Origin of the sequence: Corynebacterium nasorum (assembly GCF_022347325.1) — a bacterium.
GTDB lineage: Bacteria > Actinomycetota > Actinomycetes > Mycobacteriales > Mycobacteriaceae > Corynebacterium > Corynebacterium kefirresidentii.
This window is the reverse complement of sequence record NZ_JAKRDU010000007.1, coordinates 1-98,306: the sequence shown is the minus strand read 5'-3', so window position 1 is coordinate 98,306 and position 98,306 is coordinate 1. Positions and strand designations below refer to the sequence as shown.

Here is a 98,306-nt window from a genome sequence, read left to right as displayed (position 1 = left end):
TCGGCAGCGTCGGCGTCGTCATGCGGCAAAATGCGGTCGCGGGAGGCAACCATGGTGACCTTAACGCCCAGCTCCGCAAAGGCGGAGACGAACTCGGCACCGGTGACGCCGGAACCGACGACGATGAGGTGCTCCGGCAGCTCGGTGAGGTTATAAACCTGCTGCCAGGTAAGGATGCGTTCGCCATCCGGCTGCGCACCAGGTAGCACGCGCGGGGTGGCGCCGGTAGCTACCAAGACGAGATCTGCGTTAATGGTTTCCTCGTGGCCATCCTCATTGAATACGGCAGTGACCTTATGGCCGCCGAAGGCATCGGCTTCCTGATCCTCTGGGAAATAGCCGCGGCCATCGATAACGCGTGCGCCCAGGGACTCCACAGTGGCGCGGATATCGGAGGACTGCTTGCTTGCCAGATCCTGCACGCGCTTATTCAGTGCGGTCAAGGAAAGATGGGCCTGACCAATGCCCTGGTTAAGTTCCATATCCTCGGCACGGCGCAGGTCGGTCTTGATATTGGCACCAGCGATGAAGGACTTGGAAGGAACACAGTCCAAAATAACGCTGTTGCCGCCCATGCCCTGGTCTTCAATAATGGTGATTTCTGCACCATATTTAGCACCTGCCAACGCGGCCTCATAGCCGGCTGGGCCGCCGCCGATGATGACGATTCGCTTGGTCTGGTTCAACACGCACTTGCTCCTTTATCGGCTCCACTTTAAAAGTCGCTTACGAGTCTAACGTGTGGGACCTTAAAGCGCGTTAGTCTGTCTCCGCATTCTCCCCTATGAACTGCTCAACCACGGCGCCGAAGAGTTTGATGCCCACGCCGATGGCTCGCTCGTCCACGATGAGATCGCCCATGTGCAGGTCATGCTGTTCGCCTTCGCCGGACCAGCAGCCCAGCCGCGCCATGGAACCGGGGACCTTTTCCAGATACCAGGAAAAGTCCTCGCCACCGGAGGATTGCGGGGCTTGGACCACGGCCTGCGGATCGATGGATTGGGCCGCGGAGGCAAGCAGGGCGGTTGCGACGTCGTCGTTAAGCACCGGTGGTACGCCGCGGTTATAGGTCAGCTCATGTTCTACGCCTACCGGCGCGAGGATTTGATCCACCAGTTCGGTAAAGAGGCTTTGCATATTGCGCCAGATGCCAATATCGGCCGTGCGCATGGTGCCAGTCAGGCTGCCGGTCTCTGGAATGGCATTGGGTGCATACCCCGAGTTGACCTGGCCAAAGACCAAAACGGTGCCGGTGCGCGGGTCAACGCGGCGCGAGAGCAGCGCGGGCAGTTCGGTGATGACCTTGCCCAGGGCATAGATGACGTCGGCGGACAGGTGCGGACGGGAGGTATGCCCACCTGGGCCCTTGATATTTAGCTCCACGACGTCGGTAGCAGAAGTGATAGCCCCGGCGCGGATACCGATGCGCCCCACGCGCAGCTTGGGCTCGGCGTGGATGGCAAAAATGGAATGCACGCCTTCCAACGCGCCCCATTCAATAACGTCGGTCGCACCGCCGACCCATACTTCTTCGGCGGGTTGGAAGATGACTCGAATACCCAGCGGCAGTTCGTGGACGCGCTGAAAATCCGCCAACGCGCAGGCCAAGCCGAGGGCCACGGTGGTGTGTACATCGTGGCCGCAAGCATGCATCTTGCCGGGCACCTCAGAGGTATATTCCAGGCCGGTGACCTCGGTAACTGGCAGGGCATCAATATCCGCACGGAAAGCTAATCGGCCTAATTCCGTATCGGGGCCAATGTCTACCATGAGGCCGGTCTGTGGGAAACGCTGGGGCACCAGACCGTAGTCCTGCAGGATTGAGGCGAGAAAGTTGGTGGTTTCTACCTCTTGGTTCGCGGTTTCCGGGTGGCGGTGGATATGGCGCCGCCACGCGATGACCTCCGCACGGTGGGCATTGAACCACTCGTTGATGAATTCCGAGATCATCCGCGTGCCTTCCCTGTTGTTGAAATACGTCTGGGTGCAAAGTCTACAACTAGACCATGCGGTTCAGTAACTCAGGTGGTGATACGGGGTGCGCTAGGTCAGGGCCCTCTTCCACGTAGCGGCAAACCGACGCTGATCCACATAGCCTTGTGGGAAGGGCGCGACATCCTCGGCGGCCGCCACCGCGGAATCAGCTAAGTGCCCTTCCACCACGTCCCCGCCGGCCGGCAGCAGCACCGCCGGCGGGATTTCTAGGGCCAAGGCCAGCTTATATACCGTAGACAGCTGCGGATCGGCCATGGCGTGCACGCCATTCTCGTTGCGCTCCAAATTGGAAATTTGGCTGCGGGAGACTCCAGAAATCTCCGCGAGCGCCTGTTGCGAAATCCCCCTACGTTTCCGCACGCGCCGCAATTGCTGTGAAAATCCGTGGCCATAACTCGACCACATTAAATGAATGAAACTCATATACTCCCCCTGGAAAGTGCGGTCGCCTTTCCAGGGAGAACACTACCTTAAAGGTCGATATTGCGCGGGCCGTAGAGGCGGTCGCCAGCATCGCCCAAGCCCGGCACGATATAAGCCTCTTCATTCAGGGAAGGATCGATGGCGGCGGTAACCAAACGTACCGGCAGGCCGGATTCGGCCAGCGCATCCACGCCCGGTTGTGCCGAGACCATGCAAATGGCGGTGATATCGGTGGCGCCGCGGTCAGCAAGTAGGCGCAATGCGTGCAGCAGAGAACCACCGGTAGCCAGCATCGGATCCACCACAAACACAGTGCGGCCGGTGAGATCTTCCGGCAGTGCTTCCAAGTACGGCACCGGTTCGTGTGTCTCTTCATTGCGGGCCATGCCGATAAAGCCGACCTGTGCATCCGGAATCATGGACAGGGCCGGATCCACCATGCCCAGCCCGGCGCGGATAATTGGCACGATAATGGGCGGGTCCTGCAGGCGGGTGCCTTGGGCGGTAGAAACCGGGGTGGCGCAGTCGAAGTTCTCCACGGCAAGGTCGCGGGATGCTTCGTACACGAGCATGGCGCCCAAGTCTTTTAAGGCGGCGCGGAAGGCGGAGTTATCGCTGCGCGCATCGCGCATGAGTGTCAGGCGGGCGGCGGCTAGCGGGTGGTCTACTACGTGGATGTCCATGACCACCACTTTAAACTTTTTGGGAACCAAATGGGCCATTGGGCAGTCCAATAGGGCATGAGACCTTTCACGATCGATACCGACTATGCCCGCCACCTTGCCCGCGACCTGCATGCCCAGTCCCAAGGGGAGAATCCGCCCCATCCCGTTTTGCCTGAAGATTCCGCTTTCACTGCTTTTAATGAGGCCGTGCATGCCGCGCTCGATAATGTGGGCGCGCGCATGAGCGTGCTACGCAACGATATGGGGCAGGTAGCCCACTCCGGTTTCCAGATGTCGCGCGAGGCAGAAGATACCGATGCCGCGCTAGGCCAGCATCTTGGGGCGGCGATGTAGATGCTCGATACCGCGCTCAAGCAGATCGCCACTATGCAACCGGCGCAGCTTCCGGAGGTAGAGCTTCCCCGCGTGCCGGACCTTTCCGCCGCCGCGCCTTTGGCAGCCATCGCCCACGGCAATCCCGCTCCTTTACTCGAGTCAGCCAAAAACATCGACCTCGATAAGGAAACCATCTCGGCTGCGCTCGGCCAGGCCCGCACCTTAGTGACAGGCACCATCCGGGATCTGGTGGGCATCGCGACACAATTGCTGCGCCAGGGACTTCCCACCGCGCTGGGTCTTCTTTCGCTGGATCCGTCCACGCGTGCCGCCGCCATGGCCAAGCTGCGCGCGCTTGTCTCCCAGCACCTGGGCATGGCTACTGCTCGCGTGCAACGCCTGATGGGTGATCTCAGTGCGGCCGCTCAATCCTTGCAGCCGGTAGCGCAGCGGCCGGTGCACTCCGCGCTTGCCGACGCCCCCGTAAGCCCCACCGGTGCCCAGCAAGCCACCGCTCTTCCTGCACAATCTGCGGCGGGCGAGGGGGCCGGCGCCGATGCTGCCGCACACGACGCGCCTTCTCCCCCGCCGGCACCAGAGCCCTCTGCCGAGGGTGGTTCGGCCGCCGGGCAGGCCGCGGTCGCCGCGGCGAAGAGCCAAGTGGGCCAGCCCTATGTATGGGGTGGCACCGGAAACGGTGGCTTCGATTGCTCGGGCCTTACCCAATGGGCCTACTCCCAGGCCGGGGTGGACTTGCCGCGCACTGCGGACCAGCAGGCGGTTGGTCAGCAGGTCAGTGCGGATCAGTTGCAGCCCGGTGACCTGGTGGTCTGGGATGGGCACGTAGCAATGTATTCCGGCAATGGCGAAATAGTAGAGGCTGGAGATCCGGTGCAAACCAACCCGCTGCGCACTACAAATATGGGCATGCAATTCAAAGGATTTTGGCGCCCCACGGCCTAAGGCCGATGCGCTCTCGCGCGGTACTTGAGGCGTTGGGTAGACTAAAACGCCATGAGCACCCGCGCAATTGTACCTGTAAAGCTCTCGCTAACCGAGGGCGATTTTTATACCCTCTGGGCACCCAAGTGGCGCCAAAGTGGCTCCGAGTGGCAGGCCTTTCTAGGCGATGATGAGGCTGTCTTAGCTTTTAACTCGCCGGCCGAGCTGCTGTGCTTCGTGGAGTCTGGCACCAAGCACGATTTGCTGGATCACCCGCAGTGGGACCAGTTTGCCGGCCGCGATGCCGACCGCGTTACCCCAGCCGGGCGCGATGAGTATGACCTCATCGGCATGCCGGAGGCACTGGCTGGTCGCCCGAGCCACCAGAACGTGTCCACCGTGGCCCGCAACCTGGAGATTGCCTCCGCGCTTGCTGACGTCGCCGGTGCAGAACACACCACCATCTTCTTCGCTTCCCACTCCATTCTGCGCAATGTCTCCCGCGGCGCCGACCACTACTCCGGCGAGCAGGGCATGAGCGAGTGGTCCGGCGTGGGCCACGTCATCGCCGGCAATTGGAAGGGAGTCATCGAGGATCTGGATCAGCACGTTCGCGTGATCTCCACCGATGACTTTGACGCGGCCAAGGTTTCCGATGCCAAGGAGCGCATCTCTTCTGCTGCCGCCGCCTCCGCCGCTGCGGCCAAGGAAGCCGAGGAAAAGCGCAAGGCCGCCGCCGAGGCAGCCGACCCGTACGATAATTCCCCGTGGGCCGCCGCCGGCATCGATCCCATCAAGATCACCGCACAATCCAAGTCCGTCTACACCTTGCGCACCTACCTGGACGGCAAGCCCATTTTCTTGGGCAAGTGGGGAGAGATCTTCACCTTCGATTCCCCGAAGACCTTGGTGCGCTGGATCATGGACAACGATGACCACGACCTAGCCCGCGTATCCACCTGGGAAGAGGTTGTCTCCGCTGCCAACGCCGGCGAATTGGAGGTACAGGTCCACCCGGATAACCAGTACTCTTTCAATGGCATTGTGCGCGATATCGAAAAGGGCCCAGAGGCCGTCGATTCTGATCAGATGGCGCGTTGCTACGAAGTATGCGCCGATGCCGCCGACTGGGCGGGCGACGATTCAATTAACTCCTATATGCTGGCCAACCCCCGCCTGCAGGACTACTTGGGCTACATGCTCGGCTCTACCGAACACGCCGGCTATGTCCCCTCCAAGCCTTATACCGAGCACGCCGAGTCGTGGAAGGGCTTGGAAGACATGCTCATCAAGCGCTTCTCCAAGTTTTAAACCAGCACGGTAAGTTCTAAACCAGCACGGTTCGCACGGCCTCGGCCGCGCGTGGCATCAGCCGCCTCGCCTTTCCTCCCCACTCCCAGCACGTGGGAGGAGAAGGGGGCGGCTTTGTGCGTCTAGTCGCCGCGTGCTTCTTGCTCTTGGAGTCGGCTCCGGTCGCGCATGTATTTATCGAAAATCAGCCATACGATAGACAAGCCGAGTGCGATAATGGACCGGGCTAGGGTCCCTAGTCCAAAGACCCCGCCCAGTATCAGGCCGAGCACAATAACGCTGACGAATGCTACGACCCACGACACGTGCGTGTTGTAGTTCATCGCTTGACCTCCTTGAGTGTGACTTTATAGGTGGCGGCGAAGGTGGTCAATGAGGGCGTCGATAAGCTCGCGCGATTGTGGCGCCTTGGGTTTAATCTGGTCAAACCCGTGATAGGCGCCGGCCCACACGTCGAGGGTGGTGTCCACGCCGGCCGCATCGAGGGCTTGGGCAAAGGCCACGGATTCATCGCAGAAAAGGTCGATGCCGCCTACCCCGATCCACGTTGGCGGCAGGCCGAAAAGATCACTGCGCGTAGCCGGCGAAGCATAGGGCGGCAGGTCAACATCCAGGTGGTCATCTCCCAGGTACATGGACCACGCGCCGCGGTTCGGGCCCGCCGTCCAGATGAATTGGCCCACCGCACCGGACTTATCCGTGGTGCGGTGATCCAGCATGGGATAGACCAAGCCGAGCGCGCGGACAGGATGGCCCTCATCAAAGGCCCGCTGCACCAAGCCCGCGGCAAGGCCGCCGCCGGCGCTATCGCCGGCGACCGCGATGCGCGAGGTATCCCCGCCCAGCTTATCGCCGTGTTCTTGCACCCAGCGCAGCGCCGCGTAGCACTCATCATGGTCCGCGGGGAACGGCTCCTGGGTGGATTTATGGTAGCGCGGAGCCACCACGATGGCGCCGAGCTCGGCCGCCATGCGAGCATTTTGCGGGTCATACATGGCCGGGCCACCGATAAGATGGCCGCCGCCGTGCGTCCACACCACCACGGGCCGCGGCCCAGCATCGGCTACGCCCTGGGCAGTACCGCGTGGGGTAAGCACGCGGGTGCTAAAAGCGTGGCCGGCAAAGGAAGCGGAAAACTCCGTCACGTCCACCGCGTGCCGCATCGGACGGGAAAAGTCGATGCTGGCAAAGAAGCGGCTGACGCGGGCAAAGGTGGCGTCGGCAAGCAGATGCATTGGCAGGTACAGGACCGGGCTGCGCAGGCCCGGTGCCACCTCGCGCAGGTACGGCCGGCGGCTTAGCCCATACGCCACCGCCCCCGCGGCCGCGGCAACCCCGGTTAGGGCTGCCCCGGCCTTGAGAACTCGCGGTATGTGCATTTAGAAGTCGCGCAGGATGCGCTGTGCCAACGGCTCGGAAGATGCCGGGTTCTGACCGGTATAGAGGTTGCGGTCCACAATCACGTTCGGGGACATGGGATCGGTTTCCTGGTAATCCGCGCCGAGCTCACGCAGGCGGGTCTCCAGCGCCCACTTAGCGGCGGCAACCATCTCCTCGCCTTCCTCTGCATTGCTAAAGGCGGTCATCTTGTAGCCCTTGAACGGCCAATTCTCGTTATCCACTGCCAAGAGCGCGGCCGGGGCATGGCAGACCAAGCCGAGGGCGCGGCCAGAATCCATGCGCGCCTGCAAGAGCTTAGCGGAATCCTGGTCATAGGCCAGATCCTCCATTGGTCCGTGGCCACCTGGGTAGAAGATAAGGTCATAATCTTCCTCCTTGACCTCAGCCAGGTTCATCGGGTTTTCCAGCGCTACACCCAGCTCTGCGAGGTAATTTTCCTGTGCTTCGCGCACATTATCTGGCAGAACCTCCAGGCTGTACTCGTCTACTACGGGAGCCTTTGCGCCCGGAGTAGCGAAGTGGATATCCCAGCCCGCGCCCTGGAAGACGCGGTGAGGGGCAATAAGCTCCTCGGCCCAGTAGCCGGTGGGGCGCTTAGTGCCATCAGCCAGCGTCCACTCTTCAGCGGCGGTAACAACAAAAAGTACAGAAGGCATCTAAATCTCCTCTAATCGTTTTTATTCTTCAGCGGCTTCTGCCGCATCAGCGAGGGACTCCTCCGTGTCCGGGCCGGCAAGCTCCGGATCAGATAATTCCTCGTATGCTGGCAGGATAACCGTTTCTAGCAGATGCTGCCGTAATTCCTGGTCAGCGAAGGAATTCTCTACCGCTTTGACGGTGAGATCGAAAAATTCCTCCAGCCCATACCCGAAGGCCTCGCTTAGCGCGAGGAACTGCTTGGTCAGCGTGGTCTCGCCCGAGGAAATGGTGCAGGTAAAGCCCAGTTGCTGCAGCAGTGGCAGCGGGTGGTCATTGAGGTCCTCGGTTTCCTCAAGGGGAGTAAAGACGAGCGGGATGTGACGGTCGCGGATGTATCCAGAGGCCTGGCCGGGCACAATGCCCTCAATATTCGCGCTGAAGTCATCGATCATATTGACCGGATGGATCAGGCGATTCACGCCTGCCTGGGCGGCACGTTCTACTTCTGCGAAGTCTTCTCCCACCTGGATCTGGGTGGGCAGGTAAGCCGCACGAAAATCTGCGGCCCCGCTCGCTTGGCCCTGCGGCAGGCTATAACCCACCACGGGGGCATCATCAGGCACTGCTTCCTCTGGGGCCGAGCCAGCGAGGACAAGGCGGGAGTCAAGACCAGCGATGCGGGCGGCTGCGGCGGCCTCCACCACAGCGGCAGCGTCGAGACCAAGCTCTGCGGGGTCTAGGTGCACCTCTGCGTAGACCACGCCGTCTGCGGCCAAGGCCTCGTAGCGCTCACGGATGGTCGCGGTAAGCTCCTCCGGCGTAGCGGCCGTGGAGGTAATGGTCTCAAAGAGGGAGACCTTAGGAAGCTTGGCCACCACGTCGGCGGCGGAGTCCTTATTTTCTGGGCTAATTAAAGGCGCGTCATGCATGCGTCCCATCGTAGGCACGGGCCTAAGATGTGTCATGTCATGAAAAGAATTCTCGCTAGTTCTCTCACCGCCGTCTTGCTGAGCGGCCCACCGCTCGCGCTGGCGGAAGCGCCGACTACTCCTACCACCACGCGAACCACTGCCCCGGATACCGATAGGTGCCCCCACGCCGAGCGGCCGGAAAAGGCCACTACCACCTCGGAGCGGCTCGCCCCCGGGCAAGCCTCTCCCACCCCGCTGCCGCCGGTGGATAGCGATGAGGCCTGTGGCACTACCCTGCCTGCGGGGTTCCATGTGGACAAGGATGTAGTGGCCGCAGCATGGATGGTCTCCGATATCGATACCGGCGAGATTATCGCGATGAAGGACCCTAACGGCCGCTACCGGCCGGCCTCTATCATTAAGGCGCTGCTGGCGCTCGTGGTCATCGACGAACTGGATCTGCACAAGAAAGTCGAGGTAGGCGAAGAATCTGCACAGATTGACGGCTCTGCGGTGGGCATCGGTCCCGGTGGCAAGTACACGGTGGAGCAGCTCCTTGAGGGCTTGCTCATGGCTTCCGGCAACGATGCCGCGCACGCGCTGGCACAGGAATTGGGCGGCGACGAGGTCACTTTGCGCAAGGTCAATGACAAGGCGGCCGAGATTGGCACGAATTCCACCTTTGCGGCCAGCTATTCCGGGCTCGACGCCCCGGGGATGTCTACCTCGGCCGAGGATATTTCCCGCATTTACCGCGCGGCCTTCCATAACCCGACCTTTGCGCGCATTGTCGATACGGAGTCCGTGGATTTTCCCGGCTGGGGCGACTTTGATGGCTACCAATTAGGCAACGATAACGGGCTTTTCCTCAACGATCCGGACGGCATTGGTGGCAAGACGGGTTTTACCGATGATGCGCACCATACCTTCGTCGGTGCGCTCGATCGCCATGGTCGGCGCTTGCAGGCGGTCCTGCTCGATACCACCGTGGAGCACGGCCCGCGTGCCTGGGAACAGGCCCAAAAGCTTTTGTACGAGGCCTATAAGGTTTCCCCTGGGGATGGCGTAGGCCAGCTGCTTGCCGACGCCGACTCTCCTGCCTCCCCCGCACCCACACCTGCGCCCGATACCCAGGCACAATCTGCAAACTCCTCTTTAGCTGGGGTGCAGGGGTGGCTTGGCTGGGTCATCGCTGGCGCTGTAGCTTTGCTGGCTATTTGCGTGGGTGCTTTTTCACTACTTCGGCGTTAGCCCACTCATCGTGGGAGCCGCGGCGGTTATTTTTCTCCGTAATGGTGAAGGTGTGCACGCCGGCACCCACCCAGCTGGCGAAGGTACCAGGTCCCGGCACAATATTGACTAGGCGCCACCACTGACGCTTTGCGGACTGGGTGAGGCTAAGCCGCTCTTTGGTATCGACATCGCGCACTGTGTAGCCCATCAGCAGCTTGGCCGGGCTGGCGCCGAGCCAACACTCAGTGCCCAAAACGTAGAGCAGCAAGATGATGGCACCACCGATAAACGTCGAGAGTTCATCCACACCACCAGAAAGCAGCGCGCCGCCGAAGCTACCGCTGATGAGTGAGAAAAAGAATAGGTCCAAAATGGCCATTCCGATGCGCGCATCTTGACCGGCGCGCTGACTGATTTCAGGCGCTGGGTGTTGTAGCAGCGGTGCGGGGACGGCCGCGTTCGCCGTTGCCGGCGGGAATGGATTGTGCTGCGGGGCAAAGGGGTTGCGTGAATACGGCGACCCGTAAGGGCTAGCAGTCTGCGCAAATCGTGGTTCTTGGTGCGCTTGGTACCCCGGTCCTGCCGCCTGACCAGACTGAAAAAACTGAGCCTGCTGCGACTGCTGCGGCTGCTGCTGTTGCTGCGGCCGCGGGCTCCACTGGCCTATCGCGCCCAGCTGTCCCAAGTCACCCCACGTGGGGCGCAGACCCGTCTCACACGCCTTATCGTATTCCGCGCGCTTCGCAGCAGACCCCAAGACGCTGGCGGCGATGCGGAGCTGCGCACGCCGCGGGTCCTCGATGTCTTGACCTTGCTGCTCTAGCGACAAATCCTTGGACTCCAGTAAAACTAAGAGTTCCCGCTCGCCATCGCGGCGGTCTAGTCCCCATTCTTCATAAAGATTCGGTGCGATGTCATTGGCGTTCATAATGTTCTATCTTAAAGCCGAATAGCAGCGGCGTCCTCACCCCTTAGGAGGAGATTTACTTGCGGCGCAGCAAGCTAAACGCACCCACGGCCGCAGCACCCAAAGCAGCACCAATGCCAAAGGTCGCGCCTGCCGGTGCGCCCTCCTTGACCTCATTGCGCACGCGAATAACGGCTGGCTCTGGGACGGGCGGGTGCGCAAACTTCAGGGACTCGGCGGTGGTGGCGGTCCACGCAGAGATATACAGCACCACGCGCCAAATCAGGTACATGACCACCATGAGCACGATGACCGGACCGAAGACCGCGCCGGCCGGGCTGCCGGTAGCAGAAGACATGATGACCGTAGACAGCTGCTTGAGCAGCTCGAAAGCCACCGCACCGATGACCGCACCGATGAGGCCAGATTTTTTCGGCACCTTGGTGCGCGGCAGGATCATAATCATCCACCACATGACGATGAAGTTAGCCAAGAGGCCCACTGCCAAGCCGACAAAGAAAATCACAAAATCCATGCCCGGGAAGGACTCGATGCCGACCTTCTCAAAAATCTTCTGGGTAAGACCAGAGGAACCGGCGGCAGTCACGCCAAAGGCGATGAGGAACGCCAGGATCAGGCCGATGAGGCCTACCAAGTCAGAAAGCTTCTTCTTCAGGAAGGAACCGCCTTCGTTGGCGTCGATGCCCCACATAGCCGAGATGCCAATGCGCAGGTTATTCATCCAGCCCAGTCCGGACCACAGGGTGGTCAAACCACCGATACCAAACATGGCCCCGCGCTGTTCAATGGCCGTATCGAGAATCTCATTGACCGTATCGCCCATATCGCCATCTAGCGAGCTGGTGATCTGGGACTGCAAATCATTGAGCAAGTCCTCGCGGTTAGCCAAGACGGCGGCGACGGTAGCCACGATCAGCATCGCGAGCGGGAAGATGGATAGCACCGAGTAATAGGTGATGCCGGCGGCAAATTGATTGCCGCCTTCTGCACCATAGCGCTCGTTCATGCGCATCAGGTGATCAACGAATCTGGACTTGGCGCGGATCTTATCTACCGCACCAGGTTCGTCGGCATTAGCGCGTTCGATGCCGTAGTGGTCCGTCTTCTTCGAGGAGGATTGCGTGGTGGTAGGCACGTGCTTCCCTTCTTGCTCGCACAGTTTTTATCCCACCTAGAGTAACTGGCAAATGCCCACTTGTCCCTTAGTGGGGTGGTGCATGGGGGAAGCAGCCGCCGACTACTTGCGCAGGCGAGGAAGGAAGCCGACCTTTTCATAGACGTCGTCGACAAGCGGCTGGGCAATCTCTTGCGCCGTCTCTGCGCCCTTGGCCAGAATGCGCTCGAGCTCGCCGCGATCCGCCATCAGCTCATCAAAGCGTGCCTTGAGCGGAGTGGTAAATTCCTGCAGCGCATCTGCGGTATCGACCTTGAGGTGGCCATAGCCCTGGTCGGCGTACTTCTCCACCAAGGAATCGATGGATTCACCGGTCAGCGCGGACTGGATGACCAATAGGTTAGACACACCCGGCTGATTTTCGCGGTCAAAGGCTACCGAACCCAAGTCATCCGTCACGGCGGACTTAATGCGCTTAGCCGAGGTCTTCGGCGCATCCAAGAGGTTGACCAAACCCTTGGGGTTGGCTCCGGACTTAGACATCTTGGAGGTCGGCTCCTGCAGGTCATAAATCTTGGCCGCGCCCTCTGGGATAAACGGCTCGGGCACCTTGAAGGTATCGCCGTACTTATTGTTGAAGCGCTCGGCCAGGTTGCGGGTCAACTCCAGGTGCTGGCGCTGGTCCTCGCCCACGGGCACATAATCCGGCGAGTACAGCAAAATATCTGCGGCCATGAGGATCGGGTAGGTAAATAGGCCCACCGAGGTGCGGTCCGATCCCTGCTTGGCGGACTTATCCTTGAACTGGGTCATACGGGAGGCCTCACCAAAACCGGTCAGGCACTGAAAGACCCAGGTCAACTCCGTGTGCGCAGGCACATGCGACTGGACGAAGAGCGTGGACTTGTCCGGGTCAATGCCTAGGGCAATAAGCTGGGCGGCACCCGCGATGGTGCGGTTGCGCAGCTCCTCGGGATTTTGCTCTACGGTTATCGCGTGCAGGTCAGGGATGAAGTAGAAGGCATCATAGCCGTCCTGCAGGTCAATCCACTGCTTGAGCGCTCCCAGGTAATTACCCAGGTGATAGGAATCAGCGGTGGGTTGGATTCCGGACAGGACGCGGGAAACGGTGGAATTGTCTGCAGTCATGGTGCTTTATCCTACCCCTAGCTCCGGCGCGCGGTCCACATCCTTCCCCAGCAGTGTCCCTCCCGGATCGAAAAATTCCCCCCCGCCCGGAGGGCAGAGGGAATGCGACGCAAAGATTTTAAATCTTGCGGGAGGTGGGGCTGACCACGTCCATCAGGATGGCCCAACCGGAAACCATCAGCGCACCGCCCACGCCCATGAGCACGATGGGGCCGAGGAAAGCGAAGGACGGACCAACAACGGTCCACCACCAGATGCTCAGGCCGAGGATTACAGCGCCGAGGACGAAAGAAATAATTGCGCGAGCCATGAACTTTCTCCGTTGCAGATTACTGAATTTTTTGACCTACCCATAGTAGCACTACTGCTTGTGTTTAGGCGCCTTGCGCTTGCCGACGTCCCCCTTATTAAAGCTCCACTGCTGCTCCACGTTTACTCCCCTCGCCCCTGGCGAGTGCCGGCCACTCGGCCGGGTAATCGATTGTTGCTTCGGGCGGCGCGCGATGCGGTTGCTGGAAATATCGTCGTAGTCCGCCCCCTCTGCCGCAGTAGAAAAAGCTCGTGTCTTGTTCTTAAACGGGCGGCTTAAAGGCCTAGTCAACGGACGCGTGATGGGGCTGGCGTATCGCGTGGCCGCGCCTGCCTTGCGCTTGGCCTTGCGGGCGCCATCGCGCACGATGCGCGCGGACAACCGCAAACGCGGGTCCATCTGCTGTTCGGCATCACGATATTCAAAGACGGGCAAGCCCTTCTTGAAGTAGATCGCGGCCAAGCGGGCAATAAAGCACACGGAGGCGGTGATGATCGCGGCCGGTTCTTCGGCCAAGCCGCCATGGTAGAGCGCCATAAAAAGCGCCGCGGCCAGCAGGGAAATGGCGGCATAATATTCGCCGGAAAAGACCAGCGGAATGCGATCTGAAAGCAGGTCACGCAGCACGCCACCAAAAACGCCGGAAATCACCGCAGACACCGAGGCAATAATGAACCCGTGGCCCAGGTGGACTGCGATTTGGGTGCCCAGCACCGAAAAGACCGCGAGCCCTAGGGCATCCAAGATGAGGAAGAGATGGCGGAAGTAGTGCATAAGGAAGGACATGCCCACCGTCACCACGGCCGCCACGATGACAATCACCAAATAAATGGGGTGCTCTACCCAGGTAAATGGAGGATCATCGAGGATCATATCGCGCACCGTGCCGCCGCCGAGCGCCGTCATGGAGGCGATCATGGTGACACCAAATAGGTCGAGTTTTTGGCGTCCAGCGGATAATGCGGCGGTCATAGACTCGGCGGTAATGCCGACTACGTAAAGGACGCTAAATAATGGCGTCATCAGCTGTACTCCACCACTAGTGGGGAATGGTCGGACCAGCGCTGCTCCACGGTGGGGGCCTTTTCCACCCAGGTGCGCTGCGCGCGCTCCAGCATCGGACGGGTAGCCGCCTGATAATCGATGCGCCACCCAGCGTTGTTATTAAAGGCCTGGCCGCGGTAGGTCCACCAGGTATAGGGGCCGTCTTCGTCCGGATGGAGGCGACGGGCTACGTCGAACCACTGTGGCTCTGTGGTTGGGGCCCACGGCTCGCCGCCGGCGTAGTCGACAACGCCCTGCCACTGCCCCAGGTTCTTCTTTTCCTGCGGCTCATCATCCGGGAACGCACCAAAGACGTGGTCCATGAAGGCGCGCTCTTCGGGCAGGTGGCCGGCCTTCTTTTCATTGGCCCTATTATTCTTCAGGTCCTGGGCGCGGTGGCAGATATTCCAATCGCCGCCTATCACCATCTCGGCCGGGCTGCCATCGGGGTTCGTGCGCGCTGAGTTATCCGCCAGAATGTCTTGGAACTCGTCCAAGAAGCGGTACTTTTCATCCAATTTCGGCGAACCCGTATCACCGGAAGGCAGGTACAGAGAAGCGACGCGAATATCGCGGGTGGTAGCGGCAATCCAGCGGCCGGCGTCGCTAAAGGAGCCGAAGCCCACTTCGACGTCGGCAAGCGGGGTGCGAGACAAGATGCCCACGCCGGCGCGGCCCTTTGCGGCGGCGTCGGCAAGAGCCAAATGCCAGCCCGCCTCCAGGGCCGGGGCCAAGGCTTTTTCGGCCTGCTGCGGGGTAGCGCGCACCTCTTGCATGAGCACGATATCGGCCGAAGTCGCCTCTAACCAGGCATTCATGCCGGGATTATTTTCATTGCGCTGCTTACACGCAGCGCGGATTCCGTTGACGTTAACGCTCGCGATGGTAAGGGTCATGCAACCAGCATATCGGTCCGTTTATGAATGGCGAGCAAGGCGCTTTTTATCCCACATCGTCGCAGCCCACACCAGGCAGCCCGCAGCCGCCAGGCTGGCACCCGCCAGCGCCGGAGCGGAGTAGCCCCAGCCGGCACCCACCACGGCGCCACCAATGGTCGCACCCGCTGCATTCGCAATGTTCAACGCGGACTGGTTGAGTGCGGCGGCCAAAGTCTGGGCGTCGCCAGCCACATGCACCAACCGCAGCTGCAGCGAAGGCACCAAGGTGGAGCCCATAAACGCTACGCAGCCAAAGCAAATCGTGGCCGGGATGGCGTGTCCGGAGAGGAAATAAAAGGCCGTCAAAATAACGATCAGGCAGGCCAAGGCAAAAATGATGCCAAACTCCAGGTTGCGGTCCGCCAGCCAGCCGCCGAAGGCATTGCCGATGGTCATGCCGATGCCATAGGCCATGAGCACGACCCAGATGAGGCTCTGATCCATGCCGGCAACCTCGGTCATGGTCCAAGAAATATAGGTATAGACGGAGAACATGCCGCCAAAGCCCACCACACCCATGATGACGGTGAACCACACCTGGCTATTTTTAAACGCCCCGAACTCCGTACGGATATCGGTCTGTTTCATCTCCGTCATGTGCGGCATCAGGAAGAACAGTGCAATGGCGGTGATAATGCCCAGCGCCACAACCACAAGGTAGGCCGCCTGCCAGCCCAGCGCCGAGCCAAGCGCCTGCGCAGCCGGCACACCAATCACCGTGGCGATGGCCAGACCCATGCCCACGTAGGCCATAGCCTTACCGCGGCCGCCGGGAGGGGCCATGGATGCGGCCGAAAGGTTCGCCACGGAGAAATAAGCACCGTGCGGCATACCCGCAATGAAGCGCGCCACCATGAGGATGGCGTAATTCGGTGCCACCACCGATAGCAGGTTTCCCACCACGAGGAATCCAATGAGCAGCAGGATCAAGCGACGGCGTGGGAGCTTGCCGGTAAAGGCCGCAATCAGCGGGGCACCGACCACCACGCCCATCGCGTAAATGGTGATGAGAGTCGAGGCGTTTTCTTCCGAAATGCCAAAATCATCCGCGATAAGCGGCAGCAGGCCCATCGACACGAACTCCGTAGTGCCAATGGCAAAGGCACCAAGCGCCATCGCCACCATGACAATAGCGCGGCGACCAGCGGTAATCTCCGTTTGTAAAGGCAACGGACGACGCCGAATGCGGGGTTCATGGGCGCTGCGCGGGCTTAGCTCGTCGATGATTTTCATGGAGAGTGAGGGTACACCCCGCGTTTATCTGCAGCATGCCCGCAGCGGGCGGCCGTGAATATCTCCACCCCGCCAGCCAGTGGGTGATGCTAGCCACGCAACCCTTTTCAAGGGGCGCAAATGGGGGATCACTATCAGCAAACTGGCCCACATGCCGCCCACAAAATCGGTACTCTGGGCACTTGAGCAATTTTCCAACGTTAATTAGGAGAATCATGGCAAAGATTACGTGGACCCGTACCGATGAGGCGCCGCTGCTGGCGACCTACTCCCTCAAGCCCATCGTGGAGGCCTTCGCTTCTACTGCGGGCATTGACGTAGAAACCCGAGATATTTCGCTGGCCGCCCGCATCGCCGCGCAGTTCCCAGAGCGCCTGACCGAAGAGCAGAAGGTCGAAGACGCCTTGGCAGAGCTGGGCAAGATGGCCAAGACTCCGGAAGCAAATATCATCAAGCTGCCGAATATTTCCGCTTCCCTGGTGCAGCTGAAGAAGGCCATCGCGGAGCTGCAGGCTGCCGGCTACGACCTGCCTGATTACCCGGATAACCCTTCCACCGAGGAAGAAAAGGACATCGCTACCCGCTACGATTCCGTCAAGGGCTCCGCTGTTAACCCGGTGCTGCGTGAGGGCAACTCCGACCGCCGCGCACCGGAGGCCGTGAAGAACTTCGTCAAGAAGCACCCGCACCGCATGGGTGAGTGGTCCGAGGACTCCAAGACCAACGTTGCCACCATGGCGGACAACGACTTCCGCCACAATGAAAAGTCCGTCATCCTGGAAAACGAGGACACCTTGTCCATCGTCCTTAAGACCGCCGACGGCGAGCAGACCCTGCTGCCGGAGTTGCCGGTTCTCAAGGGCGAGGTCATCGACGGCACCTTCATGTCCGCCAAGGCTCTGGATGAGTTCCTCATCGCACAGGTCAAGCGCGCCAAGGAAGAGGGCGTGCTCTTTTCCACCCATCTGAAGGCCACCATGATGAAGGTCTCTGACCCCATCCTCTTCGGCCACGTCGTCCGCGCTTTCTTTGCTGATGTATATGACAAGTATGGCGAGGAGCTGCTGGCTGCCGGCCTCAACGGCGAGAACGGCTTGGGCGCTTTCTACGAGGGCCTGAAGAACCTGGACAATGGCGAAGAAATCAAGGCCGCTTTCGATGCCGCGCTTTCCGACGGCCCCGACCTTGCCATGGTCAACTCCCACAAGGGCATCACCAACCTGCACGTGCCTTCCGACGTCATTATTGATGCCTCCATGCCCGCCATGATCCGTACCTCCGGCCACATGTGGAATAAGAACGACGAGGAGCAGGACACCCTCGCCGTCATTCCGGATTCCTCCTACGCTGGCGTGTACCAGGCTGTTATCGAGGACTGCAAGGAAAATGGTGCCTTCGACCCGACCACCATGGGTACCGTGCCGAACGTTGGCCTGATGGCGCAGAAGGCCGAGGAGTACGGCTCCCACAATAAGACCTTCAAGATCCCGGCCGCGGGCACTGTTGAGGTTCGCAACTCCCAGGGCGAGGTCCTCATCTCCCACGACGTGGAGGAAGGCGATATCTGGCGCGCCTGCCAGACCAAGGATGCCCCGATCCAGGACTGGGTCAAGCTCGCCGTCAACCGCGCTCGCCTGTCCGGCATGAAGACCATCTTCTGGCTCGACCCAGAGCGCGGCCACGACCGCAACATCAAGTCCCTAGTGGAGAAGTACCTTAAGGACCACGACACCGAGGGCCTAGACATCTCCATCGAGGACCCGGTAACCGCTACCAAGACCTCCATCGAGCGCATCCGCCGCGGCGAGGACACCATCTCCGTTACCGGCAACGTGCTGCGTGACTACAACACGGACCTCTTCCCCATCCTCGAGCTGGGCACCTCCGCCAAGATGCTATCTGTGGTTCCACTCATGGCAGGTGGCGGCCTCTTCGAGACCGGTGCCGGCGGCTCCGCCCCGAAGCACGTCCAGCAGGTAGAAGAAGAAAACCACCTGCGCTGGGATTCCCTCGGCGAGTTCCTGGCCCTGGCCGAGTCCTTCCGCCACGAAAAGCAGACCAACGGCAACGAGAAAGCCGGCGTCCTAGCCGCTACCTTGGACAAGGCCACCGAGCGCCTACTCAATGAGGGCAAGTCCCCGTCCCGCAAGGTAGGCGAAATCGACAACCGCGGTTCCCACTTCTTCCTGGCCACCTTCTGGGCCGAAGAGCTGGCTAACCAGACCGATGATGCCGATCTCGCCGCAGCCTTCAAGGACGTGGCTTCCCAGCTGTCCTCCCAGGCAGACGAGATCGCCCAGGCGCTTGTCGACGCCCAGGGCAACCCCGCCGACCTCGGCGGCTACTACTGGCCAAATGACGAGAAGACCTCTGCCGTCATGCGCCCAGTTGCTAGGTTCAACGAGATCATTGACGGCCTGAAGAAGTAATTCTTCCCAGGCAAAAGCCGCCCCGCAGCGTTAATCAATTCGCTGCGGGGCGGCTTTGGTATGCGCGCAGATTTAGAAGCTATCGAGCCAGGCGGCGTGCACGCGAGCGTCGCCATTTTCTTCTGGGTGAAAGCTCAGCGCCGTCACGCGGCCTTGGCGCACACCGACCACCGCGTCGCCGTCCTCGCCCGGCGCCGTCGCGATGACCTCGACGCCCTCGCCTACGCGGGTGACCAGCGGTGCGCGGATAAAGCTCGCCTCAATCGGCAGCGACTGGTCTTTAGCAACGACCACGTCCACTGTCCGCTCGGCGGAAAAACGCTGGTTGCCAAAGGCATTGCGCCGCACCGTCACATCCAGCAGGCCCAAGGTCTGCTGGCCCGGCGCGGGGTTATCGAGCTCGCGGGCACAGTAGATGAGCCCAGCGCAGGTCGCGAGCACGGGCAGGCCTGCAGCTGCGGCGTCGCGCAGCGGCTCGGCAAGATCGAAGCTGCGCGCCAGCTTGTCGATGACACTCGACTCGCCGCCCGGAATCACCAGCCCGTCGAGCCCGTCCAGGTCCCGCGGCACCCGCACCCGGCGAGTAGCAACACCGAGCTCATCAAGAATGCGCAGGTGCTCCTCGACGCCGCCCTGCAGCGCCAGCACCCCAACGGTGGCTACCATCCGCGCTCAGCCAGGCGGTGCGGCGCGGGCACGTCGTTGACATTGATGCCCACCATGGCCTCGCCCAGGCCGCGGGAAAGCTTGGCTAGTTCGGCCGGCTGGTCGTAGAGGGTCGCCGCCTTGACGATGGCCTCCGCACGCTTGGCGGGCTCGCCGGACTTGAAGATGCCGGAGCCGACGAAGACGCCTTCGGCGCCCATCTGGCGGACAAGGGCGGCGTCGGCAGGCGTGGCCACGCCACCGGCGACAAAAAGCACAACCGGGAGCTTGCCGGTCTCCGCAACCTCTGCGACCAGGTCGTACGGTGCCTGCAGCTCCTTGGCCGCGACGTAGAGCTCATCGCGATCCAGGTGGCGCAGGCGGGCAATCTCGGCCTTAATCGTGCGCAGGTGCTTCACGGCCTCCGAGACATCGCCCGTGCCGGCCTCGCCCTTGGAACGAATCATGGCCGCACCCTCGGTGATGCGGCGCAGCGCCTCACCCAGGTTGGTCGCGCCACACACGAATGGCACGTCGAAGTCCCACTTATTGATGTGGTTGACATAATCGGCCGGGCTGAGCACCTCGGACTCATCGATGAAGTCCACGCCCAGCTCGCCGAGGATCTGAGCCTCCACAAAGTGGCCAATGCGGGCCTTGGCCATGACCGGGATGTCCACCGCTTCGACGATGCCCTCAATTAGCTCTGGATCCGACATGCGGGCCACCCCGCCCTGCGCACGAATATCGGCCGGCACACGCTCCAACGCCATAACTGCCGACGCACCCGCGTCCTCCGCAATGCGCGCCTGCTCCGGCGTGACGACGTCCATAATGACGCCGCCTTTCAACATATCGGCTAGTCCTCGCTTCACGCGCGTAGTGGCGCGTCCTTGTTCATTTACCTGTTCAGTCATAGGTCACATAGTGGCCCACACAATTGGTACAAGACAAGAGCCATTTTCAGCGTGTTGGATTAGACCACTTATGATGAAGGAGTGCCTCTCCGCCTCGATCCCTCTGATACGCGGCCGCTGCCCGTGCAAATCGCCGCGGCCCTCCGCGCCCAGGTTGCCGCCGGCGTCCTCCTGCCCGGCGAGCGCGTTGCCTCCACCCGTACCTTAGCCACCCAGCTCGGCGTTTCCCGAGGCAGCGTAGTCACCGCCTACGAGCAACTCACGGCCGAGGGATACCTTACGGCCGAGGTTGGCTCCGGCACCGTCATCAACCCGCTGCTCCCCCACGCCCGGGCCCCGCGCCCGGAGCCGGCCCCCATACCGGCCGCCGAGCCCGAGCTGGTGTCACTGACGCCCGGACTGCCCGACACCGCGGGAATCCTCACCCCTGAATGGAGGGCCGCGTGGCGCGCTGCGGCTGTCGACCCCTCCGGCGACCTTCCCCGCGAGGTCGCCGCGCACCTGCGCCACATGCGCGGGCTTAACGTCGACCCAACCCGCATCCTCATCACGGCCGGTGCCCGCGATGGCCTTTCGGTACTCCTGCGCGCCCTCGGCCGCCCGCTGCGCGTGGGCGTGGAATCACCCGGCTACCCCAGCCTGCGCCGAGTCCCCCAGGCCCTCGGCCACACGCTGCTGGAACTCCCCACCGGCCGCGACGGCGTCACTGTTCCCACCGCCGACCTCGACGCCCTCATCGTCACCCCCAGCCATCAATATCCCTACGGCGGCTCCCTGCCTGCAGCCCGGCGCGCAGAGCTCGTCGAATGGGCCCGCGCACATGACGCCCTCCTCATCGAGGACGACTTCGACTCCGAGCTGCGCTACGTCGGCCAGCCACTTCCCGCCCTGGCCGCGCTCGCCCCAGAACACACCGTGCTACTCGGGACTTTTTCCTCCGTCATTTCCCCCTCGATTGCATGCGGTTACCTCGTCCTCCCGCCACGCTTACGCCCGGCCGTGGACCGTGTGCGCGATATCTTCGGCCAACCCGTCGGCTCCATCCCCCAGGCCGCGCTCGCCCACTACCTTGCCAGCGGCGCTTTACGACGCCACACCGGCCGCATGCGCCGCACCTATAAACGCCGCCGCAACCTAGTGGCCGAAGCGCTTGGCTCCATCGATGGCACCCAGCTCCTTCCCATCCACGGTGGACTCCACGCGGTCCTACTGTGCGACCCGGCCGTTGTCCCCCGCGCCGCCGCCCGCGGCATCAAACTCACCCCGCTGCGCGATTATTGGGGCGGGGCCGAAGCTGAAGACGGCGTCGTACTCGGCTTCGGCCACCTCAGCGATACCGAGCTACGCGAAAGCCTTTCTGCAGTCGCGGCGGCTTTACAGGGGTGATACCGTAAAGCCCACGTTTATAAACGAAAGGTAATAGATGTCTTTAGGTCCGATTGAGCTCCTTCTCATCCTCGTTTTCGTCCTTATCCTCGCTGGAATTATCGCCCTCGTGGTCAAGCTCGTGCGCAATAGCAATGACACCCGCGCGAATACTAGCCGCATTGCTAATCAGCTCGAGGAGCACGACCGCCGCCACTAAGAAAGACACCCCACCAGACCAAGCGCCACACCGACCGCTTGGTCTATTTTTATTCTCACGGCTGCCAGCGCGTTTCTACAAAATCGTTCGCTATATATACCGCTTGGTCTAGTCTTGCCAAGCATGACGACGAAATACGATAACTCCAATTCCAACTGGTCCTTCGCTACCCGCTCTGTACACGCAGGCCAAAACCTCGACGGGCACCACAACGCCCGCAATGTGCCGATTTACCAGACCACCTCTTACGTTTTTAACGACGCCGAGCACGCGGCCAACCGCTTTAATCTTTCCGACGCCGGCCCCATCTACACCCGCCTGACCAACCCCACCCAGGACGCGCTGGAAGAACGCCTCGCTTCCCTCGAGGGCGGCGTCGCGGCCGTTGCCTTCGCTTCCGGCCAGGCCGCCGAAACCGCGGCCATTTTGAACCTCGCCTCGGCCGGCGACCACATCGTGACTTCCCCGCGTCTCTACGGCGGCACCTCTACCCTCTTTACCGTCACGCTCAAGCGCCTAGGCATCGACGTCACCCTCGTCGAGGACCCGGACGACCCGGCCTCCTGGCAAGATGCCGTACAACCAAATACCAAGGCATTCTATGGCGAGACCTTCGGCAACCCCGTGGCTGATGTCCTTGATATCCCGGCCATCGCCGAGGTTGCCCACAATAACCAGGTCCCGCTCATCGTGGATAACACCATCGCCACCGCCGCCCTCGCCCGGCCGCTGGACCTCGGCGCAGATATCGTCGTGGTCTCCACTACCAAGTTCTATACCGGCAATGGCTCGGCCGTCGGCGGCGCAATTATCGACGGCGGCTCCTTCGACTGGACCGTCACCCGCAACGGCGAGCCCGTATTCCCCTACTTCGTCACCCCGGATGAGGCCTACCACGGACTCAAATACGCCGACCTCGGCGCCCCAGCCTTCGCGCTCAAGGCCCGCGCCGGCCTGCTGCGCGATACCGGCGCCGCCATCTCTCCCTTCAACGCCTGGCTGACGCTGAATGGAATTGAGACGGTGGGGCTGCGCGTCGAAAAGCACAATGCCAACGCCCAAGCCGTCGCCGAGTACCTAGAAAGCCACGCCAAGGTCACCAAGGTCAACTACGCCGGCCTGGACTCCTCGCCTTATAAGGCCACCAAGGAAAAGCTCGGCTACGCCTACACCGGCTCCGTGCTCTCCTTCGACATCGACGGCGGCCGCGAAGAAGCCTGGGCGTTTATCGACGCCCTCAAGCTCCACTCCAACCTCGCCAATATCGGCGATACCCGCTCCCTGGCCGTGCATCCGGCAACCACCACGCACTCGCAATCCGATGAACCTGCGCTGGCAGCGGCCGGCATTACTCAATCCACTATCCGCCTGTCCGTGGGCATCGAGTACATCGATGACATCATCGCGGACCTCAAGCTGGGCTTTAACGCGCTGGCATGAAGCTAGTTAGCATCGGCGATTTTCACACCGAAGCCGGCGCCACGCTTGCCGACGCCCACATTGCCTACCACCGCTTCGGCCACCTTCTCGGCGATCCCCATGGCGCCAATAACGTCATCCTGGTCGAACACGCGCTAACCGGGGACTCGAATGTGGCCGAGTGGTGGGCCGACTTGGTAGGCCCCGGCAAGGCGCTGGATACGACGAAGTGGTGCATTATCGCTACCAATGCACTGGGCGGCTGCGCAGGCTCTACCGGCCCGGCTTCTCCGCACCCAGACGATGGCCGTGCTTGGGGTTCGCGTTTTCCCGCGCTTTCCGTGCGCGACCTCGTTGCGGCCGAGCGTGCCGCTTTGCACGAACTTGGCATCACCCACGTGCATGCCGTCATCGGCGGCTCAATGGGTGGCGCGCGCACGCTCGAGTGGACACTGATGCACCCCGATTTCCTCGACGCGGCCTGCGTCATTGCCGTATCGGCCCGCGCCTCCGCCTGGCAGATTGGCATCCAGTCGGCGCAGATCGCGGCCATCGAGCAAGATTCCTTCTGGCACGGCGGCGACTATTACGCATCCGCCCAGCGTCCGCGCGAGGGGCTGGCGGCCGCGCGCCGCATTGCGCACCTGACCTACCGCGGCGAACAAGAAACTGACGAGCGCTTCGGCGTTCAGGCACAGACCGGCGAGAACCCGCTCGGGCCTTACCGCCGCCGCGATAATCGCTTTGCCGTTAACTCCTACCTGGATTACCAAGGAATCAAGCTGGCCGACCGCTTCGATGCCGGCTCCTATGTCACTCTCACCGAGGCGCTCAACCGCCACGATATCGGCCGTGACCGCGGTGGGCTCAACCGCGCGCTGGGATCATCCAAGGTACCTACAATGGTCGTAGGAGTAGACACGGACATCTTGTACCCGTATCACCAGCAAGAACATATCTCGCGCAATCTGGGAAATCTATTGGCTATGGCCAAGGTGGTCTCCCCGGTAGGCCACGACGCTTTCCTCACCGAGTCACGCCAAATGGATCGCATCCTGCGCAACTTCCTCACTCTTTCCCAGCCGGACCCGCGCATTGATGCAGCGGCAGGCGATCCCACCGAGTATTCGATTTAAAAAGATCGCAGCAGCAAGGATCGCCAAAGCCGCGCAGCGCGCACTAGCACTATGCGCTGCGCTGGGGCGGCGAAGGGACGAAGCGGCTCAGCGATCGTCGGGTGGCTTCGCCCAAGGCGGGCGCCACACGATGCCTTCTCCAGGACGGCGCTCGAGCCGGCCGCGACGCGGCGGCGCATTCGGGTCATCGTCGTTCACAGCATTGTGATACTTGCACGCGATGGTGAGGTTTTCGGGATTCGTATCGCCGCCGAGCAGCCACGGGGTGAGATGGTGGACTTGGCATTCATCCGCCGGCGTGTGGCAGTCGGGCCACGGGCACACCGGGTTTTCTGCCATCGCCATTTGGCGTTGCTTCCAAGTAGCCAAGCGTCGCGATTGATAGAGGTTTACGGGACCGGTGACGGGGTGGATGAGGGTGATAAGGCCGACGTCGGCAAGCGCGCGGCGGACAAGATCCGCACCAGATATCTGCGCGCCAATGGTCAGCTGCAAGGTGACGTCCTCGCCGTGGGTGACCTTCACCATCTCATTCAGGTTGAGCACCACATTGGTGGTGATTGTGGAGGTAGAGGCGCCCTCGGCAAAGACGCGACGAGCATCGGCGACGGTGGAGACGTGGTTACTAATTTCTGCAACCAACTCGGACTCGGCGGTAATTGTCAGGGTCCACAGGTCATCGCGGCGGCGGGTCAAGCGCACGCCTTCGGAGCGCTTGGTGGTGCGCTCCTCGCGCACCATGCGGCGGGCGCACTTTTCAATCTCGCTGGTGGAAAGGCGCAGGGCGCAAAGTGCCTCGCGCAGTGCCCAAGCCGCCCGCTGGGTTTTCATCTTCTGCGCGAAGTGCTCGATAATTTTCAGCGCGTCGAGCGGCAGCGAAGTGCGGCGGGCGGCGCGCTGTTTAGCGCCAAAGGAGGTGCGGCCGAAGTAAGTATCGGCCAGGCGGGCAAACTCGGCGGCCTCGCGATCACTAAAGCCCTTATCGACGAGCTCTTCTACCGACAGCCCAACGCACTCCCCGATGAGCACCATCGGGGAGTTCACGGCAGCCAGGTAGTTCGAAATCATGGCCCCGAGCCTAAACCGGCCGCGCAACCCAGCGCGCGGAGGCGGGCGGTTACCTGTGGATAACCGGCCGAACCACACCCTTTCAGGCCGAAATAGGTGAAGGCTCTACGAAAAACCTGTGGATAACTAGCTACCGAGCGAGTCCACAGAAAAGGCCAGAAAGGCCATCACGGCGCCGACTAAGCCGGTAAAGCAGGCGTCAAAGCGGCGCGAGCGTACGGCCAGCACGCCGACGCGGCTGGAATCACACGTCAGTCGGACCACGGTGAGCCACAGCAAGGCCAGGCCGAGGAGGAACGTGGCCCGGCGCCAGTATTCGAAGACAGCATAGCCGCCGGAGATAACCACGCCGGCCACGAAGATGCCAATTGCTGCCCACTGCGCGGCAGGCGGCAGTGGGGAGGGCGCGAGCTCGGCGTCGTGCGGATTGTCTAGATTCACGCCAACTTTTCCGCGCGCTCGACGATATTGCGTACCAGGAAGGCACGGGTCAGCGGGCCGACGCCGCCGGGGTTCGGGGAAACGTATCCGGCCTTGTCCCAGCAGTCTGGGTGGATGTCGCCGGTGAGCTTACCGTCGACGCGGGAAACTCCGACGTCGAGAAGCGCGGCGCCTTCCTTAATCATGTCCGCGGTGAGCATGTGGGGCTGGCCGGCGGCGGCAATGACGATATCGGCCTCGCGGGTCTCAGCGGCCAAGTCCTTGGTGCCGGTGTGGCACAGCGTGACGGTGGAGTTCTCGCTGCGGCGGGTAAGCATCAGGCCGATGGGGCGGCCTACGGTAACACCACGGCCGATGACCACGGTCTTGGCGCCGTTGAGCTCGACGCCGAAGCGGCGCAGCAGATGCAGGCAGCCGTTCGGGGTGCACGGCAAGGGCGCCTCCTCGTTGAGCACGAGCTTGCCCAGGTTGACTGGGTGCAGGCCATCGGCATCCTTGGCGGGGTCAATGCGCTCGAGGATGGCGTTTTCATCCAAGTGCTTGGGCAGCGGCAGCTGGACGATATAGCCGGTGCAGGCATCATCGGCGTTGAGCTCATCGATGACGGCTTCTAGTTCTTCCTGGGTGATATCGGCCGGCAGGTCCTTGCGGATGGAGTTGATGCCAAGCTTTTCACAGTCACGATGTTTCATCTTCACATAGGATTGGGAGCCCGGATCCTCACCTACGAGGACGGTCGCCAGGCCAGGGGTAATCCCCTTCTCCTTCAGCGCGGACACGCGCTGGGCAAGGTCGGAAAAAATCTCGTCGCGGTACAGTGTGCCATCTAGTTTGGTAGCGCTCATAGCCACCATCCTAGACTGAAGGCATGAGCCAGCTGCACATTGTCTTTGATAACCCAGTCATCCCTACTAATACGGGCAACGCGATTCGCACGGCCGCGGTGACGGGTGCGAGCCTGCACCTGATTGAGCCACTGGGTTTCAATTTCGACGATAAGCACTTAAAGCGCGCCGGTCTGGATTATCACGATTTGGCCGATGTGCAGATTCACAAGGACTTCCAGGCCTGCATGGATGCGCTGCCGGGCGCGCGCGTCTTCGCGTTTACCACGCATACGGATAAGTGGTTTACGGATATCGAATACCAAGAAGGCGATGTCCTGCTCTTTGGCACGGAGCCCACCGGCCTGCCGGAGGAGCATATTAACCATCCGCGCGTGACGGACCGCGTGCGCATTCCGATGGTGCCGGCCAGGCGCTCGATGAACCTGTCGAATTCGGCATCGACGGCCGTATTCGAGGCGTGGCGCCAGCTGGGGTTTAACGGGGCGGTTTAAAATCCGGCAGTTGGCGGGAGCGCAGCTGGGTAAGGAGTGTGGCGGCGTCGGCAAGTGTGAGGTTGCGCGCGTCCATGCGTACCGGGCCCTGGACTAGGTCGAGGCCGACGGTGGCTAGGCCGAGCGCCTGGGAAATCGGCCCGCGGCGGTAGGTCAGCTCCTGGATATGGGAGGTGTGGATGGCCTTGACGCGGCGGTTGAGCCGGCCGTTGCGCACGATGACGTAGTCGCCGGTAAGCGCCACAGTTTGTTGGCGGTAGTCCAGCGGGGAGACCCACTTGGCGCGGGCCGGCGAGGCGTAGGTGGGCGCAGCATCGGCCGGCAGGAATTGCCGGGCTTGGGCGAGGGTGCCCACCGGCAGGATGCGGGTGGAACCAGAAGCCTTCCCGCTTGCCGACGCCCCATACCCCGCCACCGAGACCCGTACCTCGTACCAGCCCAAGGGCCGCCAGAGGAAGGGCTGGGTTATCTGCACGGCGTGGATGCGGTCGAGGCGGATGCTTTGGCGGCGGCGATCGGCCAGGCCGTAGGTGATATTAAGTACCTCGCCGTCAGTGCGGGCGGTATAACGCCAGGAAGAATCGAGCACGTTCCAGGCGTTGGGCAGCGCGCCGACGAGGATGGGCAGCGCGGTCGAGAGCGGCAGCCGCGTAACCACAACGAGGATAAGGAAGCCGACGAGGAAAAGCGTGGACGTGCGCAACGCGGCCGCAATCAGGGAGCGGGCGATGGGGATTTCAGGCACGAGAGCTGGTTCCTCGGCCAGTTCTGCAGCCGATTCCTCGGCCGGTGTCTCGGTTAAGGACTCCTCGGGGTCGTCGGCAGCGAGTGCGGGAGCACCGTGAACGCGGGCGAGGATGTCATCGCGTAGGGCCTCGGCGTCAGACTTTTTGAGGTAGGCGATTTCGATGACAGATGATTGGCCGCCAGCAGTTTCCACCCGCACGGCCGCGAGACGAAAGAGGCGGGCGATGACGGGTTCCACGACGTCAACGGCCTGGGTGCGGTCATAGCGCGCGGTGCGCAATTGGACAGATAAGAGGCCGCGGCGCAGGGAAAGCTCTTCCGCGCCGAGCTGATAACCCATGCGGCGCCACCATAGGCCGGAGGCGAGCCACACCACCGCGCAGACCGTGATGAAACCGGCGAGGGCAAGGGCGGTATCACGCAAGGCCTCGCCGCGGTGTTCGCCGGTAATAAAGGCAAAGATATCGCGCAGGGCCTCCATGTTGGCGTTGAGGGCGAAGCCCGCGATGAGGGCCAGGATGACCGACCACAGACGCAACAGTGGGGTAAGGCGGTGGACGCGACGGAAGCTCGGCTGGGGGCTCATAGGCCGCTCATCCGTTCGCGGGCTTGGTGGGCAAGGCGGGTGCGGAGGGCGTCGGCAAGCGGGGCTTCTAGGCCTTTGATGGTGGCATCCGTGCTGGCCGAAGCCGTGTGGAGCTGCAGCTTTTTCAGCCCGAGGGCGCGATCGATGGGCCCGGAGGTGACGTCGACGAATTGGATGCGGCCGTAGGGCACGACGGTGAAGGTGTACCAGAGCTTGCCGCGGGTGATAAGCAGCTCGTCGTCGGTTTCGAGCCAACCCATATTGCGCACTTGAGCGGGAATGAGCCAGAGCAGCCAGAAGAAAAGACCGACGAAGATGCCGGCCGCCCAGTAGAACCACGGGGTCCACCAAAACCCCGCTGCAGCGGCGGCCGCGGCGAGCAGAAACATCCAGCTCAAATGGTGGATATAGCGCGAGGTCACCAGCCGCGGCGAGACGGGATTCATTTCTTCGCTCATAGTTATTGACAGTAACAATCAGGAGAACCCCTTGGGCAACTTACCGTTTCCTTAACGGAAAACCATTGGTACCCTCGTCAGCTCGGCATCGATTGGTGGGCCATCCAGCGCGGCATCACTCCAGTTAATCTCTCCGTTCTGAAGAATAATCGGGCCAAAGCCGTACGCTTTAGCACTCTGGCAGCACTATGCGCGGCACTGGACTGCCAGCCAGGGGATATCTTCGGCGTCGAGTAGTAACCCTTGCCAGGTCGTTGGGTTTATGCAATACTTTGACTTATGTCCCCAAAGAAGAAGCCCTCCGCACCCATTTATAACCGGGTTCGTGTGCTGCGCGCCGAGCGGGACATGTCGCGCGCACAGTTGGCCGAGGCCATCGACGTCAATCCTCAGACCGTCGGCGCGCTTGAGCGCGGCGACCACTCGCCCAGCCTGGACCTAGCTTTCCGCGTCTGCGAGGTCTTTGATCTCCCCGTGGAGGCTATCTTTTCCCGCCAGGAATTTTCTCCCATGTCCACTGAAATCTATAGGAAGAATTCCTAATGGCTAGCCCAATCCCCGCCTCCGTTTCTCGCCGCAAGCGCCTTGTCCTGGCCGGCGACATTTTCCTCGGCCTGGCCATCGTGGCTGCGGCCCTGCACTTCTTCACGCTCAGCTTGTCTAACTTGCTATGGCCGATTGCCGGTATCGCGGCCACCATCTACACCACGTCGCTCCGGCAGTCCATCCGTCACCTCGACGCACCCACCACGGAGATGGATGAGTACGAACTGCGCCTGCATACCGACGCCCGCGACACAGGACTTAAGACCGCAGTGGTTATTTCTATAGTGCTCTTCCTCGTCGCCGTCACCACCGCATTCGGCCTGCGCTTTCTCGGGGCGGAGCAGGTTGCAGTGGAGGAGGCGACCTCGGGGGCTAGTATCGCCATCTTCTTTGCCAAGCTCATCTATACCCAACTGCTGTGGATCCCTTTTGCGGTAGCCAAGGAATTGGCCAATAAGCTCAACGCGGACGAGCTGCGCAGCGGAGGAAACTAGCGGAAATCGCGGGAGCCGCGGGAGAGGAATTCGCCAAAGTCCAGCGGCTCGAGCTTGTCCGCGACCACGCTGACCGCCCCGGTGGCATTTTGCACGATGCCTCGAATAATCATTGCGCGGGCGGTGCGGGCCAACACCTTGTGCCGCGACCACAATCCAGGTGAAACCATCACATTCATCAGGCCGGTTTCATCCTCCACACCCAAAAAGGTCAGGCCAGATGCGGTACGCGGGCGCTGGCGGTGGGTAATAATGCCGGCAATGCGCACGCGGGTGCCATCGGGAACATGGGGAAGTTGGGAAGCAGGTAGGACGTCGGCAAGCGAGGCACGCACCAGCTCCATGGGCTGCTGGTTATGGGTCACGCCGGTGGAGGCGACGTCGGTAGCCATAAGCTCGAAGGCGGACATACCGGGCAGGTGCGGTGCAGCCAGCGCGGAAGTGCCAGGCAGCATGCCTTCGCGCTCGGTGGCGGCAACTCCGGCCTGCCACAACGCTTGCCGACGATCCAACCCCAGACACTCCAATGCCCCAGCCGTGGCCAGCGCTTCCACCTGCTCCACGCTGAGATCCGCCCGGCGCGAAAGATCGGACACGCTAGTAAAAGGCGCGGCCGCCTCCACGCGCTCGGCGGCAGACTCCCCCAGCCCCTTGATGAGGTTCAGGCCCAACCGAATCTCGCCCGACCTTGTCGCCTGGGCCTGCGCACCAGAATCATTGATACTCACCGGCAGCACCCGCACACCGTGGCGCCGGGCATCTTGGATGAGCGACTGCGGGGAATAAAAGCCCATCGGCTGCGCGCGCAGCAGGCCCACGCAGAATTCCGCCGGGTAGTGATACTTAAACCACGCAGAGAAATACACCAGCGAGGCAAAGGACTGCGAGTGCGATTCCGGGAAACCATAGGCGGCAAAAGCCACAATTTTGGTCCAGAGCTTATCGGCTACCTCGCCCTCGATGCCATTAGTCTCGCGCAGACCAGCATAAAAACGGCTGCGCAGCGCGTCCATCTTTTCCGGGGAACGTTTCGACCCCATGGCGCGGCGTAAGTCATCGGCCTCGGCGCCGGAAAAGCCGGCGGCATCGACTGCAATCTGCATCAGCTGTTCCTGGAAAAGCGGGATGCCCAGGGTTTTGCCCAGGGATTTCTCCAACACGGGATGGTCATAGGTGACCTCCTCCAAGCCATCGCGGCGGCGCAGGTAGGGATGCACGGACCCGCCTTGGATGGGGCCGGGCCGAATAAGCGCGACCTCCACCACCAGGTCAAAGAAGCGGCGCGGCTTCAGGCGCGGCAGCGTGGCTAGCTGCGCGCGAGATTCCACCTGGAAGACACCCACCGCATCGGCGCGGCAGAGCATGTCATAGACTTCCGGCTCGGCGAGGTCGAGCTCCCACAAGTGCACCTCGCGGCCGGTGGTAGCGCGCACGGCGTCAATCATGTGGTGCAGCGCCTCCAACATGCCAAGGCCGAGCAGGTCGAATTTCACTAGGCCGGCGGCCGCACAATCGTCCTTATCCCATTGCAGCACGGAGCGGTTTTCCATGCGGGCCCATTCCATCGGCACGACGTCCGCGATGGGGCGGTCACACAGCACCATGCCGCCGGAGTGGATTCCTAGGTGGCGGGGCTGGCCGAGGAATTGCTCAGCCAGTGAGGAAACATCGGCAGGCGGCTCGGAGGTACCCTTCGACCACGCATCGGCCGAGCCCTGCGGGTAGCCCAACGCGCGGGCGGCATCGCGGGTCGCACCCTTGCGGCGATAGGTAATAACATTGGCCACCTGCGCTGCGCGTTCCCGGCCGTGGGTGCGATAGACATACTGGATTATCTCCTCGCGGCGGCCGGATTCGATATCAATATCAATATCGGGCGGGCCATCGCGGTCCGGGGAAAGGAAGCGCTCAAAAAGCAGCTGCGCGGAGATAGGCTCGGCGTTGGTAATACCCAGTGCGAAACACACCGCAGAGTTAGCGGCCGAGCCGCGGCCCTGGCACAAAATATTCTCGCGCCGGCAAAAATCCACCAGGTCGCACACAATCAGGAAGTAGCCGGGAAAGCCCAGCTGCTTGATGACGCCCAACTCATGCCTAATCTGCTTCCTGGCCGCCTGCCTAATCTCGGCCGGGCGCGAGGCATAACGCTCCTTGGCACGGCGCCAGGCCTCATGCTCCAGCCAGCTCATCTCGGTATGCCCCTCCGGAACGGGAAAGTGCGGCAGGTTCGGGGCAAGCGCATCCCAGGTAAAGGAACACTCGCGAGCCAGACGCACAGTTTCCGCAATAAGCTCCGGCCGGTCAGGCAAAAGCTGGGCCATCTGCTCGCCGGATCGCAGCCAGCCGGCGCCCATGGGGTGGGTGTGCGGCGCAGCGGCCGCAAGAGACTCCCGGCGAGCCAAGGCGCGCTTGGCGGCGGCGAGCCGAGCTTGGTCACGGGTCGCCGCCGCAGGCCGTGCGGTTGCGATGGCCCGCAAGTTATTGTATTTATCGAGGAAACGGTGCCGATCCGCGTCTTCAGGGGACATGCTGCACGAATATTCGAGAACTATGCTGTCTATTTTTATTCTTTCGAGCAGGTTATCGATTTCTGCTAACGCTTCCGACCCCACCAGGAAGAAGCACTCCCCTTCCAGCTCGCGCGCCACCTCATCTAGTGGCGGATAATCCACCCGATCCTTCTCCCCAGCCTCCATCCGGGCGCGCGCAATAAGGCGCGACAACCGGCGATAGCCTTCCGGGGTGCGCGCCAGCACGGTCACCGGCGCTTCCGCGAGCGATAGTTCCGCGCCATATACGGCCGGGAGATTCGCTTTAGCAGCAGCTTCAGCGAATTTCATCAGCCCATAAAAGCCATCGCGGTCCACAATGGCCAGCCCCTCGAGCCCCAGCTCCATAGCCCGGCCAACCAGCTCTTCCGGCTCAGCAGCACCGTCAAGAAAACTATACGAACTTACCGCGTGCAACTCCGCAAAAGGGACGGCGGAATGGCCGCGCTGAGCAGAATCGGCTGGCCCATGAAGGTGATTAACCGGCACGGGTGCGGCAGATTCGCGACCGGAGAGGATGCGCTCCACCCGCGACCACGACAGTGCTTTTCCGCCATTAAATTCCACTCCACACAGCGTAATATCGAATTATTGTTCTATACAAGCCCGTAAGACGTGATGCCGACAATAGACAAAGCGGTTCGCCGATTGCTAAGTTGCTAAACAGACAAATTATTTCAACTCCTACAAGAAGGGGAATCCCCATGCAGATCCGTCGCGTAGTGGCTGCTACTGCCGCTGTAACCATCGCTGCCACCAGCTTGGTGGCCTGCTCCTCCGATGATTCCAAGTCCATCAAGGTGGGCACCACCGACGACGCCAAGAAGGCGTGGGTAGCATTCGAGCAGGAAGCGAAGAACGCTGGCTATGACATTGAAATCCAGCCATTCGCGGACTACAACACCCCGAACCAGGCTCTGGACCAGGGCGAGCTGGATACCAATAACTTCCAGCACCTGAAGTTCCTAGCGGAGTACAACCACGGCAATGACACCAACCTGGTGCCTATCGTGGCCACCGAAATCGTGCCGCTAGCACTGTTTTGGAAGGACCACGACTCCCTCGACGGCATCGAGGGCGAAGAGGTCGCCATCCCGAATGACTCCACCAACCAGGCCCGCGCCATCAACGTACTGGTCCAGGCCGGCCTTATTACTTTGAAGGATAAGGACAACTTGGAGCCCACCCCGCTGGATATTGATGAAAAGAAGTCCAAGGTCAAGGTCACCCCGGTAGACGCCGCGCAGACCACGTCCGCGCACGGCGAGGGCACCCCGGCGATTATCAATAACTCCTTCCTGGAGCGTGCCGGCATCGATCCGAAGACTGCCATCTTCCAAGACGATCCGAATTCTGAAGAAGCAGAACCGTACATCAATGTCTTCGCCGTTCGCGAGGAGGACGCCGATAACGAAGACATCAAGAAGCTTGCCGAGCTATGGCACTCCGACGCCGTCCAGGAGGGCGTCGATGAAGACTCCGCCGGCACCTCCGTCGAGGTGGAGCGCAGCCAGGAGGATCTGCAGAAGATCCTAGATAAGCTCGAAGCAGATCTGGACTAATCACCCTTGCTTTTACCCCGCCGGAACCCCCCGGCGGGGTTTGGCACTTTCCTAACTAAGGACGCAAACACGTGGCAGATTCCACTCAACGCGGCACCCGCATCGAGTTCCGCGAGATCACCAAGATCTTTAAGCAGAAAAAGGCGCGAGTTAAGGCACTCGACCATGTCTCCATGACCATTGAGGCCGGCGAAATTGTCGGCATCATTGGCTACTCCGGCGCCGGCAAGTCCACCCTCGTACGCATGATCAACGGCTTGGACACCCCGTCTGCGGGAGAGCTCCTGCTTGATGACACCAATATCGTTGGCATGTCCGAGAAGAAGCTGCGCGGCATTCGCCGCAATATCGGCATGATTTTCCAACAGTTCAACCTGATGAACTCGCGCACCGCGGCCGGCAATATTGAATACCCGCTGCAGCTGCAGGGCGTCGGCAAGCAGGAGCGCGCCCAGCGCGTGCAAGAGCTGCTGGATTTCGTCGGCCTAGGAGACAAGGGCAAGAGCTACCCAGAGCAGCTTTCCGGCGGCCAGAAGCAGCGCGTCGGCATTGCCCGTGCGCTGGCCACCAACCCTTCGCTGCTGCTTGCCGACGAAGCAACTTCCGCCCTCGACCCCACCACCACGCAGGAAGTCCTCGACCTACTGCGTCAGGTAAACAAGGAATTTGGCATCACCATCGTGGTTATTACCCACGAGATGGAAGTCGTACGCTCCATCGCCGATAAGGTCGCCGTGATGGAAAACGGCCGCGTCGTGGAACAAGGCAGCGTCTACGAGGTCTTTTCCAACCCACAGACCTCCGTGGCCGCCAAGTTCGTAGCCACCTCGCTGCGCAACGAGCCCGACGTCGTTGAAACCGACGATCTGCTCGCGCACGAAGGCCGCCTGTTTACCATCAACCTCACCGAGGAATCCGGCTTTTTCACCGCCGCCGCCCGGCTCAAGGAAGCCGGCGTATCCATCGCCGTCGTCCACGGCGGCATCACCACGCTGCAACAGCATTCCTTTGGCAAGCTGACCGTGCGACTTAGCGGCGACAATAACGCCATCGAAGAGTTCTACCGCACGCTTTCTACCACCACCCAGATTGAGGAGATTGCACGATGACCGTCACCACCCTCGCCCAAGCCAACTGGGACCGCCTCGGCCCTTCACTGGCCGATGCCATCGTCGATACCCTCATCATGGTCTCGACTACCCTCATCGTTTCCGGCATCCTCGGCCTTGGCCTAGGCATGCTGCTCTATACCACCCGCACGGGCGGCATCCTGCAAAACCGGTTCGTCTATTTCATTGTCAACCTGCTGGTTAACTTCGTCCGCCCCATCCCGTTCATCATCTTGCTGGCTTTTGCCCAGCCACTGACCGTCATAGTGATGGGCGGGTCCATCGGCCGCGGACCGGCCACCTTCGTCATGGTGATCGCCGCGACCTTCTCCGTGGCCCGCGTGGTGGAACAAAACCTCGTGTCCATCGACCCCGGCGTTATCGAGGCCGCCCGCTCCATGGGTGCCTCGCCGTGGAAGATCATTACCTCCGTTATCGTCCCGGAGGCCCTCGGCCCACTGATTTTGGGCTACACCTTCCTGTTTATCGCCATCGTGGACATGTCCGCTATGGCCGGCTACGTCGGCGGCGGCGGCTTGGGTGACTTTGCCATCGTCTACGGCTACCGCGCCTTCGAATGGGAAGTCACCGTCGTGGCCACGCTCATCATCATCGTGCTGGTGCAGGCCGCCCAGTTCTTCGGCAACTGGCTCTCCTCCAAGGTCATGCGCCGCTAGCCCCCGCTTGCCGACGGCGCCCTACCCCGCGACCGGCTCCACGCCGGTCGCTACGATGGCTTGGCCCGTCTTCGGGGCGTCACCACACGAAGAAACCACACCTTCTACCTCGCGCTCCTCGAGCGTCACGCGCCAGCGCCGGCCGTCAATGTGGCTGACCTCGCCGCTATCAGTGGCGGTGAGCTGGCCGTAGGAGAGCTCCTCGCCGGCGTCGATAAGCGCTCGGGCCACCGCCAACTCCGCCACCTGGCCGCGCGGGCCGAAAATACCGCGCCCGCGATTTACCGGGTAAAAATACTTTCCCCGCGCCGCCGCCGCAATCATCTGCGCGGCGGCTTCTTTATTCATTCGTCCAAAGGAATAGCCCCACGGCATGAGCATGACCGATGGCGCGAACCGGTGTCCCTTCGTGTGCGAGGTCTCCCAGACCATATCCGGGTAATCCTCCACCAGCTCCGCGGCCAACGGCCGCCCCTTGACCGCACAGCAGGTATCGCGCTTCGCGTGCGTACACACCAAAACCAGCGGTGTTTCCACTGCGCCGCCTCCATTGCGTCTAGGTCCTGTCAGATCCAGATCGAGGATTTTCTCCGGCCCCGTCAGCAGCACGAGTTCCATCACTCCCCGCTCGGCCCACACCAGGTAGCAGCGGTGCATCTTGCCTACCTGGCGGCCGTCGCGGCCCGGTCGGCGGATAAGCTGCAGCCCCGCCACGCCCTTCAGCTTGGCCTTGAGCTGCGCCGTGAGCTCCGGCCCAAAGGTATCGCCATCGAGCACGTCTCGCGACCATCCGCCCGGCCACTCAAAAAGCACATAGACGGATTCCTTCTTCGCCGTGCCTGGCAGCGGCTCTACCTGGATATCTGAACAGAACTCGGTCATATACCTAAGCCTAACCTTTCTGCATTTCAGCTCACACCCTTGGCCACAATTCGGCCACGAAATACCCCCTCGGCTATACAGTTCACGGCCGAAACTATAACCTAGGGGGCATGCTAAAAGTCCGTCTCGCCGCAACACTCCTCGTCGCTGCTTCCCTCAGCGGCTGCGCCGCCCAAGAGACGGACCGCACCACCATGGCTGCATCTGCGGATAACTCCCGGCTCAATCCACTAGGCCAGGCCAATATGGAAATGAAAACCCTCCGGCCGCAGGCCCCCTCCGAGCTCACGGTGACTAACGTGCGCATCGGCCAGCACGAGGGTTTTGAACGCGTTGTCTTTGAACTCGACGGCAGCGGCTCTCCCGGCTGGTTCGTAGACTATGCCGACACGCCCACGCAGCAGGGTTCTGGCAAGACTATTGACCACTCCGGCGAGACCGCACTCAATGTCAATATCGACGGCGTGGTCTACCCCTTCGAGGCGGGGAAGGACGATCCCCACATCGGCGTGGTGGATGCCCCCGTAGAGGGAGTCGTCACCCAGGTGGTCAATGGCGGTACCTACGAGGGCCGCTGCCAATTCGTCATCGGCATGACCTCGCGCAAGCCCTATTCCGTGCAGGTGCTCGATAACCCCACCCGCCTCGTAGTCGATATTCGCGATTAATAGGTCGCCTCCACCCGCCAGCGTCCGCCGGACCATACCAAAAGCCAGGCCCGCTGATGCTCTTCATAGTCGGCCTGCCCCACCACCTGCAGGCGCGCTACGTGCTGCGGGTTACTAGTCCACCACTGCGTATCCACCGGCCAGGGACCGGCCCAGCCCAGCACGCGGAAGCGATGAGCGCCCCAGCTCAATGCCACCGGCGCCTCCGAAAGGAGAGCCTCGGCGGTGACGAATACTTCGCGACGAGCGGCGTCGATAAGCCGGATGCGCGCGGCCGGATGATTAGGCCCACCGCCCAGCCGCGCAGGCAGGGGTGCCGGAATACGGCCAGGCCACTCGCCTTGTGGCGGTGCGTCGCGCTGCTCGCCATAGGGCACGTACTCGATGCGCTCGGCCACCCCACGGCCGCCCACCGCCCGCGGCTGCAGCACGCGGTCAACCCCCAGCTGCGATTGCACGCGAGCGATCACACGTTTGACCTGCTCCTGAGATCCCTCTCCGCCCCAGAGCCCGGTGGCGGACGGGGTGGCCACCTCCACCGGCTCCAGTGCGAGGCGGCGGATAGCCGCGCCCCCACCAGTGGCACGCGAGAGCCAGCCATCGAGCTGCCAGCGCACGCGGTCCGCGGTGGCCTGCTCCGTCAGCGCTTCCTGTGTGCGCCACACCCGCGCCAACTCCTCGCCGGTGCCAAACTCCGCCACCACGCGCAGCCGCAGGCAGACCTTGCCGGCCTCTTCCAAGCGGGCATGCAGCCGGGACGCTAGCTGACGGGCCGCGAAGGCCGCCGCGTCCACGCGCTCGATGCGCTCTTCCATTTCCACGGCCAGGTCTGGGCGTGCCAGTTCTGGGGCCACCCGCCTATCCGCACGAGCCTGGGCCAGTTCGTGCGCGCGACGCCCGGACTCACCGAAACGGGTAGCTACCTGCTTAAACGGCAGTGCAGCTAAGTCGCCCAGGCGGCGCACGCCCAACTTATCGAGCTGCGCAACAAACCCAGCATCAAAGCCCAAGGCCTCATCGGCGGCGAGCACTCCTATGGGCTGGGTGGCCAAAAACTCTCGCGAGCCGCCCTCTGGCACCACCGCGCCCATGCCACGGTGCCGGGCCGCGATAACGGCCGTAGCAATCTCATCGGCGACGCCGAGGGTGGAATCGAAGCCGGCGTACGAAGAGGCGTCGACAAGCATCTCTAATGCTTTCTCCCCGTGGTAGCGCAGCGCCGCGCCCGCGTCCACAATGGCCAAACCAGGGCGCAGCACCTCCACCGAGGACGCCACCGCATCCAAACCGGCCGCAACCTCCGCAAACGCCGCACCATCCCGGTCCGGGTTAGCCTCCATCACCGCCGCCTCGGGACACAACGCTTGGGCCTGACGCAGGCGCATCCCACGCCGCACCCCCGCCCGGCGCGCCGCTCTATCACATACCGCAACCGCGTGATTGCGCGCAATGACCATAGGGCCCTGCCCGCCGACGGCCTGGATGGGCCAATCCGGAAACCACACAGCCGCTACCCTCATACGGCCTCCAGTCTGCGGTGTTGGCCCACCGTGAGCACCCCGCGCACGCTAGCCTGCTTCGAGGTCACCTCAACGTCCATGTCCACGCCGCGAATGCGCCCACTGCCCTTGCCGACGCCCCGATAGGCACTCACCTGCGCTCCTATCTCCACCGCCGTGCCGGGCAAGCGCGTGCCCACCGTCAGCACCGCCGCGCGCCCGCCGCGCACCTTCGCCAGCACCGGCCGGGCCTTGGTTGGGCTCACCTCACCGGGCGGCCCATGATGGATGACTAGGTCCAGTCCTTCCGCCAATACCCCTGTCACCATCCAGGAATCCACGCCCGGATCTGGGACGGTTACCACACGTTCGATAACACCTTCCTCGGCCACTTGTGTGAGTAGAAGATCTGGCCACCCCACTACACCCACATGCCCACCGCGGGCCGTGAGGTGACAGATAAGCTCCACCACAAGCGCTGGACAGTTAGTACAGTGCACCACGTGCCGGCGCGCCAAGCCGCCCGCAGGAAGCAGACGTGCCAGGCCAGGAAGCGTATCTACCAGCTCCTCTTCCGGGCCACGCTCCATAGCGCGCATGCGAGTACGCAGCATCGCCACACGGTCCGACCTACTTAGTCCGGCCACCGCTTTTTCTAGGCGAACGCTCGTTTGATTCACCCGAATAGTATGAACCCTCACCCGGACACATGCAAGTGTATGTTCGAATGGTAGCCTTAGCGGCATGAACTTCAACGCTGCCTACGGTGCCATGCGCGAGCACACCACCCCCATTCCCACTCCGCCATGGGTGCGTTTGGGTTCGTCCATCCTCATCGGTGCGGCCGTGGCGCTTTTGGCCAGCCGCGCACATATTTTTGCTGCACTAATCGGGGCGCTCGTGTGCCTCGTGGCAGCTTTCGTTCTCGTCTTTGCCCACCCCTACCGCCACGCGATGCGCGATTATGCCACCAAGCGCAATGTCACTCTGGTTCCTAGCATCGCACAGCTCGTGCCACTGATGATTCTGTGGCTTATGGTGATGCTCGCCCCCATCGTGGCCCTACCCGCGTGGGGCGCCGGCCTGGTATGGCTGGTGGTTTTTGGCCTGAGCTTTCTCGTCTTCCCCCACGTGGATGGCACGCGACGGCTCGCGTTTGCCTAATCTATACGACACTTTTCGGGGTTATCCACAGCTTTTCCGCCCCGCCTCGGGTATGTAGGCCGGGTTATCCACACAACTGGCCGCAGCGGTTGCGCCGGCCGTGCGCCGGTGTAGGTGCGCGTCGTAGCGTTGCAGGCATGAACGCACTCGAGACCTACCTCACTGCCTTAGGCCCCGGCATGGACATCATCGCCGGGTGCCAGGGCATGTCCGGGTCCGAGCTTATGGACCACGGCGCGCCCGATGCCATCGCGGCCGATCTGCTTCTTTTGTGTGAGAGCTACTTTGGCCGCACCAAATTTACCCGGCTACAGCGCCGTGCTATTGCCGACGCCCGTCGCAACACCCATTCTATCGCCACACTCACCGCCCTAGAGCGCATTGTTAACCGCGCCCCGAGCAAGAAACAGGCCTGGGAGCTACGCGCGGAGTGCTGCGCAATGACCGGCGCGATGAGCCATATTCTCAAGCACGCCCGCCGGCGCCTGCACGAGATGAAAGACAACACCGTTACTCCAGGTGTGCGCACTTACCGACGCCCCAATGACTACTGGACGCTTGCCATCACCGGAACCTCTAGTTTCATCGCGGATCTCAACGCCGCGCTGGCCGCGACCGGGAAGCAATCGCTCGAGGCGGTAGAAAAAATTTTCTTTGACCAGGCAGCGGCCGCGCGGGCAGAGGTGATAACCAATGCCATCGTGCCATTAGACAAATTCATTCGCATCCGCGACGGCCACGGCGACGATATCGAGCTCGACCTGACCAATGGCGCCACCATTACCGGCACCGAATATCTGCGGCGCGTACTCAACGACGTCGGCTTTTCTGGCGATAGAGAAACCGGCTACGTCACGCTCGTGCACCCCGAAGAAGGGCCGGTCAACCTCTACCGCACGGCGCGCGTGGCCAATGACAAACAGCGCATCATGGCCGCTGCAGAAAACCCACGCTGCGCCTGGCCGGGCTGCAACCAACCGGCCGATCTCTCCCAGGTCCACCACCTCAAGGCGTGGAGTAACGGTGGGGAGACGAATATGAAAAACCTGGTCATGTGCTGCGCCTACCATAACGGCGTCAACGATGATGACCCCAACGCTCCGCCCCGGCGCGGCCGCCTCGAGCGGGTGGGCGGGCGCATTGTGTGGCGTCCACCGTTTACCCCGCGCGAGTAAACACGCTCCTCAAACGCGCGAAAAGGCGCTCAGAGATAGCCTGAGCGCCTTCTACGCATGCCGTTTTACTCCCACTCGATGGTTCCCGGTGGCTTGGAAGTGCAGTCCAAGACCACGCGGTTGACGTCCTTCACCTCATTGGTGATGCGGGTAGAAATTTTCTCCAGTACCTCGTATGGCAAGCGGGTCCAGTCCGCAGTCATGGCGTCCTCCGAGGACACTGGGCGTAGCACGATCGGGTGGCCATAGGTGCGGCCATCACCTTGCACACCAACGGAACGGACGTCGGCCAGCAGCACGACCGGGCACTGCCAAATCTGGTCATCCAGGCCGGCATTGGTCAGCTCGGTGCGGGCAATGAGGTCCGCCTCACGCAGCGTCTCCAAGCGTTCCTCGGTTACCTCACCGATAATGCGGATACCCAAACCTGGGCCTGGGAATGGCTGGCGGTTAACGATTTCTTCCGGCAATCCCAGCTCGCGGCCGACGGCGCGTACCTCGTCTTTAAACAGCAGACGCAGCGGCTCAACCAGCTCGAACTCCACGTCATCTGGCAAACCGCCAACATTGTGGTGAGACTTAATATTCGCCGTGCCATCGCCGCCGCCAGACTCGACGACGTCCGGGTACAGCGTGCCCTGGACGAGGTAGTCGACGGTGGAGCCTGCGGGGGCGTCGTCAAGCACGCCCGCTACCGCGCGCTCAAAGGAACGGATAAACTCCGCGCCGATGGCCTTACGTTTAGCTTCAGGGTCGCTAACGCCTGCCAGCTTTTCCAGGAAGGCAGCGCGTTCGTCCGCGGTCACCAGCTTCGCGCCGGTGGAGGCGACAAAGTCCTTTTCTACCTGCTCGCGCTCGCCGGCACGCAGCAGGCCGTGGTCAACAAAGACACAGGTGAGGCGATCACCGATAGCACGCTGCACCAGCGCGGCCGCCACAGCCGAATCCACACCGCCGGACAGGGCGCAAATAGCGCGGCCTTCCTCGCCCACCTGGGCGCGGACATCGGCAATGAGCTGCTCGGCGATATTATCGGCCGTCCAGTTCTGCTCTAGGCCAGCAACCTCAGTAAGGAAGCGGGTAAGCACCTCCTGGCCGTGCGGCGAGTGCTGTACCTCAGGGTGGTACTGCACACCGGCCATCTTCTTGTCTAGGCACTCCATCGCTGCAACCGGAGCACCGGCCGAGGTGGCCGTAACCTCAAAGCCTTCGGGAGCGGCAGATACGGCATCGCCGTGAGACATCCACACCTTGTGGGTAGCCTCTAGGCCTTCGTGAAGTACGCCGCCCTTAACATTCATATCGGTACGGCCGTACTCACGCTCGCCAGTCGACGACACGGTGCCACCAAGCGCATGGTTCATGGCCTGGAAGCCGTAGCAGATGCCGAAGACAGGAATGCCGAGCTCAAGCAGCTCCGGCTTCAGGGCCGGGGCACCGTCAGCATAGACGGAGGACGGGCCACCCGACAGGATAAGCGCGGCGGGATCTTTAGCTTTGATTTCCTCCACAGACGCGGAGTGAGGGACAACCTCGGAGTAAATCTTGGCCTCGCGCACGCGACGGGCAATAAGCTGCGCGTACTGAGCGCCAAAGTCCACAACGAGGACGGGGCGCGGGGTAGTGTTTGGCTTAGTCACGCCCCATAGTCTAACCCACTAAACTGATAGCTTATGAAGCGCTTGGCTATTGTGCTCACCACCGGGCTATTGTTATGCGGTTGTGACGCTACCCCAACTACGGCCAAGGTGACGTCTGCGCTGGATGAACAAGGTCCACAACGGGTAACACTCCCAGCCGCAGAAGTCTTTGGAAGCAAGTGGGACGAGTGGGCTCCCTTATGCGGCACTCAGCAGGCAGAGCGCATGGGATACCCAGAAGTAGCGCATAATTCGGTAGTGCTGCGCGCGAAAGAGGAAAAGAAGGTTGTAGAACTCAATCCTGCGGGAGCACGCGTGTGCCCAGTCCACGATGCAGGACAATGGCGGCCGATGTCGCGCGAGACCACATGGAGGAGGGAAGGCGGTTGGCAGTTGGTTTCCTGACCACCCTCCTTCTCCGCCACGCTCTACCTCTCCAGAGGAAAAGAAAGCTTGAAGACAAAACGCGGCTGCGCCAAGAAAGCACAGCCGCGTTCGAGATTGCCATTTAGTGGCGGACGGCGAGCTCAACCTTCTGGAAGGACTTCAGGTCGGTGTAGCCGCACTTTGCCATGGAGCGGCGTAGCGCGCCGACCAAGTTGGTGCGGCCGAAGGGCTCGCTGGAGGGACCGTGCAACACCGTTTCAAGCGAAGGAGCGGCAGACTCTTCTGCAGCTTCGGCCGGGGTACCGGCGGTGAGGAAATCAACATCCAAGTCGGCATCAGCTCCGGAGAACTGGACGAAGCCGCGGGGGAAACGCGGGTGACCGGCCGTGGCGGGCCAGTACCAGCCTTTACCGCCGGCCTCGCGGGCCTGAGCAAGCAGTGGGCCGAGAGCGACACTGTCGGCGCCACAAGCAAAAGCCTTGGCAATATTGCCGGAGTTTTCAAACTCGGTATCGGCGATGATGTGCACGTAGCGGCCGCCAGTCTCGTCGAGGTAGTCGCGGCGGGCGGCAGCGGCGTCGGCAATAGCGGTGGCCATGGCCGAGTCGATACCAACGGTCTCGGCGTTGGTCGTCACGCCCGCGCCCACGATAACGCCGGCCGCGCCAGTGCGCATCAGGTGCAGCGCGGTGGTGTAGTCGGTAACTCCGCCCGCGATGACCGGCACATCCAGCGATCCGATGAACTCCTTGAGGTTCAACGGCTCGCCACCAGTAGCTACGTGCTCGGCCGAGACCAGGGTGCCCTGAATAAACAGCAGCTCGGCACCGGCCGCGATCACCTTCGGGGCCATCTCACGAGCATTTTGCGGAGAAACGCGCACAGCAACGGTGACGCCGGAGTCACGGACTTGGGAGATGCGTTCGGTAAGGAGGGCGTCGTCAAGCGGGGCGGCGTGCAACTCCTGAATGATGGAGTTATCGCCCGGCTGCGAGTAAATGCGAGCTAGAGCGCCTTCGAGATCCTCGTGGCGGCCCCACAACCCCTCAGCATTAATGACGCCCAGGCCACCTTGCTTGCCCATCTCGATGATGAACTCGGGCGTGGCGAGCGCATCGGTGGGGTGGGACACGAAAGGGATGTCGAAGGTATAGGCATCGATGTGCCAGGTGGTATCCACGTCCTTGGAGGAGCGGGTACGGCGTTGCGGCACGATGGATAGTTGCTCTAGATCAAAGGTGCGGCGGGCCTCGCGGCCGATGCCAATTTCGGCGTATTCACGCATGATATTCCTAGCGGTAGTTTGGTGCTTCTGCGATTTGCTGCAGGTGGTGCGGGTGGGATTCCTTCAGGCCCGCGGCGGTGATTTGAACGAAGCGCTTGGTCTTCAGCTCGGCCAGGGTGGCGGAGCCGGTATAGCCCATGGAAGCGCGCAGGCCGCCGATAATCTGGTGCACGATGGCATCGATATCGCCGCGGAAGGGCACTCGGCCCTCGACGCCTTCTGGAACCAGCTTGTCCTCGCTGCGAACATCGGCCTGGAAGTAGCGATCCTTGGAATAGGAGCGCTTTTCGCCGGAAAGTCCACGGCCCTGCATGGCACCCATGGAGCCCATGCCGCGGTAGCGCTTGTACTGCTTGCCCTGGTAGACCACGATGTCACCGGGCGCCTCAGTGGTCCCGGCAAACATGGAACCCAGCATGACGGTATCGGCGCCGGCCGCTAGGGCCTTGGCGACGTCGCCGGAGTACTGCATGCCGCCATCGCCGATCACCGGTACACCGGCCGGGCCAGCTACCGCGGCGGCTTCCATCAGGGCCGTAATCTGCGGCGCTCCCACGCCAGCGACGACGCGGGTGGTGCAAATGGAGCCCGGGCCAATGCCGACCTTGATGGCATCCGCGCCGGCATCAATCATTGCCTGGGCGGCCTCACGGGTGGCAAGGTTACCGCCGATGACATCGACCTTGGAGCCAAAGTCCTTTTGGACGCGGGAAACCATTTCCAACACGCGGTTGTTGTGGGCATGGGCGGAATCGACGACGAGGGCGTCCACGCCGGCGTCGACAAGCGCGGCGGCGCGCTGGTAGGACTCCTCGCCGGTACCGATGCCGGCCGCAACCAACAGGCGGCCGGCCGAGTCCTTCGACGCGTTAGGGTACTGCTCGGACTTTACAAAGTCCTTGACGGTAATCAGGCCGGTGAGCTTATTATCCGCATCGACGATGGGCAGCTTTTCCACCTTATTGGCCGACAACAGCTCGAGGGATTCCTCCTTGGATACGCCCTCGCGCGCTACGACGAGCGGCATGGCCGTCATAACCTCGCTGACCTTGCGATCAAAGTCAGGCTCGAAGCGCATATCGCGGTTGGTGCAAATACCGACTAAAGTGCCGTCCTCATCTACCACCGGCAGGCCGGAGATACGGAAGCGGGCGCACAGCGCGTCTACCTCCCCAATGGTCATATCCGGGCGGGCAGTGATGGGGTCGGTGACCATGCCGGACTCGGAGCGCTTGACTATTTCTACCTGCTCGGCCTGGTCCTCGGTAGACAGGTTGCGGTGCAGCACGCCGATGCCGCCCTGGCGCGCCATGGCAATGGCCATGCGGGCCTCAGTCACGGTATCCATGGCGGCCGAGGCAAGCGGGACGCCGAGGCGAATATTGCGGGTAAACTGCGCGCCGGTATCGACCTCGGAGGGCACGATATTGGATTCGGCGGGCAACAGAAGCACATCGTCAAAGGTCAGGCCGCGCAGGGCTACCTTGTTCGGGTCATCTCCACCAGTATGAATACGGTTCTCGCTCATCGAGGTCTCTCCTTAACAGGTTTAGCGGCTACCACAACTGTAGTGCTTTGCCGGCCGACGACACCATTTGGGCAGGGGTAAATTGCCTCGGGAGGGTAAGTTCAATAGGCTCGCAGGCGTGAACTTCTTCGCCAATATGCCCCGCGATCCTTTCGCCGATGACCCGAATGACCCCGCCTCCTTCCTGGAGGAGGACGAGCAGGCCATGCCGCTTACCGACGACGACCGAATCGCCATCATCCACGACCTCGCGCTGGTGCAGAAATTCGCGTCCATCCTCGGCCCGCGCGGCATCGACGGCATCTTCTTCCTCTGCGAGGATTGCCAGGAAAATCACTTTTATGAGTGGGATATCATGGCCGCAAATATGCGCGCCACGCTCGAAGGGGAGCTAGCGCCAGTGCATGAGCCAGGCGCCGAGCCGGATCCCTCCCGCTATGTTCCCTGGGACTACGCCCTGGGTTACTTGGATGGCCTAGAGGGCCGCTAGCTTCTACTGCTGCTGGCCCAACTCGATGGTGGTCGTCGGCTCATCCTCAACGTTGGGGTTGGGCTGCGGGTTTGGCTGCCCTTGTTCCGTGACCACCACGGTTTCGGTGGCGTACTGAGTTTCGGTCACGGTAACCTGCTCCGGCTGCTGTTCCGGTTGGGAAGCTTCTTCCGCCACGGTTTCGGTGGCGGTCTCCGTCACGGTGTGCGGGGCGGGCTTCGGGTGCGCAGAGCGCTTGTGTTCCGCCTCACTGTTGGCGGCGATGGCCTTTTCTTCCTTGCCTTCGGCCGCGTCCAGCTTGGCTCGGGCATCCCTCATCAGTTCCCGAGCACCTTCAATATCGCCTTCGGCCGCGCGAGATTCCATCTCTTCCAGCGTTCCGGCCAGCTCTACATTGCGGGTCTTATCCCCTTTATCAAAAGTTCCGGCATGCAGCATTGCGCCACCGGCTCCAGCAATGACTAGGGTTGCAGCGGCCGCGCCAATGAGACCATGCACGAAAGGCCCGCCGCGGCGACGCTTGCGCGCCTTACCAAGATCAATAACCTGAGGCTCCGCCTCAGCGCCTTCTACCAGCGGGGCCGGAGGCATGTGCTTGTCGACGTCCCCCTTTAACTCCAGCAGCAACCCCGCCAGGTCATCCTGACGGTCGGAAGGGTCGTTGCCTTTCGAAAGCTCAGTGAGGAATGCATCATCATCGACCAAGGGCTGGAGCTGGTCCGCTAGGTCGTCGTTATCGCCGTGGTGCTTAGAAGCCATGATGGTGTCTCTCCCCCTTCCTTTCTGTTATGAAATACCTGCTGTGAGATTGGGCCACAAGCCCCTTAGTGTGCAGTTTCCTGCGCGACTTGGAGGGTCTTTCGCAATTGAGCTAGTGCTCGGTGTTGTGCCACACGGACCGCGCCTGGAGTGGAACCCACAATTTCCGCAGTCTCTTCTGCTGACAAACCGTTGAACACGCGCAGAATAACGATGTTTTTCGCCTTATCACTTAATGTATCGAGCAAGGCGCGCATTCTGTTACTACCGTCGGCCTCTAGCGCCCACTCTTCAGGAGTGGCTTCACGCGCGGAGTCTTCCGGAATTTCTTCGGTAGGCGTGGACTTATCGCGGCCCATCGCGCGGTGAGCATCAGTGACCTTATTAAATGCGATGCCATAAACATAGGCCATAAAAGGACGGCCCTTGTCCTCATAGGAACCAATCGAGGTAGCCACTGCTAGGCAAATCTCTTGGGCCACATCTTCCGCGGTGGGTTGGCGGCCGCCCCCGATGCGGGCGCGGCAGTAACGCAGGACCTGCGGGTGAATGATCTGCAGGACTTTTTGCAGCGCTCGACGGCTGCCGTCGACGGCATGCGGAACGAGATCCGCTAGCTCCTGTTCCCTATCGCTCACGTATGCACCCTCTGAGATGTTTTCGACCGGTAACTAACCATATTGGCACACGGGGAGTTTATGCAAAGGCAACGCGCAGCCCCATTACCTATGCAAGCTGAGCGGCAGAAAATTCACAAACCGTTAACCTTCGGCGTTTGCGCTGGTAAACCATGGTGCAGGAAGAGGAAGTGCGAGAATAATACTTAAAAGTCAAAAATCGGTAACCCACCGTTTACCCACGCGCGAAACACTACGTGAGGTTGCTTTCCGCGACGCTGCGGAAGCCACACAAGAATTCTCGCCCTTACAAAGGAGCTTAGTAACGTGTCTCAGCCTCATTTGCTTCCCGGTCCCACCGCTGACCTGTGGGATTGGCAGCTACAAGGCGCCTGCCGCGGAGAAAACTCGGACGTATTTTATCACCCGGATGGCGAGCGCGGCCGCGCCCGCGCCCAGCGCGAGAATCGCGCCAAAGCCATCTGCAATTCTTGCCCGGTCATTGATTTGTGCCGCGAGCATGCCTTGCAATCCGCCGAGCCCTACGGTGTCTGGGGCGGAATGAGCGAATCCGAACGCGTGGTAGAGCTTCGCCAGCGTCGCCGCGCCGCCGCGCCGGTCAACGCTTAAGGCAGGAAAGTTAGGGGGAGACGAGGGCGTCGGCAAAAACGCCCCGTCACCGAGTCACGCTGTTCGGCTAAGTCTGCTGGCGTGCCGCTAAAGACCGCCTGGCCGCCGGCCAAACCGGCTCCGAGGCCCAAATCGATGGCGTAGTCCGCGTGCGCGAGCACAGCCAGGTTGTGGTCGATACGGATGACGGTATGGCCGGAGTCCACCTGCTCATCACGCCCGGCTCCACGTAGACCACACCCGCGCCGTTGCGCTTGAGGCAGGCACCCTCGAAACTCGCGGAATAAGAGTGCGGGTTTGATGCCATTGGCCTTGGCGAAGGCCTTGCGAACGGGGTCGGTATCACCGGTGACCTTGATGTATTCCACGGCCCTAGTCCAGGTACAACAAAACCCGCCTCGCGGGAAGCGGGGCGGGTGATGTTGGTAGCCAGTTTAGTGCTGGTGGCCGTGACCGGTGTCAGCTGGCTGCTCTTCCTGTGGCTTTTCCACCACGGAGGCCTCGGTGGTAAGAACCATGCGGGCCACGGAAGTGGCGTTGACCACGGCCGAGTGGGTGACCTTGACTGGGTCAATGATGCCGTTATCAATGAGGTTTCCGTACTCCAGGGTATTGGCATTGAAGCCTTCGCCATTGGACATCTCGGCAACGCGGGAGACGACGACAGCACCGTCGAGACCGGCGTTTTCGGCGATCCAGAACGCCGGGCGGGTCAGCGCGCGGGCGACGGCGAGGACGCCGACCTTTGCTTCGCCCTCAAAGCCCTCAGCGAAGGACTCCAGCTCCTTAGAGATCTGGACCAGCACAGAGCCACCGCCGGCGATGACGCCTTCTTCAACGGCCGCGCGGGCCGCGTTGATGGCGTCTTCGACGCGCAGCTTGCGCTCGTTGACCTCGGTCTCGGTGGCGGCGCCGACGCGGATGACGGCCACGCCACCGGAGAGCTTAGCCAGGCGCTCCTCCAGCTTTTCCTTATCCCAGGTGGAGTCGGTGCGCTCGATTTCGCGGCGGATCTGCTCGCGGCGCTCCTCTACCGCTTCAGCAGTGCCGCCACCATCGACGATGACAGTGTCTTCCTTGGTGATGGTCACGCGGCGAGCGGAACCCAAAACGTCGAGGCCAGCCTCGTTGAGGTTAACGCCCACCTCTGGGTCGATGACGGTGGCGCCGGTAACGACAGCCAAGTCATCCATGAAGCCCTTGCGGCGCTCGCCAAAGTACGGGGCCTTCACGGCCGCGACCTTGAGCACCTTGCGGATGGAGTTGACGACGAGCGCCTGCAGCGGCTCGCCCTCAACGTCCTCTGCGATGATGAGGGTTGGGCGGTTGGTCTCGGCGATCTTCTCCAGCAGCGGCAGGAAGTCCGGCAGGGAGGAGATTTTATTGCGGACGAGGAGCACAGCGGCGTCGTCCAGCACGGCGTGGTAGGTCTCTTCCTCCGTAGCGAAGTACGGGGAAAGGTAGCCCTTGTCAAAGGAAATTCCCTCGGTGACATCGACGGCGGAGTCGATGGTCTGGGATTCTTCGACGGTGACAACGCCGTCCTTGCCCACCTTGTCCATAGCACCGGCAACCATCTCGCCGACCTCCGGGTCGCGGGAAGAGACGGTGGCTACCTGGGCAATCTCGGACGAGGAGTTGACCGCGGTGGCGCGAGCCTTGAGCTCCTCCACGGCCTTTTCGGCCGCCGCCGCGATGCCGCGGTTAAGCTCGATTGGGTTAGCGCCAGCTGCGACGTTGCGCAGGCCTTCGAAGATGAGTGCCTGGGCCAGCAAGGTGGCGGTAGTGGTGCCGTCACCTGCGATGTCGTTGGTCTTGACTGCAACGGACTTAACCAGCTGGGCGCCGAGGTTCTCGAATGGTTCCTCGATGTCGATATCGCGGGCGATGGTCACGCCATCATTGGTGACGGTGGGGCCGCCAAAAGCCTTGGACAACACGACGTTGCGGCCGCGCGGGCCGAGAGTGACCTTGACGGCATCAGCCAGCGTATCGACGCCGCGCTGAATTCCCTCGCGGGCTTCTTGGTCGAATGCAATAAGCTTTGCCATAGTGAGGCCTACTTCTCGATGACGGCGAGCAGGTCACGGGAGGACAGCAGCAGGTACTCCTCACCGTTGTACTTCAGCTCGGTGCCGCCGTACTTGGAAAAGACCACGGTATCGCCCTCGTTGACGCCTACCGGGGTGACCTCACCCTTGTCGTTGGTGCGGCCTGGGCCTACTGCAACGACGGTAGCTTCCTGCGGCTTTTCCTTAGCGGAATCCGGGATAACCAGGCCGGAAGCGGTGGTGGTTTCAGCTTCTACGATCTGTACGAGGACGCGGTCCTCGAGAGGCTTAATGTTTGCCATGATGTTTCCTCCGTAGTGTTCGTATGCGCGCCGGTATGGCACGCGCGTGCCGGTTGTGGATGTCCAGCACAGCCGTCGTCGCGGGTGAACAACTGTGGGTCAAACAACCTGATTAGCACTCTACCCTCGCGACTGCTAACCCTCAACAATGACCCGGCCCACATTCTTAAGCCCTCAGCGATCCTTTCAGCGCTCCCGATTCCCCGCGCGTACAAAGCCGGCAAGCGCCAGCTTGACGACGCCCAGGGCGATAGACATCGCACCAAAAATTACGGCGAAGGCCGGCCACCACAGCTGCTCCACCAACGTCTGGCCGAAAGGAACCTGTGGGGTGAGCAGGTGGTGGAGTGGGAGGAGCGTCGCCAAGCACAGCGCCCAGACCACGCCGGCCGCAGTCAGGGTGAGGCAGGCCACCTCCCCCACTTGTATGCGCGCCCAGGCCCCGGGGGTAGCGCCGGCGAGGGTGAGGCCGCGGATATCGGAGGCAATGCGCCCGTGCATGAGCAGCGAGGTGAGCACGGCACTCACGATGCTGGGGGCAAAGACAGGCCCTAAAAGGGCGACGAAGACCTGCCAGGACGATAGGGTGCCGCCGGCGCCTGCGGCGCTTTCAAAGCGCAGGCCAGAGCCTACGGCGACGATAAATCCGCCGACGAGGACCCACGGCACGATGTGCGGGGTAGAAAAGTTGCGACGCACGCGTACATTGGCCCCAGCGATGCCGGCCGCGCGGGTCCATTGGTCGATAGCGGGCATAAGCCAGGGCCAAAAGAGGGCGACGAGGATGACCAAGCCCATCTCGGCCGAGAGAAGATCGCCGGGATCGGCAATGTGCAGGCACCCGTAAACCGTGCTGCCGATGGCTGCGGACGCGAGCAAGAATTTCACCACGGTCCAGGCCGGGTGTGCGGTGGTGCGCGGCCGGAAGACTCGGCGCAGTGGAGGCAGCGCGCCAACTAGCGCTGCGGACATGCAGACTATGACCGCAATGACCGTGACCTGGCCAGTAATGGCAAGGTCCGGCATGGGGATGCCATCGCTGCGTAGCGCGCGTACGCACGGAGCGAGCAGCGGGCCGGCCGGCAGTACTCCAAGGAGCCCTGCGGCCGCGCTGACTACGGCGACCTGGCCTAGAATGAAGGCAATAATCATCCACCCCGGCATGCCCACCATGCGCCAGGAACGGTAGACCGGCTCGCGCTCGGCGATGATAAGGCGCATTTGCGATAGCGTCACCAACACCACCACGCACAGGGCCATGCCGAGTACCGTGCCGCCCACCGGGCCGGCGGGGTTTTCTTCGGCCCCGGAGGAGGCGACCAGCATGGCTAGCGCCAGGGTGCACGAGGTGGAAGAGACCACCAACGTCAGCGCCACGGCCAGCCACGATAACCAATTGGACTGTAAGTCCTTAAGCCACACCAGCATGGGCTACCTCCTCAAGGGAAATAACGCGGTCGGCCGCTTCAGCGGCGAGGTGCGAGTGGGTCACCATAATCACGCTGGCGCCATCGCGGGCGGCGGTGCGCAGGTGGGAAAGGACGGTGGATGCGGTGGCGTCGTCAAGCGCGCCTGTGGGTTCGTCGGCGAAGATATAGGGCGCTTGAGCCAGCAGGGCCCGGGCTACAGCCACGCGTTGTTGCTGACCACCGGAAAGCTGTGCGGGCAGGCGGCGCTCCAGACCAGCAAGGCCGAGCGAATCAAAGACCTCCGCCACCCGGCTGCGTGACGGGCGCCGGCCGGAAAATCGCGCGGTCAAGGTGGCATTGCGCTGCGCATTGAGGGATTCCAAGAGGTTATAGTCCTGGAATACAAAGGCACGCTGCCTGCGCCCCGGCGCGTTGACTTGTCCGGAAGTGGGTTTATCCAGCCCGGATAGCAGGTTTAGGAGCGTGGTTTTACCGCTACCGGAAGGCCCCATGATGGCGACGAATTCGCCCGGGGCGATGGAAACAGTGACCCGCTTGAGCACAGTGCGGCGGCCGTAGCGCTTGGTGAGATTTTCTGCTTTTAACATGCCTTTGATTCCACTCGGCCGCGCAGAAGAAAGACATGGGGCGGGCTGCCCAGAAAATGGTAGAGCTAGCTCTACTGCTCCACGCCGGGTAAGGCGGCTAGGCTCTTGGGTTATGCGAACCCTCAAAGCCTGCGCGTGGAGCCTTGTCCTTGGCGCGCTATTTATCCCGGCATTGGTGGTTTCGGTGCTGATGCTGCCGTGGGTTCCGCTGGTGGGACGCGCCGCGGAATTTGTCGGCCGGTTGGGTGCACGGTGGATGGGCGTGGAGATCCCTTCCCGGCGTGCGGGCCGGTGGTTTGATTGGCAGCAGTTTTATCACCTTATTATGCAGCTATTGCTTTCAGCTGCCTGCTTTGCCGCGTGGACTGCCTTGGGTTTTACGGCGGGTGTGCTGGTCATTGCGCCATTCGTGCCAAAGACCGAATTCTCCTTTGGCGAGTGGTCTACCACCAACCGGCCGCTCATTTTCTTTACCTGCTGGCTCACCGCGCCGTTGCTGGTGGCTTTATTGGTGGGGCTCAACCGCCTGTTGGTCTTGGCGTCGACCTCGTTGACTCGGCTGGCGTTGAGCCCCTCGGCCGAGGAGTTGGCGGCCTCGCGCGCCACGCTTATCGATGCCTTCTCCGGCGAGCGCCGCCGCATCGAGCGCGAGCTGCACGATGGACCGCAGCAGTACCTGACCGCGCTCAAGCTCAACTTGGCGGCGGCGAAGTGGCAGGCCCCGTCCGAGGCGCTGCCTGCTTTGGCCGATGCGGAACATAATGCTTCTTTGGCCCTGGCTTCCCTGCGCGCAACGGTGCGCGGCATTGCCCCGCAGGTGCTTTTCGACGCCGGGCTTATCCCCGCCCTCGACGAGCTACTCGCCCACTCCGGGCTGGAGACTGAACTGCACGTGGACGGGCCGGAACGCTCCGTGGACGAGACCACTGCCCTGCTGGCCTATCATGCGGTGGCCGAGGCACTTACCAATGCCTCCAAGCACGGCGCGGCCACCGAAGCCACAGTAATGGTTACCTTTGAGGACATGTTGCGCTTGGACATCGTTGATAATGGCACCGGCCCCGACCGCCCCTCGGCCGAGGCAGCCGCTTCCGGCGCAGCGACAGACGCCACGACGGGGGCCGGTACCGGCATAGCCGGGCTACGCGAGCGCGCCGCCGCACTGGGCGGCACGCTAAAACTTGCCGCGGCACACGAGACTGCCGCGGGCGAACGCGGCGGCCGACTACTAGTCGAGCTGCCGCTGAAGGAGGCGGAATGAAACTATTACTCGCGGAAGATTCCGCGCTGCTGCGCGCCGGGCTCGAGCAGCTACTCAGCTCTTTGGGCCATAGAGTTACAGCCGCCACGGATGCCGAAGAACTGCGCGCAATCGCTGGGCGAGAAGCCTTCGACCTCATTATCAGCGATGTGCGCATGCCGCCCACCATGACTGACGACGGCCTGCGAGCCGTCCATGACCTGCGAGCGCTAAACCCTACCCAACCAGTGGTGGTGCTAAGCCAATACGTAGCGGCAAGCTACCTCGACCGCCTCTTGGAGCACGGGGGATTTGGCTATCTGCTCAAAGAGCGCGTCTCTGATGTAGAGGAATTCGTGCGCACGCTCGACGAGGTCGCCCGCGGCGGCACCGTGGTGGACCCAGAGGTGGTTACGGCACTGCTGTCTGCAAAGCGCACCGGCCTCGCCCAACTCACCTCACGCGAACGGGAAGTGCTGGGGCTTATGGCCCAAGGATTGAGCAATAAAGAAATTGAAGACACGCTCGTTCTTAGCGCTGGAGCGGTAAGCAAGCATGTCTCCAATGTTTTTACGAAGCTCGGGTTCCTGCCCGAGGATTCTAACCGACGGGTCAAGGCCGTGCTGGCGTGGCTGCGCCACACCGAGCGCTAATAACGCCGGCGACGCGAGCTACTTCTTGGAGCTGAGTCCACTCAAAGCATCGCTGGAGCTCAGGGAGCTGCCGCCTTCCGGATCCTGTGGCACCTCTGGGGTGTCGGGGTCGGTAGAGGCGTCGGCAGGCGCAGCGCCACGGTCCTTCTTCTTCAGCGAAACCTTGTCTACCAGGGTGTTATCGGCTTCGTTGAAGGTAGCGAAGGTGAGCTTGTCATCGGAGACATCCACGCGCATGTAGTCCTCGGTGTAGTCCTGGCGCCACATGGCGGTGGACTCATGGGCGAGCTTCGGATCGATGGTCTCCATGCGTGCGCCCTTGTGCTTCTGATTATTAACGTCAGTGAAGTCGTAGTACTTGCCGCCACCCGCGGTGGTGGTGGTCAGATACAAGGACTCACCATCCTTGGGTTCGAGGACATCGCCGCGCTGCGGCTTCTTTTCTGGCAGGACTGGCTTGTTGTTTTTCATCAGGTGGCTGCGGGTGTAGATGTGGTCGTGGCCGGAGAGCACGGCATCCACGTTGAGCTCAGAGAGTACCGGGGTGAGCTTCTCGCGCAGGTTGGTGACGTCCTTATCAAAGTGGTGCGAGCCCTGTGAATACGGACCGTGGTGCATGCCAACTACGATCCAGTCATTATCCGCGCCACGAGATTCCACGGCCTCGCGCAGGAATTGCTCGTGGCGGGCAATATCGGCGTCGGAAGAAGCATTGGAGTCCAGGCCAATAAAGAGCACGTTATTGCGCTCGAAGTAGTGGTCGCGGATATCTTCGGCCTGGTGGGGGTTAGAGAAGTGCTCATCATGATGTTTCATGGTGAGGTTATAAGTCTCGTGGTTGCCCGGAACGGTATTGGTCGGGATGTGACGAATTTCCGGGGCGGAGAAGTAGGCATCGTACTGCGGCACTTGGGCGCCCCAGCCTTCTACTTGATCCCCTAGGGACCAGATCATGTTGGCATTGGGCACATGGGAAGCCGCGTGAGCGATGGTCTTGCGCCACTGCTCCGCTTGGTCATCTACCTTGAGGTCCACGCCGATTTGCGGGTCTGCAACGGTGAGGAAAGACCACTCATCGCCATTGGAGCCGGTGTTAAAGGTCTCTGGTTCGGACCAGCCGCCTTCCTCAGAGCCAACGCGGTAGGAGTACTCGGTATCCGGCTGCAGATCGGTGGCGGTGGCGAACTGGGATTTATAAAGCAGGGCGCCGTAATCGCGTTCCTCGGCGCGGAAAGTCTTGGTGCCTTCCGGGCCGGTAACCTCGAGGACTTCGTCGGCTTTGGACTTGGTGCGCCACGTAACCATTACCTGGGATTCATCCTCGCCCGGCTGCAGGATGGTGCGGTAGATGGGCGAATCAGCGGCCAGCGCCGGGGTGGCGGGCACGATGGTGGCGGCACCGCCCACGGCAAGGGCGGTAACGAAGGAGGCGACGAAGCGCGATGATCGAAGCATACAGTTTTCACCTTTTGGAGTCTTAGAAAAAGCAGTACGGCTCCCTAGGACACCATAAGAATGTGAACACCGTATTACGAGCGCGCGAAAAGCGCTTGAACCCTACCTGTGAGGGGCTAGGTTTAAAGGCTCTTGGTGGAATTGATAACGGCCGCGCGCCAGAGCGTGTACTCCTCTGGGTTATCTTCGCGGTAGTTCTTGACGGCGCGAATGCCCTGCTCCACGGACTCGATGACGGCGTCAATGGTTTTATCTTCGCCCTCGGCATCAACGAAGATGACCGGACCACAAATGGAGCGGATGGGGTCTTGCAAGAAAGCGGCATTGCCGGTGGCGGCGGCGTTGCGCGCCAAGGAGGCTACTGGGTTGGGTTCGGCGCCTTCGGCCTTGGCTTCGGGGTTGTAGAGCGCCGCATAGGTGGTGCCGTCTTCTTGGAATACTACGGAGACGCGGCCCTCAGTGGTGCCGCCCAAGAACTGGTTGGCGTGCTCCAGCTCGAATTCCAGCTTGCGGCGAGTGAGATCAGGGTTGACAAGGAAACCGACGGTCATGAGAGAAAGCTCCTTCACAAAGCCAAGAGGGCATGAACGCCTTTTAGGGTACCGGCCCCGCACCCCGCCTGCAGAGCGAGAAAGAAGAACTTTAGGTTAACTGCGGCTCTTCCACATCCAGCTGGGTATCGGTGCCAACTCCGAGGCCAGAGGGCTGGGCACCTTCATGAATAAGCTGCGCACCAATGGCCGCGATCATCACGCCATTGTCGGTACACAGCGAAAAGCGCGGCACGCGCAGCTCGACCCCAGCGGCGGCACAGCGCTCGCTAGCCAGCTCGCGCAGGCGGGAATTAGCGGCCACGCCGCCTCCCAGTAGCAGCACCCGGGCGCCCGTGTCCTCGCAGGCACGCACGGCCTTGGCGGTCAGGACATCGGCCACGGCTTCCTGGAAGCTGGCGCAGACATCTTCCACGCTGATGGTTTCCCCTGCCTTTTCGGCGCGCTCCACGTAGCGGGCCACGGAGGTCTTGAGCCCAGAGAAGGAAAAATCGTGGCGGTGCGGGCCGCGCAGATCCTCGGCGCGGGACATGCCGCGCGGGAAATCGATGGTGGCTTCGCCGCGGGCGGCGAGCTTATCAATCACCGGGCCACCGGGGTAGCCCAAACCGAGGAGACGGGAGACTTTGTCGTAGGCTTCACCGGCGGCGTCGTCAAGCGTAGAGCCCAGCTCGCGCATGGGCTTGCCGACGGCCTCAACCTCCAACAGCTGCGTATGCCCGCCCGAGACCAAGAGGGCCACCGAATGCGGCAGCTCTTCGCCTTCCAGGTTGGCCACGGCAACGTGGCCGCCTAGGTGGTTAACGCCGTAGAAAGGCACGCCCCAAGCCGCGGCATAGGCCTTGGCGGCCGAGGCACCCACCAGCAAAGCACCGGCTAGCCCTGGCCCCACGGTGGCGGCGATGGCATCTGGCTTAGCGATGCCCGCCTCATTCAGCGCCGCCTGCATCACCTGCGGCATGGCCTCAAGGTGGGCACGGGAGGCGATCTCCGGGACGACGCCGCCGAAACGCGCGTGCTGCTCCATGGAGGAAGCGACAGCATTGGCGATGATTTCCATGTGGCCGTCCTCGCGAAGCTCGACGATGCCCACGCCGGTTTCATCGCAGGAGGACTCGATGCCCATGATCTTCATGACTGCTCCTTAATTATCTTTAACGCTCGGACTGGCGCGGGCGCACCATCACGTGCGCATCTGCTCCGGAGGGTTGGTAGTAATTCTCACGAATCCCCTGCTTGGCAAAGGCATAACCCTCATAAAGGCCGATAGCAGGTTCGTTGCCTACCCGTACCTCGAGGAAGACCGGGGCGTCTTTAAGATCCGCAATATGGCAAATATTGTCCATCATCATGCGAGCAACGCCGCGGCGCTGTGCGGCGGGGTCGACGCCGATGGTGTGGATTTCAAATTCTGGATCAGCCGCTGGCCCCATCATGCCGATTCCCGCATAACCTAGCAGCACTGTAGATTCGTGCGCGGGGTCGAGCGCGCCTTCTACCCCGAAATAGAAGTTGAAGGGCTGGGCCATTTCCTGGTGGAAAACTCCGCTGGACCATGGGGTCTCTCCGGGGAAAAGGACTTTTTCCAGCTCGGCGCATCGAGGCGCGTCGGCCGGGGTCAACTCGCGCAGCTTCACAGTTCAACCTTAGGAATGGCGGCCGACAGCTGTTGCTGCTTCGGCGGAACCGCATCCGGGCGGCGTAGGTAGAGCGGCACAACGGGGGCTGGTTCCGCAGTGAGGTCAGCTACGGCCACTAGGGCTGCTGCGGTGGGATGGGCCGCGCGGTGTGGCAACTCGGTCAGCTCCTCCGGTAGCTGTGCGGCGAGGCGCTCGGGGATGATGACCTCGGCCGTAGCGTTAAGTCCCACCTCAACTTCTGCCGGCTTAGTTACCTCAGGACCAGAGATGCGCTGCACACCAGAATCGGTGGCGCGGTAGGTGGCCCAATAGATCTCTTTGCGGCGTGCGTCGGTAGCCACCAAGGCGGTGGCCTCGCCACCCGCGTCTGCGGGGCTCGCGTGGAGGCCGGCAGCATAGGCGATTGCATCGTGGGTGCATACGCCGTGGAGGGGGATGGACAGGGCGTCGGCAAGCGCGGAGGCAGTCGCCATACCCACGCGCAACCCGGTAAACGGGCCTGGGCCCACGCCGGTGACCACCGCATCTAGGTCGGAATACTCCATACCTGCCTCTGCGAGGGCGTCAGTGATCGTAGGTATGAGCAGCTCATTATGAGCGCGGGTATCTTCCAATACGCGCTCGGTGGTCTGCCCAGTGGCGGTATCTACTACCCCGGTGACCAAGGCGGTAGTTGCCGTGTCGATCGCGAGGACGCGCATTAGCCAACCAGCTTCCAGGTTCCATCCTGACGCTGGAACGCCAAAGGCTGAGCGCCCTGGACCATCGGTACTCCGCCATCCAGGCTCTGGCCCTGCTGCTCCATGGCCTTGATTTGGGTATTGATCATTTCACAGACTTCGACCTTTTCCGGGTCCAGCTCTTCGATGAAGGGCTCAGTGCTCTGGGAGATGGCAACCGCGTAGCTCTTGCCCTCTGGGACCTTGCCATCTTCAAAAGTGATGTCCTTGGTATCGATCTGTGCCTCTTTGACCTTCTCTTCCTGCATGCCCGGGCAGATGAAGCCAATAGCGGCATAGTCCTTGCCGTAGACATCGGACGGAATAAGGCTCATCGCCTCCAGGTTTTTCGGCGTCTTAGACAGCGTGGAGCTGAGGTTTCCCTCCAATGGATTGTCCTCGCGCAAGGTAGACGAGGCGAGGAGAACCATCATGACAACAATAAAGATGGCGATAATGGCGGCGGTAAGGTTGCGAGCGAATTTAGTCATGGGGTGAGTAAAGCTCCTTGAAAAGTTTTAGATTTCAGGCGGTGGGCGGTTTATCTGGCAACCGATGCTACCTGGTTAGCCGCAACACAAAACCCACAGGGTAGTGCCTGCCAGTGTAGGCGGGCACCCCTGTGGGTGAGTAATTAACGCGATGTATTGACGCTATAGCAATAGCAAAAGCAGCACCTGCGAGGCGATAATCTTGCCGATGATTGTCGTGGGATACACCGTGGCCCAGCCACGACCGGCCAGCTCGGTGCCGGTTTGGTCGCGAATATAGGCAAAGACCGCCGGATTGGTGGTCATGCCAGCCGCACAGCCCATGGCCTCGTCCCACTTCAGCTTCAGCACCAGCATGCCGATGACGCCAATCAGGATAGCGGAGGTCAAGGTGATAATGAGACCCACGCCCATAATGGTCAGGGAGGACGGATCCGTTAGGGCATCGCGGAAGGAAGCGCCGGCCGAAGTACCCACGCCAGCGAGGAAGAGGGTCAGTCCCATATTAGAAATGGTTTCGCGCGTATGGAATGGCATCTGCCAGTTAAGCGGACCTGTCCGGTTGAGGTAGCCCAGCAGCAAGCCGACGACCACGGGGCCGCCACCGAAGCCTAGCTGCAAGGTGGAACCGCCTGGCATCGGAATCGGAATGAGGCCAAGCAACATGCCCAGCGTCAGGCCGATAGCCATGGACAGCAGGTCCGCGTTACCCAAAGCAGCTTCAGAGTCACCGAGATACTTGCGTACATAAGACAAGCGGCTCGGGCTGGTTACTACGCGAACACGATCCGAATAGTTAAGCACCGTATCTGGATGCGGGACGAGGTCCTTATCGCCCTTACGAATACGAGCGATGATAAAGCCGTGGTCTAGGGCCTTGATCTCGCGAACCGACTTACCTGCAATGTCCGGGTTAGACACGGTAACGCGGGCGTACTTTAGACCGGCTTCCTCGGTCAGCTCCACCGGGTATTCTTCACCCAAAATCTCAATGGCCTTATCGACGGCCTCTTCGGAGCCATTGAGGAGGTATGCTTCGTCCTCGCATAGCGGCATTTCTGGGACGGCGAGGCGGTGACGCTCTTCGTCAGAAACGATACGAGTAGCAACGACAGTCTGGCCGGTTACACGGTAGATATGACCAGCGGTATCATTAAAGTTCTTGGTCAAGCGCACGCCCTTGGCCACGAGCTCGGCGGGAATCATGCCCTCCGCGCGGGCATCTTCCTCATGGTTGACCTTAACCACCTTGGCGCCGATAGCTGCGACCAGAATCGCGCCGATAACCGCACCCGGGTAGGCTAGGGAGTAACCGACAACCGGGGTGGAATCGCCCACCATTTCCACCACGGCGGCCATACCCGGTGTGGAGGAAAGCGAACCGGCGAACATACCGGTAGCTTCTGGCACGCTCAGGCCAAAGGCGCGGATGAGGCCAAAGCCTACGGCGACCAGGATAACCAGCATTCCCAGCATGAATACCGTGAGCTTCCAGCCACGGGTCTTAAACTCGCGGACGAAGGAAGGCCCAAAGCTTAGGCCAATGGCATAAACGAAAATCGCCAAGCCAAATTGATAGACCAAAGGCGGAATTTGGATATCAGGATTGGCAGTAGAAAGACCCAGCGCCACAAACATCGCAGCCGCGGCACCGAGGGAGATGCCGAAGATCTTAATCTTGCCAATCGCTAGACCCACCGCCATGATGACGAAGAGAGATAGCAAAGGACTAGAGGCGAGAAAATTCAACACCTCAATAGAATTACGCACTGGTTATACCCGGGGCAAATTCTCCGCGTAGGAGATTCATCACTTATCCGCACTTTAGGCGGACATTTGTGCTAATGACCGCCCCGCAACGACCACGTAAAGCGGCGAACATCCTCGTCTGTGCCCGCGTATTCCGCCGGCTCGCGGTCGATGCTAATAAACAGGTAGTGCTCCGCAATCTGCTCTACTAGTCCCCCACCCCATTCGGCAATGACCACGGCGTCTTCTAGCTCCGTGTCCAAGTCCAAAGCATCGAGCTCCCCTAGCGGATCCCCGGAATTAGCGCCGCCTTCATCGAGCAAACGGTAGGCATCAACGTGAACGAGGTCCGGCCCACCTACGGTTGAGCGGTGCACCCGGGCAATCACGAAGGTCGGCGAGGTTACCCGCCCCTTGACCTGCATGCCCTTGGCGACACCCTGCGTTAGCGTCGTCTTTCCAGCCCCCAATGGCCCATCCAGGATCACCACATCGCCAGCCTCGAGCGCCGCGCCCAGCTCTTCGCCGAAAGCATAGGTTTCTTCCACCGTGGATAGGTCACGGCTGCCGGATTCCGGAAAGCTACTGCGCATCTTCTTCTCCTATGTATTCGCGTTCGGTGCGGCCATCGGGCAAGCAGACCACCTCGTAGTTGATGGTTCCTGCCGCCGCGGCGAGATCCGTAGCCGATACTCCCCCGTTGCCGAAAATCACGGCAGCTTGACCTGTGTCCACGCCATGGGGGTTGTCGCCCAAGTCCACCACAATCTGATCCATACAGATTCGGCCTACCTGTGGATACAGGTGCCCGCCGATGCCTACATGCAAGTCGCCTTGATAACCACGCGGTAAACCATCGGCGTATCCGCAATCCACGGTGGCCAAAAATCCCGGCTTATCCGCCTTCCAGGTCAGTCCATAACAGGTGCCTTCCCCTGGCTGAATCGGCTTTACGTTAAAAATCTGCCCGGACCAAGTCATGGCTGGGCGCAGACCATGCTCGCGGCCGTCAATAGGCTCCAAACCATAGCAGGCGGCGCCTACACGTACCTGCTCAAAATAGGAGGAAGGACGCGTCAGCACAGCTGGTGAATTGGCCAGGTGATTGACTGGGCACTCCAGCCCAATCTCGCGTGCGAGCCGCAGGGCCTTGCGGAACGCCTCCTCTTGGGCGTCGTTGTGTGGATTATCCGGCTCATCAGCACAGGCAAAGTGCGACATAAGGCCGAGGACCTTGATTTGTGGGGCGTCGCGCAGCACCTTAAAAGTGTCCGCCCAATCCTCTTCATCCACACCGGAACGGTGCATGCCGGTTTCTACCTTGACATATATCTCAGCAGGAAAATCGGCTTTAACCAGCTTATGTGCCTGTTCAAGAGAGTTAACTGCTACCTCAATGCCGCAGGCAAGTGCCTCTTCGAGGATTTCGTCCGTCTGCCAAATCCACGCCACGATGGGTGCCTCCACACCCGCGCGGCGCAAATCCACCGCCTCCCGCAGAGTGGCCACGCCAAAGCTATCCGCGCCTGCACGCGCCATTACCGGCACGACTTTGACCGCGCCGTGGCCATAGGCATCGGCCTTGACCACGCACATGAGCTTGACCTCAGGCCCTACCTTTTCCTTGATGAGGCGGACGTTGTGCGCGATGGCGGAGAGATCAATGGTGGTTTTCAGCATGTCCACCATTGTGCCACTGCTCACCCTTTTGCTGAATTCGGGCGGGTAGGGGCCGGTGAGCGAGCAACGTGCCTACACAAATTTGTACAAACAAAAAGGAAGCCCCCTTTCCTACCACGCAAGAAACGCGGCAGGTAAGGGGGCCTAACGGCGGACGCTTGGAGTGGATTACTCCACGGTCACGGACTTGGCCAGGTTGCGCGGCTGGTCCACGTCGTAGCCCTTGGACTTGGCTACGTGGGCGGCGAAGATCTGCAGTGGCACGGTAGCCAGCAGCGGCTGCATGAGGGTCGGGGCCTTCGGGATGCGGATGACGTGGTTTGCGTAATCCTCCACGGCGGTATCGCCTTCTTCCGCGATCACGATGGTGATGGCACCGCGGGCACGGATCTCCTGAATATTGGAGACGACCTTGGAGTGCAGGGAGTCGCGGCCACGTGGGGATGGCACGATAACGAAGACCGGCTGGCCCTCCTCAATAAGCGCAATTGGGCCGTGCTTGAGTTCACCTGCGGCAAAGCCCTCGGCGTGCAGATAAGCGATCTCCTTGAGCTTCAGCGCGCCCTCTAGCGCTACCGGGAAGCCGACGTGGCGGCCCAAGAAGAGCACGGATTCCGCGTCCTTCATGGAATTGGCCAGGTTGGCCACCTGGTCTTCCTCGTCGATGACGCTTTGGACCTTATCCGGCATGTGGCGCAGCTCAGCAAGAACGCCCTGGATCTCATCGGCGAACATATTGCCGCGCAGCTGAGCCAGGTAGAGGCCAAGCAGGTAGGTGGCGGTAATCTGCGCGAGGAAGGCCTTGGTGGAGGCCACGGCGATTTCCGGGCCGGCGTGGGTGTAGAGCGCGGCGTCGGATTCGCGCGGGATGGACGAGCCCTGGGTATTGCAGATGGCAATAACCTTGGCGCCCTGCTGGCGGGCGTGGCGCACGGCCATCAAGGTATCCATGGTCTCGCCGGACTGGGACAGCGCAACAACGAGGGTCTTCTCGTTCACGATCGGATCGCGGTAGCGGAACTCGTGGGCGAGCTCGACCTCGGTAGGAATGCGGCACCAGTGCTCGATGGCGTAGCGCGCCACGTGGCCGGCGTAGGCGGCGGTACCGCAGGCAATGACGATGATCTTGTCGATGGACTTCAGCACGGTCTCATCGATGCGCAGATCATCGAGGGTCAGTTGGCCTTGCTCATCGAAGCGGCCCAGCAGGGTATCGCGCACGGCGGAAGGCTGGTCGTGGATTTCCTTTTCCATGAAGGAATCAAAGCCGCCCTTTTCCGCAGCGGCGGCATCCCACTTGATTTCAAAAGGCTTGCCCTGTGCAGGGTTGCCCTCATAATCGGTAATTTCCACTTCGTCCGCGGTGATGGTCACAACCTGGTCGTTGTCCATCTCCACGGCAGACTTGGTGTAATCAATAAAGCCGGATACATCGGAGCCGAGGAAGTTCTCGCCCTCGCCCAAGCCGATAACCAGCGGGGAGTCGCGGCGAGCGGCAACAATGCGATCGGCCTGCTCGGCGTGGATGGCTAGCAGGGTAAACGCGCCCTCCAGGCGAGCGCAGGTTAGCTGCATAGCCTTGGTCAGGTCACCGGCTGCCTCGTTGTGGAAGACATCTCCCAGCAAGGTGGCAGCGACCTCGGTATCGGTCTCGGAAACGAAGTTATAGCCCTTGTGCAAAAGCTCGGACTTGAGCTCCGCAAAGTTCTCGATGATGCCGTTGTGTACCACTGCCAGCTTGCCGCCATCGACCACGTGCGGGTGCGCATTCAGGTCGGTGGGGCCACCATGGGTAGCCCAGCGGGTATGGCCGATACCCAGCACGGAGTCAGGCAACGGGCGGGCTGCAATCTCAGCATCCAGCGCAGCGACCTTACCGGCCTTCTTGCGCCAGCTGATATCTCCATCGGCGTACATTGCTACGCCAGCGGAGTCATAACCGCGGTATTCCAAACGGCGCAGCCCTTCTAGAACTACGTCGAGGGCGAAGTAATCACGGCCACCACCAGCGTGACCAATATATCCAACAATTCCACACATGGTTGCTGATTTTACAGCACAAGGGGCAAAGCTCTAGGCGGGCGGGGCGTCGGCAAGCAAGGCACGGCACCCCACCCGCTACTGTGCTGGGAAAACTAGCGCGATGCCTGTTCCAAAAGCTCCAAAATGTGGTGGTAATCCTCGCCGGTGGCTCGGGTGAGACCAAGCTCGCAAGTGCGGTTGGTCGAGGCGTGATACTGCGCTCCGATTGCCCTGACCTGTGCCGCTTCGGCGCGGGTGGCGGCAGCGGTAAGCTCCGGGTGAAGCATGCCGCGGTCGCCGGCATAGCCACAGCAATTCCACTCGGTGGGAATGTGTACCTCGGCCGCGGCGGCGCGGGCCACCTTTTCTACATCATCCATCATGCCCAGTTGGAAAGCAGAGCAGGTAGGGTGCACAGTCACGGAAGTCACTGGATTCTTTACTTCCAGCTGCGGCAGCAAGGTATCGGCCGTAAAGCTAATGGCGTCAATAACGGTGATACCCACCGACTCCAATATATCTTTAAAGCCAGCGGTGCAGCTGCTGGCGTCCACGATAACCGGCAGGCGCGCACCATCAGTAGCGTCCATGACGATATCGCGCACGCGCTGCTCCATTGCATCGTGGCCGGCCTGCATGCCCTTGGAAGACCATGGTGTACCACAGCAAAGCTTGTCGATGCCCTGCGGAACCTCCAGCGCGACCCCGGCGCGCTCCAAGAGCGCCACAAAGGAATCGGTAGCACCCTTGCCGCCGCCTTGCGGGCCGAACATGGTGTTCACGCAGGCGGGCAGATAGATTCCGGTGGTCTGGGCATAGCGATCACCTACGCGGCCGGCCAAGCGGCCGCGGGACTTGCCGCCCTTGCCCAACTCTGGCTGGTACTGCGGGAGATTATCGGCACCGATGAGACTGCGGCCCACATCGGTAACCTTTTTGACTAGCTCGGTGGGCAATAGGTGCGCGCCGGTAAGCGCTACCCCGGCGCCTTGGCTGACTACCTGCCAGTTCTTGGCGGCAGCACCCCACAGCTTTTGCTGCGCTGGCTGGGCTTCCTCGCGGCGCAAGCGCTTGATGAACTTGCCGGTATCGATGCCTACTGGGCAAGCAGTGCGGCACATCGAATCCACGGCGCAGGTCTCGACGCCCATGTACTCGTAGGCCCGATCTAGCTCAGCGACGAGTTGGCTATCGCCAGCTTCTTCCGCGCGCTTGCGGGCGCGGCGCACCACAATGCGTTGGCGTGGGGTAAGCGTGAGGTCGCGCGACGGGCAGACCGGCTCACAGTAGCCGCACTCCACGCAGCGGTCTACTTCCTCTTCCACGGTGGGATTGAGCTTGATGTTTTGGATGTGTGCATCGGGGTCATCGTCCAAGATGACGCCGGGGTTCATCGTGTTGGTGGGATCGCAGGCCCGCTTGAGTTTCTGCATTACCTCATAGAGCTCATCGCCGTACTGGCGGCGCACATACGGCGCCATGGCGCGGCCGGTGCCGTGTTCCGCCTTGAGATTGCCCTCGGCCGAGAGGACCAAGTCCACCATGCCCTCGTTGAAACCGTTATAGCGACCGATGGCATCATCGCCTTCAAAGCGGTCCGTAAGCAGGAAGTGGATATTGCCGTCCTTGGCGTGGCCGAAAATGACGGCATCATCATATCCATAGCGGGCAAAGAGTTCCTGCAGCGAAGAACAAGTATCTGCCAGATCGCCGACGGGCACGACGATGTCTTCCAAAAGGGCCGTCGTGCCAGACGGGCGCGCCTCTGCTACCTGGGCGTACAGACCCTTGCGGAAATTCCAAGCGGTAGTGCGCGTTGTGGCATCAGCCGAGAAGGCTGCCGGGGACTGCAGCGGCAATTCGCGCAAGAGCTGCGATCCCTTGCATTCTTTCTCCTGCAGTTCCTCTTGGGCATCAGCGTGATACTCAATGAGCAACGCGGCCTGCTTATCCACATCGAAACCGGTAATGGCCTGCGGCACCTTATCAAAGCCTTGACCGACGCGAATAGAGGCAGAGTCCATCAGCTCCAGGGTGGCCGCTCCGGTCTCCAAAAGTGCCGGCAGGGACTTGGTGGCAGCGCTGAGATCATCAAATACGGCCACCGTGGTGGTGGTCAGCTTAGAAATCGGCACCGTGCGGAAAACCGCTTCCGCAATGAAGGCCAGGGTTCCTTCCGAACCGATAAGCAGGTGCTCAAAAAGCTTGACCGGGCTATCAAAGTCGAGGAAGGAATTGAGACCATAGCCCATCGTGTTTTTCAGCTGGAAGTGACGGCGGATAATATCCACGGATTCCTGGTTATCGCGTACACGGCGCTGCAGGCGGATAAGCGTGTCCACCAGCTCCGGTTCCTGCTCCTGGAACTGCCGGTCTGCATCGGGATCGGCGGTGTTAATTACGGTGCCGGTAGGCAGCACAAAGGTCAGCGATTCCAGAGTGTTATACGTATTGAGCTCAGTGCCGCAGGCCATGCCGGAGGAGTTATTAGCCACCACGCCGCCGATGGTGCAGGCAGACTCGCTGGCCGGATCCGGCCCCAGTTTGCGGTTGCGCAGGCCTAGGCGGGCGTTGACCTGACGCACCGTCGCGCCGGGCTGGACGCACACGCGCTTGCCCTCATCAAGAACTTCTATACCGCGGAAGTGCTTGCGCACATCCACCAGGTATCCATCGCCGGAAGCCTGAACTGCCAGAGAGGTGCCACCGGAGCGCAGAGTTACCGGAACATTCTGCTGCCGGCCCGCACGGAAGATGGCCGCCACATGCTCGGCGGAGCGAGCCTCGATGACTGCCTTGGGGGTGTACAGGTAGTGCGAGGCATCGGAGGCATGTGCCACGCGGTCAATGACTTCGGTCTTTACCTCCATCCCATAGCGAGTAGAAAGTTCTTGCACATCAACGACGCCGGTAGTCATGTACCGCAGCCTGCCTTCCCAGAAAAAGAGTACGTAGTTGTTCACACATTGCACTCCCCTGCGCTTAGCGTCGCAAGTTAGGAGGGGCTTAGGAAAGCTCGCCGCCACACCCGCTCCTCGGCCGGATACTGCGTAGATTTTTCTCAGATAAACCCGCACCCTTTCCCGCCTGGCGGGTGATCTTCATCTATCCTGGAATGCGTGTCTGCGAATTTGAAAAAACATCTAGCAACGTTGTCGAAGCGTGGCCGCAACCGAGTTTTGGTTGGCGACCTTGACTATGCCGGAATCACCGGCAAGGTTTATACCCCCGCGGAGGGCCAGAGCCTGCCCGCGGTGGCTTTTGGCCATGACTGGATGCACAAAATTAAGGATTACCACGCCACCCTGCGCCACCTGGCTAGCTGGGGCATCGTCGTGGTAGCCCCCGATTCTGAGACCGGCCCCTTCCCCGACCACCGCAACCTAGCTGCGGATATGGAATCCGCGTTGCAGATTGCCGCCGGGGTAAAGCTAGGCTCCGGAAACATTACGGTCTCCCCGGGCAAGCTCGGCATGATTGGCCACGGCATGGGCGGTGGCACCGCCGTGCTTGGGGCCTTGGACAATAAGAAAGTCGCCGCCGTCGCCGCTATTTACCCCTCGGTCACCTCCCCCTCTGCGGTGCAGGCTGCCCGCCGCATTGACACCCCGGGCCTAGTCATCGGTTCCGGCCAAGAAGACATCTTCAATGCTGGCAACCCCGCCAAGCTGGCCTATAACTGGCGTGGCCCGGTGTGCTTCCGCGCCATCGACAAGGGCAGCCAGGCTGGTTTTACCGAGGATCGCCTGCGCAAGTTGGCCATCGGAACGGCTGCTTTCCAGTCCGGCCCTACCGAAATCGCCCGCGGTTTGCTCACCGGCTTCCTGCTGGCCACCCTAAATGATGATTCCACCTACGCCGCCTTTGCAGATCCAGAGGCAAGCGCGAAGAAGGTAGAAAGCCTGGTAGGCGAAGACCTGGCCGAGCGCGCCGGCGTAACCCGCGACGCCTAAGGCTTTAGCCCCGCCGCAGCACTGATTGCACCTGCCCCGACGCGTTTCGTGAACGCGCCGGGGCAGCGCCATATCGGGGCCTGGGCGCCGCTGCTTGTCGACGCCCCACTTGCCCCTTCTCCCTCCGTGCCTCCTGCATGGCCTTATCCGCGGACTTTTCTAGCTCGTCCTGCGCTTTCGCCAGCGTTTTTTCAAATTCCAGCAAGCGTTTAGCCGTCCTTTCCCGAAAGCTTTGCGCAAACTCTGCGAAGTCATTATTCATTACCACTGCCTTGCCTTTCGTGCCTTAATGGATGGTTCTTCTGGTGCGGGTGCCGCCTCCTGCTGTGGCGCTGGCGCTGGATCCGGTACAGGTGCTGGGTCCGGTGCCTGGCTCAGTGCTGGGCCCTGCTCAGGTGCTGGCTCAGAAGCCGGTGCCGGGGCCTCCGCTGCACCAGCGGCTTGGAGGTGCGCCACCTTTTCCGGTGGCGGCGTTGGCTCCTCTACCTGAGACAGCTCTGGGGGCGGTGTTATGACTCCGTCATCACCAGTCGGTTCAGGTTCAGGGCAAGGCTCCGGTTCGGGCTCTGGCTTAGGCTCAGGGCAGGGATCAGGCTCCGGCTCATCTACAGTCTCGGGTTCGGGTTCTTGCACCGGACAATCCAGTTCGGACATGTTCTCCAAGCACTGTGCAGCGCCTTCCACAATGAGACCCACGCCCACCAATGCGATTCCGGCTCCGACCAGGCCGAGGCTACCGCTACAGGAGGATTCGATCTCACAGCCTCCTGAGCTGGCTTGGCTCTTATCCACGCATTCTTCAGTACTCTCCGCGGTATTGTCTGGGCACAGAGGTTTCTCGCTTGTGCCCGGTTCAGAAGCGGGTTCGGTATCCATTTCTGGCTTGAGCTTCGGCTCTGGATTAGCTTCTGGCTCGGGACATGGCTCTTCTACCCGCTCCGGCTGTTCTGGCGGCTCCTGCGGCGGAATGATCTCCGCCTGTGCTGGCTTAGTGGTCCCTACTTCGCGCTCCGACTGTACTGGCCGCTCGGTGTTTGATTGCTCGGTGCACTCACAGCAGTGGCACCCAGCACCATGCTCTGATGAGGTCTCCGTGTGCATTTCCGTCTCGGCTGCAGGCTCCGGTGCAGGGCATGCCTCAGGTGGAGTAGGCGTTGGTGAAAGAGGCGTCGGTTGTGGCGGCTTGGAAGTGGCATGGTGTGATTCCGGCTTGGAGTCAGGCTCTGGCATGGGCTTGGACTCTGGTGGGCACTCCACTTGGGCAGGCTCGGTGGACTGCGGAGGCGGGCACTCTTCCTTCGGCATCGGCTTGGTGGGAGCTGGGGTATCCGGGCACTTTTCTACTGGTGCGGGGCAGGCATCATCTGTAGGCTTCGCCGGCTTCGGAGATTCTTCTGGCAATGGGCGCTCACAGACGCACTCACAGCGCGATTCGAACTCGCTATAACAGGATTCGATCGCATCATCGCGGTCGCGGCAGGTGCTGGCGATATTGTGATTTGTCTCCTCAATAATTTGCCCCCCGATCGTGGAAAGAATCGGGATGATGAACCTGGCTAAAGGGTGTTTGGTGGCGACCATGGACAAAATATTTAACAGTGGGATGACCGCAGAGACGAGCTCGGTAAGGGCCGTGTCAGAGACATCAACGACGTCAGCAATAGCGCCTGAGCACTGCTCCGCCGAGCTAGTCAGATGTGCGGCATCTTGGCGGTCAATGTCGAAGTCTTCCTGCACGCCGCACAGGTGCTCACGCATGGCGCCCTGAGCAACCTCGGAATCATCCTGCTGCAAATAGCCCGCTAGTCCAGCACCGCCTCCCTTCGGGCGATTGCCGCCCACGGCCGCAACGGTATTTTTCACCAAATTTTCGGGCGCAATGCCATCAACCGCACCGACTAACTCTCCTAGTAGATTCATCGGCATGCTGGGGCCCGAGTAGCTGCCCAGGCAGGCGAATTGGAATTGAGAAATAGCGTTAGAGTAGTCCCCCAACAGGGATTTTGTCAGCGTACTCACTTGCTGCCAGCCTCCCTACCGCGTGCAAAGGAGCTGCCAAAGGACTCATCAAAATCGGCGAAGGCGCGCACCTGTTCATGAGCGGCGTGGGCGGTGGCGGATAAATTATCCAACCTCTGCCCGCCGCGCTCATGGATGCGCGCCAAAACATCGCGAATGCGCTCACCGTGGCCGCCAAAATTGCGTCCGGCCGCGGCCACCGGAAAATCCGGCACCTCAGCCCGGTGGGCATCGCGTTGTTCGTCGTTATCGGCTACAACCTGCCGTAGTGCGGACATCGCCTCCACGGGGCGAAGAAAAACCTCAGACACTGGTGTATTCCCCCAAATCCATATGCGGTAAAAGTTCTCACCTTCATTGGACTGGGGTTTAGGCCAAATGGTTCCCTCGGATTATAAAAATCTTCCACACTAAGCGGTGACTCTAGACCGAAGAAACGATGGCGGAAAGCCTCCCTGCAACCTTGCGGGCCTGCTCCTTGTCCGCAGCCTCTACCATGACGCGGAAAACTTCCTCGGTGCCGGAAGGTCGCAGCAGGACGCGGCCGGTCTCGCCGAGTTCTTCCTCAGCCTGAGCGATGGCTTCTTGTACTTCGGGGGCATCCATGATGACGCCCTTATCAGAAACCGGCACGTTGATGAGCACCTGCGGTAGCACGGTCATTACCGATGCTAATTCCTTTAGGGACTTCCCGGACTTGGCCATGCGCGCCATGATAGACAGGCCGGTAAGGGTGCCGTCGCCGGTCGTGCAATCATCCGTCAACACCACGTGGCCGGACTGCTCGCCGCCCAAGGAGAAATCGCCGCGGTTGAGCTCTTCTAGAACATAGCGGTCGCCTACTGCGGTGTGACGCACCTCGATGCCTTGTTCCTGCATCGCCAGCTTCAGGCCTAGGTTGGACATCACGGTTGCTACCAAGGTGTTATAGCGCAGGTCATTATCATCCTTCATGCCCACGGCCAACAGCGCCATAATCTGGTCGCCGTCAATCACATTGCCCTCGGCGTCCACAGCCAAGCAACGGTCGGCGTCACCATCGTGGGCCAGGCCCAAATCGGCGCCATGCTCGACGACGGCCGCCTGTGCCTTTTCAATATGCGTCGAACCGCAGTCCTCATTGATATTAAAGGCGTTCGGCTCATTGTGGATAGCAATAACCTCAGCCCCGGCCGCCTCATAGGCGATGGGAGCAACCTTGGAGGCCGCACCATTGGCGGTATCTACGACCACCTTGATGCCGCTCAAATCCGTGGAGACCACTTCCTTTAAATGGTTGAGGTAGCGCTCGCGTCCGTCTGGCGCCTCCGAAATGATGCGCCCCAACTTGGTGCCAGTCGGGCCGTCTTCAGTGAGGTTTTCCATAGTGGCCTGAATCTTGTCTTCTATTTCGTCCGGTAGCTTCTTGCCGCCGGCGGAGAAGAACTTAATGCCGTTATCCGGCATAGGGTTGTGGGAGGCAGAAATCATTACGCCGAGATCCGCGCCATAATCATCCGTCAGGTAGGCAATCGCCGGGGTCGGCAACACGCCCACGCGCACCACGTCAACGCCGCGGGAGGCCAAACCGGAGGCAATCGCCGCATCCAGCATCTCGCCGGAAACGCGCGGGTCGCGACCAATAATGGCCAACGGCCGACGCTCATAGGATTCCCGCTGGGCGGTGAATACCTCCGCAGCGGCCTGGCCTAGTTGCAAGGCCAGAATCGGAGTCAGCTTCTTGTTCGCGAGGCCGCGAACGCCATCGGTTCCAAAAAGTCGAGTCATGCAGTCAATTATGCACGCCTGTGCCCAGCGATTGCATGTTGGGGCGGCCCTAGGCAGGTTTAACCCCCAACCAGTCCTTCCTTGTTAACCCCGAAGACATAATTAAGTGTTCCATTTCGGATGAAGTATGTAACTATCTAGTAAGTGACATTTCGCTCTTACCCTTTAGAGAGGAACTTCTCATGACGAGATCCCGCTCAATAGGTGATGACTCACTTGATTCTGCTTCGCAGAAGGCACGATCGGCTATAGCCAAGGCGGCTTCGGGCGAGCGCTCTATCCATCCTGCGCTCATTCCCGGCGTCAGCGTTGAAGATACGCGTGCCAATTTCAAGACGAATAAAACTGTCTTCGCAGTAGCACTTGCCGCGACCATCGCGATCATCGTGTGGGCGATCGTGGCACCAGAAAACCTGGCCAACACGGGAACCAACCTGCAGGCATGGGTGGTCCAACACTTCGGCTGGCTTTTCACGATTGTCATGATCGCGACTACGATTTTTCTACTGTCCATTGCAATCGCTCCCACAGGAAAGATCAAATTAGGTTCTGATGATTCGGAACCTGACTTCTCCCGTTCCTCGTGGATCGCAATGCTATTCGCCGCAGGATTGGGAATCGGGCTGGTCTTTTACGGCCCAATGGAGCCGCTATCCCATTTCTTGACCCCACCGCCGTATCTCTCCGATGTGGAACCAGCCAGCGAGGCAGCAGTCCTGCCAGCCTTCTCGCAAGCTATTCTCCACCAAGCTACATTGCCGTGGATGGTGTATGCGCTAGTCGGCGGGTCCCTCGCTTATGCTGCCTACCGTCGCGGGCGTCTACCGCTCATTTCCTCCCTTTTCGAGCCCATCGCAACCAACTCCAATAACCGCGTCATAGGAAAGATCGTCGACATCTTTTCTGTCCTGGTCACGCTTTTTGGTACAGCGACCTCGCTAGGAATTGGCGCGCTACAGATCCGTACTGGAACATCGATTGTCACCGGAAAGCCTTTGGAAGGCGACGGAATAATCATTGTGATCATTTCCATACTCACCGTCATCTTCATCATTTCGGCGATGTCCGGCATCAAACGAGGTATTCGCATTCTGTCGAATATCAACATGGGCCTCGTTATCGGCTTGGGCATATTCGTCCTAATTACGGGACCGACGATGTATATTCTCGATCTGATTCCAGCGTCACTGTTGCAGTTTTTCAACAACTTCGCTGACATGATGTCCGTTGCTCCCTCGCAAGGTGAGACAGAAAAAGAATTTGTTACCGCTTGGACAATGCTCTACTGGGCATGGTGGATTTCTTGGTCGCCCTTCGTCGGTATGTTCATTGCAAAAATCTCGCGCGGCCGCTCTATCCGCGAATTTGTACTGGTCATCATGCTCGTGCCAACGTCGCTGTCGCTGCTCTGGTACGTGATTTTTGGGGCCACAGCTATCAAAACTCACCTCGACGGACACGGCATCGAAATCAAAGATTCCGGTGAAAACGTCATGTTCGACGTCATGAAAACGCTGCCGCTTTCTAGCATCAGTACAATCGCCGTTCTCGTAGCAGTGGTCGTATTCTTTAATACTGCCGCCGATTCCGCCACCAATGTGATGGGCTCGATGTCCCAATCCGGCCGCCCCGTGCCTGCAACACCAATCTCCATCATTTGGGGAGCTGCCCTGGGCGGGATCTCCTTGGCGCTTCTTCTCATCGCTGGCCAAGATGCTCTAAGTGGTCTGCAGTCAATCATGGTGTCTTGCTCTTTGCCCTTTGCCTTTATCCTCATCGGCGTGATGGTCGCGTGGGGCAAAGATCTAGCACGAGATCCGCTAATGCTACGGAGGAATTACGCCACTGCCGCCATCGCCCGAGGCGTCCAGCACGGTCTGCAAGAGCATAACGGTGACTTCATTTTCGGCTCGTCTGCCGTTCCCGAAAGCCAAGGCGCCGGAGCAAAGATCGAAAGCGATGATCCGTACCTCCACGAATGGTACACCGAATCCGCAACGGACGAGTACCTAGCAGACCAAGCATCCGTGCGGGATCGGCAACGAGCTGAGCTCGAAGAATTCGAAGAGAAGCATCAAAAGGATTCGGCACACGAGGAATAGTCTCATCCACTTTCACTTTCACCGCTAAGCCCGTCTGGCCCACCCCGATTCCCATAATGTCCGCGGTGGCAGACGGGCTCTGTTTTCCTACCTAGACCTTCCTCCTAGGGCCCCAAGAAGCAACACGACTGAAACTCGAAATGACAAAAGCCGCCGCCTCCAAAAGGAAGCAGCGGCTTTCGTAGCGCTTGCGCGCGCAGTAGAAGCGAGATTAACGCTTGGAGTACTGCGGTGCGCGACGTGCCTTGTGCAGACCAGCCTTCTTACGCTCAACTGCACGAGCATCACGGGTGAGCAGACCAGCCTTCTTGAGGGCGGTGCGGTCACCTGGGTTGTAGATGTTCAGTGCACGAGCGATAGCCAGACGCAGGGCGCCAGCCTGACCGGTTGGGCCGCCGCCGTTGACGGTGACCTTGAGGTCGAACTGGTTCTCGCGCTCCAGCAGGGTAAGCGGCAACAGGATGTCCTGCTGGTGCAGCTTGTTCGGGAAGTACTCGCCGAACTCGCGGCCGTTAACCACGATCTGGCCGGAGCCAGCAACGAGGCGAACACGAGCGACGGCGCGCTTACGGCGTCCGACGGTCTGGATCGGGCCCTCGTGTACCGGAGCGGCAGCCTCAACCTCTTCGGTCTCGGCCGGTGTGATGGAATCACCGATGGTGTTGGTGAACTCTTCGGTAGCGGCGCTTGCTGCAGCGATGTCAGCAGCGTCGGCTACGTTGTTGTCGATGTTCTGCTCAGACATTACTGTGCCACCTGCTTAAACTCGAAGGTTTCCGGCTTCTGGCCGGCGTACGGGTGCTCTTCGCCTGCGAAGACGTGCAGCTTCTTGATGGAAGCGCGGGAGAGCTTGTTGTGCGGCATCATGCCGGCAACGGCTTCTTCGATAACGCGAACCGGGTTGGCGTCCAAAGACTGACCCAGGGTCATGGACTTCAGGCCGCCCGGGTAGCCGGAGTGACGGTAGCGCATCTCGCGGCCGCGCTTAACGGAAGAAACGTGGATCTTGTCAGCGTTGAGGATGATGACGTGGTCACCAGCGTCAACGTTCGGTGCGAACTGTGGCTTGTGCTTGCCGCGCAGCAGGTCTGCAACGGTGGAAGCGAGCTTGCCCAGCACCACATCAGTAGCGTCGATGACGTACCACTTGCGGGTGATGTCACCGCTCTTTGGGTGGAAAGTAGACAATTTGACTCCTTGAAAGTCTGTCTCGGAACTGCCGGCCAGCGCTAAGCATCCATCCACTCCCGTACAGCGGCCGGTGGAGACCTGCAGGGAGCGCTTCGCCAGCTGCTAGCCGACGAGCGAACACATAGGTCTCCTACCCTACTTGCTCACCTGCCCGAAAACCAAAACGCCGAAACCGGTACCTTCCGCGGCTCAAACGGAAGGTACCGGCTCGTGGGTGTGGACTAGAAAGGTACGACTTGAAAAGGTGGAAGAGAGGAAAAGAGGTATTGGTCAAAAAGTGCTCACGCTGCAATCTTTTGCCAAGACTGCGGCTGCGTCCGCCTCCTGCCACTCGGGTGTGGTCAGTGGCACCGCAAGCTCGGCCAAGACAGCCTGAAACAGTGCAGGCGGGGCGCGGATCTAACCCCAGCTTGCGGCGGCGCGACGATTAACGTCACTCATTGCATCATTGCCCTGAGAGACGGTCTTGGAGATGGTCGCGAGCACGGTATTGAGTTCCTGAGATGCCTTGTCCCACTTGGCCTGTGCCTGGTTATAAGCCACTGCGGACTCGCCCTCCCAAGTGCTCACCATCGGCCGCAGCCGCGCCTTCAGGTCTGCCAAGGTGCTGTTGATGCGACCTGAGGTGGCGTTGATATCAGCTGCGGCGGAAGAAATGGCACCGAATTCGTACTTGATCTCGGACATGTGGTGGTGGATTCCCTTCTGTGAATCTATAGGTTTTGGTCAGTGGACTAGAGAACTGTGCAGTGCGGTTTAGAGGGCGAGGCCGCCACCAACATTGGAGAATGCCTGGGCGTTTTCTGCTTCCACGTTGTCGAAGTTGTGGGCGTTGCTGCGGATATTGTCAGAGATAGAGGCCAATGCCTCGCGCAGCTGTTGTGCAGAGGTGTTGTAACGCTGCATCAGGTCATCGAAGGAGACCTGGGCTTGGCCTACCCAGCTTCCGCGCACAGAGTCGACGACTCCCTGCAGGCGGGTGAGCTCGCCTTGGACTTCATCATTGGTGTTATCGACTTTGCCGGCGGTGGCAACCATGACATCGGCTTGTGTCTTGAAAGTCTGAGACATAAGAGTGCGCCCCTCCTTAGGGCGGATGAGATTGTGTATATTCCCCCGAAAAAGCATCTGTGCTTTCTCACCTTTATTGGACTGAACTTTCTGCCAAACGGTTCCCGTCTGGGACAAAGTTTTTAAGACTATTTTTTGACCAGGCTTTCCGTAGCCATGCGGCAGGCTGCCTTTTGGACAGCATTGGAATTGTGGCGGGTATGGCACCCCACAGACATCTGATGCCCACGGTCTTCCCAGGTAGTCCACTCCACCAAAGAGCCGTCCCCTGGGTCTTCGGTATAGCTCAGGCGCCCGGCCTTATCGGTAGCATCGCGTAGCGCCGGGTCTTCGTCGACCTGCGCGCGGATTTCTTTAAAAAGTGCATCCGCCGGAACGTTAAACATTTCATCCGCCGCCAATAGGATACGCAGGTTCGGATCCTCCCCGGTGGCGGTAACCAACCCATCTTCTACCTTGGTATGAAACCCGGTGGGAACGACCACAGACATTCCCTCAATATCTAAGCGCTTTTCTCCCGGATGTAATTCATCACCACCCGGTTCTGCAGCACCCGTGGCACCAGACTCTGGCGAGTTGGGTACGGATTCCACCGCGGTATCGCGGCTCGGCTCTGCAGCGCGTGGTTGTGGGCGGGAATCACCTGAGGCGGCATCACTGTCTGCTGAATCTCGTGCGCCGATAGCCCACCAGGAAGCTCCGGCAACGGCAATAATGACCACTGCAATTGCGAGGTGGAAGATATCAATAGCCCCGAGCCAACCGCGCAGCCGGTCGGACCAGCTTGGTGTTACTGGCTCATCATAGGCTGGCGCTTCCATCACTCTGGTGGGAGAAGCTGGTTCCGCAATCTCCGTAGCCGGATGAGTAGGGGTTCCAAATGAGGTTGACGTAGCTAACGAGGAGATAGCTGGTTCTGGGTCAATGAGCCGCACCCCGGTGACTTCCAATTGCCGGCTGACGATGGTGGTGGCTTCCTGCGCAATGTCCGTGCCGGACGAGTCTGCCACCACGCAAGCTTCCACGTCGGGCCAGGACGGTCCGGCCAACTTTGAAATCTGATCCATGACCTGGCCCAAAGCCCAACCTTCCACGATGCCGGTACCCGGCAGGTCGTAGCGGTATACCGAATCAGGCCCTTCAAAAATGGTGACCGCGTCCAGGATCGTGACGGTAATTGGTACGGCGTTAGTCTCCCCACCGTCAGTGATTGGGGCGTCGGTGTGCGAATTCGCGCTGAGGTTGGTGGTCATTTACTTCTCTCCTTCTGGGTACACCACTTGGGCGACGCCAAGGTTTTCACCGCGGATGCTCCACTGACCGCGACCGGGTGGTTGTTGGCTGGGTTTAAGGCCAAAGATGGTGCCTTCGTCCCGGTCGGCGTCGAAAAGCAGCAACGCTGGTTGAAGATCGCGCACTGCAGAGAAGAATTGGCCGAAAAGGGCGCGGCCAATGCCACCAGACTTGCGAGCGACGATGAGATGCAAGCCAATGTCGCGGGCGTGCGGGAGTAGCTCCAGGAGCGGTGAAAGGGCAATATCGCTCAGCAGGTCCGCATCGTCGATGACTAAGTAGATATCTGGGCCCTCCCACCAGTCTCGTGCGGCGAGCTGCGCTGGGGTAATATCCGGGCCCGGCAGGCGGGATTCCAGTGTCCGGACAGTATCGAGAATGGTCTCTTGTGCACTTGTCTGCGTTGCGGCATAAGCGGCAACCATGTCTTGGTTCAAGGTTCCTAAGTGAGCCCGCCGCTGGTCGATGACCACAAGGCGAGCGTCTTCCCGCGCGAAGGCGCAGATGCCGCGCATTATCTGCGCCAAGAAGGTGGACTTGCCGCAACCCTGCGCTCCTATGGCCACTAGATGCGGCTCGCGCGATGGATTCCACGTCAGCGGATCGAGATCCCGTCCGCCGATACCCCAGGCGATCTCGCCGTCGGGAACGTTCCCTTGAGTAGCAAGGGCAGACGGGGTGAGTACCGCGGGCAGCATCTTGAGTTGCGGAACTGGATCGGCTGCGGCATGAACGCGGCAAATGTGGGCGATGTCCTGGTTTGATGTGCGAGCCAAAAGCATATTCTCTCCGGCCAAGGTAAGCCCGCGGCCCGGCGCGCTGGGTAGCTTCTGCTGCAACTTGCGGTCAATTAGCGAATCCAAGGACTCACCAAGACGCAGCTCAAGTCGGTTGGCTATGAGATCGCGAATGGCGGGGCGCATCGTGGTCCACCGCGAGGTGGCAATGATGACATGTACGTGGGCAGAGGCGCCATCGGCGACGATCTCTGTAACTTTCTCCGCTATGTCTTCAAACTCTGCATTGGAGGTGCCAATGTGGTGCCAGCCATCGATTACGAGGAAGGTTGCGCACTGTTCCGGGCGGCGAATAAAGCCGGCTACTTCGTCCACGATTCGCCGCACCTTTTCCCCTTCATCTCGCCCAGCAACTCCGGCAACGTGGGGAAGTCTCTCCAAAGACGCTAGCTGACCGCCGCCCAAATCGATGACGTAGAAGCGTGCCGCCTTGGGGCTATGCCGTAGCGCCAGAGCCGAGACGATGGTGCGCAGCGCACTTGATTTTCCTGACTGCGGGCCGCCGCATAGGGCCATGTGCCCGCCGTGCTGGTGGAAATCGATTATCAGCTCATCTTGACGTTGATAATACGGCCTATCGATAATGCCGACGGGAGCCAGCAGCGTCCCGTTACCTGCAACAGACGACGAGGCGCCCACGTCCGCTCCGCTAGACAGTCCGGGTAATGCAGATAGCTCAATGACCGGTGGTAGCGGCGGCAGCCAGATACGGTGCGCCGATTGATCACGCAATCGGGCTTCTTCTGCCGCGGCGCGCACGACCTCGCTAAGCACAGTGGTGGTGTCATCGAGAACAACCACAGGGCTAGTGCTTTCTTCCTCCTCTGCCCAACCTCGAAAGAACTGCACGCGGCCGCGGGCTGCGGCGGGTCCGTCCCCATGAGCTTCAGCTATCGCCCGGCGCGGCACGGGCCCAGAAACATAGGAGGCTTGGAAACGAATCAACGCCTCGGCATCAGACTTGAGGTAGCCCGCGCCGGGTTGGCCGGGCAAATGGTAGGCATCGGTCACGCCCAATACTTGACGGGATTCCGCCGAAGAGAAGGTTTTTAGCCCGATTCGGTAGGACAGGTGGGAATCCAGCCCCCGCAACCGGCCTTCTTCAAGTCTTTGAGAGGCTAAAAGCAGGTGCACGTGGAGACTGCGCCCCAAGCGGCCAACGGCAACGAAAAGTTCCGCAAAATCAGGGTGCTGGCCCAAAAGCTCCGATGACTCGTCAACAACAATGACCAAGGCGGGCAGTGGCCCGTGCTCGCGTACTGCAGCGGCGGAGGCGTTGTACTCGCTGACGTTGGCGAAGTTTCCGGCGGTGCGCAACAACTCCTGGCGGCGGTTCATCTCGCCGGCGATGGCATCGTACATGCGCTCTACCAGCGTAGATTCCTCTTCCAAGTTAGTAATCACCGCAGAGGTATGCGGCAGGTGGTCACATCCTAAGAAAGTAGCGCCGCCTTTAAAATCCACCAGTACGAGGTTCAGCTCGTCCGGGCTATGGGTAGCCGCAAGCGCGGCGACGAGGGTGCGTAGGAGCTCTGACTTACCAGAACCTGGGTTATAGGTACGATACATTAACCCCGTCTACGGGCAGTGGACGAAATACTGCGCGTGGTAGACATACTGATTGACGTGGGGGCTTAGGGGCTTACTTTTAACCCTGGGATAGGAAAACCGAAAATTTAAAATACTTTATGTACCGAAGTTTCTAAATTTTCCTGATTTGGTATGGAGAGCCGAAACCTAAGCCCTCAAAGCCCCTCCCCGATGCACTCGAGGCTTCTGACATCGACAGGTGCAGCATGCTACCAAGATTGATATTGTGACCCGACCCCACACAAACAACTTGACACGCTCTTTCAATCGCATCAATCTTGGCCTTATCAGCCGGATTTCGTCGTGCCACAGTAGTCATTCTACTGTCCATCTCATCATGCAGGTTAGGCGCCCACACACCAACCATCAGACACTCTCTTCGGAGTACCTAGGCATGGTGGTAGATCACCATTCTTCCCAACCCAACCGGCTGGATATCAGGTGTCTACCTAAAGGGGCCAGATCCCCACCTGTTGCACCACCACTGAGGTTGCCCGCAACTCGTCTTCAAGAAGAACATGCTTGATTTTTCTACCAAACTGTAGATGAAACGAAGAAGAATCTCACTGAGGGCGGCTATGGATTTGTTCGACGGGAAGTAGATTGCGGAACCTCTAAGTCAGGCCATGACTACCGTATCGACGGAGAAATCCAAGCAGGAGACCATTCAGGGTATGACGTTTCTAAGGAAGTGCATCTCCCCTGCGATGTTTAGGAGTCCTGTAAAAGCCAGGCAGTCAGTTCTTTTACTGCATGGCTTTTGCCTCCTGGATAATTAGCGTTCAATTCTGCGGACACAGATTCAAGTATTTTGTTGGAGAGTTTCTCAGCCCTATCGGAGCTGATGTTTCCGCGTAGATCATTTAGCGGTACAGAGAGCATGCCATCCCTACTCGGACGCATCCAATACGAGTGCATATCATCAGCGTAGATTTTTGGGAATGTTCCTGACACCTGGGACTCAAGAACAACATTGCCAAAAAATAATGAGGACAGTCGCTTTTCTTCCATAAGCCTAATTCTATAGAAATAATATTCTGCAGTTTGTTTCTCTAACTCTCACTCAATTCAGAACTTGTCTCTATCCATTGCCTTGCCTGGGGAAAAAGAAGAAACATAACAGCTACCACCGCAGGAAGAATCAAACCACTATAGTCTTCCGAAAGCACAGCAACACCTGCATAAATAAGTGATAGTGCTGTTCCTGAGACTAGAAAACACTGCACCAGTTGGTTCTTATTTATTAGATACACCGCTACTAACGCTGTCAGCACCACAAGTGCAAACAGAATAAGATGCAGTGCCTCGTGAGCGACAGAAGGATCTATCCACTTACTAGCACTGTAGGCACCGGTAATAGCGGTATATACAACTGCGAAGACTAGAACGAACACTTTTCGATACGACATATTAGCCTCCCCTTAGGAATACTCATCTGTGTACAAGCCAGATTGAAGACCAACGCTAAGACCAACAAAAAATGAGAGAAGTTAATACTGGAAGTGACTAATGATTATCGCTTGGGCGCTTCTTCTCGAATAGAGGCCCAGAGAAAACAAAGGAAAGAATCAAAAGCACAGTGCCAATTCCCACTATTAGTAAAGGAATGATAGCGCTACCAGATTGCTGCCCAGTACCTGCATCAGCAGCAGATACCCCTGTGCTAAACAAAAAAGCCCCAGCCGAAAGCATAGCTAGGCCTGAGAACCCTGCCAATAACACTGACCATAGTGCACGATTCATAGAATATGCTCCTTGTCGCGGGAAGTATGCGCCCGAACCATCGATAGGCTCGAGACGAATGCTAGTAGAGCACGGCAGCCATCGGGGAGTTGTTAATTATGGCTGTCTTGGCTTCTAACTTAGCATGTGAAGGGGAAACCTCGATAGGGGAGCTCTTACATCTAATTTTCGTATCATGGAAAATACGATAACTAAATCCAACCGTAACCGTCCCACCATCCCTCACTAACGCTTTGTCTCTTCCCCAGTGACAATTGCTTACGATCCCATCGCACTCAACGCGCGGGAACGTAAAAATCTTGTGGAACCACCAGCTCACCCAAGTTGGTTTGAAAACCGTGCGGATTTCACGGCAGTCCACAAAGTTCTCTACGTTTTTATCGTCTTCCAACTCTAGGTACCCTTTCTCAACAGGAATGGTCGAAACAGGGACCTGACCCCGGACAGTGGACACGTCGGGGGGCAGGCCCGAGCTTGGATATTTTTCAAATATATTACAGACGGGCAGCGTCGAACTTAGGTAACATTTTTCTTGGTAAATATACTAAGAGAAGGTCTATTTCCAACGTACTGTTGTCCAAACTATCGAAGCGCTACTTCACCTCGGGACTCACCACTAAGGAAATTGAACGATGAACAGACTTAATACAACTTCCAATGTGTTTTGCTTAACAGCCGTTCTTAGCCTCGGATTGAGTGCTTGCTCAACCAACCAAAATGATAAACCTGAACCTTCGTTTTCTGCTCCCCCCATTTCATCAACGAATGTACAGCAACCCGAAACAAGTGGCGATACAACGACGCCGGATGAACCTACGACCACAGTTAGTAGTGTCTTGCCACCATCCAATAAGCAAGGCCCTCATACTTCGATTTCAGCAGCAGCGCCGAATCAACCCAGTAAAAATAAAAAAGAGAAAAAGAATCCTCAGCCTCATAGCGGCCGCTCAAAGGCAGACTTTCCATATTACACCTACGGGCATACAGGTACGGCCCCTAGCACCGAAGTGAACCACACAACACCTCAGTTTGGGCGTGCTGTGTATGAGGCTTTTATCGAACACTGGATAGCTACCGGCGACCCACAACCCGAGTTGGAAGTAGTCTCACCGGCAGACGGGTTTTCATACTCGATGAGTTGTTCTGAGAACGTTCAATATTCCACTGTATTGTGCACTGGAGGCAGAGACGCAAAAGTTTATATATACCGCCCAATTGATGATTCGGTAACGAAACCTATGGACTTACAATACGGATAAACAGCATGGTTTCTACCCTAGGATGTGAATTTTGGTCTCTAGTGCAACCTGGTTTGATTTTATCTTGATAAAAGAAAATCCCTACAGGCATTTTGTCTGGTAGGGATTGAAATTTGGTAGCGGGGCAGGATTCGAACCTACAACCTCTAGGAGTGGGGGTTAGGGGGGTTTACTTTTAACCCTGCGCTAGAAAATAGGAAAATTTAAAAGGTTTGGTGTATCTAACTTTCTATTTTTCATGTTTTTGCATAGAGGGCCAAAATCCAAGCCCCCTAAGCCCCGCCCAAAGACACGCAATACGTCTGGTAGTACCGGAGTAGCCTCGGATGGTATCTATAGCACACCAATCCCTACATACCCCGCACCTAACGGCGGCGACCTGTGGCGAAAAAGTGCTCTTATCTCTTGACAGCGGGCAGGTTGCCCCCTATACTTGACATCAGTGTCGATTTTCCGTTAAGCAAGGGAGTCGGCAGGGATAACCCCGAGAACAATGCTTAAAATGGGTAGCCCCGACGGCACGAGCATGCCGTTTCTCCGACGATAAAAGTTACATCCGCGTAAGTCCTGGAACGGAAAGCCAGGCTGGGGACAGAGGCTGGGTAGGGAGTTAGCGCTCCTGTAAAGCAATGGCGGGTCTCCCGCTGGCGAGCTGTGCACGGTAATCAGGCCGCCCAGATATAAAGCCGGGAAAGCACCCCTCTCCGGATAGCGATTAATGCTGTCTGGAGTAAATCTTGCTTTCCCCAACTACCGCCGTAAAGGCTGACCCCCATCTTTCGTTCTATACCCTTGCCGACCTCACAGATATGGGTCTCGGCAGCGCTGACGTTCTGCGCGACAGGATTAAGCGTGGCGAGCTTGGAGCACACCTTATCGGCGGCACGTACCGAGTAAGCCGCGCCGATCTCGATGCTTACTTAGCGGCCTGTCACCGCCCGGCGACTGTCGAGGATTTCGTGGATGCCATTGTAGCTGTTGCGCCTGCTTTAAGTGAGGAGCAGCGTTGCCGCCTTGCAACTGTTCTGTCTGGGGGTGCAGCGGCGTGACAAATAAGAAAAGCGCCCCGGAGGGCGCCTCTCAAAATCTGAACAAGTTTGATTCTACTACCTCGACTGTCAGCAAGCCAGACTTAAACCTTAATTCAGATCATCTAGCAGAACTTCGTGCCTCTGCTATTAGCGATGAAACAATCGCTGCAACTGGTGCCTATACTGCGTCCACCCGCGACGAGCTGCCTGAGCCGTTGCGCTGGATTGCAGATAGAAACGACACCCTTCCGGCTTTGGTCTATCCAATGGTTGAGGCCGGGCGCGGTGTGACGTGGCAAGTAAAGCCACAACCTGGTTCTTTGGTGGACGAGGAGGGGCGACCCCGTAAATACATCTGCCCGAAGAAAGAAGGGTCGAATATCTCGCCGTCGTTTATCGAGCGGCGACCGATTACGAGTGCCACACGTCGCGTGCTGGTGGTCGAGGGTACGAAGCAGGCTCTTGCTGCGATGACCTGGACTGATGACACGACTGCTGTGTACTGCATCCCTGGTATTCAGACATGGATGGGTGGCGAGGACGGGCCTAACCCTGCTTTTGCCCGTCTTAAAGGGCAGTCTGTCTACATCATCCCTGATGCTGATGCTGGCTCTAACCGTGCTGTCTACGACGGTGCGCAAGGCCTTGGTGAACACTGTAAGGCGTGGGGTGCATCCCCTGTCCGTTTCGTGCGTATGCCAGGCCACGGGTCGCAGGGCCTTGACGATGTCCTTGCCACTGTGGACGATGGCGAGCGCTCTGAGATGCTTGAGCTGTGGATTCGCCAGGCGCAGGCTAAGCCTGCCAGCAAGATGCCGAAGCGTACTAGTAAGAAGCAGCGCAGCAACACTGGCGAGACTCGCAACGACTCGCGCCCGAAGCTTCATACCGACTTGCCGCCTGAAACGCTATGGGATCGAGCTTGGGAGGCAATTGAGAGTAAACATGCAGGCGTGACGCTGTTTCGCCAGGATTCTCGTCCTGTAATGATTTCTCGGCGTGACGGTCAGGCTGTCCTGGTGCCGGTAGACCGTGCAACGGGGCGGCGTCTGACTGCTGCTGCTTTCGATTTGGTGCGTGAAACTGACGGTTCCACCACTGTCGTGGCACCAATGGACAAAGATATCGACGTGATTTTCTCTCCTTTCTATACCGATAGTCTGCCGCCGCTGCACAGCGTGACGCGGTCGCCGCTGGTTACAGAGAGTGGCGAGATTATCACGCGCTCGGGTTACCACAAGGGCACGGGTGTCTATGTAGACCTCGACGATTCCCTTATCGGTATCTCTGTACCAGATAAACCAAGTGATCAGGACGTGGAGAATGCAAAGGTGCTGCTTGAGGATGTTCTCTACGATTTTCCGTGGGTAACTCCTGCTGATCGCACCCGTGCTCTCGGTGCTCTGCTAACTCCCTTGGCGCGCCCGATGCTTACCACAGCACCTATGCACGTGATTTCTGCCGTGCGCCGATCCTCTGGAAAAGGTCTGCTCACAGATGTTTTCCATCTGATCGCAACAGGCGAGACTGCTGCGGTGCAGGACTTGCCTGGTACTGAGACAGAGATGCGGAAGGTAATTGCGTCGAAGCTTTTTGCTGGTGCTGCAACACTTTTCCTCGACGAATGTAGCGTCGGTGTGGATAGTAAAGCTCTATCTGCCCTGCTGACAGCCGAGTCTTATACCGACCGCATCCTTGGTGAGTCGCGCATGATTTCGGTACAAAACAACCTGTGCGTGTACGCAGCTGGAAATAATATCGCTGTTGACGGCGACCTGGCCCGCCGTGTCGTACCTATTCTTCTCGACCCGAAATGCTCCAGGCCTGAATCTCGCAGCGGTTTCCGGCATCCTCACCTGCGCCGGTATGTGCGTGCTCACCGGCGTGAGCTGCTGGCAGCGGCACTGACACTAATCCGTGCGTGGGCTGTGGCTGGCAGGCCGTCTCCCCGTGTGGCCGGCCCATTCGGCTCTTTCGAGGGCTGGTATCACGTGGTCGGTGGCACCTTGGAGCACGTCGGGTATGCCGATCTCACGACAGACTTGGAGGAGATCCGAGCACGGTATAACGCTTCTGAGCAGGAAAACGCTGAGCACCTAGCGTGGCTCTATGAAGCAATGGAGGGCGACGATTTTCGCGCCTTCGACGCAGAATGCAAGATCGCTGACTCCCGCGACTATGTCCCTCTGCCTGAGGGTCTGGTTTCTTTGGACGAGGTCTCAGCACGCCGCCTCGGGCGTGTCTACTCCCGTCTGCAAGGCGCGTGGATTGGTGGATATTGTCTTGAGAGCGCTGGTGTAAAGCACCACACGAAGCTTTTTCATGTGGTGTGCGAGGATGACTGGGGTGGTGGCCCCGGCCCTGGTGCTGGTCCCGATAACAGTGTGCCGCCAGAGCCTTCTACGCCTGCAACACCTGAGCCTTCGGATACAGATAGTGTTGACACGCTGGTATCCGACTTGGAGACCGGCAGTGCCGATGACCTGCACGTGACGGATGACCCTGGCTTTGTCCGGCTGGCTACTTACTCCATCAATGGTGCAGAACCTGTAGCTACAACCGATATTGCAGGTGAGCTGCTACCTCTAATCGAGCGTGCAGGCGTGGTCGTAGGCCACAACATCGTCCAATACGACCTGGCTGCGCTACAGCGTCTTTATGGTCTCGATGTTGAGGCTCTGGTGAAGTCTAACCGTGTGCATGACACTCTCGTCATGGCGCGGCTGGCTGCAGGTGGTGCTAAGAACTTAAAGTACGACCTCAATGCTGTCGCGTCGCGTTACGGCGTTGGTGGAAAGTTGCTCAAAGATGGGAAAACAGTACTTGACGCGCAGGCGGAGCAGTTTGGTGGCTTCGACAAGATACCCACCGATGACCCTGACTATGTCAAGTACGCGCTCCAGGACGTGCGGGCGAACACTGCCGTATACAGCAAGCTTCTGCCTGAGACCATCGACGCAGTGGGCGAGGAATATCTCCAGCGTGAGCACGAAAAGACGTACGCTCTATCCGTCGTGGAAGCGAAAGGTATCCGTGTAGACACCGGTAAGGTCGAGGCTTTTTTCGCGGAGGAAGAACAGACGAAAAGCAATATCCGACAGTGGCTAGTAGACACTGTCGGTATGCCCGACGAAGGTACGTCGCCATGGGCTTCGGTAGATGGCAAGCAGGCTATTGCAGACTACTTTGGCCGATTCGGTGCCGAAGTGCCGCGTACAAAGAAAGGTGGAATCTCGATTAGCGGTAAGGCGATGCAGGAGCTTGCTAAGCAACATGCAGGCACCCCTGAGGTAGTCGAGCTGGCGACCAGGATGCAAACACTGCTGCAAGCCTCGACGCCTGCTGCGACGATTAAAAAGTATCTGCACGGTGACCGTGTGTACCCGTCTATTAAGTCCAGTCAGAACACTGGACGCTTGAGCACCAAAGATCCAGGTATGACGGTTTTCGGTTCTCGTGATAAAAGGCTTATCCGTCAACGCGAGATGATCCTCTCGGATAGTGCTGACGAGGTTCTTATCAGCGTGGATTTGAGCCAGATTGATGCTAGGTGCATGGCTGCTGGCAGCGGTGACGAGCGCTACTCAGAGCTATTCGCGCTTGGTCGTGACGCACATACAGAGATGGCTGTCCGTGTATTTGGCGATAAGTCCCGCAGGTCTGAGGCTAAAGCTCTCGGCCATGCGGCAAACTACGGCATGGGGCCAAAGTCGTTTGCTGACCATGCTGGCATCTCTGTTGTTGAGGCTCGGTCTCAGCTTGACCGCCTGCATCGTGAGTTCCCGGAGCTGGAGTCCTTCAAAGAGTCTCTGCGTAAAAGCGCCGAGACTCGTGGCTGGGTTTCCACCGGCTTCGGTCGCCGTGTAGCTGTCGCACGAGATAGGGCTTATACCCAAGCACCGGCTGCATACGGTCAAGGCACGGCCCGAGACGTATTCCTGGAGGGCGTTCTCAATCTCCCGAGGGAAGTCCTGGAGATGGTACGCATTTTCGTCCATGACGAGATTATTCTCTCCGTGGCGCGCGAGCGTGCTGAGGGGATTAAGGAGTGTGTGGTAGCCGCCTTTAAGGCTGTCGAGCTGCCTTCCTCTGGTGGGGTCTCTGTCCCTGTGCTCTCGGATTCAGCTGGCCCTGGCGACAACTGGTCTGAGTGTAAGTAGGCGGTTTGCATGCAGCTCTCTCGCAGCCCTCCCCTAGGCACTTTTATCGTCACAGAGACGTTAACAACGCAGGAAACACAGTACCCCTGGGAAGCCTTGAACCATCGGGGGCTTAACCCAAGTACCCGATGGCACCGAAATACCGCAACCTAAAGAAAGGAGTTGGCCATGGAGCCACAATCACCGCAGCCACCCCGGACACCTCGCGGCGGGTCGAAGGAACGCTACGAAGCCGAGGAATCTGCAAAAGGCCTTATCGCAGGTTTAGTCGGCCTAGACTGCGCCGACATCATTCGTCGTTCTAATCGCGTCCAGGAGATTCTCGAGGATCTTGCCCAACACGCTCCCGCAGAGGGCGTGTCCCTGGAGCAGCTTAGGGAGGAGAGGAAAAAGGTCGATGCCGAAATAGACCAGCTGTCACGAGAGCTTGACGAACGCGACAGGAAAATGCAGGGCAAGCCCAACGGCAATCCCCCGGGCCAGCCCGAGCGCAAGCCCCGTAACGTCACGGTTAAAGACCCGCGATTTGCCCCTCTTTTCCAGAATGAACCAGAAGAAAACGACACAGATAAAGGATGGGAACCAGAACTATGATTACGAAGTCTCAGACCGCTTCTGCGATAAAAAAGTTTGAAGCTCGCCTGGAGAAGCAGAAGCGAGAGGAAGCCGAATTGGCTGCGGAGTTCGAGGAAATTGAGCGTAGGTTAGGCAAAGTTCTCGCCGCCTGCGTTTATGAACCGTCGAGCAAATGGGCCGCATTTCTCGACCGTTCTGTCTGGGAACTGCTCGTGGAATGCGGCGCACAGGTGGCCCCCTCCCGCGAAGCGTCCGAGGAGGACGAGGGCGCTCATCGCGGGGAGGACGAAGGAGCTGATAAAGGCTCCGAAGTCGATTCCGAAGGCTCTACCGAGCCGGAGGAGTCGGAGGACGAAGAAGCCGATGAAGGCTCCGATGACTCTACAGAGTCGGAGGAGTCGGAGGGTTCTGAGGACTCCCACGGCGGGGAATACGAAGAGGCTGACGAAGCCTCTGAGGCAGATTCCGAAGGCTCCCCAGAGCCGGAGGAATCCCCCGCAGGCCCGGAGCAAACTGACTACTACGGTCAGTGAGCGTAGGGCCAGAGGGTCGAGGGAGAGAATCTCCCTCGCCAGCGCCACGAGGCACCGGAGGTGCCCGAGTGGCTTGCTGGCCGCCTGTTAGGGAGGGCCGTCTTTGACGGTGGCGAGTACGCCTGAAGATGCGCAGCAGATTCAGGGGGCCGACACCGGAGAAGCGTGACCCTCACTAACAGACTGTGGCCCTGGCTGCGTCAGCAGTCGGGGCCACCCTGCCACAGTAAGTATGGAATGTAGGAGGTGGATATGCGAGACAAGTTCTCGACATATTCGCGGACAACCGTGCGCCTCGACAAGGATTTGGACAAATTTGTCGAGGAGGTCGCACGGTTCGCAGGTGTGCAAAAAGCAGTCGTGTTCCGGGAAGCTCTCTATGTCCTCGCAGAGGAGGAGAGCGTGCTAACGCAGAAGCGTTTGGCCCCGGAGACGCTGCGCCGGTGGGACGAGATGAACGAGCAGCTGCGTCGGATTGGCATCAATCTGAACCAGCTGGCTCGGCGGGCGAATATCGACGGGACTGAATCGGTGTCCGAGTTGGTAGAAGGCATCGCTGATAAAGTCGATTCTCTCCGCCAGGAGGTGAAAGACTTTGTCCACAATCAAGATTAGCTACAGTCAGAACCTCCGCGCGGCGACGGTGTATGCCGTCTACGGAACGGCAGACAATGCCCGCAAGGGTCGGGTGCGAGCTGATGCTTTATGCACGGTTCAACCTAATGCTGAATCGTTCTCGCCGTCGGCGACATCTGGCCGCTGGTCTGGAGTGGACTTCATGGAGGCCAGTGTGGACGAGATGGAGCGTTATGCTCCGGCAGGGCGCACTGACCAAGCCATTATTTATATCCAGTCGTGGGCGAAAGACGAGCTGGATAAGGATGACCCGGCTGATGTAGCTCGGGCTAATGCCGCCGGTTCAGAGCTGGCGATGCGGCTGACTAAAGGTACGGGAGTTCCGTTTACCGTTGCCACGCACACCGACAGTAAAAGCGGCTGCGTCCACAACCATATCGTCTTTGCCAATCACGACCCGCAGACAAAGAAGGCTGCGCCGAGGGACATGCGTAACTGGTTTAAGTTGCGCAACGTCAACGATGAGTTGATGCGCGAGTTGGGGATGCGTGTCCTGGGCAAGCCGGGAGGCCGGCAGGGAGGCAATGGAAGCAAGCCGATAAAGCCGGAAATATCGCTACTTCCTGCCGAGCGCAGGGCACGCAAAGAGGGCCAGTCCACCGACTCGACGGGCCTGGGCGTGGATGAATTAACAGCAATCACCTGGGCTGATTTCGCTCGCAAGCGCATAGACGCGCTGTGTGCTGATGAACGAGTAGCCGATGCTGAGGACCCGCTGGTCAAGGCGCTAGAGGTTGCTGGCGACTACAACCTGTCCCTGAAAGTGCAGCCTAACTCAAAGACCGAGGGCGAGTCGTTAACCGTGGCCCTGGTCGATGACGACGGAGAGGAGGCCTATTTTACGAACACCACGAAGGCCGGGCGTACCCGAAAGCGTAAAGCAGCTAAGGCCGGCTCGAAATTAGGCCGCAGCTATTCGCTAGAGGGTGTGACCGAGCGCGTTAACGAAGCTCAGGCAGCTCTCGTTGCGCGACAGGAGGTGGAACTCCAAGCTGATGCAATTGACGATGACCTGGAGGCGAAATACGGCTCCAGCCTTCTCGATGACGAGGAGGAAGAGGATAACTACTACTCCCAGGAGGGATTTAATTATGGTCTCAGTGACCGAGATGAAACAGATGGCCCAGGCAGCAGCCAAGGGCAAGGCGGAAAGCGTCTTGAAGATCGTCAGCCCGCGCCTGGACAAGGCGGAGAGGGCTATCAAGGCGACGCAGGAGAAACTGAAGAGTCTGCCGGAGAACGCGGGGGAGATTATCAACAGTCTGCCCAGCGACTTCTCAACGCGATTAGCGAAAGTGGAGACCGAATTAGGAAGCGTAAGGGGCAAGCTCGCCGAGAACAAGAACTACGTGAGCAGCAGTCACTTCCAGGTAACGATGATGGGAGTGCAACAGATGATCACCGGCCTGATAAGGAATATCGAGGCACTGCCCAGCGGCATGGACGGGGTCAAGGGAACTCTACTCGAGCTAAATCAGCAGATGTCGCAGCTCGTAAAGCTGCAACGGGAGGTAATCAGGGCAGCACAAAGCCCCATCCAGCTCGACCGGGCTTCCAGCCAAGCAGTAGCCCAGAGCCTCAACAACCAGATGACGGCCAGCCTGACTACTGACCTGGAGCCACTGGTAGCAGTAGCGGTCTCTGAGGCAATGTCGAAAGAGTCAGAAAGCCTGCACAAGGCAGCAGAAGCCTCTAAGAAGGCCCGCAGCGCCTTGCTCCAGGAGAAGGAATCCAACGAAAAGCTGCTGGAGGAGATACGCGCAGAGCGCAAGCAGTATAACGAGGACATGGCAAAATCAAACACTCACTTCATTAAGGCCTGCATGTCTGCCTCGTGGATTGCAGCCAGTGTTCTCTTCGTTACTATTGCACTCGTTGCTGTCGGCGCCTTGGGGAAAGGGCTGCTAAGTATGCTCGGCATACCTGAAGGCATGGGTGCTCTGTGGAGCCACGTCCAGGAGGCTAACGGCATCGGCCCGACACTGGGATGGTTGGTGCTAACCCTTATCACCATAGGCATCCTTATAGCGCTTATGACCTGGATGCTATCCCAGGCTGTGCCAGGTATTGCTCATTTGGTCGAGGAATACCGTCGCAGCCACCCGAGGAAAGAAACAAACCACTAACTCGAACACATGCACTGTAAAAAAGCTAAAAGACTCCCACACACAGCGTAGCGGTTAACCGCTACGCTTCTTTTATGCTCTCTCTGGTGCTGTTCCGACCGGCTTTCGATCGTCCGAAAGGTCACGTCGGTGCCAAAGAACGACTTCAGCCCTCAGGGACGGCTGTCGGGCAATTGAGGGAGATCCCCGCGTCGTTGAGCGCTGCCCGCCCGGCGGGAGTGAGACGCACGGCCCGGGTACGACCCCTGCGGGAAAGCCATTCCTTATCCAGCAGAGTCTTGCAGATTCCCGTGCCGAGAGGGCCGGCGAGGTGGAAGCGGCGTTCGGTGGAGTCCATGCACGACCTGCCCGTGTCGAGCATCTTCGGGGGCACACCCCACTGTATGAACAAGCGATGACCTTGATTAGTGACCTGACAGTGCGAGTCGATGAACTCGTGCTCTTCTAGTTGTTCAGCCAGGCGCACCCCGAGCTTACCGGCGAGGTGCTGATAACAGGTGCGGCCTTCACGTAGGTTCGCATTCGCCCGTGACGCGCTGAGGCTGTGAGGAGTGGGCAGGGGCGAGCGGGCGACCACGCCAAGACTCTCGACCACTCGTGCGATGTCTTCCCCGGCCAGGCGAATGTAGCGGTGCCGGCCCTGCCGAATGTCGTGGACGAGACCGTGGGTGACGAGCACGTCAACATGCTCGCTCGCCGTCGACCGGGCCAGGCCCGCGTACCTGCCCAGTTCACCAACCGTCCAGGCCCGCCCGTCCATGAGCGCAGCACACATGGCCGCCCGCGACGAGTCAGCCAGAGCCGACGCGACTGTCGAGATATCCGGGACCGCTTCAGGAAACACGCGCGCAACCATGCCTCCAGTGTGCACCCGGAACTGTTCGGTGACGACCGAACAATCGCAGGCATAGTCTGAACTCACCAGATTCATTGCATCAGGAGACGAAGGGAGCGATCGCGATGAACGGGGGCCGCCAACGGCTACGCGGGCACTACGATGAGGCTTCGCTGGAGTCTCGCGTATGACCGCGCATCGGCGCACGGCGCTGGTCGCGACCCTCCTCGGTTTCTTCATCGTCATGCTCGATACGACCATCGTCAATGTCGCCCTCGCCGAGATCGGCACTGACCTCGACACGACGGTGGGCTCACTGCAGTGGGTCGTCGACGCTTACACCCTCGTGTTCGCCGCGCTCCTTCTCACAGCTGGGGCCGCATGCGACCGTCTCGGGGCCCGCAGGGTCTACCTCGCTGGCCTGGTGGTCTTTGCTGTGCTCTCGGCCGTGTGCGCCCTCGCTCCCACAGGCGGGTTCCTCGTCGCTGGTCGCGCCGTCCAGGGCGTGGGCGCGGCAGCGATCGTGCCGGGCTCTCTGGCATTGCTGTCGGCTGTGTACGACGATCCGAAGGAACGAGCACGCGCCATCGGGCTGTGGGGCGGCGCAGGAGGTGTTGCCGCCGCGATCGGACCGGTCCTGGGCGGAGCGCTGGTGTCGACGATCGGGTGGCGGGCGGTGTTCTGGGTCAACCTCCCCATCGTCGCTATCGGCTGTCTGCTCACCTTGTGGGCAATTCCCGCGCTCACGGGCAGTCGCGCGAGACGGGTGGACCTACCCGGACAGGTGCTCTCCGTGCTCACGCTGGTGGCAGTAACCTATGCAGTCATCACCGCAGGCGAACACGGATGGTCACCCTGGCAGGTAGCCGTGCTGATCGCCGGGGGCGTCTTCCTCGCCCTGTTCATCATCGCAGAGCGACGACACCCGGACCCGATGCTGCCGATGGCCTTGTTCACTCGTGCCCGGTTCTCCGTGGCCGCAATGGTAGGGCTCGCGCTCAACATCAGCTTCTTCGGACAACTCTTCGTGCTCTCCCTCTTCTTCCAGCAGTACCTGGGATACGAGCCGTGGCTGGCAGGCCTCGCGCTGGCACCACAGGCGTGCAGCGCCGTGGTCGCGTCACCGCTGGGCGGCCGTGCCGTCGCCCGGTGGGGCGCGTTCCCCACCATGCTCACCGGCCTGGTAGTCGGCACGATCGGCTTCAGCAGCCTCGTGCTGCTCACCGCAGAAACCCCTTACGTGGTGGTCGCGGTGTTGACCTTCACGGCTGGATTCGGGATGGCCTTCGCGATGCCGGCCGCGACCTCGGCCGCAGTGGCCTCGGCCCCGCCGGAACATGTCGGCATCGCAGGAGGAGTCATCAATGCCGCCCGCCAGACCGGCAGCGTCGTCGGCGTCGCAGTCCTCGGCGGAATGGTCGCCAGTGGAGCGTTCCTCACAGGCTTCCACACAGCCGTCGCGGTCGCCGGTGGAGTCTTCGGTGCCGCAGCGCTCGTAGTTGCTGCCACCATCATCAGTCACCTACAGGAGCCAGTTACACCTGAAGTTTAGAATCATTGTGTGATGAAGCACCATCGGAGGAGGTCGAAGAAGCCGCCAGTCGAACGCGTACTGTGCTCCGAAACTGGTAAACGCGAACACGAGCACTATGATGACGCCGTGCATGTAGCACTGAAACGGTCGCGACGGGCAGGGCCGCTGCGGATCTACGAATGCCCTCGTGCGGGTCGTGGCACCTAACCAAGCGCCCTGACTGGGGCAAACCACCGGCGAACTAATGACACTGTACGGGTCTGTCTCGGCGAGGAACGCTCCGGAGTGCGTCTTTCCTGGACGCTCCAGGAGTTTCGTTCTCATGCATAGGCAGCCGAGGCGCGCTGCAAGGCTTGTAGCCCTGAGGCCAGTCGCCTAGGGCTTTGTACCATGAAACTAGGCGCGCCAGCGACCATAGGCCATGGTCAGAGAGTATGAACACCGGTGACCAGATAGCAGGTCGCTTGTGTCAGGCAATGCGCCGGCGCATTGCCTGACCAGTATGAGCAACAGAGCGCGTTCAAAACGTTAGGGCGCGAGCGCAGTCCTTTCTCGCAGTCACCTATACTCCTCAGCCCACCAGGGGTATGCACACAGCGCTCATACACTAAAAGAGTCACACCGAGAGAGAGGACCACTGTGACGACAGCAAGTTATTTTCAACCCCACCACCAATGAGGAGTACTTCACCACTCCATGCTTCAGCACTCGCGCCGAAGCCTGGGCATGCGCAACCGGGTTCATCTTGGCACGCTATAGCGGGGAGTAGGACGCCGCAGTAAGAGGCAACCTCGCAGACGCCACGCTGAACAAGGAATACGAGTTTTACTCCACGATCGACCTACGCCAAGCATCGCTCTACGGCCCTCCAGTCTCGATCGTTCTCAACGACTAACCCCAAACAAGACAAACAAAGGCAGCACCCCTCGGGGTGCTTTCCCTCTTGCTGGTCGGGCTGCGCATATTTACCCTCACGCGTGCGCAGATTTACGCATACAGAGCTAGTTATCCACAGGGGTTCACCTGCGGGTTTATCTATTTTCCCAGGTGACTTATAACTATATCCCTGTAGATCTATATCCTCAGTCGATCAACCAACAAACCGTTCACTACGGGGTGCGGTTCTTGCTCCCGCCTCGCCTTGCGGCTCGTTGGGCTGCCGCCCAAATCAATAGATTTGGTTGCCACCAAAACACCCCACAACAACCACGGGCCTGACCCCGGACAGTGGACACATCGGGGGTTAGCTATGCTGCTTTGGTCAGTGTAGCTGATGTGAGTGCTTCGACCATTCCTGTTGAGAAAGGGTACCTAGAGTTGAAAGACGATAAAAACGTAGAGAACTTTGTGGACTGCCGCGAAATCCGCACGGTTTTCAAACCAACTTGGGTGAGCTGGTGGTTCCACAAGATTTTTACGTTCCCGCGTGTTGAGTGCGATGGGATCGTAAGCAATTGTCACTGGGGAAGAAACAAAGCGTTAGTGAGGGATGGTGGGACGGTTACGGTTGGATTTAGTTATCGTATTTTCCATGATACGAAAATTAGATGTAAGAGCTCCCCTATCGAGGTTTCCCCTTCACATGCTGAGTTAGAAGCCAAGACAGCCATAATTAACAACTCCCCGATGACTGCCGTGCTCTACTAGCATTCGTCTCGAGCCTATCGATGGTTCGGGCGCGTACTTCCCGCGACGTTGTGAACGCGGGCCTAACCCCCGGACAGTGGACACGTCAGGGTTAGGCCCTATGGCGGAACATACGCTATAACATATGCCTAAACATACGTCCCGCCATATGGCGAGATATGTCACGCGGGCCGGTGCGGGTAGGCGGTACCGGTGAAGGAGCCGCGCCCATGCCCCGCGTCTTGTGGTAGTTGTAGAAGAAAAAAGGGGGCGCATCTACTACCACTGCGGTATCTCGCTTACTCCGGCTTGCGCCCTGCGTTTTCTGCCCGCACACGCACTCCCACAGAAGCAGCAGTCAGAACAATAACGAGAACAACCGCTAAGCCGAGCCCTATTACATCAGTCAGCCACAAAACGAGGAGTACTAAAGAGGCAACCGCCAAGGCGAGCAAAACTCCGATTTTTATCTTCTGTACCTTGTCCATGTCCATAGCGCCATTATTCAAAATAAAACCAACCGCGCGGGAAGTTTTCCCGTTTTCGAAGAAATCTCCTCCAATCCTAAAAGCGCCCTCAGGGACCTGCTTTTCTACTTTATGCGCGTAGTGGAGAACGCTCGTATCCCTCTCGCGGAGTGATTCTTATTTCTCGGTAGGACTATATAAATGCAGGTAGAACTATATGTAATTAAACATATGCTAAAGCATATGTTGAGGCATATGGCGGGACATATGTTGCGCCATACGGCAGGCCTGACGACTGCGTATTGAAGTGTCCCAGGTTTTGTTCCGTCTGAGTAGATGGGAAAATCTGGAATATGCCAAGAAAATTTGACCAGGATGCGAAGGACCGTGTGGTCCGTCTTGTAGAGGACCGTATCTTGGCGGA

Annotated in this window: 94 protein-coding genes and 2 pseudogenes; 35 read left to right on the top strand and 61 right to left on the bottom strand. The window is 60.1% G+C overall.

Translation table 11 applies throughout. The annotated features are described in order from the left end of the window. The 4 genes from MHK05_RS07605 to upp form a co-directional block, all read right to left on the bottom strand. The coding region (locus MHK05_RS07605; protein WP_239205861.1) for an FAD-dependent oxidoreductase at positions 1-689 on the bottom strand (689 nt) is incomplete at its 3' end. Between the two features lie 70 nt (positions 690-759). Continuing rightward, positions 760-1,950 carry a M20 family metallopeptidase gene (locus MHK05_RS07600; protein ID WP_239205859.1) on the bottom strand — a complete coding sequence of 397 codons (1,191 nt, stop codon included), beginning with the start codon at positions 1,948-1,950 and terminating at the stop codon, positions 760-762. Between the two features lie 93 nt (positions 1,951-2,043). Further along, positions 2,044-2,418 (bottom strand): type II toxin-antitoxin system RelB family anti-toxin, encoded by a 375-nt coding sequence (gene relB, locus MHK05_RS07595; protein ID WP_239205857.1) that lies wholly within the window; start codon positions 2,416-2,418, stop codon positions 2,044-2,046. 47 nt (positions 2,419-2,465) lie between these two features. Beyond that, positions 2,466-3,101 carry a uracil phosphoribosyltransferase gene (gene upp / locus MHK05_RS07590; protein ID WP_239205855.1) on the bottom strand — a complete coding sequence of 212 codons (636 nt, stop codon included), beginning with the start codon at positions 3,099-3,101 and terminating at the stop codon, positions 2,466-2,468. Between the two features lie 57 nt (positions 3,102-3,158). Here upp and MHK05_RS07585 point away from each other — a divergent pair, with 57 nt between their 5' ends. The 3 genes from MHK05_RS07585 to MHK05_RS07575 are packed head-to-tail and all read left to right on the top strand — an operon-like array spanning position 3,159 to position 5,672. Further along, positions 3,159-3,437 (top strand): hypothetical protein, encoded by a 279-nt coding sequence (locus MHK05_RS07585; RefSeq protein WP_049383645.1) that lies wholly within the window; start codon positions 3,159-3,161, stop codon positions 3,435-3,437. After that, complete coding sequence (locus MHK05_RS07580) at positions 3,438-4,382, top strand: C40 family peptidase (protein ID WP_239205853.1); 945 nt, start codon at positions 3,438-3,440, stop codon at positions 4,380-4,382. It begins immediately after the preceding gene. Positions 4,383-4,433: 51 nt separating this feature from the next. Further along, on the top strand, positions 4,434-5,672 hold the full coding sequence (locus MHK05_RS07575) for a SatS C-terminal domain-containing protein (RefSeq protein WP_239205851.1): 1,239 nt from the start codon (positions 4,434-4,436) through the stop codon (positions 5,670-5,672). A gap of 122 nt (positions 5,673-5,794) precedes the next feature. On the opposite strand, the gene MHK05_RS07570 is transcribed toward MHK05_RS07575, so the two are convergent. The 4 genes from MHK05_RS07570 to MHK05_RS07555 are packed head-to-tail and all read right to left on the bottom strand — an operon-like array spanning position 5,795 to position 8,641. Then, a complete protein-coding gene (locus MHK05_RS07570; RefSeq protein WP_239205849.1) occupies positions 5,795-5,995 on the bottom strand; it encodes a hypothetical protein in 201 nt (66 codons plus the stop codon). A gap of 24 nt (positions 5,996-6,019) precedes the next feature. Further along, the gene (locus MHK05_RS07565; protein WP_239205847.1) at positions 6,020-7,051 is read right to left on the bottom strand and encodes an alpha/beta hydrolase; all 1,032 of its coding nucleotides are present in this window, start codon (positions 7,049-7,051) and stop codon (positions 6,020-6,022) included. Next, entirely contained in the window at positions 7,052-7,729 is a 678-nt protein-coding gene (locus MHK05_RS07560; protein WP_049383641.1) for a type 1 glutamine amidotransferase domain-containing protein, read from the bottom strand. Positions 7,730-7,750: 21 nt separating this feature from the next. Continuing rightward, positions 7,751-8,641 carry an amidohydrolase family protein gene (locus tag MHK05_RS07555; protein WP_239205845.1) on the bottom strand — a complete coding sequence of 297 codons (891 nt, stop codon included), beginning with the start codon at positions 8,639-8,641 and terminating at the stop codon, positions 7,751-7,753. A gap of 39 nt (positions 8,642-8,680) precedes the next feature. On the opposite strand from MHK05_RS07555, the gene MHK05_RS07550 reads away from it, so the two are divergent. Continuing rightward, the gene (locus tag MHK05_RS07550) at positions 8,681-9,874 is read left to right on the top strand and encodes a D-alanyl-D-alanine carboxypeptidase family protein (RefSeq protein ID WP_239205843.1); all 1,194 of its coding nucleotides are present in this window, start codon (positions 8,681-8,683) and stop codon (positions 9,872-9,874) included. Here the strand turns inward: MHK05_RS07550 and MHK05_RS07545 are convergent. The 7 genes from MHK05_RS07545 to MHK05_RS07515 form a co-directional block, all read right to left on the bottom strand. Beyond that, entirely contained in the window at positions 9,837-10,784 is a 948-nt protein-coding gene (locus tag MHK05_RS07545) for an RDD family protein (protein WP_239205841.1), read from the bottom strand. The two genes, MHK05_RS07550 and MHK05_RS07545, sit on opposite strands and share 38 nt — an antisense overlap. Before the next feature lie 55 nt (positions 10,785-10,839). Further along, positions 10,840-11,919: a YhjD/YihY/BrkB family envelope integrity protein gene (locus tag MHK05_RS07540; protein ID WP_239205839.1), complete on the bottom strand. Its 1,080-nt coding sequence runs from the start codon at positions 11,917-11,919 to the stop codon at positions 10,840-10,842. Positions 11,920-12,021: 102 nt separating this feature from the next. Then, positions 12,022-13,047: a tryptophan--tRNA ligase gene (trpS, locus tag MHK05_RS07535; protein ID WP_239205837.1), complete on the bottom strand. Its 1,026-nt coding sequence runs from the start codon at positions 13,045-13,047 to the stop codon at positions 12,022-12,024. Positions 13,048-13,165: 118 nt separating this feature from the next. Beyond that, complete coding sequence (locus MHK05_RS07530) at positions 13,166-13,357, bottom strand: hypothetical protein (RefSeq protein ID WP_049383615.1); 192 nt, start codon at positions 13,355-13,357, stop codon at positions 13,166-13,168. Between the two features lie 51 nt (positions 13,358-13,408). Further along, a complete protein-coding gene (locus tag MHK05_RS07525) occupies positions 13,409-14,380 on the bottom strand; it encodes a trimeric intracellular cation channel family protein (protein WP_049378072.1) in 972 nt (323 codons plus the stop codon). Beyond that, positions 14,380-15,297, bottom strand: a complete 918-nt coding sequence (locus MHK05_RS07520; protein ID WP_200288214.1) for an exodeoxyribonuclease III — start codon at positions 15,295-15,297, stop codon at positions 14,380-14,382. The genes MHK05_RS07525 and MHK05_RS07520 overlap by 1 nt, the downstream gene beginning before the upstream one ends. A gap of 21 nt (positions 15,298-15,318) precedes the next feature. Next, on the bottom strand, positions 15,319-16,572 hold the full coding sequence (locus MHK05_RS07515; RefSeq protein ID WP_239205835.1) for an MFS transporter: 1,254 nt from the start codon (positions 16,570-16,572) through the stop codon (positions 15,319-15,321). Between the two features lie 215 nt (positions 16,573-16,787). Here MHK05_RS07515 and MHK05_RS07510 point away from each other — a divergent pair, with 215 nt between their 5' ends. Beyond that, positions 16,788-19,001 (top strand): NADP-dependent isocitrate dehydrogenase, encoded by a 2,214-nt coding sequence (locus tag MHK05_RS07510; protein ID WP_239205833.1) that lies wholly within the window; start codon positions 16,788-16,790, stop codon positions 18,999-19,001. Between the two features lie 72 nt (positions 19,002-19,073). Here the strand turns inward: MHK05_RS07510 and pdxT are convergent, their stop codons facing one another. Both pdxT and pdxS read right to left on the bottom strand, forming a co-directional pair. Continuing rightward, positions 19,074-19,667: a pyridoxal 5'-phosphate synthase glutaminase subunit PdxT gene (pdxT, locus tag MHK05_RS07505; protein ID WP_023020657.1), complete on the bottom strand. Its 594-nt coding sequence runs from the start codon at positions 19,665-19,667 to the stop codon at positions 19,074-19,076. Beyond that, positions 19,661-20,563 carry a pyridoxal 5'-phosphate synthase lyase subunit PdxS gene (gene pdxS, locus MHK05_RS07500; RefSeq protein ID WP_023020656.1) on the bottom strand — a complete coding sequence of 301 codons (903 nt, stop codon included), beginning with the start codon at positions 20,561-20,563 and terminating at the stop codon, positions 19,661-19,663. The genes pdxT and pdxS overlap by 7 nt, the downstream gene beginning before the upstream one ends. A gap of 81 nt (positions 20,564-20,644) precedes the next feature. Between pdxS and pdxR the strand changes: the two genes are divergently transcribed. The 4 genes from pdxR to metX all read left to right on the top strand — a co-directional run bounded on the left by pdxR (position 20,645) and on the right by metX (position 24,703). After that, on the top strand, positions 20,645-21,949 hold the full coding sequence (gene pdxR / locus MHK05_RS07495) for a MocR-like pyridoxine biosynthesis transcription factor PdxR (RefSeq protein WP_239205831.1): 1,305 nt from the start codon (positions 20,645-20,647) through the stop codon (positions 21,947-21,949). A 37-nt stretch (positions 21,950-21,986) separates the two neighbouring features. After that, positions 21,987-22,148: a hypothetical protein gene (locus MHK05_RS07490; protein WP_167371285.1), complete on the top strand. Its 162-nt coding sequence runs from the start codon at positions 21,987-21,989 to the stop codon at positions 22,146-22,148. Between the two features lie 123 nt (positions 22,149-22,271). Then, positions 22,272-23,588, top strand: a complete 1,317-nt coding sequence (locus MHK05_RS07485; protein WP_239205829.1) for an O-acetylhomoserine/O-acetylserine sulfhydrylase — start codon at positions 22,272-22,274, stop codon at positions 23,586-23,588. Further along, positions 23,585-24,703 carry a homoserine O-acetyltransferase MetX gene (gene metX, locus MHK05_RS07480; RefSeq protein ID WP_239205827.1) on the top strand — a complete coding sequence of 373 codons (1,119 nt, stop codon included), beginning with the start codon at positions 23,585-23,587 and terminating at the stop codon, positions 24,701-24,703. The genes MHK05_RS07485 and metX overlap by 4 nt, the downstream gene beginning before the upstream one ends. An 87-nt stretch (positions 24,704-24,790) precedes the next feature. On the opposite strand, the gene MHK05_RS07475 is transcribed toward metX, so the two are convergent. From MHK05_RS07475 to MHK05_RS07465, 3 genes are all read right to left on the bottom strand, one after another. Next, entirely contained in the window at positions 24,791-25,771 is a 981-nt protein-coding gene (locus MHK05_RS07475) for an HNH endonuclease signature motif containing protein (protein WP_239205825.1), read from the bottom strand. 126 nt (positions 25,772-25,897) lie between these two features. Further along, complete coding sequence (locus tag MHK05_RS07470) at positions 25,898-26,212, bottom strand: DUF3017 domain-containing protein (RefSeq protein WP_239205823.1); 315 nt, start codon at positions 26,210-26,212, stop codon at positions 25,898-25,900. Continuing rightward, the gene (locus tag MHK05_RS07465; protein WP_200288231.1) at positions 26,209-27,057 is read right to left on the bottom strand and encodes a bifunctional methylenetetrahydrofolate dehydrogenase/methenyltetrahydrofolate cyclohydrolase; all 849 of its coding nucleotides are present in this window, start codon (positions 27,055-27,057) and stop codon (positions 26,209-26,211) included. The genes MHK05_RS07470 and MHK05_RS07465 overlap by 4 nt, the downstream gene beginning before the upstream one ends. Positions 27,058-27,080: 23 nt before the next feature. Between MHK05_RS07465 and MHK05_RS07460 the strand changes: the two genes are divergently transcribed. Then, positions 27,081-27,551, top strand: a complete 471-nt coding sequence (locus MHK05_RS07460; RefSeq protein ID WP_005322648.1) for a tRNA (cytidine(34)-2'-O)-methyltransferase — start codon at positions 27,081-27,083, stop codon at positions 27,549-27,551. Here the strand turns inward: MHK05_RS07460 and MHK05_RS07455 are convergent. Both MHK05_RS07455 and MHK05_RS07450 read right to left on the bottom strand, forming a co-directional pair. After that, positions 27,535-28,884, bottom strand: a complete 1,350-nt coding sequence (locus MHK05_RS07455; RefSeq protein WP_239205821.1) for a PH domain-containing protein — start codon at positions 28,882-28,884, stop codon at positions 27,535-27,537. The genes MHK05_RS07460 and MHK05_RS07455 overlap by 17 nt on opposite strands. After that, positions 28,881-29,342, bottom strand: coding sequence for a PH domain-containing protein (locus MHK05_RS07450; protein ID WP_084278972.1), 462 nt, complete (start codon positions 29,340-29,342; stop codon positions 28,881-28,883). Before MHK05_RS07450 ends, MHK05_RS07455 begins: the two co-directional genes overlap by 4 nt. Before the next feature lie 87 nt (positions 29,343-29,429). On the opposite strand from MHK05_RS07450, the gene MHK05_RS07445 reads away from it, so the two are divergent. Genes MHK05_RS07445 through MHK05_RS07435 form a run of 3 tightly spaced genes read left to right on the top strand, consistent with a single transcriptional unit; the run spans position 29,430 to position 30,382 of the window. Then, positions 29,430-29,579 (top strand): helix-turn-helix domain-containing protein, encoded by a 150-nt coding sequence (locus MHK05_RS07445; protein ID WP_080972300.1) that lies wholly within the window; start codon positions 29,430-29,432, stop codon positions 29,577-29,579. Positions 29,580-29,621: 42 nt separating this feature from the next. Continuing rightward, complete coding sequence (locus MHK05_RS07440; protein WP_023020645.1) at positions 29,622-29,885, top strand: helix-turn-helix transcriptional regulator; 264 nt, start codon at positions 29,622-29,624, stop codon at positions 29,883-29,885. Then, positions 29,885-30,382, top strand: coding sequence for a hypothetical protein (locus MHK05_RS07435; protein ID WP_023020644.1), 498 nt, complete (start codon positions 29,885-29,887; stop codon positions 30,380-30,382). The genes MHK05_RS07440 and MHK05_RS07435 overlap by 1 nt, the downstream gene beginning before the upstream one ends. On the opposite strand, the gene MHK05_RS07430 is transcribed toward MHK05_RS07435, so the two are convergent. After that, positions 30,379-33,498 carry an error-prone DNA polymerase gene (locus MHK05_RS07430; RefSeq protein ID WP_239205819.1) on the bottom strand — a complete coding sequence of 1,040 codons (3,120 nt, stop codon included), beginning with the start codon at positions 33,496-33,498 and terminating at the stop codon, positions 30,379-30,381. The genes MHK05_RS07435 and MHK05_RS07430 overlap by 4 nt on opposite strands. Positions 33,499-33,635: 137 nt before the next feature. Here MHK05_RS07430 and MHK05_RS07425 point away from each other — a divergent pair, with 137 nt between their 5' ends. The 3 genes from MHK05_RS07425 (at position 33,636) to MHK05_RS07415 (ending at position 36,279) form a co-directional block, all read left to right on the top strand. After that, positions 33,636-34,493, top strand: a complete 858-nt coding sequence (locus MHK05_RS07425; protein WP_200288235.1) for a MetQ/NlpA family ABC transporter substrate-binding protein — start codon at positions 33,636-33,638, stop codon at positions 34,491-34,493. Between the two features lie 71 nt (positions 34,494-34,564). Beyond that, positions 34,565-35,602, top strand: coding sequence for a methionine ABC transporter ATP-binding protein (locus MHK05_RS07420; RefSeq protein WP_239205817.1), 1,038 nt, complete (start codon positions 34,565-34,567; stop codon positions 35,600-35,602). Beyond that, positions 35,599-36,279 carry a methionine ABC transporter permease gene (locus MHK05_RS07415; protein ID WP_023020640.1) on the top strand — a complete coding sequence of 227 codons (681 nt, stop codon included), beginning with the start codon at positions 35,599-35,601 and terminating at the stop codon, positions 36,277-36,279. The genes MHK05_RS07420 and MHK05_RS07415 overlap by 4 nt, the downstream gene beginning before the upstream one ends. 21 nt (positions 36,280-36,300) lie before the next feature. Here MHK05_RS07415 and MHK05_RS07410 read toward each other — a convergent pair whose 3' ends face one another. Beyond that, entirely contained in the window at positions 36,301-37,161 is an 861-nt protein-coding gene (locus MHK05_RS07410) for a sucrase ferredoxin (RefSeq protein WP_239205815.1), read from the bottom strand. A 110-nt stretch (positions 37,162-37,271) separates the two neighbouring features. On the opposite strand from MHK05_RS07410, the gene MHK05_RS07405 reads away from it, so the two are divergent. Further along, positions 37,272-37,829: an AMIN-like domain-containing (lipo)protein gene (locus MHK05_RS07405; protein WP_023020638.1), complete on the top strand. Its 558-nt coding sequence runs from the start codon at positions 37,272-37,274 to the stop codon at positions 37,827-37,829. On the opposite strand, the gene MHK05_RS07400 is transcribed toward MHK05_RS07405, so the two are convergent. Continuing rightward, entirely contained in the window at positions 37,826-39,349 is a 1,524-nt protein-coding gene (locus MHK05_RS07400; protein ID WP_239205813.1) for a DNA polymerase Y family protein, read from the bottom strand. The genes MHK05_RS07405 and MHK05_RS07400 overlap by 4 nt on opposite strands. Then, on the bottom strand, positions 39,346-40,008 hold the full coding sequence (gene imuA' / locus MHK05_RS07395; RefSeq protein WP_524535284.1) for a DnaE2-dependent mutagenesis accessory factor ImuA': 663 nt from the start codon (positions 40,006-40,008) through the stop codon (positions 39,346-39,348). Before imuA' ends, MHK05_RS07400 begins: the two co-directional genes overlap by 4 nt. Positions 40,009-40,072: 64 nt before the next feature. Between imuA' and MHK05_RS07390 the strand changes: the two genes are divergently transcribed. Both MHK05_RS07390 and MHK05_RS07385 read left to right on the top strand, forming a co-directional pair. Then, positions 40,073-40,492 carry a hypothetical protein gene (locus MHK05_RS07390; RefSeq protein ID WP_239205811.1) on the top strand — a complete coding sequence of 140 codons (420 nt, stop codon included), beginning with the start codon at positions 40,073-40,075 and terminating at the stop codon, positions 40,490-40,492. A 137-nt stretch (positions 40,493-40,629) separates the two neighbouring features. After that, a complete protein-coding gene (locus MHK05_RS07385; protein WP_023020634.1) occupies positions 40,630-41,667 on the top strand; it encodes an HNH endonuclease signature motif containing protein in 1,038 nt (345 codons plus the stop codon). 65 nt (positions 41,668-41,732) lie between these two features. Here the strand turns inward: MHK05_RS07385 and guaA are convergent, their stop codons facing one another. Then, positions 41,733-43,307 (bottom strand): glutamine-hydrolyzing GMP synthase, encoded by a 1,575-nt coding sequence (gene guaA, locus MHK05_RS07380; protein ID WP_239205809.1) that lies wholly within the window; start codon positions 43,305-43,307, stop codon positions 41,733-41,735. A gap of 33 nt (positions 43,308-43,340) precedes the next feature. On the opposite strand from guaA, the gene MHK05_RS07375 reads away from it, so the two are divergent. Beyond that, the gene (locus MHK05_RS07375) at positions 43,341-43,712 is read left to right on the top strand and encodes a hypothetical protein (RefSeq protein WP_239205807.1); all 372 of its coding nucleotides are present in this window, start codon (positions 43,341-43,343) and stop codon (positions 43,710-43,712) included. Positions 43,713-43,815: 103 nt separating this feature from the next. Here MHK05_RS07375 and MHK05_RS07370 read toward each other — a convergent pair whose 3' ends face one another. Together MHK05_RS07370 and guaB are read right to left on the bottom strand one after the other, a co-directional pair. Beyond that, positions 43,816-44,979: a GuaB3 family IMP dehydrogenase-related protein gene (locus tag MHK05_RS07370; RefSeq protein ID WP_239205805.1), complete on the bottom strand. Its 1,164-nt coding sequence runs from the start codon at positions 44,977-44,979 to the stop codon at positions 43,816-43,818. Positions 44,980-44,986: 7 nt separating this feature from the next. After that, on the bottom strand, positions 44,987-46,507 hold the full coding sequence (gene guaB / locus MHK05_RS07365) for an IMP dehydrogenase (RefSeq protein ID WP_239205803.1): 1,521 nt from the start codon (positions 46,505-46,507) through the stop codon (positions 44,987-44,989). A gap of 118 nt (positions 46,508-46,625) precedes the next feature. Here guaB and MHK05_RS07360 point away from each other — a divergent pair, with 118 nt between their 5' ends. Continuing rightward, positions 46,626-46,997 carry a DUF5319 domain-containing protein gene (locus MHK05_RS07360; protein ID WP_239205801.1) on the top strand — a complete coding sequence of 124 codons (372 nt, stop codon included), beginning with the start codon at positions 46,626-46,628 and terminating at the stop codon, positions 46,995-46,997. 3 nt (positions 46,998-47,000) lie between these two features. Here the strand turns inward: MHK05_RS07360 and MHK05_RS07355 are convergent, their stop codons facing one another. Further along, positions 47,001-47,756, bottom strand: a complete 756-nt coding sequence (locus tag MHK05_RS07355) for a hypothetical protein (RefSeq protein WP_023020629.1) — start codon at positions 47,754-47,756, stop codon at positions 47,001-47,003. Positions 47,757-47,821: 65 nt separating this feature from the next. Then, positions 47,822-48,394 carry a sigma-70 family RNA polymerase sigma factor gene (locus MHK05_RS07350; RefSeq protein WP_049359746.1) on the bottom strand — a complete coding sequence of 191 codons (573 nt, stop codon included), beginning with the start codon at positions 48,392-48,394 and terminating at the stop codon, positions 47,822-47,824. A gap of 306 nt (positions 48,395-48,700) precedes the next feature. Here MHK05_RS07350 and MHK05_RS07345 point away from each other — a divergent pair, with 306 nt between their 5' ends. Then, on the top strand, positions 48,701-49,003 hold the full coding sequence (locus tag MHK05_RS07345; protein ID WP_023020627.1) for a WhiB family transcriptional regulator: 303 nt from the start codon (positions 48,701-48,703) through the stop codon (positions 49,001-49,003). Here MHK05_RS07345 and MHK05_RS11960 read toward each other — a convergent pair. From MHK05_RS11960 to MHK05_RS07320, 5 genes and pseudogenes are all read right to left on the bottom strand, one after another. Then, positions 49,000-49,353, bottom strand: a pseudogene (locus tag MHK05_RS11960) (hypothetical protein); the annotation flags it as partial. The gene MHK05_RS07345 and the pseudogene MHK05_RS11960 overlap by 4 nt on opposite strands. An 84-nt stretch (positions 49,354-49,437) precedes the next feature. Continuing rightward, entirely contained in the window at positions 49,438-51,054 is a 1,617-nt protein-coding gene (gene groL, locus MHK05_RS07335) for a chaperonin GroEL (protein ID WP_023020625.1), read from the bottom strand. 8 nt (positions 51,055-51,062) lie between these two features. Then, positions 51,063-51,356: a co-chaperone GroES gene (gene groES / locus MHK05_RS07330; RefSeq protein ID WP_005322702.1), complete on the bottom strand. Its 294-nt coding sequence runs from the start codon at positions 51,354-51,356 to the stop codon at positions 51,063-51,065. A 186-nt stretch (positions 51,357-51,542) separates the two neighbouring features. After that, positions 51,543-52,784 (bottom strand): FtsX-like permease family protein, encoded by a 1,242-nt coding sequence (locus MHK05_RS07325; protein ID WP_239205799.1) that lies wholly within the window; start codon positions 52,782-52,784, stop codon positions 51,543-51,545. Beyond that, on the bottom strand, positions 52,768-53,373 hold the full coding sequence (locus MHK05_RS07320) for an ABC transporter ATP-binding protein (protein ID WP_023020623.1): 606 nt from the start codon (positions 53,371-53,373) through the stop codon (positions 52,768-52,770). The genes MHK05_RS07325 and MHK05_RS07320 overlap by 17 nt, the downstream gene beginning before the upstream one ends. A 112-nt stretch (positions 53,374-53,485) precedes the next feature. Here MHK05_RS07320 and MHK05_RS07315 point away from each other — a divergent pair, with 112 nt between their 5' ends. Both MHK05_RS07315 and MHK05_RS07310 read left to right on the top strand, forming a co-directional pair. Further along, entirely contained in the window at positions 53,486-54,634 is a 1,149-nt protein-coding gene (locus MHK05_RS07315) for a sensor histidine kinase (protein ID WP_239205797.1), read from the top strand. Then, positions 54,631-55,266, top strand: coding sequence for a response regulator transcription factor (locus MHK05_RS07310; protein ID WP_239205795.1), 636 nt, complete (start codon positions 54,631-54,633; stop codon positions 55,264-55,266). Before MHK05_RS07315 ends, MHK05_RS07310 begins: the two co-directional genes overlap by 4 nt. An 18-nt stretch (positions 55,267-55,284) precedes the next feature. Here the strand turns inward: MHK05_RS07310 and MHK05_RS07305 are convergent, their stop codons facing one another. The 11 genes from MHK05_RS07305 to MHK05_RS07255 form a co-directional block, all read right to left on the bottom strand. Beyond that, positions 55,285-56,721 (bottom strand): purple acid phosphatase family protein, encoded by a 1,437-nt coding sequence (locus MHK05_RS07305; protein WP_239205793.1) that lies wholly within the window; start codon positions 56,719-56,721, stop codon positions 55,285-55,287. A gap of 122 nt (positions 56,722-56,843) precedes the next feature. Then, the gene (locus tag MHK05_RS07300) at positions 56,844-57,272 is read right to left on the bottom strand and encodes a hypothetical protein (protein WP_200288251.1); all 429 of its coding nucleotides are present in this window, start codon (positions 57,270-57,272) and stop codon (positions 56,844-56,846) included. Between the two features lie 91 nt (positions 57,273-57,363). Further along, positions 57,364-58,407: a tRNA (adenosine(37)-N6)-threonylcarbamoyltransferase complex transferase subunit TsaD gene (gene tsaD / locus MHK05_RS07295; RefSeq protein WP_239205791.1), complete on the bottom strand. Its 1,044-nt coding sequence runs from the start codon at positions 58,405-58,407 to the stop codon at positions 57,364-57,366. Positions 58,408-58,426: 19 nt separating this feature from the next. Beyond that, complete coding sequence (locus tag MHK05_RS07290) at positions 58,427-58,909, bottom strand: GNAT family N-acetyltransferase (protein ID WP_239205789.1); 483 nt, start codon at positions 58,907-58,909, stop codon at positions 58,427-58,429. Next, complete coding sequence (tsaB, locus tag MHK05_RS07285; RefSeq protein ID WP_239205787.1) at positions 58,906-59,613, bottom strand: tRNA (adenosine(37)-N6)-threonylcarbamoyltransferase complex dimerization subunit type 1 TsaB; 708 nt, start codon at positions 59,611-59,613, stop codon at positions 58,906-58,908. The genes MHK05_RS07290 and tsaB overlap by 4 nt, the downstream gene beginning before the upstream one ends. Continuing rightward, positions 59,613-60,122 carry a hypothetical protein gene (locus MHK05_RS07280; RefSeq protein ID WP_023020615.1) on the bottom strand — a complete coding sequence of 170 codons (510 nt, stop codon included), beginning with the start codon at positions 60,120-60,122 and terminating at the stop codon, positions 59,613-59,615. The genes tsaB and MHK05_RS07280 overlap by 1 nt, the downstream gene beginning before the upstream one ends. A gap of 162 nt (positions 60,123-60,284) precedes the next feature. Next, on the bottom strand, positions 60,285-61,874 hold the full coding sequence (locus MHK05_RS07275; RefSeq protein WP_239205867.1) for an aspartate:alanine exchanger family transporter: 1,590 nt from the start codon (positions 61,872-61,874) through the stop codon (positions 60,285-60,287). An 89-nt stretch (positions 61,875-61,963) separates the two neighbouring features. Further along, on the bottom strand, positions 61,964-62,464 hold the full coding sequence (gene tsaE / locus MHK05_RS07270) for a tRNA (adenosine(37)-N6)-threonylcarbamoyltransferase complex ATPase subunit type 1 TsaE (protein WP_239205785.1): 501 nt from the start codon (positions 62,462-62,464) through the stop codon (positions 61,964-61,966). Beyond that, positions 62,454-63,557: an alanine racemase gene (gene alr, locus MHK05_RS07265; RefSeq protein WP_239205865.1), complete on the bottom strand. Its 1,104-nt coding sequence runs from the start codon at positions 63,555-63,557 to the stop codon at positions 62,454-62,456. Before alr ends, tsaE begins: the two co-directional genes overlap by 11 nt. Before the next feature lie 162 nt (positions 63,558-63,719). Beyond that, the gene (gene glmS, locus MHK05_RS07260) at positions 63,720-65,591 is read right to left on the bottom strand and encodes a glutamine--fructose-6-phosphate transaminase (isomerizing) (RefSeq protein WP_023020611.1); all 1,872 of its coding nucleotides are present in this window, start codon (positions 65,589-65,591) and stop codon (positions 63,720-63,722) included. Between the two features lie 95 nt (positions 65,592-65,686). Next, a complete protein-coding gene (locus tag MHK05_RS07255) occupies positions 65,687-68,491 on the bottom strand; it encodes an FAD-binding and (Fe-S)-binding domain-containing protein (protein ID WP_239205863.1) in 2,805 nt (934 codons plus the stop codon). Positions 68,492-68,692: 201 nt separating this feature from the next. Here MHK05_RS07255 and MHK05_RS07250 point away from each other — a divergent pair, with 201 nt between their 5' ends. Next, on the top strand, positions 68,693-69,526 hold the full coding sequence (locus MHK05_RS07250; protein WP_239205783.1) for a dienelactone hydrolase family protein: 834 nt from the start codon (positions 68,693-68,695) through the stop codon (positions 69,524-69,526). A gap of 261 nt (positions 69,527-69,787) precedes the next feature. Here the strand turns inward: MHK05_RS07250 and MHK05_RS07245 are convergent, their stop codons facing one another. From MHK05_RS07245 to glmM, 3 genes are all read right to left on the bottom strand, one after another. Next, positions 69,788-71,545 (bottom strand): hypothetical protein, encoded by a 1,758-nt coding sequence (locus tag MHK05_RS07245; RefSeq protein WP_239205781.1) that lies wholly within the window; start codon positions 71,543-71,545, stop codon positions 69,788-69,790. After that, entirely contained in the window at positions 71,542-71,856 is a 315-nt protein-coding gene (locus MHK05_RS07240) for a hypothetical protein (RefSeq protein WP_239205779.1), read from the bottom strand. Before MHK05_RS07240 ends, MHK05_RS07245 begins: the two co-directional genes overlap by 4 nt. Positions 71,857-71,968: 112 nt before the next feature. Next, positions 71,969-73,312 (bottom strand): phosphoglucosamine mutase, encoded by a 1,344-nt coding sequence (gene glmM, locus MHK05_RS07235; RefSeq protein ID WP_023020606.1) that lies wholly within the window; start codon positions 73,310-73,312, stop codon positions 71,969-71,971. Positions 73,313-73,494: 182 nt separating this feature from the next. On the opposite strand from glmM, the gene MHK05_RS07230 reads away from it, so the two are divergent. Then, positions 73,495-75,414: a BCCT family transporter gene (locus MHK05_RS07230; RefSeq protein WP_239205777.1), complete on the top strand. Its 1,920-nt coding sequence runs from the start codon at positions 73,495-73,497 to the stop codon at positions 75,412-75,414. A gap of 211 nt (positions 75,415-75,625) precedes the next feature. On the opposite strand, the gene rpsI is transcribed toward MHK05_RS07230, so the two are convergent. The 9 genes and pseudogenes from rpsI to MHK05_RS07185 form a co-directional block, all read right to left on the bottom strand. Then, complete coding sequence (rpsI, locus tag MHK05_RS07225) at positions 75,626-76,159, bottom strand: 30S ribosomal protein S9 (RefSeq protein WP_239205775.1); 534 nt, start codon at positions 76,157-76,159, stop codon at positions 75,626-75,628. Then, positions 76,159-76,602, bottom strand: a complete 444-nt coding sequence (gene rplM, locus MHK05_RS07220) for a 50S ribosomal protein L13 (RefSeq protein ID WP_023020603.1) — start codon at positions 76,600-76,602, stop codon at positions 76,159-76,161. The genes rpsI and rplM overlap by 1 nt, the downstream gene beginning before the upstream one ends. Positions 76,603-77,004: 402 nt before the next feature. Beyond that, on the bottom strand, positions 77,005-77,292 hold the full coding sequence (locus tag MHK05_RS07215; RefSeq protein ID WP_239205773.1) for a WXG100 family type VII secretion target: 288 nt from the start codon (positions 77,290-77,292) through the stop codon (positions 77,005-77,007). A gap of 69 nt (positions 77,293-77,361) precedes the next feature. After that, positions 77,362-77,676, bottom strand: a complete 315-nt coding sequence (locus MHK05_RS07210) for a WXG100 family type VII secretion target (protein WP_023020602.1) — start codon at positions 77,674-77,676, stop codon at positions 77,362-77,364. Positions 77,677-77,804: 128 nt separating this feature from the next. After that, on the bottom strand, positions 77,805-78,929 hold the full coding sequence (locus tag MHK05_RS07205; protein WP_023020601.1) for a type VII secretion-associated protein: 1,125 nt from the start codon (positions 78,927-78,929) through the stop codon (positions 77,805-77,807). Continuing rightward, positions 78,930-81,314: pseudogene (gene eccCb / locus MHK05_RS07200) on the bottom strand (type VII secretion protein EccCb); the annotation flags it as partial. A gap of 753 nt (positions 81,315-82,067) precedes the next feature. Continuing rightward, positions 82,068-82,367, bottom strand: coding sequence for a hypothetical protein (locus tag MHK05_RS07195; protein WP_239205771.1), 300 nt, complete (start codon positions 82,365-82,367; stop codon positions 82,068-82,070). A gap of 41 nt (positions 82,368-82,408) precedes the next feature. Further along, positions 82,409-82,765 carry a hypothetical protein gene (locus MHK05_RS07190; protein ID WP_239205769.1) on the bottom strand — a complete coding sequence of 119 codons (357 nt, stop codon included), beginning with the start codon at positions 82,763-82,765 and terminating at the stop codon, positions 82,409-82,411. Positions 82,766-82,862: 97 nt separating this feature from the next. Next, positions 82,863-83,099 carry a hypothetical protein gene (locus MHK05_RS07185; RefSeq protein ID WP_239205767.1) on the bottom strand — a complete coding sequence of 79 codons (237 nt, stop codon included), beginning with the start codon at positions 83,097-83,099 and terminating at the stop codon, positions 82,863-82,865. Positions 83,100-83,731: 632 nt separating this feature from the next. On the opposite strand from MHK05_RS07185, the gene MHK05_RS07180 reads away from it, so the two are divergent. The 8 genes from MHK05_RS07180 (at position 83,732) to MHK05_RS07145 (ending at position 93,420) form a co-directional block, all read left to right on the top strand. Further along, positions 83,732-84,358, top strand: coding sequence for a hypothetical protein (locus MHK05_RS07180; RefSeq protein WP_239205765.1), 627 nt, complete (start codon positions 83,732-83,734; stop codon positions 84,356-84,358). 737 nt (positions 84,359-85,095) lie between these two features. Then, on the top strand, positions 85,096-85,407 hold the full coding sequence (locus tag MHK05_RS07175) for a helix-turn-helix domain-containing protein (protein WP_239205763.1): 312 nt from the start codon (positions 85,096-85,098) through the stop codon (positions 85,405-85,407). Next, the gene (locus MHK05_RS11910) at positions 85,404-89,549 is read left to right on the top strand and encodes a DNA polymerase (RefSeq protein ID WP_239205761.1); all 4,146 of its coding nucleotides are present in this window, start codon (positions 85,404-85,406) and stop codon (positions 89,547-89,549) included. Before MHK05_RS07175 ends, MHK05_RS11910 begins: the two co-directional genes overlap by 4 nt. A 168-nt stretch (positions 89,550-89,717) precedes the next feature. Then, positions 89,718-90,143 (top strand): hypothetical protein, encoded by a 426-nt coding sequence (locus tag MHK05_RS07165; protein WP_046203532.1) that lies wholly within the window; start codon positions 89,718-89,720, stop codon positions 90,141-90,143. Further along, the gene (locus MHK05_RS07160; protein ID WP_239205759.1) at positions 90,140-90,658 is read left to right on the top strand and encodes a hypothetical protein; all 519 of its coding nucleotides are present in this window, start codon (positions 90,140-90,142) and stop codon (positions 90,656-90,658) included. Before MHK05_RS07165 ends, MHK05_RS07160 begins: the two co-directional genes overlap by 4 nt. A gap of 252 nt (positions 90,659-90,910) precedes the next feature. Then, entirely contained in the window at positions 90,911-91,273 is a 363-nt protein-coding gene (gene mobC / locus MHK05_RS07155) for a plasmid mobilization relaxosome protein MobC (RefSeq protein WP_046203530.1), read from the top strand. Continuing rightward, complete coding sequence (locus MHK05_RS07150) at positions 91,254-92,906, top strand: relaxase/mobilization nuclease domain-containing protein (protein ID WP_239205757.1); 1,653 nt, start codon at positions 91,254-91,256, stop codon at positions 92,904-92,906. The genes mobC and MHK05_RS07150 overlap by 20 nt, the downstream gene beginning before the upstream one ends. Next, positions 92,884-93,420: a hypothetical protein gene (locus MHK05_RS07145; RefSeq protein ID WP_236881326.1), complete on the top strand. Its 537-nt coding sequence runs from the start codon at positions 92,884-92,886 to the stop codon at positions 93,418-93,420. The genes MHK05_RS07150 and MHK05_RS07145 overlap by 23 nt, the downstream gene beginning before the upstream one ends. A 145-nt stretch (positions 93,421-93,565) precedes the next feature. Here MHK05_RS07145 and MHK05_RS07140 read toward each other — a convergent pair whose 3' ends face one another. Beyond that, positions 93,566-94,351 (bottom strand): ArsR/SmtB family transcription factor, encoded by a 786-nt coding sequence (locus tag MHK05_RS07140; protein WP_200895294.1) that lies wholly within the window; start codon positions 94,349-94,351, stop codon positions 93,566-93,568. A gap of 91 nt (positions 94,352-94,442) precedes the next feature. Between MHK05_RS07140 and MHK05_RS07135 the strand changes: the two genes are divergently transcribed. Beyond that, on the top strand, positions 94,443-95,807 hold the full coding sequence (locus tag MHK05_RS07135) for an MFS transporter (protein WP_239205755.1): 1,365 nt from the start codon (positions 94,443-94,445) through the stop codon (positions 95,805-95,807). A 1,907-nt stretch (positions 95,808-97,714) separates the two neighbouring features. Here the strand turns inward: MHK05_RS07135 and MHK05_RS07130 are convergent. Further along, positions 97,715-97,909, bottom strand: coding sequence for a hypothetical protein (locus MHK05_RS07130; protein ID WP_232221025.1), 195 nt, complete (start codon positions 97,907-97,909; stop codon positions 97,715-97,717). Between the last annotated feature and the right edge of the window lie 397 nt (positions 97,910-98,306).

Excerpts from the sequence above, each read along its gene's own strand:
- MHK05_RS07600 (WP_239205859.1), bottom strand. The coding sequence starts at position 1,950 with ATGATCTCGGAATTCATCAACGAGTGGTTCAATGCCCACCGTGCGGAG.
- relB (WP_239205857.1), bottom strand. The coding sequence starts at position 2,418 with ATGAGTTTCATTCATTTAATGTGGTCGAGTTATGGCCACGGATTTTCA.
- upp (WP_239205855.1), bottom strand. The coding sequence starts at position 3,101 with ATGGACATCCACGTAGTAGACCACCCGCTAGCCGCCGCCCGCCTGACA.
- MHK05_RS07585 (WP_049383645.1), top strand. The coding sequence starts at position 3,159 with ATGAGACCTTTCACGATCGATACCGACTATGCCCGCCACCTTGCCCGC.
- MHK05_RS07580 (WP_239205853.1), top strand. The coding sequence starts at position 3,438 with ATGCTCGATACCGCGCTCAAGCAGATCGCCACTATGCAACCGGCGCAG.
- MHK05_RS07575 (WP_239205851.1), top strand. The coding sequence starts at position 4,434 with ATGAGCACCCGCGCAATTGTACCTGTAAAGCTCTCGCTAACCGAGGGC.
- MHK05_RS07570 (WP_239205849.1), bottom strand. The coding sequence starts at position 5,995 with ATGAACTACAACACGCACGTGTCGTGGGTCGTAGCATTCGTCAGCGTT.
- MHK05_RS07565 (WP_239205847.1), bottom strand. The coding sequence starts at position 7,051 with ATGCACATACCGCGAGTTCTCAAGGCCGGGGCAGCCCTAACCGGGGTT.
- MHK05_RS07560 (WP_049383641.1), bottom strand. The coding sequence starts at position 7,729 with ATGCCTTCTGTACTTTTTGTTGTTACCGCCGCTGAAGAGTGGACGCTG.
- MHK05_RS07555 (WP_239205845.1), bottom strand. The coding sequence starts at position 8,641 with ATGCATGACGCGCCTTTAATTAGCCCAGAAAATAAGGACTCCGCCGCC.
- MHK05_RS07550 (WP_239205843.1), top strand. The coding sequence starts at position 8,681 with ATGAAAAGAATTCTCGCTAGTTCTCTCACCGCCGTCTTGCTGAGCGGC.
- MHK05_RS07545 (WP_239205841.1), bottom strand. The coding sequence starts at position 10,784 with ATGAACGCCAATGACATCGCACCGAATCTTTATGAAGAATGGGGACTA.
- trpS (WP_239205837.1), bottom strand. The coding sequence starts at position 13,047 with ATGACTGCAGACAATTCCACCGTTTCCCGCGTCCTGTCCGGAATCCAA.
- MHK05_RS07530 (WP_049383615.1), bottom strand. The coding sequence starts at position 13,357 with ATGGCTCGCGCAATTATTTCTTTCGTCCTCGGCGCTGTAATCCTCGGC.
- MHK05_RS07525 (WP_049378072.1), bottom strand. The coding sequence starts at position 14,380 with ATGACGCCATTATTTAGCGTCCTTTACGTAGTCGGCATTACCGCCGAG.
- MHK05_RS07520 (WP_200288214.1), bottom strand. The coding sequence starts at position 15,297 with ATGACCCTTACCATCGCGAGCGTTAACGTCAACGGAATCCGCGCTGCG.
- MHK05_RS07515 (WP_239205835.1), bottom strand. The coding sequence starts at position 16,572 with ATGAAAATCATCGACGAGCTAAGCCCGCGCAGCGCCCATGAACCCCGC.
- MHK05_RS07510 (WP_239205833.1), top strand. The coding sequence starts at position 16,788 with ATGGCAAAGATTACGTGGACCCGTACCGATGAGGCGCCGCTGCTGGCG.
- pdxT (WP_023020657.1), bottom strand. The coding sequence starts at position 19,667 with ATGGTAGCCACCGTTGGGGTGCTGGCGCTGCAGGGCGGCGTCGAGGAG.
- pdxS (WP_023020656.1), bottom strand. The coding sequence starts at position 20,563 with ATGACTGAACAGGTAAATGAACAAGGACGCGCCACTACGCGCGTGAAG.
- MHK05_RS07490 (WP_167371285.1), top strand. The coding sequence starts at position 21,987 with ATGTCTTTAGGTCCGATTGAGCTCCTTCTCATCCTCGTTTTCGTCCTT.
- MHK05_RS07485 (WP_239205829.1), top strand. The coding sequence starts at position 22,272 with ATGACGACGAAATACGATAACTCCAATTCCAACTGGTCCTTCGCTACC.
- metX (WP_239205827.1), top strand. The coding sequence starts at position 23,585 with ATGAAGCTAGTTAGCATCGGCGATTTTCACACCGAAGCCGGCGCCACG.
- MHK05_RS07475 (WP_239205825.1), bottom strand. The coding sequence starts at position 25,771 with ATGATTTCGAACTACCTGGCTGCCGTGAACTCCCCGATGGTGCTCATC.
- MHK05_RS07465 (WP_200288231.1), bottom strand. The coding sequence starts at position 27,057 with ATGAGCGCTACCAAACTAGATGGCACACTGTACCGCGACGAGATTTTT.
- MHK05_RS07460 (WP_005322648.1), top strand. The coding sequence starts at position 27,081 with ATGAGCCAGCTGCACATTGTCTTTGATAACCCAGTCATCCCTACTAAT.
- MHK05_RS07455 (WP_239205821.1), bottom strand. The coding sequence starts at position 28,884 with ATGAGCCCCCAGCCGAGCTTCCGTCGCGTCCACCGCCTTACCCCACTG.
- MHK05_RS07450 (WP_084278972.1), bottom strand. The coding sequence starts at position 29,342 with ATGAGCGAAGAAATGAATCCCGTCTCGCCGCGGCTGGTGACCTCGCGC.
- MHK05_RS07440 (WP_023020645.1), top strand. The coding sequence starts at position 29,622 with ATGTCCCCAAAGAAGAAGCCCTCCGCACCCATTTATAACCGGGTTCGT.
- MHK05_RS07435 (WP_023020644.1), top strand. The coding sequence starts at position 29,885 with ATGGCTAGCCCAATCCCCGCCTCCGTTTCTCGCCGCAAGCGCCTTGTC.
- MHK05_RS07425 (WP_200288235.1), top strand. The coding sequence starts at position 33,636 with ATGCAGATCCGTCGCGTAGTGGCTGCTACTGCCGCTGTAACCATCGCT.
- MHK05_RS07415 (WP_023020640.1), top strand. The coding sequence starts at position 35,599 with ATGACCGTCACCACCCTCGCCCAAGCCAACTGGGACCGCCTCGGCCCT.
- MHK05_RS07410 (WP_239205815.1), bottom strand. The coding sequence starts at position 37,161 with ATGACCGAGTTCTGTTCAGATATCCAGGTAGAGCCGCTGCCAGGCACG.
- MHK05_RS07405 (WP_023020638.1), top strand. The coding sequence starts at position 37,272 with ATGCTAAAAGTCCGTCTCGCCGCAACACTCCTCGTCGCTGCTTCCCTC.
- MHK05_RS07400 (WP_239205813.1), bottom strand. The coding sequence starts at position 39,349 with ATGAGGGTAGCGGCTGTGTGGTTTCCGGATTGGCCCATCCAGGCCGTC.
- MHK05_RS07390 (WP_239205811.1), top strand. The coding sequence starts at position 40,073 with ATGAACTTCAACGCTGCCTACGGTGCCATGCGCGAGCACACCACCCCC.
- MHK05_RS07385 (WP_023020634.1), top strand. The coding sequence starts at position 40,630 with ATGAACGCACTCGAGACCTACCTCACTGCCTTAGGCCCCGGCATGGAC.
- MHK05_RS07375 (WP_239205807.1), top strand. The coding sequence starts at position 43,341 with ATGAAGCGCTTGGCTATTGTGCTCACCACCGGGCTATTGTTATGCGGT.
- MHK05_RS07370 (WP_239205805.1), bottom strand. The coding sequence starts at position 44,979 with ATGCGTGAATACGCCGAAATTGGCATCGGCCGCGAGGCCCGCCGCACC.
- guaB (WP_239205803.1), bottom strand. The coding sequence starts at position 46,507 with ATGAGCGAGAACCGTATTCATACTGGTGGAGATGACCCGAACAAGGTA.
- MHK05_RS07355 (WP_023020629.1), bottom strand. The coding sequence starts at position 47,756 with ATGGCTTCTAAGCACCACGGCGATAACGACGACCTAGCGGACCAGCTC.
- groL (WP_023020625.1), bottom strand. The coding sequence starts at position 51,054 with ATGGCAAAGCTTATTGCATTCGACCAAGAAGCCCGCGAGGGAATTCAG.
- groES (WP_005322702.1), bottom strand. The coding sequence starts at position 51,356 with ATGGCAAACATTAAGCCTCTCGAGGACCGCGTCCTCGTACAGATCGTA.
- MHK05_RS07325 (WP_239205799.1), bottom strand. The coding sequence starts at position 52,784 with ATGCTGGTGTGGCTTAAGGACTTACAGTCCAATTGGTTATCGTGGCTG.
- MHK05_RS07320 (WP_023020623.1), bottom strand. The coding sequence starts at position 53,373 with ATGTTAAAAGCAGAAAATCTCACCAAGCGCTACGGCCGCCGCACTGTG.
- MHK05_RS07315 (WP_239205797.1), top strand. The coding sequence starts at position 53,486 with ATGCGAACCCTCAAAGCCTGCGCGTGGAGCCTTGTCCTTGGCGCGCTA.
- MHK05_RS07310 (WP_239205795.1), top strand. The coding sequence starts at position 54,631 with ATGAAACTATTACTCGCGGAAGATTCCGCGCTGCTGCGCGCCGGGCTC.
- MHK05_RS07305 (WP_239205793.1), bottom strand. The coding sequence starts at position 56,721 with ATGCTTCGATCATCGCGCTTCGTCGCCTCCTTCGTTACCGCCCTTGCC.
- MHK05_RS07300 (WP_200288251.1), bottom strand. The coding sequence starts at position 57,272 with ATGACCGTCGGTTTCCTTGTCAACCCTGATCTCACTCGCCGCAAGCTG.
- tsaD (WP_239205791.1), bottom strand. The coding sequence starts at position 58,407 with ATGAAGATCATGGGCATCGAGTCCTCCTGCGATGAAACCGGCGTGGGC.
- tsaB (WP_239205787.1), bottom strand. The coding sequence starts at position 59,613 with ATGCGCGTCCTCGCGATCGACACGGCAACTACCGCCTTGGTCACCGGG.
- MHK05_RS07280 (WP_023020615.1), bottom strand. The coding sequence starts at position 60,122 with ATGACTAAATTCGCTCGCAACCTTACCGCCGCCATTATCGCCATCTTT.
- tsaE (WP_239205785.1), bottom strand. The coding sequence starts at position 62,464 with ATGCGCAGTAGCTTTCCGGAATCCGGCAGCCGTGACCTATCCACGGTG.
- glmS (WP_023020611.1), bottom strand. The coding sequence starts at position 65,591 with ATGTGTGGAATTGTTGGATATATTGGTCACGCTGGTGGTGGCCGTGAT.
- MHK05_RS07255 (WP_239205863.1), bottom strand. The coding sequence starts at position 68,491 with ATGACTACCGGCGTCGTTGATGTGCAAGAACTTTCTACTCGCTATGGG.
- glmM (WP_023020606.1), bottom strand. The coding sequence starts at position 73,312 with ATGACTCGACTTTTTGGAACCGATGGCGTTCGCGGCCTCGCGAACAAG.
- MHK05_RS07230 (WP_239205777.1), top strand. The coding sequence starts at position 73,495 with ATGACGAGATCCCGCTCAATAGGTGATGACTCACTTGATTCTGCTTCG.
- rpsI (WP_239205775.1), bottom strand. The coding sequence starts at position 76,159 with ATGTCTGAGCAGAACATCGACAACAACGTAGCCGACGCTGCTGACATC.
- MHK05_RS07215 (WP_239205773.1), bottom strand. The coding sequence starts at position 77,292 with ATGTCCGAGATCAAGTACGAATTCGGTGCCATTTCTTCCGCCGCAGCT.
- MHK05_RS07210 (WP_023020602.1), bottom strand. The coding sequence starts at position 77,676 with ATGTCTCAGACTTTCAAGACACAAGCCGATGTCATGGTTGCCACCGCC.
- MHK05_RS07205 (WP_023020601.1), bottom strand. The coding sequence starts at position 78,929 with ATGACCACCAACCTCAGCGCGAATTCGCACACCGACGCCCCAATCACT.
- MHK05_RS07195 (WP_239205771.1), bottom strand. The coding sequence starts at position 82,367 with ATGGAAGAAAAGCGACTGTCCTCATTATTTTTTGGCAATGTTGTTCTT.
- MHK05_RS07190 (WP_239205769.1), bottom strand. The coding sequence starts at position 82,765 with ATGTCGTATCGAAAAGTGTTCGTTCTAGTCTTCGCAGTTGTATATACC.
- MHK05_RS07185 (WP_239205767.1), bottom strand. The coding sequence starts at position 83,099 with ATGAATCGTGCACTATGGTCAGTGTTATTGGCAGGGTTCTCAGGCCTA.
- MHK05_RS07180 (WP_239205765.1), top strand. The coding sequence starts at position 83,732 with ATGAACAGACTTAATACAACTTCCAATGTGTTTTGCTTAACAGCCGTT.
- MHK05_RS07165 (WP_046203532.1), top strand. The coding sequence starts at position 89,718 with ATGGAGCCACAATCACCGCAGCCACCCCGGACACCTCGCGGCGGGTCG.
- MHK05_RS07160 (WP_239205759.1), top strand. The coding sequence starts at position 90,140 with ATGATTACGAAGTCTCAGACCGCTTCTGCGATAAAAAAGTTTGAAGCT.
- mobC (WP_046203530.1), top strand. The coding sequence starts at position 90,911 with ATGCGAGACAAGTTCTCGACATATTCGCGGACAACCGTGCGCCTCGAC.
- MHK05_RS07145 (WP_236881326.1), top strand. The coding sequence starts at position 92,884 with ATGACGGCCAGCCTGACTACTGACCTGGAGCCACTGGTAGCAGTAGCG.
- MHK05_RS07140 (WP_200895294.1), bottom strand. The coding sequence starts at position 94,351 with ATGAATCTGGTGAGTTCAGACTATGCCTGCGATTGTTCGGTCGTCACC.
- MHK05_RS07135 (WP_239205755.1), top strand. The coding sequence starts at position 94,443 with ATGACCGCGCATCGGCGCACGGCGCTGGTCGCGACCCTCCTCGGTTTC.
- MHK05_RS07130 (WP_232221025.1), bottom strand. The coding sequence starts at position 97,909 with ATGGACATGGACAAGGTACAGAAGATAAAAATCGGAGTTTTGCTCGCC.